We start from the raw sequence: 115,343 nt of genomic DNA, 5'->3' as shown, positions 1-115,343 counted from the left end.
CGATACTGGAGAAAGAATCTGGTTAAGAAATAAAAAGAGATAGGCAATACCAAATTAAGATCAAAATTGATCTTATAAAATAGTGCTTATAGAATCAAGTCATAGCCTGACAAGAACGGCTTGTATATAGTCAGAGCATGACAAGCTGATATTTTAAGCAGGCTGTTGATATTAAATTGGTACAATTAAATCCGGTTCGAAAGAATCGGATTTTTCATTGATTAGGTTTTTTCTTATGTTTTACATAAATTTAAAATTAGAAAGAAAGATAATGGAGTATCAATCACCTAAGGGAAATCGTGGATATTTGCATCAGTATTTTGCATTTTTAATTTTATAACTAAATCGAAAACAAATGAGACAGCTTTTTTTTATTGTTCTTTTAGCAATTTTTGCCGGTAGTTGTGCAATAACTCAAACTACTGTTACGCCACCACCTAATGTAAACGTGCCCAAGCATGCTGTTTTTATTTCGCAATCGGGAACTCAGGATTATTTAATGCAAACAGTGCTGGATTTGAAGAACAATGAAATGGTGGTGTTGAGTTATAATTATAATTATCTGTCAACTGTAATTAGAACAGGTATTTATTTAAATCCTGATGATTACAAAGGGGGGCAGCTTATAGGAACAGATGCACCGTTTAAAGAAGAAGTGGAAGAAAACAAAACGGAAACTTCAGAAAAAAATAAATAAATTAAAAATAGGGCAATCCAATAGCAGATTGCCCCATTTTATTTTGAACTATTTTAAGTTTGAAATTCTCAAAGCTTAGATTGCAAACTTGGATTTTCAAATTTCATCTATTAGCTCATCCTATCCTTCTCTTGAAGTAGAAGAGAACGCATCTTCGATTTTAATTGTGAGTATAAACAAGATTTTGTTGATCCAGTATTTATTTGGAATGCTGCTCCCCTTCACATTTAGAAAAAGGGGTTGTGGGATGGTTTTATTCTTCCAATTGATCCTTTGTGCGGCTCAGCAGCAGTACATCGGCTACCTGAATCGAAAGAATACAAAGCACACCAAACAGAAGAGGATATTTGTACGTGAAAACCAGTTCGAGAATGACATCCACTTTCGCTGATTTTAAATAGTAAAGCAGGCCAAAAGCGATTCCGGGAATGCCAAGATATCCTAAAGTCATCATTAACATACGCAGCAATGCCTCTTTAACCGATTTTTGTTTTTCCACCTTTTCGGTCACTAAATCGGCAAAATCCTGAGGAATCGAAACCGAAAAATCCTGCTCAAGACTCTCGGTAAGCAGTTCATCAATCAGTTTTAATTCATCAAAATTCCAGTTTTCTTCAGCATTTTCGAAATTCATATTCATATCTGTATTAAAATCTCAAAGTTCTTTCCTATCATATCTTGAATCTCTTTTCAATTCGCTTTTCACCAACATTTCTTTCAGCATTTTCCGGGCTCTAAAAATATAGTTCTTCACCGTACCTTCCGGTAACCCTGTAATTTCAACAATCTCATTGTATCCATATTCCTCCAAATGATACAAACTCAAAACCGTTTTGTATTGAGCCGGCAGTCTGTCAACCATTTGCCGAACCATCTCCTTTAACTCTTTTTTCTGCGTCAATTGCTCCGGATTTTCATCTGAAACTCTGCTGTGTTGAAACAATTCGTATTGCGATTCTCCAATATCTACATCGGGCTTTCGCTTTTTTAAATGATTCACCGATACCCGGTAAGCGATGGTTGCAATCCAGGTCGAAAGTTTCGAATCACCTCTAAATTCAGGCAGTTTTTGATGCACTTTTATAAAAACTTCCTGTGCTACATCCTCCAAATCTTCCTGCTGATTCAACAATCTTCCGGCTACATGAAACACCAATCGCTCGTACTGCTTCACCAAGTATCGGAAAGCTTGAGGATTGCCATTACATATTTGTTGTATCAGCTCGGTTTCGTTCATCTTTGATGGAGTAGACAAGCACTCTCATTTATTTGTTGCACGATATCGCAATTAAATTTCACATTCTTTTGGCGTTCCCCTTCGGGTCGGGTCATCCGCTATTACTCCTCGTTCGTACCTCACTGCGGGGTATGCGCTTCTACCCCTAACGCACCCCACACACGAAAGCAATTAGTAATAAATATAAAACAATTCCGGTACTGATCTGTTGATCTACCTATCCTATCCTTCTCCTGAAGGAGAAGAGAACACATCTTTAATTTTATTGGTGAGAATAAGAAGATTTTGTTGATCCAATCTTTATTTGGAGTGAGACTCCCCTTCACCTTTAGGAGAAGAGGCCGGGGGATGAGGTCTTTTTGACGAATTTTAAATCCTAAATCCCAGATTGCAAATTCGGGACAGTTGATTTCCTCATCCTATCCTTCTCTTTTAGAAAAAGGATTATAAGGCCTTATAGGCATTTAAAATATTATCAATCTTGGCATTGGTTTCAGGATTAATAAATTTCATATCCGGATTTTGATTCAGCCATTTTAAGGTTCTTTTTATTCCATTGGAAAATGAGATTGCAGCCTTAAATTCCGGCACAAAAGTTTTGATCTTTGTATTATCAAAAATGACACTTTCACTTTTATCGGCAAGCAGCGTTCCTGTAAAAGAAGGTTCTGTTTTACAAATAAAATCAGAAGCAATATGCACCACCTTTGCTTCACAACCTAAACTGTCAGCTAAAATTTTATAAATCATGTTCCAACTTAAAATTTCGTCGGAAGTAATATGAAAAGCATGTCCTATGGCTTGTGTTAAACCCAATAAGCCAACCAATCCTTTTGCAAAATCATCAGAATGGGTTACAGTCCATAATGAAGTTCCGTCGCCGTGAATAATAATACTTTTTCCTTTTAAAATTCGGTCAGCAGTTGTATATTCTTTAAATCCCCCAATGGCAATAGGAATCACAGTATCATATGTTAATGAAGGGCGCACAATTGTAACAGGGAAATTTTCTTCCTGATAAGCTTTCATTAATCGCTCTTCACATTTAATTTTGTTATTAGCGTAATCCCATAAATTATTACTTAAAGGAGTCGATTCAGTAATTACAGGGTAACTTAGAGGTGTTTGATAGCACGAAGCAGAACTTATAAAAATGTATTGTTTGGTTTTTCCTTTAAAAAAGGCAATATCACGTTCAATATCATCTGGTGTAAAGGCAATCCAGTTTACAACAGTATCCCAGTTGTGTTTTTTCAGGTCGGTTACCTCATTAATTTTATTAATATCACCTACCAGAACTCTAGCGCCTGATATTTTCCGGATTGTATTCCCTCTGTTCAGGTGATAAATTTCAATTCCTTTTTCAATGGCTAATTGGGTGGATGAAGTACTTATGTTTCCTGAACCTCCTATAAATAATACTTTCATTTTTGGCTGTTGAAAGGTTAATAAAATCTTGATTAGCAAGATAAAAATAAATTAATAGTAAAAGTCACACCTTTAATCTTTCTTATTTCTGTAATTTAAATTAGGTCTTTTATTTTCTTCTGCGTTGAGGTTGGTAATGATGTGGGTTTTGCTTCGGGTTCCCGTTAGCATTTATAAATAATAAATACACTCAATAGGTAGTTTTTGAGTGAAGATTTATTTTTCGGACAAGTCCTGGGGAATGAGGTGTAAAAAACAAAAACTTTTTGCAACATTCTTTTAAGCACCATGGTCTAATAGAGCAAACACATTCAGAAACTTAAAAATTTTAAATATGAATTTAGGAGAATTGTTAATGGCGGCAGTGGTGTTCTTTAGTATCATCACCTTTGTGAAAATTTTATCGGCACACTTTTTAAAGCGTAAAATTATTAAAACAGGACACTTCGAGAGAGCAGGTATTTTGGAGCAAGATGCTGAAATAGAAGTAAAAAAACAAGTAAAATATGATTTGTATCCAGCTTTAAAATGGGGCCTGGTTGCATTTTTTGGCGGACTTGGATTCATTGTTATGGAATTGTTGGCGGCTTCAAATCCAATGTTTAAGCAATATGATAGCGCAATGCCTTACGGAATCTTTTTTGTTTCGATATCAATTGGTTTCTTGTTGTATTATTTAATTATGAGCAAAAAAGTAAAAGAGTAAACTTCTTTATCTATCATAGTCAAAGTAAAACCTCCGGGGGCAAGATGATTTGCTGGCGGAGGTTTTTTTAATATGCTAATATTATTTGAGAGGATTAAAACTCGTCTGTTTCAGGTGACGAATTTAGTTTGGGACTATAAGGTTTACCCTTCTGTCAAAAAGCAAGTCCCGGTATTAAAATTCCCGGTACTTAAAAGTGAATTCCCTATGCTTAAAAGTGCTTTCCCAGTACTAAAAAGTTCCTCTACATTTAAAAGAGTGTTTTTCCCAATGGATATTTCGGTGTAAAGGTTAAGAAGAGGCATATTGCAAATCCATCCAATATCTCATTCCTAACATCTAACGATCTACTGTTATCAGAAACAATATTTGTTTTCTTCAATCAATTTACCCGCGATTAACCGGCGCTTTTCTTTGCTGTTGAGTCCGGAGTGTTTTGTGAATCGCTTCAAACCCAAAAGCATCATTCTTAATTCATCGCCCTGAGTTATCGAATTTGCTGCATCTTTGGCATTTTTATGAATGCGATCGGCTGCATCATAAAAAAAGACCTCACACATGGCTACTTGTTCTGTACATGCTTCTTCGCCTTTTAACTCAATCAGCTTTTTCACGCGCAATAAAAGTGATTCTGCCTGATAGCAATCGGTAATGATATCAGAAATATTCATTAGTATTTCCTGTTCACTGCTTAGTTTTTGCATGAATTTTTGCACCGCAGCTCCTGCAATTAACAGGGCACTTTTCTTAAAACCGACTATTAATTTGCTTTCTCTGGCCAACAGAGATGTATCTTCTTCGCCAAATTCAGGAATTGCCATTAATTCTTTCACAACGTTTTGGGCTGCCGATAAAAGAGGCAATTCATTTTTGAATGCTTTGCGCAATAAAAAGTCAACAATCAGCATTCGGTTGATCTCATTGGTTCCTTCAAAAATCCGATTGATACGCGAATCTCGGTAAGCGCGCTCCATTGGTGCTTCGGAAGAGTAGCCCATTCCGCCATAAATCTGAACACCTTCATCGGTTACATAGTCCAAAGCTTCGGATGCTGCCACTTTTAGAATGGCAGCTTCGGCAGCAAATTCTTTTTGAGCCTGAATAACAGCTTTTTCTTTCGGTATTCCTTCTTCAAGTAAATGAAGCATTGCATTTTGTATGTCGTTGCTGCAGCGGTAAATGGCCGATTCAACCGTATAAGTTCGGATTGCCTGTTCTGCAATTTTGTATTGTATGGCACCAAAATTAGCAATGGCCTGTCCGAATTGTATGCGCTCATTGGCATAGGTAATTGAATGGGTAATTATTTTTTTGCCTGCACCTAAAACGGCGGCAGCCAATTTTATTCTGCCGTTGTTCAGAATATTTAAGGCGATTTTAAAACCTTCGCCACGTTCGCCAAGCAGATTTTCTGCCGGAACTTTACAATCTTCAAAAAACATCATGCAGGTCGATGAGCCTTTAATCCCCATCTTTTTTTCTTCCAGCCCGAGCTTGATACCGTTAAACGTTTTCTCAACAATAAACGCACTAAGGTTTTTATCATCATCGATTTTGGCAAAAACGGTGTAGATGTCAGCAAAGCCGGCATTGGTGATCCACATTTTTTGCCCGTTTAAAACATAGTGAGATCCGTCAGCCGAAAGTATGGCTTTACTTTTTCCTGAATTGGCATCCGAACCCGCTCCGGGTTCAGTTAAACAATAGGCTCCTTTGGCTTCACCGCTTGCCAGCAGTGGTAAATACCTTTCTTTTTGTTCTTTGGTTCCGTAATACAAAATTGGAAGGGTGCCAATACCCACATGTGCGGCGTAGGCAACAGCAAAAGAGCTGTAGGTTCCCATAATTTCGGTACTAAGCATCGAGGTATTCAGATCCTGACCGAAACCACCGTATTCTTCCGGAACGGCAATGCCTAAAAGGCCTAACTCACCTGCTTTATCCATGAGGGAGGTCATTAATCCTTCTTTCTGACTGTCGATTTCATCCAATAGAGGAAGAATTTCTTTTTCTTGAAAATCATGACAAGTTTCCATGATCATTTTTTGCTCTTCCGAAATTTCTTCAGGAATAAAAATATCCTGAGGACTGGTTTCTTTCACTAAGAATTGTCCGCCTTTTACTGTTTTTATCTTTTCCATCTTTAATGAGTTTAGAGTTATTTTTTTCACCCCTAAATCCCCTAAAGGGGACTTTGAAAAAACAATGTCAATTATCTTTGAAGAAGAACTAGCCCCTTTTAGGGGGTTGGGGGTAGTTTTACATCATCTCAAAAATTCCCGCAGCTCCTTGTCCCGAACCAATACACATGGTAACCATTCCGTATTTTTGCCTGCGCTTTTTCATTTCGTGAAGCAGCTGCACGGATAATTTTGTGCCTGTGCAGCCAAGGGGATGGCCAAGAGCAATGGCACCACCATTTACATTGATGATTTCAGGATTCAGGCTCAATTCTTTTATCACGGCAAGTGCCTGTACTGCGAAAGCTTCGTTCAGTTCAATCTGTTCTATTTGATTCATTGATAAACCTGAGCGCTTTAAGACCTTTGGAATGGCTTCTACCGGACCAATCCCCATGTGTTTTGGTTCCACTCCGGCAACAGAATAGGAAACAAAGCGGGCTATTGGTTCCACATTCAGCTGTTTCAGCATTTTTTCGGATACCACCAAAACAAATGCTGCACCATCCGAGGTCTGCGATGAGTTGCCTGCGGTAACACTTCCCCCCTGAGCAAAAACAGGTCTTAATTTACTTAAAGACTCTTCTGTTGTTCCCAATCTAGGTCCTTCGTCCACATTAATAATGTGTTCTTTGGTTTGTGCTTTGTCCTGTCCATTTACAAAAGTCTCCAGCACGTGAATGGGAACAATTTCGTCCGAAAAACGATTATGAGCCTGTGCTTCCAGCGCTTTTCGGTGAGAGTGAAATGCAAATTTATCCTGCTCTTTTCGGGATATGTTGTATTTCACCTGAAGAGCTTCAGCTGTAATTCCCATGTTCCAGTACCAATCTGGATGAGATTTTGCAATTCCAAGATTGGGCACCAAGCGCCATCCGCCCATCGGCATTAAGGACATCATTTCAACACCACCGGCAAAGATACAATCAGCCAGACCGGCCTCAATTTTCGAAGCAGCAATGGCAATGCTCTCCAAGCCCGATGAGCAATACCGGTTCACAGTCATTCCGGGCACCTGCACATTGTCCAATCCCAATAGGGCAATCATACGGCCAACATTTAATCCTTGTTCTGCCTCAGGAGTTGCATTTCCAACAATCACATCATCTACCATTGCTGCATCCAAATTTGGCACCTCTTTCATGATGTGCTGAACTACCTGGGCTGCCATATCATCCGGACGAATAAATCTGAGATTTCCTTTTTTTGCTTTGCCTACAGGGCTTCGGTAGGCGGCTACTATATATGCGTTCATATTTTTGCTTTTTGTTGTGAGTACCGGGTACTTAGTTTCGAAGAATTTTGCCTTTTTGCAACAGACTTTGCATTCGCTCCAGGGTTTTCTTTTGCTGACATAGTTTCACAAAAGCAAGCCGTTCTAAATTCAGCATGTAATTCTCCGAAACTTCTGCAGGTTCGCTCAGTTCTCCACCACTCAATACTTTTCCAAGTTCAATGGAGAGATATTTATCGTACTCCGAAATGTAATTGCCAACTTCCATTCCGTCGGCTCCCGAATAAACCAAGGCCAGTCCTTCTGCACCCAATACTCTAATGTCTTTGACAGGCAGAGGAGGAGTGTAGCCTTTTTCGCACATCAGCAGAGCTGCTTTTTTAGCGTAAAGCAACTGGTGCTTTCTGCTCACAATCACTTCATCTACATCTTTTCGCAGGTATCCTAATTCGAAGGCCTCGTACCCCGATGTAGATACTTTTGCTTGTCCGATAGTCAAAAATTTATCCCGGAAACGGTTGGTTCTAATGTCATCTGCAGCCATTTCTTTCGAAAGGCGATAGGCAAATTCTTTGGTACCTCCGCCCGCAGGAATTACGCCAACGCCCAATTCTACTAATCCCATATAGGTTTCGGCGTGAGCAATTACCTTATCGGAGTGCATGCAAACTTCGCATCCGCCACCCAAAGTCATTCCATGAGGAGCGGCAATCACCGGAACTGATGTATATTTCAGTTTCAGCATGGTATTTTGAAAGGTTCTGACAACCATGTCCAGTTCTTCGAACTCCTGTTCGATGGCCAGCATAAATACCAGACCGATATTTGCCCCGGCAGAGAAGTTTTCCCCTTCGTTGGAGATGATCAGTGCTTTGTATTCCATTTCGGCCAACTCAATGGCTTTGTTAATTCCCTGAATAATTTCACTGCCAATGGTATTCATCTTGGTGTGGAATTCCAGATTAATAACGCCATCACCCAAATCGATAATACTGCAGCCTTCGTTGCTCCATATGCTGTGAGTAGGGCGAAGATTGTTGAGTACGACTAATTCTTCCGTTCCCGGGATGGTCATGTAATTTTCAGAATCAACATCAAAGTATTGTTTGTTTCCAGCTTTAAGCTGATAGAATTTCTGATCTTTTTCTGCCATTTTATAAATCCAGTCTGCAGGTTTATATCCCAGTTCTTCCATCATGGGAATGGTCTTTTTCAATCCCAGGGCATCCCATATTTCGAACGGCCCCATTTCCCATGCAAAACCTGTACATATGGCTTCATCAATCTTGTAAATTTCATTCGATATTTCTGGGATTCGATTTGATACGTAGGCGAATAAACCTAAAAATAATTTGCGGTAGAATTGACTGACTTTTCCGTCTCCTTTTAACAGCAGTTTAAATCTGTCGTTCAGATGAGGGATGGCCTTGGCGGCCTCAAATTCTGCAAATTTTATTTGTTGTTTGCTCTGATATTCAAAGTTGGATAAGTTCAGACTAAGGATTTCACTGATTCCCTCTTCATTTTTGATCTTTTTATAAAACCCTTGTCCGGTTTTTGCCCCCAACCATTGGTTTTCCATTAATTTTTGAATGAAATCAGGAATCTCAAAAACATCTTTGGCTTCATCATGAGCAAGTGCTTTTTTTAGGTTTTGAGCCACGAGAACTAAAGTATCCAAACCAACAACATCGCAGGTGCGGAATGTGGCTGATTTTGGTCTTCCGATAATAGGGCCGGTCAATTTATCTGTTTCTTCCACCGAAAGGTCGAATTCTTTCATCAGATGAAATACCGACATCATGGAATACACGCCGATTCTGTTGGCAATAAAGGCAGGTGTATCTTTACAAATCACTACTGTTTTTCCCAGATGCTTTTCTCCAAATTCGGTAAGGAAACCGATTACTTCCTGTGATGTGTGTGTTGAAGGAATGATCTCCAGAAGTTTGAGATATCTTGGAGGATTGAAAAAATGCGTACCGCAGAATGATTGTTTAAAATCATCCGATCTCCCCTCCAATAACATTTCAATTGGAATTCCTGAAGTATTGCTTGTAATTAAGGAGCCTGCTTTTCTAAATTCCTCAATGCGGGTATATAATTTTTGCTTGATTCCTAAATTTTCGATGATGACCTCTATCACCCAATCACAATCTTGAATTCTATGAAGATCGTTTTCAAAATTTCCGGTTAAAATCCGTTTTGCAAAACTCTTTAAATACAAAGGGGCTGGGTTCATTTTTAAGGTTTTCCCAAGCATTTGGTTTACAATTCGATTCCTTACTTTAGGATGTTCAAGAGAGTAACCTGCTTTTTCTTCTTCAGCATTTAATTCCTTTGGAGGCATATCCAACAAAAGAACTTCCAGACCAATATTTGCAAAATGACAGGCGATTTGGGCACCCATAACACCGGCTCCCAAAACGGCAACTTTCCTTATTTTACGATGCATATATAGTGTTTTAAGTGTGTGTTAGGAATAAATTTCTTCAATTATCAATTGATATTTAATTTTTAAAACGGTACGCTTTAGCTTTAGAGTAGGCGAGAGTTCTCCTGTTTCAGGAGTCCAAACATGAGGAACCAATCTGAAACTTTTAATTTTTTTCGGACGATCCAGATTAACATTCATTTTTTGAATTTCTTTCCAGATACGAACTTGAATTTTCTGGTTGTAAATGATCTGATCAGCACTCTCAAATGGTATTTTCTTACGTCTGCAATATTCTTTTAGAAATACAAAGTCAGGTGAAATGATCACGGAAGGGAATCTTTTAAATTCACCACAAACAATACTTTGATCAATAAATGGAGATTCTTTAAGTCTGTTTTCAATTTCCTGCGGAGCAATATATATTCCTCCGGATGTTTTAAACATTTCTTTTTTTCGATCAGTAATTTTTAAAAAACGTTCATCCTCCCAACAACCAATATCTCCCGTATGAAACCAACCATCTTCTTCCAGAACTTCCTTTGTTAGTTCAGGATTTTTATAGTAGCCAAGCATTACGTTCGGTCCGCGGACCAAAATTTCACCATCCTCCGCAATTTTAACTTCTACACCTTTTAATACCGGTCCCACAGTACCAAACCTCACGTTAGGATAAGAATTCTGATTTGCCGAGATAATTGGTGATGTTTCCGTCAGTCCATATCCCTCTTGAACAGGAATTCCTGCAGCCCAAAAAAGCCGCTCTAAACGAATTTGCAAAGGGGCACCTCCAGAGCACATGAATTTGATATTTCCGCCTAAGGCTTCCTGCCATTTGCTAAAAACCAGTTTACGCGCAATTTTCAATTTGAATTCATACCACCAGCCATTTGCCCGATTCAACTCATATTTTTGGCCGAGGTTAACAGCCCATAAGAAAATTGCTTTCTTTAAAAAAGGCTGACTTTTCCCCTTTGCCATGATTTTATCATATACTTTTTCGAGCAAACGAGGAACAGTAGCAAAACCATGAGGCTTTAGTTCGCGTAAATTGTCACCAATGGTATCCATGCTTTCGGCGTAGTAAATACTAATTCCTTTGTATTGATACTGGTAATTTACCATTCGTTCGTAGACATGGTTAATTGGCAGAAAACTCAAAGTTTTGTGAGATGAATCTAAATTTAAACTGGCAGCAGACGCCAAAACATTACTTATAAAATTGCTGTGAGAAAGCATAACACCTTTAGGATTTCCTGTAGTTCCGGATGTATAAATAATGGTTACTAAATCATCAGGCTGAATACTATCTTTTATCGCCAACAGCTCTTTTTGCATTTTGTTTTCAGCCTTTTCGCCAATTTCCAATAAGCGGCTCCAGTGAGCAACTGATTTTATTTTTTCAAATGAATACACAAACTTTACTGATGGATGATTGTTTAGCAGAGGTGCAATCTTTTCATATAAAACATGATTAGCTACAAAAATGGCAACTGGCTGGCATTGCAGAATAATGTAATCGTAACTTTTGGTATTTATTGTTGGATATAAGGGAACATGCACAGCACCAATTTGTGCCAGCCCCATATCAACAAAATTCCATTCAGGTCTGTTGTTGGTTATTGTAATAACGCAATCATTCTTTTCAATGCCATTTTCCAGCAGAGCATAGCTTATATAATCCGAATAAGTAAGGTATTGCTCAGTTGAAAACGGTATCCATCCGTCTTTTTCTTTTTTAGCAAAGGCATCTCTTTTGTCCGGAAAGTTTTTTCTGTAATTTTCCAGTAAATCAAAAATGCGCGTTATCATAAATTATAAGTTTATCTAGGTAAGATATTATAGCATATCAAAATGTAGAATTGGCACATGATGAAGCGCAAAAGAATATAGTCTCTATGGGGAAGAGGTGAGAGGATGAGAATATTATTCCGGCAGCTGTGTGAATATAATCTAATCGGGAATTTAACTTGTTGAAAACCAAATTAGAGCTATAGAGAATTTACGAAAATGTTTTCGAAAATAAAAGAATAATTGGAGAGTCTGCTTTTTTATTTGGTGAGCGTAAAAAAAGGAAGCTGAAAAAGCTTCCTTGTATTTTATAAATGATAGTTCTTTATTTGTTGAAATCCCCGGAGGAAATCCTCAGTTTTCATTCGTTTTTTACCTGCCTGCTGCAACATTTTAATGGAAATAAAACCTCCGTTTACTGCTACCTTTAAATAGGATTTGCCATCGGTAACGATACGGCCGATTTCTTCACTGTGATTTGTTTTTTCTTTTTCTGTTGTGAAAACTTTAAGTCCAATTGCTTTTCCTGTTTCATTAGGAATTAACTCGGTCCATGATGCCGGATAAGGGCTTAATCCGCGAATCAGGTTATGAATTGAGTCCAAATCTTTAGTCCAATCAATTTTACAATCTTCTTTGAAAATTTTTGGTGCCGATTTTAATGCAATTACTTCATCAGATAAATTTTCCTGAGGAATCTGAGGATATTCTCCTGCTTCTATGGCATGAACAGTTTTAACAACCAGTTCAGAACCAACAGTCATTAATTTATCATGAATAACTTCTACGTTATCATTATCTCCAATCGGAATTTTTTCCTGAAACAGGATATTGCCAGTATCAATTTTATGCTGAAGCAGGAAGGTTGAAACACCTGTTTCTTTGTCTCCGTTAATAATAGCCCAATTGATCGGCGCAGCGCCTCTGTACTGAGGAAGAAGTGATGCGTGAAGGTTTAACGTTCCGTATTTTGGCATGTTCCATACCATTTCAGGAAGCATTTTAAATGCAACTACTACTTGAAGGTCAGCTTTTAATGCTTTTAATTCTTCCAGAAATTCTTCATTTCGAAATTTTTCGGGCTGAAGAATTTTTAGTCCTTTTTCTACTGCGAATTTTTTCACTGCAGCTTCCTGAATTTGTTGGCCTCTGCCGGCAGGTTTGTCAGGGTTTGTAATTACACCGACAACATTGCATCCTGCATTTAGTAAGGCTTCAAGAGGAGCAACGGCAAATTCGGGTGTCCCCATGTATACAATTCGAAGTTTATTCATAATTCCTTACTCTTTTAATATTCTGTTTCCTTTGTTGTGTTTTGGGAAATAGGGGCAGTTTTTGCATCCGTTTCCACAGCAATATCCTCTTTCCGTCAAATACTTTTTCGAAAGTATTCTATATCCGTCGGGACTCATCGTATAATCTATATCTGGTTTTAAGTCGTCGAACATGCTATTCCTGATTGATTAGTAAAAATTCGTTCATCTTTTCATTCTTAATAGTGACTGACAGATGATAATGTGAAATTTTAAGTTCTCCATTTTCAAGAACAATTACGCCTGATCCCCGGCAAACGCCCATCCATGTATTTAGTAATTCATCAAACCAGATGGTTTTGTTATCGTCGGAGAAATATATTTGTCGGTCGAAAGGTTTAAAATCCCAGGTTTTTCCTTTTAAAAAGTGAGGTTCGCAGAATGCGAAAAATTCTTTTTTAGTCCAGCGTTCGCCTGCATCTGTGCCAATATAAATGGCATTTTCACTCATCATATCAAAATAGGATGTTAATTCTGCCTCAGCTGCAGCTTTGTGCCATTTATTAATGAATTCATCTACTTCCTTATTTTGCGGCGGCTCTGAAGTGCTGCAGGAACCTGATATAAGAATAAAAAGTAATCCTAAAATGAGGGATAGTTTATGCATCTTTTTTCTTAAAAAATTTAAGAGGATTAATTTTCTTAAAGAAATCAATATAATTCTCAATATTGAATACCGTGGAGTCGGTTGTTGCCTTATAAGTAAGAATTATTCCTAAAGGCAGAACGATTAGTGAAGACATCCACATGCCCCAAACCGGTTCAAGAACCAATTCTTTTGAAAAACGTTCTGCTGTCATCGAAATAATGTAGTATACAATAAAAAATAAAATCGAGATAATTACCGGCATACCCAATCCGCCTTTTCTGATGATTGCTCCAAGAGGCGCTCCAATAAAGAAAAAAATAAAGCAGGCAAAAGGCAATGTGAATTTGCGATGCCATTCGTTGGTGTATTTTCTAATCCATTTAATTTGACCTGAAAATTCGCCGTCTTTTCTGGAAATATTTTCACGGGCTTTTCTGCCTTTGTTTAAAGCATAACTAATTGTAGTAAGCTTTTTTGATAAGGAAAGTTTATTGAACAAGGAATCAGCATCTTGTATCTTTTCTGTAATCAAGACTGATTTTATTGAGTCTCTTAATAAGTTCTTAGGTTCTTTTTGAAAATAATGTCTGGCAAGCAAACTTTTAGTAAAATTATCTTTTTCTTTTTTTAGGTTGAGTTCAAGAGAGTCTTCCTGATTTACCAATTGTCCCAAATTCAGCATTCTGTAACTGTTTTTGTAAACATTTTCGTCAGTTCTCTTTAAATCTGTGCCCGGCAACGAAATATTTTGTTTAAATACTCTAAATTTTATTCTTCGGGACGGATGATTTTTGTTTCTGTTTCGGGGTTTTTGTTTTACTTCTTGATAAATATTACCACTGTAAAGCGTAAGATTCATGGTTAGCTTGTCAGCTGAAGTTACCATAGTTCCCGAATCGGCTACAGTTACATCTGTATTGCCTAGATTTTCACGATGATCATAAATCAAAAGATCATACATCATTCCTGTGTTTTTATCTATTTTGCCAACTTTAACACTAAATTTTGGTAAGTCGTTGGTAAAAATTCCCTCTTTAAGAATTAATTCAGGGTTTTGTCTTTTAATATCGCGCAGTAAGGTTGTTGTTTTAAGGGAAGCAATAGGCATTATATTGTTGGAGAAATAGAACGCACCTAAACTAATCAGGATAATTAGAATGGTTAATGGTTTCATGATCCTTTGTAAGGATATTCCAGCCGCTTTCATTGCTATAAGTTCGTAATTTTCACCCATATTGCCGAAGGTCATTATGGAGGCTAATAGAATAGCCAAAGGAAGTGCCATTGGCACTAAAGTCGCAGAAACATAAAATAGAAATTCTGCAATAACAGTCCAGTCCAGACCTTTTCCTACCAATTCATCTATGTAGCGCCATAAAAATTGCATGAGTAACACAAACATGCAGATAAAAAAGGTAAATGCCAGAGGCCCTAAAAAGCTTTTTAAAATAAATGAATGCAATCTTTTCATTCCTTGCCATTTTGGTTGATAAATGGAATCTAAAATATCTTTCAACCAGATTAGTAAATCATGTTTGTTGAAACTTCACGATTTGTTCCATACAAAACAAGACCAATAACACGATGAGACTGGTCTTGAGGAATACAAAAATAAGGTATTTTAATTAGGTTTCGTAAATGTGGAGTGTTAAAAAATCATATACCTAAAACTTGTTTTAGCTCTGAAATCTGAGAGTCCCATAATTCTATCCCTTCATCAACCTCATCTTCTTCAGCATAATCTGTAATGATTAGAGATAAATCGTTGGTTAAAGCATCTATTTCAATTTTGAATTCGAAGAAGCTATCATCATCATCACTGTCTAACCAATGAAAACGCACAAGGCGATTGTCTTTTTTCATTAGTAATTCTGCTTGTTGTTCGGAGCCTTCCCAAATGAAAGTAAAAATTTTTCCTTTTTGATTAACATCATCAGCAAACCATTCTGATAAACCACTAGCACTGCTTAATCTATCGTAAATTACTTTCTGTGAGGCATGGAGCACATATTCGAGTTCAAATTGTTGCATTGGACGGGCTTTGATTTAGTAAAATAATTAGATGTAAATATGTAAAAACCATTTATACAAGTCTATAGCTTTTTCATATAACCCAAAATACTGGATTTTTTCTAACTAAAAACGTGAATTGTAAGTTACTACTGAAATTTTTCGCAAGATACTTAAGAATATGGAATAAAAAAAAACAGGATTAAAACTTGCCGGATTCTCATATTGTTCTGTGCTTTTTATTTTATCAATAGTTTAATTCTAGTAATATAAGGAAAATTTAAGAAATAAGTTTTAGAGATTGCAATTCTAAACTTTTTAGAAAAAAAAGGGTGAGGATTTTTTTTAAATGAAAAAGGATTTTATATTTGCACCTCGTTAGAAAAACGGCGAGGTAGCTCAGCTGGTTAGAGCGCGTGATTCATAATCACGAGGTCGGCGGTTCAAGCCCGCCTCTCGCTACAAAAAGGGAATGACTGAAGAGTTATTCCCTTTGTTTTTTTATTAAAATGCAGAACCAAACGGGATTTGATTCTGACATATTTCCAGTCTTCGAGAATTGATTTGAATCGGGATATTTCGATATTTAACGGGAGGAGGCTGTTTTGCGATTAAATTGTGGCAGGCAGACTACTTTTAGATACGAAATTGGTTCATATTTTTGGCCTGTTTTTTTTAATTGAGTAAGGATTATTTGCTTTTTTGGAAAAAAATAAAATAAATTTTAAGTGTAATATTTCTGTTATTGAGATAGTTTGCCCTATTTAAACCGAAGCTTGATTCAATTTCCAATTAAAAGATTTTTTTTAGAACTAAAATGCAATTATATTTGCACCGCAATCCAGCAAAAACGGCGAGGTAGCTCAGCTGGTTAGAGCGCGTGATTCATAATCACGAGGTCGGCGGTTCAAGCCCGCCTCTCGCTACAAAAAGGGAATAACTGAAAAGTTATTCCCTTTGTTTTTTTAATCAGACTAAAATTAGCGGATGATTATTTTATCTTTGTTAATCAAAAAAAAATAATAGAATATGATGACAAATAATTGGTTCGAGTGCAAAGTAAAATATGTGAAAATTGATGAAGCATCTGGCAAGGAAAGAAAGGTGTCTGAGCCATATTTGGTTGATGCTGTATCTTTTACAGAGGCTGAAGCAAGAATTCACAAGGAATTGGAACAAATGATCAGCGGAGATTTTAACGTTACAAACATCAGTAAATCGAATGTGACAGAATTGTATCCAAACGAGAATGGCGATCGTTGGTTTAAGGCGAAGGTTTCCTTTGTAGATGTTGATGAAGCTTCTGGAAAAGAGAAAAAAGCGACTCAATATATGCTTACTCAGGCTAATAATGTAAAGCAGGCATATGAGTTTTTGGAAGAGTGTTTAAGTACAATGATTGTTCCTTATGAAATTCCTGCAATTTCAGAAAGTCCACTAATGGATGTATTCCCATATTTTAGCGATGAGCTTAATGAAGAGGTTCCTGCACATTTAAAACCAATTGCAGAAATGGAAGTAAATAGTGATGAATTTGAATAGACCGGAATTTTTGCGGATAATGAGATTTAATCTGTAATAATTGAAACAGATTTAGCATACAATAGAGGTTGCTTCGTTTATTGGGGGCAACCTCTTTTATTTTGGTGAGAATTGTTAATTTTAGTGTTCATTTTAAAATTGTTACGATGTCAGGAATTAAATTTGAAACCATAGGAACTATCCGAACTTCATATAAAACCCTTGAAAATATGCCGATACAGCCAATGGGAGCGAAGGGGGTGAAGGCCAGTGTTGAATTAAAATCTGAATTTGTTGATGGATTAAAAGATTTGGAGGAGTTTTCTCATATTACTTTGCTTTACCATTTGCATAAAGTAACAGATTACAAATTAAGAGTAATCCCCTTTATGGATACAGAAGAGCATGGTGTTTTTGCAACCCGTTCGCCTCGCAGACCAAATGCAATTGGTATTTCAACTGTGAAATTGATAAGTATAGATGGGAATATTCTTCATGTTGAGGATGCGGATGTTTTGGATGGCACACCTTTGTTGGATATTAAACCATTTTTTGGACAGTTTGATAATCGCGAAAATATAAAATCCGGTTGGTTAGATCGGAAATGGGATGAAAAGCACAAAACATTGAAATCTGATGAACGTTTTAAAACAACAATGGACTAGATGGAGATTTTTTAATCAGAAATAAAAAAACTGCCAAACTTCCTTTTTACAGGAAGCCTGGCAGTAACCTAATTTACCACATATTACCACAGAATTGACTTTTGAATGTTTGTTTTGTGATTTGGTCTTTTTGTGTTGAAATTAATTAGAGCAGCAAAATAAGTTATTGTATAATTGCTTTAATTCATTCCTGTTTAGGCCTGATTTTTTTCTGGCTGAGAGCTTTTTTACAGCTTCAATAAATAATTGACTTTGCTTGTTGTTTAAATGAATTCCCATTTCTTTTAAGGTATTTTTTAGAACAGCCAAACCGGAATGTTTACCTATAATAAATTGACTTTTTTGCCCGATTAACTGCGGGTCAAAAGCATGATAACTCATTGGATCCTTGAGAAGGCTGTTGCAATGAATTCCCGATTCATGACTGTAAACTTTTTCGCCTGAAATGGGTTTTGATTCTGAGTTTCTTCGTCCGGAAGCCATTTCTACAAATTCACAAAGCTGAATACAGCTTTTTAAATTAATTCCACTGGATTCGGAAAGTGAAAATGCCATAGCCGCCACAACTTCTTCCAAGGCGGCATTGCCAGCCCGTTCTCCAAGACCGTTCACGGTTACAGAAACGGCATTGGCTCCTGCACTTAAAGCGGCAATGGTATTGGCTGTTGCCATTCCCAAATCGTTGTGAGCGTGAAATTCCAATTCTGTTCCGTCTAAACAATGTTGATATCTTTCAAACAGTTTTTGCACCGACATGGGATTCATAATGCCTACGGTATCAGCCAGTCGAATTCGATTCACCTTTAGCATTTCAGCAGCAAAAACAAAATCATCAAGCAAATCAGTTTGGCAACGGGAAGCATCTTGTGCACCGACAGCAACGAATTCAAACATATTTTGAGCTTGTTTAACTATTGTTGATAAGGTGCCAAGCATCCAATTCCGGTCTTTTCCAATCGATGCCAGATGAATTGCTGAAACCGGGAAAGAGATATTGATTCTTGAAACACCCGTTCGGGCAGCGGCCTGCAGATCGTTGGTGCAGGCCCGCGCCCAACAGGTGGCATTGAAACGAAATCTTTGATCGTTGATGATTCTAATGTCTTCTTCATCCCCTAAGGAAATGGCGGGTGTTCCTATTTCCAATTCTTTTACACCAGCCTCATCCAACAGAGCTGCAATTTTCAGCTTTTCTTCAAGAGAGAAAACTACTCCAGGTGCCTGTTCTCCATCGCGAAGAGTGGTATCGATGATGTGCATGGTGTTTTTTATTAAAGAGTTATACGTAATCTATTCGGCAATTAAATATTCGGTAACAGCTTCGCCTTCTTCCAGAGCATCCAGAATTTCATCAATTCGATCCGGTGTTACGCCTCCATACCATAAGTTGTTTGGATGAACTACCATTACCGGACCTTGTGAGCAAACATTTAGGCAGCCGGTGGTTGAAATTGTCGCGTCTATACCTCTGTCTGCACATTCTTCCATAAGATATTGAACCATGTCTACTGATCCGTTTTTATTGCAATATCCTTGCGCTTCTCCTGCAATTCGAAATGAATTGCAAACTAAAATGTGAAATTCAGGTTTCTTCATGATGATAAAGATTTTATGTGTTTTTAATTGATCATTTGAATTTTGGCTGTTGTTTTATCAACCGCATCCAGTAGCAGAACCAGTACATCCTGTTCCACATTTTGTCATTTCGGTTTTGCATAGGGAACGAAGTTCGGTGCCTTTGTAAACAGAATCCAAGCCTTGGTCGATTAGTCCGCTCATCTCGATGATTTTAATTCCGCTTCGACCTAGAATACCTGCTGGTTTTTTGCCGATTCCTCCAACTAAAATTGCTCTGCAGTCAGCCAAAGTTTCCGCTAGTTTTTCCCAACGGGAATCGCCTTGACCAGTGTCGGGAGTTGCCCTAACATTTACCAGTTTGTATCCTTTGGGTGTTTCTCTGAAAACGTGAATTCGATCTGCTTCACCCAAATGTTGATTCACCAAAATTCCTTCCATAGAGGTGACTGCAACACAAGGTCTTTCTTCTCCTTTTTCAACTGTAAGAAGAGCTGTTTCGGAAAGTAACTTGGCGGCTTCTGCAGAATCTTTTCCGAGTAATCCTGCCGCGTCGGCTCTGCATCGTGCGCAATGAGACATCGGAGGAAGAAATACTTCTACCTTTTTACGTAAGGATTTCATAAAATCAGGAGTAGGTTCCTCCATGTGTTCCATGGCGGTATCTTTTACCGGAAACAATGGAATTGTATTCATTAAATCCACTCCAAGTGATGCAATTTTTTCTGCAATTTCTGCAATTTCATGATCGTTGATTCCCGGCATTATAATGGTATTTACCTTTACAGTAATGCCGGCTTCCTTTAGTTTGGCTATTGCTTCCAATTGTCTTTGAAGTAGATATTCTCCGGCTTGCGCTCCAAAATATCCTCTTTTGTCGTGTCGTACCCAACTGTAAACTTTTGCCAAAGTTTCGGGGCGTAAGCTGTTTAAAGTGATTGTAACATGAGATACGTCCAGCTCTTTTAATTCATCGATATAAGGGGCTGCATTTAAGCCATTTGTAGATAGGCAAAGCAGCATATCCGGAAAGTTATCCCGAACCAAATGAAGCGTTTTCATGGTTTGGGTAGGATTGGCAAAAGGATCGCCAGGTCCTGCAATTCCAACCACTTTAAGCTCCGGCATTATTTCCACCAATTTAATAAGATAGCTTAAGGCTTGATCGGGTGATAAAACGCTGCTGGTAACTCCGGGTCTGCTTTCGTTTACACAGTCGAATTTTCGATTGCAATAGTTGCATTTCACATTACAAGTTGGAGCTACGGGCAAATGTACCCGGGCATATTTATGATGTGCGTCTTTGTTGAAACAAGGATGAGTTGATAAATCTTTCATGATGCGACTTTTATGTGAGATTTCTTAACTTTTATTAATTGTAAATTCTCTCTTTTACATGTATTTATATCCGATAGGAGAATTGTTTTGTTTGTATTCAATCATGGCATTTACCACCTTGTCGAATAATTCCTGAGTCCCCTGATAACCAAGAAGAGTAATCCGTTGTCCTCCAATTCGATCGTGAATAGGAAAGCCGACTCTTATCAGCGGAATATTGAAATTGCCGGCAATGTAATTTCCCTTGCTGTTTCCGATTAAAAAGTCTGGTTTAATTGTATTGCACGCCTCATTGATTTGTTCAAAATCAGAATCACTAATTACTTTGATGGTTTTTCCATGTTCCGGACAATGTCTGATGATTTCTTTTTGAAGCTTTCCGCTGTTTGCTCCCGAGGCTGCCAAAACAACTTCGACTCCTATTTCATCAAGAAATGAACACAAGGCCAGAACTAAATCTTCTTCGCCGTAAACCACAGCCTTTTTTCCAAAAATGTATTTGTGTCCATCGGCATAGGAATCCAGTAAGCGACCTCTCTGCATTCGATATTTCACAGGAATGTCTTTCCCGCTTATTTTACTTAGAATATCAAATAAAGAATCACTATTGCTCATGCCAATTGGTAAAAGGCATTGGTGGTTTTTTACGCTGTGTTCACTTTCCAGCCACGATGCTCCGCTGACTTCAGTTCCTCCGTTTTGCCCGCCTTGTTTTACTGCAGTAAAAACACCCAATTCAACCGATGCGTAGGCTTCTCCCATTTTTTCAAGCTCTGATATTGGAGTACCTCCTTTTGGTACACGATAATATTGATCCCAAACGGGGTTGTCCAAAGTATCCGAGTAATCGGGTAAAATTGTTGTTGTAAGATCAAAGTCAGCTACTATTTCTTTGATATGCCGAATATCTGAAGGTGAAACAAAGCCTGGGAAAAAATTGATTTTGTCAGCAGATGGTAATTTTTTCGCATAGTTTTTGACAACAGCTAATACTGTTGCATGAAATCCATCCATGTGAGTTCCCTGATAACTTGGTGTTGAAACGGTAAACAAACTTGGTAAATTGGAACTGGTGCTGTCGTTTCTTATGTGACTTAGTTGTGATGCAACGTCTTCCCCAATGGTTTCGCTCAGGCATGTTGTAGCAACGCCAATTGCCATTGGCTGATATTGATTGGTAACATTGGTTAGTGCAGTTTTTAAATTTGCCTCTCCTCCAAAAATGGTAGTTTCTTCGCTAAAATTGGAAGATGCAATATCTACAGGCTCCTTGTAATGACTAATCATGTAACGACGAATGTAGGTGGCGCACCCTTGAGAGCCGTGAATTACAGGAACGCAACCTTCAATGCCCTTTATCGCAATACAGGCACCCAAGGGTGAGCACAGTTTACACGCATTTCGTGTTGATACAAATGGTCTGATATATGATAAAGTTGGGATTTTTTCCATGTGAGTTAGCGTTTAAAGAATTTCCATACAGGACTGGTTACCGAGGCGTAAACCTCGTTTGCAAAGTTTAGCATGCCTTCGAAACCAGCCAATGCTTCTTTTCTTTCGTGATTGTGATCGCAGAACCCAATTCCTAATTTGTAGGCAATCGGACGTTCTTTTACGCCGCCAATAAAGAGGTCAACTCCTTTTTCTTTTACAAATTCTGAAAGTTCATTCGGATTTGAATCATCAACAATAATGGTTCCTTCATCGCACAATTTTTTAAGCAAATTGTAATCGTCTTTGTTTCCGGTTTGCGATCCTACCATTACGGTTTTCATTCCAATTAACCGAAGGGCTTTCACCAAGCTGATTGCCTTAAAGGCACCACCAACATAAATCGCGGCCTTTTTGCCTTGTAATTTTTCTTTGAATGGAGTTAAAGCAGGTAGTAAAGTCCTAATTTCTTTCGAAACTAAATCTTTTGCTTTTTGAAGCATTTCATCGTTCTTAAAAAAACCGGCTGCTTCGTAAAGGGCATCAGCCATATCTTCAATCCCGAAATAGGATACTTTTATGAATGGAATCCCGTATTTTTCTTCCATTTCTTTGGCCAGATGCATCATTGAACCAGAGCATTGAACTACATTTATGGAGGCTTTGTGTGCCTGACGAATTTCATTTATTCTGCCATCGCCGGTAAGGCAGGTAATAATGTTTATACCAATTTTTTCGTAATATTCCTTTAGCATCCATAGTTCTCCAGCCAAATTAAAATCTCCCAAAATGTTTATGCTAAAAGGAGGTGCCTGAAATTCATTATCTGTGCCGACAAGTTTGGCCAAAGCATCGCAGGCAGCTTTGTACCCGTCTTTTTTTGTGCCTTTAAAACCTTCCGCCATTACAGGCAATACATCTATTTTTTGTTCTGCAGATACTCTTCGGCAGACTGCTTCAACGTCATCGCCAATAACACCTACAATACAGGTGGAGTAGACAAATGCTGCTTTTGGTTTGTAGGCTTCAATTAATTCAGTAAGTGCAGTATAGAGTTTTGGTTCTCCGCCAAAAACCACATCACGTTCGCGTAAATCGGTCGAAAAACTTAATCGGTGCAATTGTGGTCCAGAGGATAATGCACCGCGGATATCCCAGGTGTAAGCGGCACAACCTATGGGGCCGTGAATCAGGTGCAGTGCATCGGCAATGGGATAAAGTACAACCCGCGAGCCGCAAAATACACAGGCGCGTTGGCTGACACTTCCGGCTAAGCTTTTCTTCTCACAATCTAAATCGTGGGCTGATGTTCCTATTGTGTGTACCTGAGTGGATCGTTCTTTGATTATTCTCTCCATTGTCGTTAGTTATATATGTGTAATGCACAGGTTTATATTGAGAGGGAAGAAATTTTTCTTCGTATTGTTTTTTATTCAAAACGAGTGATAAAAATGAAGGAGGTGGGAGACGTTTTATCCTAGCTATGAGAAAAGGGTATGATTTGCAAATTAGCCAGTAACCTCCTTCATTTCGTCGCATCACTACATTACCAACTCGAATGATTCTTCAGGGCAAGTTGCATCCTGCTGATCCATAAGTACTGAAAGAATTTTTTCAAGAATTCTCAATCCTCCCATATAACCTAGTGTTGGAAAATAACTGTGTCCAACGCGGTCGATAATAGGGAAGCCCATTCGTACAAATGGAATCTTTTCATCTCTCGAAATGTATTTTCCATAGGTGTTTCCAATTAACAGATCCACAGGATTTTCTTTGATCCATTGGTGCATTAAAAGCATATCGGCATTGGCACCGTTTTTATATTTGGCCTCTGGTACACTTTTGCTTAGAATCTTTTCCATTCTTTTTTCGAATGTTTTACCGGGAGTTCCTGAAACAATGTAAACTGGTTTCATATCCATGTCTACCAAAAACTCTGCTAATGGAATCAATTGATCGGGATCACCCCATAATGCTACACGTTTACCATACAGGTATTGGTGCATATCAGTAATCACATCAATCAAACGTCCACGTTCATCGTTAATGGATTCAGGAACAGAAACAGATCCAAGTTTTGCCAGTGACTGAATAAAACGATCAGTTGCCTGAATACCAATTGGCAGATCCTGTATGCTGAATTTTACTTTACACTGATTGTCGAGATTGATAGCTGCTTTTTCCGTTGCCCATTCACCCAAGGCAAGGGTATGAAGGCTGTCACCCATGCTTACCATTTCAGGAATTGTAGTTCCTCCTTTCGGATACATTTCAAATTTCCCGTTCATAGGCGAATCCAAAACATCTGAAGTGTCAGGAAGCAAAACATTTTTCACCTTCATTAGTTTTAAAATTCTTTTTAATTCTCTCATGTCAGAAGGTTCTACCCAACCAGAGAGAATATTCAGCTGATTTTTAAGACTATCGCTTTTTTTAGCGAAATATTTTACAATACCTTCCAGCATATTGGCATAACCAGTTACATGACTACCTACGTAACTTGGAGTTGGAGCCTGTATCACGTGCTTTCCTTCCGGAATTTTACCATCCGATGCAGCCTTACTTACAATCTGACCTAAGTCATCGCCAATTGTTTCTGATAAACATGTGGAATGCACTGCAATTATATCCGGCTCGTATATGGTAAAAATATTTGTGATTGCCTGCAGTAAGTTTGCTTGTCCGCCAAAAACAGATGAACCTTCGGTAAATGAACTGGTTGCAGCCATTACGGGTTCTTTGTAGTGTCGGGTTAAAGTACTTCTGTGATAAGAACAGCAGCCTTGTGAGCCATGACTGTGAGGCAAACATCCGTGTATTCCTAATGCGGCATACATTGCACCAATAGGCTGACAGGTCTTCGCCGGATTTACCGTTAAGGCCTTTCTCTCTACTATTTTACTTGTTGTATGATTTAATAACATCTATTTGTCCTCCTTTATTCGTTAATGGCAAAACTTCCAACAATTTCAGGGTCGGTTTTCCAAGGTGTAGTCACCATTTTCCAGATTCTTGTGCAGAGCATGCGCTCCATTTCCAGATAGAAATTGATTGCTCCTTCAAAACCGGCATAGGGTCCACCGTAATCGTAGCTGTGTAATTGTTTCAATGGAACTCCCGACTTTTGCACCACATATTTTTCTTTAATACCTGCACAAAAAATATCAGGTTTATAGTACTCAATCAGCTTTTCAGTTTCCCAATGGTTGATGTCATCAATAACCAGTGAGTTCTTTTTCATTTCGGGCATCATACCGTCATAGTTGCTGAATTCGTAACCATTTTTAAGAAGTTTTTCTTTTTTTACAGCTAAGTCTTCGCGGTATAATTCAAGATCTTTTTCAACAGTCAGATCTTCAATGTTTCGGGTGTCGGCATCAATTTTAATGCTAGGAATAACATCTCTGCCTTCGTAATCGTCACGGTGAGCAAATTCATATCCTGCCGATACTGTGGTTACACCTATTTCCGAGAATAAATCCTGATAATGATGAGCTCTTGAACCTCCAACAAACATCATGGCTAATTTGCCTTCTGTTTTTGCTTTTACAGCTTCTCTTACCACTTCCACTTTCTTCATCTCGCGTTCTATAATCTCTTCCACTTTTGCACTTAGCTCAGCATCATCAAAATACTCAGCGACTTTACGAAGAGCTTTTGCACTGCCTTCTGCACCAATGAAACTAACTTTCACCCAAGGAATACCATATTTCTCTTCCATCATCTCAGCAATGTAATTGATGGAGCGGTGACACATAATCAGATTAAGGTCAGCGGTATGGGCATATTCCATACTTTCGATCGTAGAGTTACCACTAAAAGTGGACAGCAAAGTGATTCCAGCTTCATCAAACAATCTTTCCAATTCAAAAGCATCACCACCAATATTGTATTCGCCAAGCAGATTGATTTGGAATTTGCCAATACGGTCTCTGTTGTTGTTGCCGATTACATTTTTGAATACACCATTGTTCGCAATGTGGTGACCCGCCGATTGAGATACACCGCGGTATCCTTCGCAGCTAAAACCGAAAATATTAATTCCCAATTCCTCTTTCATCTCGCGGGATACTGAGTGCACATCATCTCCGATTAAACCAACAGGGCAGGTTGAGAAAATGCCAATTGCTTTGGGTTTAAAAATCTCGAATGCTTCGCGAACGGCATCTTTTAGCTTAGCTTCACCACCAAATACAATGTTAGAATCCTGTATGTCGGTAGAAAAACTGTAGGTAATAAAGTTATCTTCTCCTTCAGCAGGTCTGGTTTGGTTTCTTCTTGTAAGCCAGGCGTAAAAACTGCAGCCAATTGGCCCGTGAACCAAATTAATAATATCTCTTGTTGGGCCTAATACTACCCCTTTACATCCTGCGTAAGTACATCCTCGTTGAGTAATAATTCCCGGAATGGTTCTTACGTTGGCTTGAATTTCTTTTCCTTCGGCAGGATCATTAACCACCAATGACTTTTGACGTTTTTTGGCAATTTTTGTCGGGTATTTTGCCATGATCTCATCCATCACTTTCGATGGATCCGGCAAACCCTGTGTTATATCTAATTTTTTTACCATAGCTTTTCGTTTAATTATCCAGAACTTGATCACCGCTTTCTGCAGTTCTTACACGTATCGCTTCATTTACAGGCAAAACGAAAATTTTACCATCTCCTGGGCTTTTTGATTGATTGGCTTCGATTATTGTTTCGATACATTCTGATACCTTATGGTTCGGAACAACAACTTGAAGCAGGCGTTGAGGGCGAAGTCTGGGTTCTTTTCCTAAAAGCTCCAATGCTTCAGGCTGATCATTCTTCACACCTTCTAAAACTTTAGCATCCCAAAGGCCTTTGCCGCGTCCGAATACACTACCTGTTGCAGTCATCGAAGAAAATCCGGCATCACGCAAAGCCCGTTTGGTTTTGTTCATTTTATTAATCTTGATAATGGACATTATACACTTCATACCTTCGAGTTTTTAGGTTTATAATTCTTTGGTACCTCTGCTTATTGTATAGGCTTCATCAACTGGAGATACGAATATTTTTCCATCACCGAAGGCTCCTTTTGGAGTGGATCGGGCAGCATCCAAAATAGTATTGATGGCGAAGTCTTTGTCTTCATCTTTAATAACCATCATCAGCATTTCTTTAGGCAGTTCATCGTAAGTAACATCACCTATTTTGATTCCCCGCTGCTTACCGCGGCCAACCACCGGCATTTTTGTTACAGCGATGTATCCAGCTTCAAACAGAGCTTTTAAGACCTTATTGGTTTTTTCAGGGCGGATTATTGCTTTTATCATTAACATAGTCTGTATTGTTTTAAATGTTTGGAATAATGTGTTTTGTAATTTGGGTAGGATTTATTAGGCGTCAATGCCAAAATCGATTAGAAGTTTTTCCAGTTCTTCCATTTCCAGAGGTGTAGGAATTACAAACATTTCATTATCATTGATCGCATTGGATAATTTACGGTATTCATCGGCCTGACCATGTTCAGGTTCATATTCAATTACTGTTTTACGATGAATTTCAGCTCTTTGAACAACATTGTCACGGGGAACAAAGTGAATCATTTGTGTGCCCAGTTTTCGTGCTAATTCTTCAATCATATCACTTTCGTGATCAACATTACGTGAATTGCAAATTAAGCCTCCCAAACGAACAACTCCGTTCTGTGCATATTTTTGAATTCCTTTACAGATATTGTTTGCAGCATACATGGCCATCATTTCACCAGAAACAACAATGTAAATTTCTTCCGCTTTACCTTCACGGATTGGCATTGCAAAACCTCCGCAAACCACATCACCAAGCACATCGTAGAATGTGTAGTCTATTTCGTATTTGTCATCCCAGGCACCTAACTGTTCCAACATATTAATCGAAGTAATAATTCCACGACCGGCGCAACCAACTCCTGGTTCAGGTCCTCCTGATTCAACGCATCTTACTCCACCGTAACCAGGACGAACAATATCATCCAAATCAACATCTTCTCCTTCTTCGCGCAGTGTGTCAAGAACTGTTTTTTGAGCTAATCCTCCTAATAATAATCTTGTGGAGTCGGCTTTGGGATCACATCCAACAACCATGATGTTTTTTCCAGCTTCAACTAGACCTGCTACAGTGTTTTGGGTTGTAGTTGATTTTCCAATTCCACCTTTTCCGTAAATGGCAATTTTTCTCATGTCTGTTATTTTTATTTGGGTTAATAGTTGCCAAGCCGTATTCATAAAGCGTACCATTTGCTTTTTTAGCTTTGTAGTCTTTGTTGTTTTTTGGTGTTTAAGTATTTATTGCAGAGATGTTTATTGTTGTTTTGTCCGTATTTGTTTTGCATTGCAGGCACTTCGATTTCCTACAAATTTGTAGGAAAGATGGTTTTGGAGTACATATTTGAATTTAAGTGTGTAATCGTTGGTTCAGTAAGGGATTTCGATCTGTTTGATTATTTGATTCATACAGAAATGTATTTTAAACAAAATTTGAATTTAGGATTCAAATTGTTCCAAAATGGTTTTGTAAGTGATGGGAATTGTTTAAATGGGGGTGTGTTGGTTTTTAATGTGTTTTTATTTGTGTCAGTCTGTGTTTTTGATGGGGTGTGATTTGTAATATGCATAAATTATTAAATGATTTGTGTGTTTTTGTAGGGGTATTGTTGCTTTTTTTATAATTTTGCAGATGTACCCCCTTAAATATTCGCTTATGAGTTTAAAATGCAAAAAAGCAGGCGACGAATGTTATGGTTTTAATGAAATGTCTCTTCTTTTCGATATAAGCCAAAGACTTTTGAACAGTAATGAATTAAAAAAGGATTTATCTCCGATATTAGCTTGTTTGGTGAAACATTTGAATGCCGAAAGAAGTTTTATCACGATTTTTAATCGGCAAACAAACCGGATGATGATTGAGGCTGCCTATGGATTAAGTGCATCGCAGCAAGCAAGGGGAAAGTACGATTTGGGTGAAGGAATTATAGGTAAGGTTGTTGAATTGGCCAGGCCTGTTGTTATTTCTGAAATATCAAAATCGAAACTTTTTATCAACAAAATTAAAACGGAACTTACAAAAGACGGACACGAGTTAACTTTTATTTGTGTGCCGCTTTTGCTTGATAATGTTGTAATGGGTGCCTTAAGTGTTGTGAGAATTTACAATTCCAACATTTCTGTTAATGAGGATATTCAGCTATTGAGTATTGTTGGATCGATGATTGCAAAAACGGCTCGTTATAAGCAAGCTAAGCTTGAAGAATTAGAAGCATTACGAGAACAAAACAGAGAATTGAAAAGTCAGCTCGATAGCCAAAAACCGCATAACATTATTGGTAACTCAGGCAAAATGTGTGATTTATATGCATTGGTAAGTCGGGTGGCCCAAACAAACAGCACGGTTTTGTTGCGTGGCGAAAGCGGGATTGGAAAAGAACTATTTGCTGAGGAAATACATGCCAAAAGCAAACAAAAGGATCGTAAGCTCATTAAAGTAAATTGTTCTGCATTGCCGGAAAGCTTAATTGAAAGTGAACTTTTTGGACATGAAAAAGGAGCTTATACGGGTGCCGATCAAATGAGAAAGGGGAGATTTGAATTGGCCGATGGGGGAACAATTTTTTTGGATGAAATAGGTGATTTGCCTTTATCTACGCAAGTAAAATTGTTACGGGTTTTGCAGGAAAGAGAGTTTGAACGTGTGGGGGGATCTAAAACCATTAAGGTTGATGTGCGAATAGTGGCAGCAACAAACCGTAATTTGGAGGAGCTAATTGAGAATGGTGATTTTAGAGAAGATTTCTATTACAGAATTAATGTTTTTCCAATATTTATTCCTCCTTTACGACACAGAAGAGATGATATTCCAATTTTGGTTGATCATTTTATCGATAAGTTTAACCGAAAGAATAATTTTCAAATTAAAAGAATTACAACATCTGCAGTAAATATGTTGATGGTTCATCGTTGGCCGGGAAATATTAGGGAACTGGAGAATGTGATTGAACGATCGTGCATAATGACGAAAGATAATGTTATTCATAGTTACGATTTACCTCCAACTCTTCAAACTGCCGATTCAACAAACAGTGTAATGGAAGGTGGAATGATGGTTGTGGTTGAGCAGCTTGAAAAACAATTGATTCGGGACGCACTCACGACTACGGCCGGGAATGTAACAAAAGCGGCTGAATTGCTTTGTATTACAGAGAGAATGCTGGGGACAAGAGTGAAAAAATATGAGATTGAAACCTGGCGTTTTAAAGTGTAATTTTAAAATAGATTTCCAAACTGTAAATGCTTTTACAAACCGAAAACATGACAACACTTCCTTTTTCCTTTGTAGAGCTGAATTTTGATGATTCGGATCATCAGACTGCATTGTTCAATTTAATGAATGCGTATATGTTGGATCGGATGGGCTGTGAAAAGCCATTACATGCCGATTCATTTCAAGAATTAGTATGTGGATTGCAAAAACAGGCTAATTATATTGGGGTTTTAGTGCAAAATGAGAATGAATATATTGCTTTGGCAAATTGCTTTGTGAATTTTTCAACTTTCAAGATGTCTTCCCTCATAAACATTCATGACTTAATAGTTTTACCTGATTATAGGGGGAAAGGTGTAGGGCGGTTCTTAATGAAATCTGTTAAAGCCATTGCCAGGAAGATAGATTGCTGCAAAATAACCTTAGAGGTTCGAAACGACAATCAAACAGCTCAAAATCTTTACCTTTCGGAAGGTTTCAAGGAGTGTAATCCTCCTATGTATTTTTGGGAAGCAACTATTGATCGGGCTTAAAATTAGAAACTGTTTAAAAATTTATCCTTTAGCTTTTTCATAAGCCAAAAACCTCATAATTGCGTTAAATAGAACCACTATCCGCATCAAATTTGCCTTATTCTGAGCCTTTTTTCTTCGATAAAAATTTCTAAAAATAAATTTAAACAGCTTCTAAAGATACTTTTGAAATTTAATTGGTATTAATAACTAATAATTGCCTGCCTAATGTATTGCCCTCGCTTTTATAAAATTATAATTGTGATTTTTTCATTTAACGAAGCCGTTAACATATTATAATGACTTGCCTAAGCCTTTGGTGGAGGTATTAACAAATAATAATGGACGTTTAAGCCTTTGGTGAAGGCATTAACAAATAATAACGACCTCCCTTATTTTTGATATTTCTCTGCAAATGCTATTAATAAATTTAAACAGCTTCTTAGGCGAATTAATAATTTGAGATTATGAATTAATTACCAAATCCTTCAAGGTCGCAATCCACTTTGGATGATCGTTTAGACTCTCAACCAAGGCTAATTTTTCGCCACCGTTTTTTTCGAAAATTTCTCGATATTCTATTCCAATTTCTACTGTTGTTTCCAGGCAATCAGCAACAAAAGCAGGGCTGAAAACAAGTATCTTTTTTGTGCCATTTTTAGCTTCTTCTTCCACTACTTTATCAGAGAAAGGTTCCAGCCAGTTTTTGTCCAATCGGGATTGAAAGGAAACGGTATATTTTTCTTTAGGAATAGATAATTTTTCAGCTAATAAGCGACTGGTCTCAAAGCAGGTTGAACGGTAACAATAATAATCTGTTTCAGGAATAAATTTTTTGTGACAATCGCATTTAAAACAATTCCGGTTAGGATGAACTTTGTTTATTTGGCGGATTGGCAGTCCATGATAAGAGAATATAAAATGATCAAAATCGTTTAAATCATGCTTTTTGGCATTTTCAGCAATAGTATCCAGGTATCCTTCATGGTCGAAGAATTGGTTTACAAATTTCACTTCAGGAATTACTTCCCAGGATTTGATAATTTCCATTGCCTTCTGGAAGGTAGAACCTGTTGATGAGGAAGCATATTGCGGATACATTGGAAGAATAATCAACTTCTGAGGCATATCCTTTTGTATTTTATCCAAAACGTTCTTCATCGATGGTTGCTGATAGCGCATGGCCAGCTCTACAGTAAAATTGGAATCCAGTTCCTCTTGAAGCAAACCTTTTACTTTTTCTCCGTAAATCATCAATGGAGAACCTTCTTTGGTCCACAATTTCTTGTAGATTTTTGATGAACCTTTTGCCCGAAAAGGAACGATAATAAGGTTTACTAATATTTTACGTAACAACCAGGGAATATCAATTACTCTCGGATCGTTTAGGAATTCGAAAAGATAGGTGCGAACATCTGATACATCAGGACTTTTTGGCGTTCCTAAATTGAGTAGTAAAACAGTCGTTTTTTTTGGCATAGTGTTCGTGTTGATTATTTAGATAAAAAGGGAGTGTTTAGCTGTTTCCCAGTTTAAAGTAATAAAAATTTTCTTCCACTGCTAAACAAATCAAACAGCGAATTGTTTTTTGATTTGGTAAGTAATACCAAATTAACATCAAAACATGCCTTATAAAATGTTTCTTTTCAGCTATATCTTCGTTAAAAAAGATGCATCGTAACATGGCTATGCTTTACTTTTTTGCCTCGATACAGCTAAAAATTAATTCATTTTAATTAAAGTCTGTTTTGAAATTAAATTGGTATAAACAGGATTGTACTTATTCCACCCAGTTAATTCCTTTTTTTAGAAGAGAAAGTGTTAACTCTTCTTTGGAACCGCTTTCAATCGGGTACTGATAAGTCCATTTTACTTCGGGTGGCATGCTGACCAGTATTGATTCGGTTCTTCCATTGGTATCCAGTCCAAATTTGGTTCCTTTATCAAGTACCAGGTTGAATTCTGCGTATCTTCCCCGCCGGTGCAATTGCCAGTCTTTTTCTTTCTCCGAATATCTTTCCCCCTTGTTCTGACTCAGTATTCGACAGTAAAGAGGTGCAAATAAATTGCCTACATCCATTGTGAAATTAAAAATTTCCTCCTTGCTTAAACCATCTGTGCCATTTAAATGATCGAAGAATATTCCTCCAATACCGCGGGTTTCTTCCCGAAAGGGAAGAAAGAAATAATCATCAGCCCAAGTTTTAAATTTTGAATAATATTCCGGATGATGACGATCGCATACTTCTTTCAGTTCCTTGTGAAAATCTTTGGCTTGATCCACATTTATATAAATAGGAGTTAGATCGATTCCTCCACCGAACCAAAACGTACCATCCTCTAATTCGAAGTAACGAACATTCATGTGTACAATTGGCACATGAGGGTTTTCGGGATGCATGATTAGTGAGACTCCGGTTGCAAAGAAATTTGAATTGGAAAGATTTAATTTGTGTTTGATTTTTTCTGGTAATTTGCCGTGAACTGCTGAGAATTGAACTCCACCTTTTTCTATAATGTTACCATTCACTATTACTCTACTTCTACCGCCGCCACCTTCTTTGCGTTCCCAAGTATCTTCCATAAAATTTGCTTTTCCATCGGTTGTTTCAATGGCTTTGCATATTCTGTCTTGTAGCAGGCGAAATTTTTCGGCGATTATTTCTTTATTCATGTAAGTGTGATTGTGTTCTTGGTCCATATCGCTTTTTCTAGGATAGAGGTTGTTTTTTCTTTTTAGGGATAAAACGGCTCAGCATTTTCTTCTCAAATTTCCAAAAGAATCGAAATTGGCCCAATAAACTACCAACAATAATTAAAAACACTTGGTAGGTTGGGGTGATTATTAAAATGCTCATGAAAATTTTAATCAGCAGGTTTGTGTCAGAACCAATCGACAAGTAGGAAAAAACAAGTTTGCGTACCATAACCGCTAGACTTCCGGTAACCGAAAAGGCAATAAAAATAAGTATCAATTGGATGTTAGAGGTGATCTCCCAACGCTTTTTAAGTTTCTCAAACATGAGATTTTATTTAGAATTATTTTGAATAAGAACAAATATAATATAAAATACCTTTATGTCTTAAATTGGATGGAGTAATTTTGGTTGTGCGTAATGAAAAAATATTTATTGAAAAATAATTGCTAAAGTCCAAGTTTACTGGACTGCTCTCAATTAACTTTATAGGAGATTTAAAATTCGGCCGATTTTTAATGACAAAAACAATTAAGGAAGAAAAGTTCATCTTTGTTTGTTATTTACTTTTTGAACTAAACTTCAATATTTTTTATTTATTAAAATTTACAATTATGAATTTAGAAAATTTAGGTGTTCAGGAAATGAATATTAGAGAGTGTAAGAAGATTGACGGAGGAAATAATTTTGAAGACGGGCTTGCTGCTGGAGTAGGTGCTACTACAGTAGAGCACAGTCAAAGTTTTTGGTATTGGATTGGTTATGGATTAGGGGTAGAATTGAGAACGGGTGGAGATTTATAGTTAAGGGATTCGTTTAGTGTGGTTTTAATGTCATCTAAGTTTAGTATTGGCTCCCACATTTTTTTAATATAAAAACCGCCTCAATTTGAGGCGGTTTTATATAATATATTTTGATTTGTTTATTCAGAAACTCTTTCTAACCATTTTACCATGAATATGACTGTAAACATGGAGATTGCTGTAGCGACAACAAAAATACTCCAAGTCATCCAAACAGGTATTGTTTGATATAAGACAGCACCAATCCATAATAGTCCATTTCCTAATGCCGTAGCACCTAGCCATCCGCCTTGCATTAGACCTTGATATTGAGGAGGAGCAACTTTAGATACAAATGAAATACCCATTGGGCTAATAAATAGCTCAGCAACTGTTAAGATAAAATAAGTTCCCAATAGTAAATATGGAGCAACACGCTCAGAATCCATAAGCGGAGTGCCACCTGCCGAAGGGGTAATTGTTTCCCATAATGGTAAACCGAAAGAACCTAACATCATTACAACAAAACCTAAACAAGCTATACCCATACCGATAGCAATCTTTTTTGGAGTAGATGGCTCCATGTTTCTAGCTCTTAACCATCCAAAGATACCTACTACAACAGGAGTTAAGAATACCACAAAGAATGGGTTCATGGATTGGAACAGCTCTACTGAGAAATGCCAGGTTCCAATCTTAAGTACTGTATAATCTTTAGCAAATAACGTTAATGTTAAACCATTTTGATGGAAAGAGAACCAAAAGAAGATAACAACTGAAAATACGGCTAATAAAGCATACATACGTTGCTTAATTTCTTTAGCTTCCATCTTCACTTCTTCTTTAGTGTATCCAGAGCCTGCAGCAAGAGCCTCTGTTCCTTTTGGATTTGGAAACTGTTTTTTGTTTTTGATAAATATGAATAATGAAATAGCCATAGCCACAATTGCTGTACCAAATGCGTAATGGAAGCCAGTATTAAATACGTTTAAGTACCTATCTGCAAATTCAGCTAAATTAGCTACATGTACTCCACTTGCTTTATCAGCATACTCTTGAAATGTATGCATAGAAGCCTCCGAAATGTCACCATTAATGAAACTATGACAATATTCGGGTAAACTTGCATCATATTGTAATTGATTTTTTCCCAACCACCAATTACGCATTCCAATTGCAACAATCGGAGCAAAAATAGCACCTATATTAATAAATGCATAAAAAAGAGAGAAACCTGAATCCCTTAAGGCACCATACTTAGGGTCATCATACATCTGACCAACTAAGGCTTGAAGGTTTCCTTTAAAAAGACCATTACCAAAAGCAATTACAAATAATCCAATTAGTGAAACAGTTAAGAAAAATGGAACGCTTGATACCGGCGTAGGAGTAGGTACTGCTAAAATAAAGTAACCTGCACCCATCATAATTAAACCGGTTAGAATAGTGCCTTTAAAGTTATTTATTTTATCAGCGATAATTCCTCCAACTAATGCTAAAATGTAAATTGAAAAATAGAAAATAGAGTAAATAATACCAGCATTAGCTCCATCTAAATTAAATTTGGCTTGTAGGAATAATACCAGAATAGCCATCATGGTGTAGAAACCAAATCGTTCTCCCATGTTTGCTATAGCAGCTGGAATTAGTCCTTTAGGATGTCCTTTAAACATAAATGTTAGTTTTTAATTAAAAGTAAAGTTTTAGTTTTAAGATTGACAAATATATAGAAAAAAACAGAAGGCAGTGACGATTTGTTACCAGAATGAATCTATTTAAAACGTTTTCGTAAGCATATTCAATTATTGAAAGTTTAGTATCTTTGATAAAGGCATTCAATACATAAGGAATTTAAACAAAAAAAAATATTGCGATAGCAAGCCTAAATTAGATACTTGAACTATTTAGGTATTATAAGATTGTGATGTTTTGTTTATTAACTTTTGTAGAGCCTAATCATTTAACGATTCAAAACTCGATAACAATGAAAATATTTACTGCCAGACAAATTGCTGAGATTGATGCCTACACCATAGAGCACGAACCAATATCTTCCATCGATTTAATGGAACGAGCCGCGGGGCAAATTTTTAAGTGGGTTATTTCACATTTTCCTGCTCCTCAAAGTTGCAAGGTTTTTGTTGGTCCGGGAAATAATGGAGGAGATGGATTAGCCTTGGCACGCATGTTGGCTGATAAGAATTATGCTGTTGAAGTATTTGTGCTTCGAATAACCGATAAGATATCGGATGAAGCTGAGGCGAATCTGGAGCGGATAAGAAATTTGAATACATTGGATTTGTATGAAATGACTTCGATTGAATCGATGCCATGGCTTTTTAAGGATGATATAGTTGTTGATGCAATTTTTGGCTCGGGTTTGTCAAGGCCTCTGGAAGAATTGTCGTTGGATGTTGTGAAAGCAATAAATGCCAGTGATGCAAAAGTTATTGCCATTGATATTCCATCGGGTTTGATGGGAGAGGATAACTCTAAAAATAATTTGAGAGGAATTGTTCGGGCAGATTATACTTTAAGTTTGCAATTTCCCAAATTGGCATTTCTTTTTCCCGAAAATGCTGAATATGTTGGTGAATGGGAAGTTTTGTCAATTGGGTTGCATCCCGAAATAATTCAAACAGAGCCCACTGCCTACAAGTTATTAACTAGAGAGTTTGTGAAGTCTTTATTGATGCCCAGGAAAAAATTTGATCATAAGGGAACCTACGGTCATGGCTTGCTTATAAGTGGCAGTTATGGGAAAATGGGCGCTGCAATACTGGCTTCCCGTGCAAGTCTGCGTTCGGGAATTGGTCTGTTAACTACCCATATTCCGCGTTTGGGATATCAAATTATGCAAACAGCCGTACCTGAAGCTATGGTTAGTATTGATCGTTCGGATATTATTTTTACAGAATATCCCGATTTGAGCCAATTTAAGGCGGTTGCTATCGGTCCGGGAATAGATAAAAAGCAAAATTCTTTTAAGGCAATGATTGATCTTTTAAAGGAAGTAAAAGTTCCGATGGTAATAGATGCCGATGCAATTAATATCATAGGAGAGCATCCTGAACTAAAAGAAGAACTGCCAATGGGGAGTATTTTTACTCCGCATGTTAAGGAGTTTGAACGTTTGGTTGGGAAAAGCGGTGATAGTTATACCCGCAATTGCATGCAGCGGGAGTTTGCAAAAAAACATGGACTAAGCCTGATGCTAAAAGGAGCATATACAGCTATTTGCTGTCCGGAAGGAACTTGTTATTTTAATCCTACAGGTAATCCGGGAATGGCAACAGCTGGCAGTGGTGATGTGTTAACTGGAATAATATTATCTTTGTTATCGCAGGGCTATTCATCACATATCGCGGCAATAATTGGAGCGTATCTGCATGGTTTAGCGGGCGATTTAGCTTCTGTAGATGTCGGTGTAGAAGCACTTACTGCCAGCGATATAATTGACTATTTACCGAAAGCATGGTTACATTTAAAAAAATAGTGAGCTTTGTATATTAGTTAGGTAATAATTACCGTTAGTTTTATTAGCCGATTTTAAACAAAAAATTCAGATTATAATGAACCGAATGATTCTAAGAACTTTATTGGTATTACTTGTTGTAACTTCTTGTCAGTGGTATGCCGGTGCTCAAAAGAGAAAAACGCTTGATACTCCTAATACAGTAGTGTATGCATTGCCTCAAACCGTTTTAAAACTTAATGTGATTGCAGAAAAAACGATTTTGAAAAGAGGTCCTTTTGCCGAATATGCAAAGAAATATCTGAATATTTCGGATGTTGTTTCTGCCGATGGAGTGGAGTGGGAACTAAAATCAATAGATGTTTCTTCTCATGGTGAGGTAGATCCGGAAGAATATCATAAAATTACCACTTCCGTGGATTATGAACCTAGTTTAATTTCGTTGACTCCTACCGGATTAATCAGAGGTTTTAATTTGGAGAAGAAAATGATATTGAAAGAAGAAAAAGAATCGGTTTTCATTACCGATGATAAGATTGATATAGAATACGGGAAATTTTCAATCGATCCAATAATAAAATATAAAGAGGATACCATTTTTAAAGTGGTGGAAACGGATACAGCTTTTGTAAAAGTTCCGGTTCTGGAAAAGCAGGCCTTGGTAAAATCTTTGGAGGAGAAAGCGGAAGAAGCGGCTCATCAGATATTTAAGTTAAGAAAAAGAAGATTTAAAATATTAACTGCAAATTATGAGGTATTGCCTCCGGATGGAAAGGCTTATGAGATCATTATTAAAGAATTGGAAAAATTAGAAAATGATTACTTATCTCTGTTTGTTGGCAAAAGAGTTGGATTTACAGAGAATTTTCAGTTTTTATACACTCCTAAAAATGGTGAAAATGGCGGCGTAATTTTTCGAATGTCTCCGCAAGCTGGCCCGGTTGGAGTGAATGATTTGGGTGGGAAACCAATTCGTGTTGATTTTAAAAATTTAGAGATAACAAGAGAGTTGGCAATTATTCCAACAGTTGGACTTGTTCCTCAGAAGCAAATATTTTACAGAATTCCGGGAATGGCTGATGTATCTATTTCTAATGGGAGAGAAATTTTATTTCAGAATAGAATGCCGATTGCACAGTTTGGAAAAATTGCGAATATGCCTGCTGAAGTGTTGCTGAATGAAAATTACAGCATTGAATTTTTTCCTGATTTAGGATCAATCAAAAATGTAAGTAAATAATGTTTTTACAGAATTAAAAAAACCTGTTTGATTTTCAAACAGGTTTTTTTTGTGAGTCTTAACAGACTTTTATTGTTGTGCCTGATTAATCAAGCATTCTTTCAATAGTTTGAGCTCTGTTTGGACCAACAGAAACAATTTTAACAGGTACTCCGGTTTCTTCCTCAATAAAATTAATGTAAGCATTAAATTCTTCAGGGAACTCATTCTCATGAGTAACAGCAGTCATATCAGTTTTCCAACCTTTAAACTCTGTGTAAACAGGTTTGATATCGTCAGTCATTTCGTAAGGAACATGCTCAACTTCTTCACCATTTACAAGGTAAGATGTACAAATTTTAATGGTGTCAAAATCGTCCATTACATCCGATTTCATCATGGTTAATTCAGTAACGCCGTTAATCATGATCGAATACTTAAGAGCAACCAAATCTAACCAACCGCATCTTCGGGCACGACCGGTTGTCGATCCAAATTCATTTCCTTTAGCTCTTAGCAAATCTCCATCAGCATCAAAAAGCTCAGTTGGAAATGGTCCCATACCAACTCTTGTGCAATATGCTTTGAAGATACCAATAACTCTGCCAATTCGATTCGGTGCAATACCTAAACCAGTACAAGCTCCTGCACAAACAGTGTTCGATGAAGTTACAAATGGATAGGAGCCAAAGTCAACATCCAGCATAGTTCCCTGTGCACCTTCAGCAAGAATTGATTTGCCATCTTTAAGAGCATCATTAAGAAATTGTTCACTGTCGATTAACTGAAATTCAGCTAAAACTTTAATGCCTTCAAACCATTCGGTTTCGTATTCAGAAATGTCGTAATCAAACTCATAAAGTTTGTCAAGCATTAAACGGTGCTTGTCAACTAACGAGTCGTATTTTTCTTTGAAGTTTAATTTGATATCTCCTACACGCAAACCGTTTCTTCCGGTTTTATCCATATAGGTTGGTCCAATTCCTTTAAGGGTTGATCCAATTTTTGATTTCCCTTTAGCCGCTTCAGATGCCGCATCAAGAATTCTGTGAGAAGGTAAAATTAAATGAGCCTTCTTCGAAATAAATAAGGTTTTGGATAGATTGATTCCAAGTTTTTTTATTCCTTCAATTTCTTTCTTGAAAATTACCGGGTCGATAACAACACCATTTCCAATAACGTTAATCTTATCATCGCGGAAGATACCGGAAGGAATTGTATGCAGAACGTGCTTTATTTCATTAAATTCCAAAGTGTGTCCTGCGTTGGGGCCACCCTGAAAACGGGTGATAAAATTGTACTTTGGGGTTAGTACATCCACAACTTTTCCTTTACCTTCATCTCCCCATTGGAGGCCTAAAAGTACATCAACTTTCATCTGTCTAATAATTTGATAGTAAATCTTAACAAGTAATTATCCAAACCAATTTTACGATTGGATTTATAAAATTGGTTCGGGTACGCTGTTAAATCTTGAAGAATGCTTGCAAGTTTTAACAGTCAAAGGTAATAAATATTTTTATTTCGGGCAGTTGAAAACAGGTCTTGTTGATAAGTCATTTTTGGGGATAAAAAAACCTCTTATTTAAAGAGGTTTTTGAAAGATATTGATTGTTGATAAACTTAGTTGTTTTCTAATTTTCGACATTCCTGGCAAATTCCGTAGATATATAAGGAATGATGAGAAACTTTGAAGTCCATATCATCAGAAACATTTTTACGAACATCTTCTAAACGGGTGTCGCAAAATTCAAGAACTTTTCCACAACGGGTACAAATCAAATGATCGTGTTTGTTGCTGTCATATGCTTTTTCGAACTGAGCGATATTTTTACCAAATTGATGCTTAACTACCAATTTACAATCTAAAAGAAGATCTATAGTATTGTAAAGTGTTGCTCTGCTGACACGATAGTTTTTATTTTTCATAAAGATATAAAGAGATTCAATATCGAAGTGACCTTCCCGGGAATATATCTCATCTAGTATTGCGTATCTTTCCGGAGTCTTTCGATGTCCCTTTTTCTGAAGATATTCTGTAAACATCTTCTTAACAATTTCTTTAGTGTCTTCGTTGCTCATATCAAAAAATAACCTAGGTGTTATCTAATCTAATTTAAAATAATGGGTCTAAAATAGTGATTTTTTTTAGAACTGGAAGCTTATTTAGAATAAATTTTAATTTAGCTGTATTCTTCAATATTTTCGATACGTTTCACATTATCAAGACCTTTGATCTTGATAAGTTTCATAATTAAATTGTTAAGATCTTCAGTATTGTGAACATAGAGGTGGATTAAGCCCTCAAACACACCATCATGGCTTTCAAAGTGCAGCGATCGCATATTTACATCATGATCTTTTGAGATAACATTGGTAACTTCATTAACAATGCCAATTTTATCAATTCCTGTCAATTCAATAATGGCGAGAAAAGACATTAACCTATGACTGGTCCAATCTGCAGCAAGAATCCGATCGCCCTGACTTGACATTAATTTTAATGCGTTGGGGCATTTCCTTTTGTGTATGGTTACATTATTAGCCATATCCAGATAGCCAAGAACTTCGTCTCCAGGTATTGGTTTGCAGCAGGCTGCAATTTTATAACTCTCATTAGCTGCCAATTCTGTAAGCATAAGAGTTTTCTTTTTATCAAGTTCAGGTTTTGCATTAGGAGTTTCAAGGATTTCTTCGTCCTCATTTTCCTCTGAATTGCCAAAAAACTGAAGTTTCCAGTACTTAATGAATTTACTTTTTGATTTTTTTCGAACAACACCATCAATTTCGTTGATGTTGATGTTTCCTATACCAACTTTATAAAATAATTCTTCTTTATTCGAAAGTTTGTAGTGCTCCAGCATTTTTCGAAATGCTTTTGCATTTAGGAGAAGACCGCTGTCAGATAATTGATCTTCTATCATTCTGGAACCTTTTAAAGTGTATTCTTTTCTTTCTTTTTTAAAGGCAGATTTAATTTTAGACTTTGCCCGGGCAGTGATTACAAATTCAATCCATTCATATTTGGGGACCTGTTTTTCAGAAGTTAGAATTTCCACTTGATCACCACTTTTTAATTCATGGCTTAATGGCACCAGCCGATGATTTACTTTAGCTCCAATACAATGATTTCCGATATCTGTATGGATGTCGTAGGCAAAATCAAGAGTCGTGGCTTTTTTGGGTAAAGTGCGAATGTGTCCTTTAGGTGTAAAAACCTGAATTTCCTTTGAAAATAAATTCAATTTAAATTCGTCGAGGAAAGCCATAGCGTCAGCTTCAGGATTATCTAAGATTTCACGAACATCGTTCAGCCACTTATCTAATTCAGACTCTCCACTTCCACTGGTATTGTATTTAGAATGAACTGCAAAACCTTTTTCTGCAATGTCATCCATTTTCTCTGTTCTTATCTGAAATTCGACCCACCTTCCCTGAGGTCCCATGGCTGTTACGTGCAGCGCCTGATACCCGTTGGCTTTCGGTGTACTAACCCAATCCCTGATACGTTCTGGTTTTGGTTTGTAAATATCAGTAATAAGGGAATAGATATTCCAACATTGGTTTTTCTCAGAAACACCTTCCTTGGGTGTAAAAACGACCCTGACGGAAATGAGATCGTAAATTTCTTCAATACTGGTATTTTGAGTTTCAATTTTATTCCAAATAGAGAAAATTGACCTTGGTCGGTTTTTAATGGAGCATTGAATATTTGCTTCTTTAAGTTTCTCCTTAATCGGAGCAATTATGCTCTGTATTATTTTTTGTTGTTTTTCTTCTTGTTCTATTATCTTTTTGGAAATGTTGTCAAAGTCATCCGGGTGTTCATATCTCAGACTTAAATCTTCCAATTCAGATTTAATAGCATACAATCCCATTCGATGTGCTAAGGGAGCAAAAAGAAAAAGTGTTTCGCCGGCAATTTTCATTTGTTTGCGCAATGGCATAGAGCTCAAGGTGCGCATGTTGTGCAGTCTGTCGGCCATTTTTATCAGAATCACCCTAAGATCATCGGATAGGGTTAACAGCATTTTTCTGAAATTCTCTGCCTGCATTGAAGTTTGTTGATCAAATACGTCCGAAATTTTAGTCAGACCATCAACAATTTGGGCAACTTTTTCACCAAAATGATTTTGGATATCTTCAAGGGTGTATTCGGTATCTTCAACAACATCATGCAGTAAGGAAGCTACAATAGATTTTGTTCCCAGCCCCATTTCTTTTGCTGCAATTTGAGCTACAGCAATTGGATGCAAAACATAAGGCTCTCCTGATTTGCGACGCACCTCTCTATGAGCTTCCCATGCAAAATGAAAAGCCTTGTCTATCATTTGTTTACTTTCCGGCTCACGACTCCTTTTGCAATGTTTCAAAAGTTCCTCGTAGGCGTCAAGTATTAGTTGTTTGTCTTTTTCGGTTTCACTACTCATAAAAACCCCTTTGTTCTGTATATATTGTTGCTACGATTAAAAGTAGCAAAATCTTATAATTTTAAGATACTAAATGTAGTACATGTTTACCTTTTTTTAACAGGTAATCATTAATATGCGAATTTTCACAACAAATTACCATACATTAAACTGAAATATCATCCAGTTTGGTAAAAAAGGAATTAATTTGAAAAGGCAACGGCTTCTTCGCATTCCTTCGGTCCACAGACTATAAGGTAAAGATCATCAAGCTGTAAATACTCATTCGCCAATTCCATTATTTTTTTTGCAGTAACAGCTTTTAAATCCTTAATAAATTGTGCAAAATAGGTATTGTCTAATCCAAAAGGTAGATTTCCTTTTAATCCATCCGACAAGGCAAAAGGACTGTCTAAATTTCGAAGTAATTCACCTGAAATATAATTTTTCACTAATGTCAACTCATCTTCGGGGACCAATTCTTCCCTTAACCGCTTAATTTCGATGAATATTTCTTGAACTGCAGCCTTACAAACCTCAGCACCAACTTCAGTAACAATCGTAAAATGGCCATCTTTTAGATGAGAGATCAGGATAGAGTTGATTCCGTAGGTATATCCTTTTTCTTCTCTGATGTTTTGCATCAGCCGTGATCCGAAATAGCCCCCTAATATTAAATTTAAAAGTTGCATTCCCGTATGATCGGGGTGAGTTTTTGTGAATAATTTGCGGCCAATTCGGATTGTTGATTGAACAGCATCATCTTTACATACGAAGGCTGACTTTTCTTTTGAACTTATTATTTTATGGTCGAAATCAATTGACGGACTTTGATTTGTCCATTTATTTATACCAAATAAATCTTCAACCTCAGATAGCACATTATCATCCACCTTACCAGCTATTATAATATGGCAGTTGTTGGGCGTGTAATGTTCTTTGTAAAATTCTTTAACATCCTGCAGACTGCAATTGTCAAATTCACTGCTATCATAGATGTTTGCATAAGGATGATTTTTTCCATAAATCATCTCTGTGAATTTTTCTTTAGCTAAAACATTTGTTTTTTGATGATCAATTTGATATTGCTGTTTCTTATTGGTTAAAATTGTTTTGAATTCTTTCTCGGGAAAAATGGAATTCTTGATTAGATCTGCAATTAATGCAAGAGTCTCTGAAAAATGTTTTTTAAGGCTGTACAGCGTAACACTTGCATCATGTTTGCTCGCTGAAAACCCAATGTGAGCCCCAAGGAAATCAAATTTCTCTGCAATTTCAGATGCTGATAAAGAGGAGGTTCCCTCGTTAAGCATTGTGTTGGTTAAAGTAGCAATTAACGGTTTTTTCTGTTGCCAGATTCCAGCATTAAAAATAAATTCAATTTTTACAACATCCTGACTACCACCATTAATGATGTGAACGGGAATGTTGTTGCTCAACGAATGTTTTAGTGAGGGCAGAATTTCAACACTATCTACTGTTTTGAATTCGGGAGCTGTGTTTCTGTATAAATTTTTCATTCCTATTTTTTTGAGTAGTAATAAAGTGTAGAGCAATTTTCTTTTCTGAAAATTTTAGCGGAACTGTTTAAAATGTCAGCAACACTTACTTTCTGATATTTTTCCACTTCTTTATTAATGTCGTCGGCATCACCTAATAATTCATGTGTAGCCAGGTTCATAGCCTTGTTTAAATAGCTGATTTCTGAAAACACTAAGCTTGACTCCACCTTATTTTTCACTTTCTGAAGTTCGTACTCATCAACTTTTGTTGTGGCCATTTTATTCAGTTCTTCCCAAATGGCAGCTTCTGCTGTTTCCATGGCTACACCTTCAACCAGTTTTCCTGTTATCAGAAACAATCCAGGTTCAAATTCACCTGTAATATAAGCGTCGATCGAAGAGAATAAATTCTTTTCTTTTACCAAAGATTGAAAAATACGTGACGATTGTCCGTTAGACAAAACATCCGAAACCAAATCTATAATATAAAAATCTTCGTCCATTCTTTTTCCCATATGAAAGGCCATATAGATTGCATCGAACGGTACGTTACTATCTATTCGTTTGCTCCGGAATTCATTTTGAGTTGGTTCAACAGGAAGATTTCTTTCTTGAATTTCTCTTCGTTCAATTGGTCCAAACCATTTTTCCGATAGTTCTTTAACTTGTTGAGTATCCACATTTCCTGCAACAACCATAATTGCATTATTGGGTGCATAATGGTGAAAAAAGAAATCTTTAACTTCTTCTAAAGTAGCTTTTTCAATGTGATCGATAGATTTTCCAATTGTTGGCCATTGGTATGGATGTTCTTTATAGGCCAAAGGGCGAAGGTGTAACCAAACATCGCCGTAAGGCTGATTGAAATATCGTTGTTTAAATTCTTCAATGACTACACTTCGCTGTACTTCCAGACTTTTTTCGCTGAAAGCAAGACTCAGCATTCTGTCGGATTCCAACCAAAAAGCGGTTTCTAAATTAGCTTTTGGAACAGTAAGATAGTAATTGGTGATGTCATTATTGGTCCAAGCATTGTTGTCGCCTCCTACCATTTGCAGGGGTTCGTCGTAATTTGGAATATTTATCGATCCTCCAAACATGAGGTGTTCAAAAAGGTGTGCAAATCCGGTTCTTTCAGGATTTTCATCTTTTGCTCCAATATTGTATAATATGTTTACGGCAGCCATTGGAGTGGTTTCATCGCGATGCACAATTACCCGCAAGCCATTCTTAAGTGTAAATTTATCAAATTCAATCATAGTTTCTTCTGTGTAATTTAAGAATGGATACGCTTTAAAATTTATATTTATTGGATTGTAATTGAGCCAGACTCTCTTGATATTCCTGTTCTATTTGGGATATAATTTCAGAAACGGTTTGGATTTTAGTGATTAGTGCTGAAATCTGCCCAATCTCCAATTCTCCTTCATCCAAATTTCCTTCAAACATGCCGCTTTTTGCACGACCTTTTCCTAAAATTTCCTTCATTTCTTCTGGAGATGCACCTCTGCATTCCGCTTCATTCACTTGATTGAAAAAATTATTTTTAACCAAACGAGTAGGGGCTAACTTTTTCAAAGCCAGTTTTGTTCCGCCTTCACCTAGTTCCAGTACCGATTTTTTGAAATTTTCGTGAGCCGATGATTCTTCAGAAATGGCAAAACGGGTTCCCATTTGAACGCCATCAGCTCCCAATATCATTGCAGATAACATGCTTTCTCCGGATCCAATTCCACCAGCCGCAATCAAAGGCAATTGAATGGCTTTTCGAACTGAAGGAATTAATGTCATTGTAGTTGTTTCCTCTCTTCCGTTATGTCCTCCCGCTTCAAAACCTTCAGCAACAACTGCATCAACACCAGCTTCTTCGCATTTTTTTGCAAAAAGAGCACTTGATACAACATGCACCACCGTAATATCATGTTCTTTTAAAAATGGAGTCCATTTTTTAGGGCTTCCTGCCGATGTAAATACAATTTTAACACCTTCTTTTACGATGATGTTCATGATCTTATCCATTTCAGGATAAAGTAATGGAACATTAACACCAAATGGTTTGTTGGTTGCAGTTTTTGCTTTTTGAATATGCTCCTGAAATGTATCAGGGTGCATCGATCCGGCGCCAATTAAACCTAATCCTCCGGCATTACTAACAGCCGTTGCCAACTTCCAGCCTGAGCACCAAACCATTCCCCCTTGAATAATTGGGTATTTAATATTGAAAAGAGATGTTATTCGATTTGTCATTTTCTTTAGAATCTAATGTTATTCAATCAAAAAAAGACACAAGAACAAAGATTGTATGCTTGTGTCTGTTAATATGAATCGGTGATAATGCAAATTTAGAAAAATTCTTGATAAGAATAAGACGTGGAAGTATGATTTTAAGCATACCTATTCAACTTGTTACTCTTTTGAACGTAGTAATGTGATCTGACAGATGTTCTTTAGATCTATTATATATATCAGATTGCATTGGATTATTTTTTCGATTAGGGAGTTGCTTCTTGTATCTTAAGGAAGATATTCTTTATTTTAAGCTTCGAATGAAGGAATTTGGTGAATGATTGGCAATTGGTTGCGTTGGAATCATGAGATTGGTTTTATTTAAATTTTAGAGTGAAAAAAAAATCATTATTAGGTCGTTTTTTGGTTTGGCGTTTAAAGCACATAAATAATCGTCAGTTTATTTCAATGTTAGCCATTATTATTGGTGTAACATCGGGAATAGCAGCAGTAATTATTAAAAATTCTGTGCATTTTATTAGTTCTCTTCTTCACCGTAATTCTTCACCGGAATATGAAAATATTCTGTACGTTATTTATCCCACTATTGGAATTTTAATGGCCGTTTTATTTATAAAATATGTAATCAGACGTCCGGTTCGGCATGGTATACCTAATGTACTGTATGGCATTTCAAAATCCAATGCTCAAATTAGCCGCCACAATATGTTCTCATCAGTTGTAACATCGGCTCTAACAGTTGGATTTGGTGGTTCTGTTGGTTTGGAAGGACCAAGCGTGGCGACCGGAGCTGCTCTTGGTTCAAATATTGGTCGCTTATTCCACTTAAATTACAAGCATATTACATTGCTTTTGGGGTGTGCCTGTGCGGGAGCAATGGCTGCCATTTTTAAAGCGCCGATTGCCGCAATTGTTTTTGCTTTGGAAGTAATTATGCTTGATCTTACCATGTGGTCTTTAGTTCCGCTTTTGTTAGCATCTGCATCAGCTATTATTACCTCTTATTTCTTTCTGGGAATGGATGTTTTGTACCCTTTTAAGGTGCAAAACGGGTTCATTATGTCGGATTTACCTTACTACATTGTTTTGGGGATTTTCACCGGTCTGATTGCTACTTATTTTACAAAGTGTTACATGTTTATACATGGTATTTTTGAGAAGATTGATTCGATTTATAAGAGATTAATTTTTGGAGGATTATCACTTGGAGTTATTATCTTCTTTTTTCCTTCTTTATTTGGTGAAGGTTACGATGCGATAAATTCCTCTCTGTCTGGAAATTACTCTTATTTGTATAATAATTCATTTTTCTATTCTTTTCAGGATAGTTTTTGGATGATTATTGTTTTGTTGGTCATGGTGATATTTTTTAAAGTAATTGCCTCTTCAATTACTTTTGGAGCAGGTGGTATAGGTGGTATTTTCGCACCAACACTGTTCATGGGTGTTAATGCAGGAGTTTTGTTTGCTAAACTTGTGCAGCATCTGGGACTACGGAATTTAGAGGTTAATAATTTTGCTCTTATTGGTATGGCAGGAATGATTGCGGGAGTATTGCATGCGCCGCTAACCGGATTATTTTTGATTGCCGATATATCAGGAGGATATCAATTGTTTGTTCCTCTGATGATTACAGCTACGGTTTCATATGCTACCGTAAAAACCTTCGAAACACATTCTGTTTATACAATACAGTTAGCCAGACGCAAGGAGTTAATGACACATGATAAAGACCAAAATGTGCTGTCGTTGATGCGTGTTACCAGATTAATAGAGAAAGACTTTAGTACCGTAAATTCAGATTCCACATTAGGTGAATTGGTGAAAATTATTGCTAAAGCACATCGAAACATATTTATTGTAATTGATGAAGCTAATAATTTTCAAGGCATTGTAAAACTGGATGATATCCGGGAGATCATGTTTCAGCCGGAGAAGTATGATGAAGTATTTGTTCGGGATTTGATGGTTGTTCCTGAGGTTGTTATTCAGCACGACGAGTCGATGGCTGATGTGGCCAGTAAGTATCAGTATTCCGATAAATTTAACTTAGTTGTTCTTAATGAAGGTAAGTATTGTGGATGCGTATCGAGGGCACAAATTTTTTCTACTTACCGTCGTATGTTAAAACATTTTTCAGAAGATTAATAAGATCGAAAATTAAGATTGTTTCTTATACTGTGATATAACAAACGTTTGCTTTGTTTGTGCTGATTGTCAGTGATTTAATTTGCATTGGGAAAAGTTTATAAAATTTCCTGTCAAAAGGTTTTCTCCTTACTAATTATCTGTTACTTTTGCACTCCATTTGAAGAGCTGTTATATAAATGTATAGTCTAATAAGTTCAGATAATCAATGGGATACATAAGATTAATAAAATCGCTGGATTTTTTTATGTAATTCTCTATAGGGTCGCCTGACTTCTTCAGCCATCCGACCAATACGTATTAATAATGTCGTTAGACATAAACGTTGATTTTTTAGAAATGAAGAATAAAAGCTTGCTTTCCCGGTTTTTAATTTGGAGAGTGAAGAACATCAAGGAACGACAGTTCGTTCTACTTTTAAGTTTTTTAGTGGGTCTTGTAAGTGGTTTGGCCGCGCTTCTGTTAAAGAATGCAATTCATTTTACACACCATTTTTTAACGCATCGATTGCATGTTGATTCTGCCAATCTACTGTATTTGGCTTATCCGGCAATTGGAATTTTATTGACAGTTTTGTTCGTGAAGTTCTTTGTTAAGGATAATATTGGTCATGGTGTGTCGCGGATCCTGTACGCAATTTCGAAGAAGAATTCTCAGATAAAATCTCATAACAACTACTCTTCAATTATCGCCAGTACTTTAACAATTGGTTTTGGTGGATCGGTTGGAGCTGAGGCACCGGTAGTACTTACAGGAGCATCCATTGGTTCGAATCTGGCTCGCTTATTCCACATGAATTACAAAATTGTAACTTTAATGATTGGATGTGGTGCAGCAGGTGCAATTGGTGGTATTTTTAAAGCTCCTATGGCAGGAATGATTTTCACATTGGAAGTTCTCATGCTCGATTTAACCATGGCTTCTTTAATTCCTCTTTTAATTTCATCGATTACCGGAGCCAGTGTTACCTATTTTTTTATGGGGAAAGCTGTCTTGTTAAGCTACGATGTTACAACTCCTTTTGTGATTAATAATATTCCTTACTATATCATTTTAGGTGTTTTCGCAGGTTTGGTTTCTCTTTATTTTACCCGCTTTTCAATGTATCTGGAATCTATATTTGGAAAGATTACCAACTGTTATCGAAAAATGGTTGTTGGAGGTATTTTGCTGGGGATAATGATTTTCTTATTTCCTCCGCTTTATGGAGAAGGTTATAACACCATTCAATCGTTGCTGAATGGCAATCATACTGATTTAGTAAATAATAGTATATTCTATTTTCTGAAAGACAATTATTGGCTGTTGTTAGGATATGTGGTGCTGGTTATTGGTTTTAAGGTGATTGCCTCAACTGTTACTACTGGTAGTGGAGGGGTTGGAGGTATTTTTGCACCTTCTTTATTTTTGGGAGCTGTTGCCGGATTTTTTGTGGCCCGGGTAATTAACGGATTTAATTTTATTAAGCTTTCCGAAAGCAATTTTACCCTTATCGGGATGGCAGGGATGATGGCAGGTGTTATGCACGCGCCTCTTACAGCAATATTCCTTATTGTTGAAATCACCGGTGGCTACGCATTGTTTGTACCAATCATGATTACAGCAACCATAGCCTATCTTACAATCATGTATTTTGAGCCACATTCAATTTACACCAAACGATTGGCAAAACGCGGCGAGCTGATTACTCATAATAAGGACAAAGCGGTTCTTACACTTATGAAAATGGGTAAAGTGATCGAGACGGATTTGAAACGAGTGAATCCGAACGCAACTTTAGGAGAATTAGTGAAGATTATTTCGCATTCACAACGAAATATTTTCCCTGTAGTTGATGAGGATGAGAAATTGTTGGGAATAGTGTTGTTGGATGATATCAGAGACATCATGTTTAGTCCTGAGATGTACGATGATACATACGTGTGGAGTTTAATGATTATGCCACCTGCAATTTTGGATGTTGATGCACCTATGGATAAGGTGATGCGAAAATTTGAAGAAACAGGAGCTTGGAACCTTCCGGTTGTACAGGATGAAAAATATTTGGGGTTTGTCTCAAAAGCGAAAATATTCAATGTCTACAGAAGAGTTTTGGTGCATTTCTCGGATGAATAGATATTTACGAATGGTTATTAGATTCGTTAAAGTCCATTTTGCAATTGCGAAATGGACTTTTCTTTTTTTTGTAAATAACTGATATTAAGATTCAATTTATTAAATTAGGACTAAACCAATTGAATTTCATGATCGGAAACACGCGATGGCGTCGATTTCTAATATGGAGACTGCGTCACATCAACAATCGGAGTTTTATTTTAATTCTGAGCGTACTTATCGGTATTGCTTCCGGAATGACTGCACTTGTATTGAAAACAGCAGTCTATCGCGGACGTGAGTTTTTGCTGGAAGGAATCAATTGGAGTTATCAGAATTATTTGTTTTTTCTGTACCCGATGATTGGGGTTGGCCTTACTTTGGTATTCAGAAAATACATTCTTCGCGATCTTGCAAAACACAATCTCACATCACTATTACATGCAATATCAAAAAGAAATAGTATTGTTAAATTGCACAAAACCTATTCATCCGTTATAGGAGCCATTATCACTGCAGGATTTGGAGGTAGTATCGGTCTCGAGTCTCCAATCATTTCTTCGGGAGCGGCTATCGGATCGAATATGGGGCGTAATTTTCATTTAGACTACAAAGAAATTACCCTGATGTTGGCTTGTGGTGCATCGGGAGCAATTGCTGCTATTTTTAATACTCCTATTGCAGCCATTGTATTTGCTTTGGAGGTATTGTTAATCGATTTGTCTCGGTTTTCCTTAATACCCTTACTAATGGCCTCGGTTAGCGGGGCAATAACAACAAAGCTTTTTTTGGATGAGGATATATTGATTGAGTTTGCTATCATTCATCCTTTTGTGATACGGGATATTCCCTTTTTTATTTTACTGGGCATTCTCTCAGGACTTGTTTCTGTTTATTTCACCAAAACATTTCTTTGGATTGAAAAACGATTTGAACAATTTAAGTTTCTGAGAAACAAAATGCTGATTGGAGGACTTTCTTTAGGAATACTCATATTTTATTTTCCCGCTTTATATGGAGAAGGTTATAACACAGTAAAAGCATTGGTGGGTGGAAATCTTGCAGAGGTTTTTCGTTCAAGTTTATTTGAAGATTATACTGATGTTTGGTATATGGTAGTCATTTTTATTGGAGCTTTGGTTTTTTTTAAAGTGATTGCTGCCTCAATTACTTTAGGTGCAGGTGGAATAGGCGGGATTTTTGCTCCTTCGGTGTTTACAGGAGCGATGCTGGGTTTTTTGTTTGTATTTGTATACAATCATTTCGAGTTGGGGGAGCCACTCTCAGAGAGTAATTTCACATTGGTTGGTATGGCAAGTGTTCTTGGCGGCGTTTTACATGCACCACTAACCGGAATCTTTTTGATAGCAGAAATAACGAGTGGATATGAGCTCATTGTTCCACTGATGCTGTCAACTACTATTTCTTTTATTACCGTAAAAAGTTTGCAAAAAGAGTCAATTATTACTGCTCAGTTGGCTAAGAGGGGAGAGTTGATTACTCACAATAAGGATCTGGCTGTTTTACGTTTTATGAAACTGTCGAAAGTGATTGAAACAGATTTAATAAGCATTTCGGAAGATGGGAATTTAGGTGATCTGGTGAAAGTTATATCCAAATCGAAGAGGAATATATTTCCAGTGCTTACCGAAGAAGGTTATTTAATTGGGATCATTTTGCTCGATGAAGTTCGTGAAATCATGTTCAACAGCGAATTGTATTCTATGCCAATTAGTAATTTTATGATTATGCCACCCGCTTCAATTGCTTTTACAGACTCAATGGAAAAAGTGTTGGCCAAATTTAAGGAAACAGGAGTCTGGAATTTACCGGTTTTGGATCAGGGCAAATACGTAGGATTTGTTTCAAAATCCAAATTGTTTTCTGCTTATCGGCAGCACTTGTTAGATATTACTGCCGATTAAGTATTTTCCTGTAAAGGAACTGTTCTTGCTGCAAGGTTTACAAATCGATAGATTTACTTTCATCATTCTGATGCTTCCAATATATAGAATCTCTTTGTTGAAAATATCTTTTTTGCTTTTTCATAAAATCATTGTGTAATGAGTCAAGATTTCGATGCATCTTATCATTGTGTCCCTTAGAAAAATTCATGTGCTCTTCCATCATTTTCTCCATTTTTTGAAGAATATCATTGTGACTGGAATCACGGGAGAAAAAATCATTATTAAAGAAATCTTCGTTGAAAAATGGATGGAGAAACTGGTTGTTTCCCGAACTGTCCTGATTAAAAAAATGCTCCAATTGTTCCTGCATCTTTTTTCTCATCTCATGGATGTCCGAAAAATTATGAAAGGCAGAGTCGGGAGTAATCTGGTGGCAGCTATCCGATGACCAAGTATAAACATAGGTGGAATCATATCGAATCAGGTTTCCATCTTTATCAAATTCCTTATTGACTTTAATGTCCTCGTTGGGTTTTGTTTTTTTATTATTGTTTTGAGAAAATCCGGAAAGGGAAAACAGTAAGATCAAAACAAAAAATACATATTTAGTTCTCATTTTAAGTAAAGTTTAGTTTCCAATATCACTGTAAATTTACAAAAAGAGTGATTTTATTCCGAGTTAAATAATTTTAAAAAGTATTAAAAAAGCCACTCGAAATGAGTGGCTTGTCTATAAAACCGTAATGGATTTATTATTCCATATGTTTAAGGTTTACGGCGTACATAATTACAAATACGGTAGTTATAATTGCACCTATAATTGTCATAGATAACATTGCATCAAAATCAATTAAAGCAAGAGGAACTAATAGCCAGAAAAGATTAGCAATTAGGTACAGATAGAAACCGTTCTTTTTCAATTTAAACATCATAAATATTCCTACCAAACTTAGTATTGCAAATAAACAATTTACTCCAGTTATCAATTCCAGATTTTCAGACAATGCGTTTAGTTGTATAATACCATTTTCTGTCATACTGTAAAAAAATCCAGATTCCATTCCAGCTTCTTTCATTTTTTCAAGCCCTTCAGTTGCTTGTTCAATTTTAGCTGGGTAAGAACTTTCAAAAGTTACGTAGGTGTATAAAGAGTTTAATAAACCAAATCCACCACTACCAATAAATGAGAGTATACAAAGAACGGTTAAGAAAGTTGGTCTTTTTTTAGGGGCTTCGATAGTTGTTACATTTTCTTCCATAATAGTTTGGTTTTTTAGGGATAATAATTATTAATTAATTCATTTTATTAAGGTTGATAGCATAAAGGGCAATAAATAGTATGGTGAATATACTTCCAAATAAGATTCCAATATTAACAAATAAGTTAAATCCAATAAACACAGGAGCTACAAAGAGAAGCAACACCTGAGCTGCCGAATAGATGTAAAACCCTGTCTTTTTTAATTGAAACATTAGAATGGCACCTGTTAAGCTTGCCGCATACAATATGAATTGAGTCAGTGAAATTTCAAAAATATGTTGAAGTGCTTTTTGTCCCATTGCCACTGCCTGTTCTACAAATTTTCGGGCATACTCATCATGAACATCGTCCAATGCGTTTTCAAAGAACTCAGGATCGAGCAGATTTTGGAGAGGAGACATAATCATCCCAAGGATATTTTTTAAAACACCGAATCCACTTCCAATAAAGGTAAGAATGCACAAGGCAGTTAATAGTCCTGGTCTTTGTTTAGGGTTAATGTCTACGATTTCCATGATAGTTTGGGTTTGGGTTAATTGCAATGTTAAATTTACAATAAATGCCTTAAGTTGCGAAATGAAAATTTAGAATTTAGATTTTATGCGCTTATTGAAAGGTGAGTTGCGATTTTTACAAGATGATTATTGGTTTTTACAGCTTCATGAGTTTTGTAAGAATGTAATGGGATTTGGGATTTTAATTGGTCAATTTTCTATATGCTTTATAAATATTCATTTAAGGATGAATTATGCAGGAAATAATTTTTTTAATATGCTGATTTGTCTAATTTTGAACCTGCACTTTCGGGAATCTGTAATTTTATTTTTTTTGTGGTGCATCATCTTTTCAAGGGGGAGTAAATACTTTATCGACAAGGAATTATATTCCTTCTAAACACTAACAAATCATTAATTCATTTCGATTAATTTCGGAAAAAAGACAAACAACAATGGAAAGAGATATTCAAATTTTCGACCTAATTGATCAGGAATACCTACGTCAAAAGAATGGTATTGAACTAATTGCTTCTGAGAACTTCGTGAGTCAGCAAGTAATGGACGCAATGGGCTCATGCCTGACAAATAAATATGCTGAAGGATATCCAGGAAAGAGATATTATGGTGGTTGTCAGATAGTAGATCAAACTGAACAATTGGCTATTGACAGAGCATGTGAATTGTTCGGAGCAGAATATGCTAATGTGCAGCCACACTCTGGAGCACAGGCAAATGCAGCAGTATTTTATGCATGTATGCAACCTGGAGATACATTCTTGGGATTGGATTTATCACATGGAGGTCACTTATCACACGGTTCTCCGGTAAATCTTTCCGGTACTTTGTATAATCCTGTTGCTTATCATGTAAAAGAGGAAACAGGTACAGTAGATTACGATGAATTAGAGCAGTTGGCTTTGGAACACAAACCAAAAATGATTGTTGCCGGAGCATCTGCTTATTCCCGCGATTGGGATTTTGTTCGTTTGCGTGAAATTGCAGATAAGGTAGGTTGTTTGCTTATGGCGGATATCGCTCACCCTGCAGGATTAATTGCAAAAGGGTTACTTAGCAATCCAATTCCTTACTGTCACATTGTGACTACAACAACTCATAAAACTCTTCGCGGACCACGTGGAGGATTGATTTTGATGGGAAAAGATTTTGAGAATCCTTGGGGACAAACAACTCCAAAAGGGGAAGTGAAAATGATGTCTCAGGTAATAAATTTTGCTGTATTCCCAGGACAACAAGGCGGACCTCTTGAGCATGTTATTGCTGCTAAAGCGGTTGCTTTTGGTGAGGCTTTAACCGATTCATATAAAGAGTACGCTATTCAAATGCAGAAAAATGCAAAGGTAATGGCAGCAGAATTTATGAAATTAGGATATAAAGTTATTTCTGGTGGAACAGATAACCACTCAATGTTGGTTGATCTTCGTTCTAAATTCCCTGAAATTTCTGGTAAGAAAGTGGAAAATGTATTGGTGCAGGCTGATATTACAATTAATAAAAATATGGTTCCATTTGATACTCGTTCTCCATTTGCAACATCCGGTTTGCGTGTCGGAACTCCTGCAATTACAACTCGTGGTTTAAAGGAGGAGCACATGCCAATTATCGTTCAAATGATTGATGAGGTAATTAGTAATATCGAAAGCGAAGAGGTTATCGCTTCTGTTCGTGAGCGCGTAAATGAGATGATGTGTGAGCGACCAATGTTTGCTTGGTAGGATTATATCACAAATATAGTAGAAGAGGAGGATTTGATTCTCCTCTTTTTTTTGTTTAAGATTCTGAGAAATGTTTCGCAACTATTGGTTTTCTATTTATGATCAATATGTTTAATCAGATTAATTTCTAAAAAGTATTTTGTTTTTTAACATGTTTTGTTTCAATTTTTATATTTAGTTTAAACGCCTAAAAAAGATAAAATTATGGAGTGGTATTATTATATTTTAATTGTAATTGTCGGCGTTTTTTGTGGGTTTCTAAATACGCTTGCGGGTAGTGGATCAATTATAAGCCTGGCTATGTTGATGTTTATGGGACTTCCTGCAAATGTTGCCAACGGAACCAATAGAATTGCCATTTTAATGCAGAATATTGTTGGGGTCAGTAGTTTTAAAAAACAAAAAGTTTTTTCCTTTAAAGAAGGGATATGGCTGGCGCTTCCTGCCATTGTCGGATCGGTAATTGGAGCAGGTCTGGCCGTTGAAATCAATGAGGATATGATGCAGAAGACCATTGGTGGCTTGCTAATTTTCCTCTTTTTTATTGTGCTTTACAAACCGGATGCGTGGGTGAAAGGACAAGCTGGTTTAATTCGATCTAAGCCTAGTATAATACAAATTGTAATTTTCTTTTCTATAGGATTGTATGGTGGATTTATACAAGCAGGGGTTGGATTTTTTCTTCTTTCAGGATTGGTGTTGGGAGCAGGTTTTGATCTTGTTAAGGCAAATGCAATTAAGGTATTTATTGTTCTTCTTTATACTCCATTTGCTTTGGGCATTTTTGTTATGAACGGACAAGTTGACTACAAAATAGGTTTAATTCTTGCTGCAGGAAATATGATTGGTGCTTATATTGCGGCTAATTTTGCTGTTAGTTTAGGAGCTAAATTTGTCCGTTACATTCTTTTAGCGGTAATTATTTTCGCCTCTCTCAAGTTTCTTGGCGTTTATGAAATGCTTGGATTGATATAAATCAATCCAATTGAAAATGATAAGTGATTGATCCTTGCTGAAATGCAGCAGCTTTTGGATCAGAATTGAAAACGGCTTTCATTGCGGCCTTTCTGGCTGCTTCGAATAGAGTAGAATTACTGGTTGTAGAACCTGGCATTCCTGGTCGTGCATTAACAACTTTACCATTTCTGTCAACAGTTATTTCAACTACCACTTTTCCGCTTTCTTGCAGGTTGTATTGTGGTTTAGGGATTGACATAGAGTTTCTGCCTTTTAAATCGTACGAAACACCTTTATTTCCTAATCCGGAACCACTGTAATTATCGGAGTCAGGAGATCCGTTAGGATCACCTTGATTACCCGATGGAAATGTTTTCCCCTGCGATGAATTTGAGGAAGTTCCCTGACCAAAAACGTTTTTTGCCTTGTTGTTGATGTTGGCAATTTTTTCCTGTCTTTCCGCTTCTTCTTTTTTAAGTTTCTCTATTTCAGCCAAACGTTGTCTTTCAGCCTCGGCTTCCTGTTGTTGTTTAATCTCTTCCAGCCGTTTCTTTTCGGTTTCGATTTTTTTCAGTCGATCTTGTTCCGCTTTTATTTTTTTATTTTTTTCAACTTCAGCCTTTTTTTTCGCAATTTCCTTTGTCGAAGGAACAGAAGGAGCTTCTTCGCTGTCTTGAGTAAGAATTTTTTCGTTGGCTGAACTTGCTGATTTTTCCGGTTTCAATTGAGAAACCTGTGGTTTTGGTGCAGGTTTTGAAACAGCAGTAACAGCTTGAGTCGACTGGGAAGGAGCCGGATCTTTTTTGCCTAATCCCTGATTTGTATTCCCAAAATTCACCAAAATACCTTCTTCTTCCGGCAGAGGAAGTGGCGTATGAAAGCCTAGATAAAATAGTATAGCAAGTAATCCAATGTGGAAAATTATAGTCCCAACAAACCCAATTCGTTTACCTTTAGAATTACTCATTTAATAAAATTATTTAGCTCTTGTTGCCAATATTAACTTGTACTTGTTGTTTTTCGCAATATTCATTACCCTAACAACTTGCTCCATAGGTACAGATTTATCAACATGCAATGAGATGGTTGGATCCTCTTCTCTGGCCAAACGTTTTTGCAAACGATTTTCAAGTTGAGAAAATGGAATAGGAGTGGTTTCAATAAAAAAGTTAAACTTCTTATCGATAGAAACTGTAGTTATTGGTTTTGCCGAAGTTTGATTTTTACTTTGCGGCAAGAGTAATTTTAGTGCGTTTGGTGCGATAAGGGTTGATGTTACCATAAAGAATATAAGCAACAAGAACACAATATCTGTCATTGATGACATACTAAAATTAGGATTTACCTTGTTTCTGGTTTTTAATGCCATGAGCTAATTACTTAATTGGTTCGTTCAATAAATCCATAAATTCGGTAGTGGTTGCCTCCATAGTGAAAACGACTTTTTCAACCTTTGCCACCAAAATATTATAAGCAAAATAAGCAATTATCCCAACAATAAGACCAGCAACCGTTGTTACCATTGCAGTATAAATACCGTGCGACAGAAGGGATACATCAATATTATTACCAGCAGTAGACATATCGTAAAAAGCTTGAATCATACCCATTACAGTACCTAAGAATCCAATCATAGGAGCTGCACCGGCAACAGTAGCAAGAGTAGGCAGGTTTTTTTCAAGTTTAGAAACCTCAAGATTACCGATATTTTCAATGGCAGCATTAACATCATTTAGTGGTCGTCCAATTCGCTTAATTCCTTTCGAAATCATTTTTGATACAGGAGTGTCATTCGACTCACAAAGAGCTAATGCCGAATCCATTTTTCCTTCATGAATGTAATCTCTGATTCTGTTCATGAAATTTGAATCTACTTTTGTTGCTTTTCGTATGGCATAGAATCTCTCAAAAAAAATGTACATCGCAATACCCGAAAGTACTATGATTGGAACCATAATCCATCCTCCTTTAAAGGCCAGATCGATAAAATTAAGAGAAATTTCGGTGGCTTCCGTTCCTTGTCCTTCAAGTAAGGCTTCATTTTGTGCCACAGTTTGAATCCCAGCTAAAATCAAAAGATAATTCATATTTACTATTTTCAAGTTAAATCTAACACATAAAAAAACGAGATATAATACAGAATATTATATCTCGCTAAATTAATATTATTGTTTTTGATTCTCGATACAAAAACAGGAAATTCTAATTTTAATGCAATAAGACTGCTTCGAGGTAGTAAACTCCGGCACCAGCAAGGTATCCGGCTAAAGCCAGAAGTGAAATCTTTTTCAAATACCAGATAAAATCTATTTTTTCCATTCCCATAGCAGCAACACCGGCGGCAGATCCAATAATCAAGATACTTCCTCCTGTACCAGCACAATAAGCTAAGAATTCCCAGAATAGACCATCCTGAACAAAGTTGGATAGATATCCTACAGCTCCTGCACCTTCAATAGAATACATTCCCATCGCTCCTGCTACCAATGGCACATTATCCACAACAGATGAAAGTACTCCAATAATTAGGTTGATAATGTAAATGTTATGAATATTTTCATCCATGTATCTGGCTAGAATATCTAAATGCCCTGCGGATTGTAAACTTGATACGGCTGACAATATACCTAAAAAGAAAAATACAGTAGGTACATCAACTTTTTTAAGAACCCCAATAACAGTTAGTTTTCTCTTATCTTCATGAGTCTTGTTTTTATGCATAATTTCAGTAACCACCCACATTGTACCTAATCCAAATAACATTCCAAGGTAGGGAGGTAAATGGGTTATGGTTTTAAATACAGGAACAAATAGTAAGGCTGACACACCCAGACAAAGAATGAAAACTCTTTCCTTATGTGTAGTGTATTCTTTTTCATCCCCATTTACATCAGTAGGACGCTTAATGATTCCTTTCATTGAGAATGATACAATGATAAGTGGAACAAGCATTGTAAATAAAGAAGGCAGAAATACTCCGGTGATAATTCTTAGTGTAGTTACCTGTCCTCCAATCCAAAGCATAATTGTAGTAACATCGCCAATAGGAGACCATGCACCTCCTGCATTGGCAGCTAGTACAACCATTGATGCAAAAAACCAACGGTTTTCTTTGGCCGAAATTAATTTACGGATAAGGGCAACCATTACAATCGTTGTAGTTAAATTATCCAAAGCTGCAGACATGAAGAAGGTTAAAAAACTTAGTACCCAAAGTAGTTTAACTCTGTCTGTTGTTTTAATTTTGTCCGTAATAATTTTAAATCCTTGATGCTGATCTATGATTTCAACAATTGTCATTGCTCCTAAAAGGAAGAAGAGAATGGCTGATATTTCAGATAAATGATGAAGAACCTCATGATGCACAATAAAGTCAAGCATTCCTTCATGAGAATCAGCACTCGGGTTTATTGCAACATATTCATTCCAGGCTCTGCTAACGCCGGTGGAAAGAATATCTACTCCTCCAAATACGTAAAGAACCCAGGTTATAACTCCGATTAATAGAGCAGAAGCTGCTTTGTCAATTTTTAGGGGATGTTCCAGAGCGATAGCTGTATATCCGAGAACAAAAACCACAACCATTAGTGTAAACATAGTAATAGATTATTTTTGAGTGAATTAATTTTTATTCGATAAGATGCTAATATAGCAATATTTGCTATTTAATATCCGAGGTAATTAAAGAAAAAAACCTCTAACTAATTCTGCTGAAAAACATTGAACTTACAATTTAAAAACACATTTCCGCTGATAAAGGCTAGTTTTCTTTTTTGCCTTTGTTTGATTTGAGGAAATTGAGGTATTTTTTTACTAATCCGGAAAACGTGTTGAAGTCTTCTTTGTAAAAAATACCAATTCCTTGAGTATTTCTCGTTTCCTCGTATACCAAATATTCATTTGAACGGGTGAAAGCTTTGAGTTGTAATTTCCCTTTTTTGTCCAATCTGAAGTTTACATCAACATCACCAACAATATCATTATTGCTAGTCTGATTATTTCCCGTTCCAATATTTCCATTAATAGTTACCCTGTCGTCAAAAACCTGTGTGGACAGAGCCAGATCAATCTCATCACTGGTCAGATTGTCTCCGGGTCGGTAACTTACACCAATATCAAAATCGTTACTGATTTTACTAAGCCAGTTTGATAGTTGATTGGAAAGCATTTCGCTTGCGGTAACTCCAACGGCATAGCTGGAATTTTTATTTTCAAAATCAGGATCAGTGGATCGCAGGTATTCGGGAGTAAAAAACCGGTTTAAAACAAGTAAGGATAAAATCTGCTTATTCATTTCATCTTCAGTTGAAAACAGGCCTTCCAGAATACTTTGTGTTTGCTGATCCAAAGTAGGGAAATTAATATCAAAGCGAATAAGCGGATTTTCAAGATTCTGGCTTAAGTTCATATTACAATCAACAGGAATCTTCTTGGAATTATCAATGTAAGGAGTATTTAAAAGCAGATCGTACAATGTTGTTTTAACACTATATACTGCATCAATATTAAGTGTTGCGTTGTAAGGGTCACCGTCCCATTTGATGTTTCCTCCGCTTGCTAAATCAAACTTTTTATTGATGACATTTTGTAAGGTGAAAAGGTAACTACCTGTTTGAATTGTATAATCTCCAAAAATTTTAAAATCGCCCTTGGTGTCAATTTGCAGTTTTAAATTTCCTCCTCCTTTGGCTTTTAAAACATCACCAATTTTCGAGTCAAATATAATTTGAACTTCAGTTTCCGGAGTAATTTCCAAATCGCAGTTTAATCGGATACCTGATAGATCAATTTTGTATTCTTCTTCCAAATTTGAATCAGCATTCAAATTTGAATTAACAAAGGTGATAAAATTACTTTCTTCGATATCTCCGCTGTTGTTAAGAGGAACATATAATTTGGTGTTTTTATTTGTTTTCACTCTCGCCTCAATATCCAAATCATTCACCGGACCGAACAGAGTTGTAATTCCGGTAACATTGGCTTGTCCGTAAAATAGTTCGTTATCAGTCGGTTTTGTATTCAGGACATTAAAATTAAGTGCATTTACAGCTAAGTCTAAATTGAAGTTGTTGAATTGCTCATGAGAAATCACTCCGTAAATAATAGCTGAGTTTTTATCTGAATCGATAAGTTTAAATTGATTAAACTGCAACTCTGTTGGTGTTATTTTAATGCTGTCATTGCATGAATAAGTTGTTTGCAGCTCGTTTATTGTGAAACTTGCATCTTCCAATTTAAGAAAGCCTGTCGATTTTGGTTTACTGGATGAACCTTCTATATGTACGTGACCAGAGGCATTACCCTTTATGTTGGAAATATTTTCCTGCAGGTATGGATTTAATAACCCCAGACGTATTTTATCAATATTAATATCCATATTCAGGGAGTCCGACTCGGGGAAGTAACTACCGTGTAAATCAATCTCTTTATGAGTGTTGTAATCAGTAAATGAGGAAAATGAGAGTTTTTTGTCAAACTTATCCCAATCGCTGATCAAGTAGAAATTCCCTAAGGTATCATTATTAAGAACAAGATTCTCGAGCATGAGATTGGAGTTGGATAATCTGTCGCCATAAAAGTCGGAAATTTGCACGTAGCCGCGAACTGTCCCATCAATTCCAATGTTTTGTTCTCGGGTTAAATCATTTAAATTCTTTAAACTAATGTTCTGAATTTGAAAGTTGATACTGTCGGCAGGATTGGAGGAGATTTTTCCATCTAAGCCAAAATATTGATTCTCTCTGCTGATTCTGAAATTATCAATCGCAAAACTTGTGCTGTCAATAATCAGGTTGGATTGTTGAATAGACCAAATACTATCGGCCATAATGATGCTGCTGGGAAGTAAATTAATATTCCAGACAGGACGATCTGATTCTTTTGACTTTTTGACACTCCCTTTGGCGCTAACAAAACCACTGTAGGTAACAGCATCCCAGTTATTCCAAAGCAGATCCAAGTTGATATTGTTATTACTGGCTGTAATTTTTTCTGAAAGATTGTACAATCTAAATTGATCCGAAAAGTTAAATTTATTTGTACGTCCCTTTATAACAAGCTCTTTATTATCGGTAGAGAGATCTAATTTGAGTTCTTCAAACGATTTATCTTGTATTGTAAGAATTGGTGAAGTAAAATGCATTTCGATTAACTGTTCTTTTGCATTTAAACTTCCTGTTAAGCTGGTATTTGGAGCTAATTTAATATCTGGATAAAAAAGCTTTGTAATGGGCTCTGTTTCTTTTAAATCTATTTTGAATTTGAAATTATTTGTACTGTCAGTATTTACAAATTCTTTTTCCGGAGCATAGGCTGGAAAATAGACATAGGCCATGTTCGCAACAGAAGAAATTAATTGATCAATTTCATAATTTCCTTCTATTTTGGCATCCGAAATATCCGAGTTCAGGATGATTCGTTTAAACGTTGGAGAGGAAAATGAGTTAATTGTAAATTTGTTGAGAACAAATTCCCCCAAACTGTTTTTGTATTCTGTATTTGTAAGTTCAATAATACCATTTGCGTTATCAAATTCGCTTCCGGAAAAATTTGCATCCAGAGATAAGCTAAGTTCTGATTTTGGATCTTTTGTATTTAAATGAAGGGGAAAAAGTTTAGCATTACGAAGATGAGAACTAAATTTCATGGTTGGAATTTCCTCTGAAAAATCAATGTTACCAGTAAAATTAAACCCTATATTCGGATCTTCAATAGAAATTTGACCATCAAAGCTTGAATTAGTGAAAAATCCATCTAAGGAAAGGTTTTTATATTCGTAATCGTAGAAATCCACTTTACTAATATTTCCTTTCATTTTACCTTGGGTTGTATTTGTTTCAGTAAAACCGTTTACCGAAACATTTAAGGAAACATTTCCAACTTTCTCCTGTTCAATTAAACCTCCGAGATAGAAGTTTGATGCTTTAATGTCTCCCGTAAAATTTAATCTGCTGCTTCCAGGGTTGGGTTTAAATAATATATCCGTTTCTATTTCTCCCAATTCAGTTTTAAAATCTCCATAGAAAACAAAGTCATTTAAAAAACCATTAAATTGACCGTTGTAATGGATTAAGCCTAAATTGTCGAAGTATTCAGGCAAATTAAAGAATTCTTTTTCATAACCAGGAATGTAAACTTTTTCAATATCAGAAATTGTAGTTGTGAGTTCTTCAAAATCGGCTTCTAAATAAGCATCTTTTAAGTAAGGAAGACCATTCATATAAAATCGTCCTTTAAGAACCGTATTTGCACCATATACAATATCAATATCACGACCTCTTAAATCGTAAACAGTGCCGTAAATATGCCCGGAAAGAAATCCTGTCTCCCGAAATCCCAAGAGCAAACTATTAAAATAAGCTACATCTAAAAAACTAACCCGAGAGGAGATTAATTGGAAATCCAGCTTCATTTTCTTAGTAAAATGCTGCCAATATTCTTTGCCCGGCTCGTAGTTGAAATATAAATGCTCTGCTTTAAGCTTACTGTTTGCTGATGTGATATTTACATCTTTTAATCCCCACTGATGACTTGTTATCCATGTTTTGGCTGTAAAATCTTTCAATTCGAATCCTGATTTTTCAATACAGCTTAAATGCTGCAGTTGAAAATCTACCGAATCGCCAATAATTTGAATGTTTCTGGCTTGAAGATTCAATCTTGAGACATAAATATTGTTATAATTCATGCCAAATTCCTGAGGTATAGTATCAGGTGCGCTATATCCAAACTGAGAATTGATAAGATCAACGTTAGTAACGGTAATTTCCCATGATTTCTGAATTGTGTCAGTTGTATTTCCTTTTTTACCACTCGATAATGAGTCCAGAAAAACATCATAGTTAAATAATCTGTTCTCATCTTCGCGAAGGTTTACATAGGCTTTGTCTAAAGTCAGTTTGTTGATGAAAATCTTTTGTTTTTTGATATTAAAAGAATCAATTTTAGCTGTCAGGTTACCCACATAAACCAAAGTGTCCTTCTGATAATCTTCAATATAAAGGCCTTTAAGTATTATGCTTTTAAAGGGAGAGATGTTAACTCCTTCAATTCTGACAGGAGTGTTTGTTTGTTCTGAAATATAATTGGCAATTTTTTGGCTTGCATAAGTTTGTACACGACTGTTCAAGAATATCAAATAGGTTAAAATGGGTATCATAATGATAACCACAAGCGTCCAAATTGATATTTTGAGAAATTTTTTGATAATTTTGCTTTTTTATGAGATGCACAAAATTAGCTAAAAAGAAGAAGATTTTTACACCTTAATATAGTGTTTCAAGAGATTTTTGATTTTTTTAACCATTTAAGTGTGTAAAGCCATTTTTATTCTGATTTAAATAAAATTTAATGAGTATTACTATATTAGGAATTGAGTCGTCATGCGATGATACTTCTGCTTCAATATTAAAGGATGGAGTAATTTATTCAAATGTCACAGCCAACCAGGATGTACACATGGATTATGGCGGAGTGGTTCCGGAGTTAGCTTCCAGGGCACATCAGCAGAATATAATTCCGGTGGTTCATCAAGCCATGCAAAAAGCAGGTGTTACTGCCGATGAGATTGATGCAGTTGCTTTTACAAGAGGACCGGGTTTGCTGGGGTCATTAATGGTTGGAACTTCCTTTGCCAAAGGTTTTGCTCTTTCTAAAAATATTCCTCTAATCGAGGTGAATCATCTTCAGGCACATATCCTTGCACATTTTATTGATGATTTAAAGAACAAATACGAACATCCTGACTTTCCTTTTTTGGCTTTGCTTGTGTCCGGCGGTAATTCTCAAATTATTGTTGTCAAAGATCATTTAGAGATGGAAGTAATTGGGGAGACCATTGATGATGCAGCAGGAGAGGCTTTTGATAAATGTGCCAAAGTGATGGGATTGCCTTATCCGGGAGGTCCGATTATTGATCGTAATGCAAAATCAGGAAATCCTCTTGCGTTTGAATTTAGCCGGCCAAAAATTCAAGGCTTAAACTATAGTTTCAGTGGTCTTAAAACATCATTTTTGTACTTTGTTCGCGATCGGATAAAGGAAAATCCGAATTTTATAGAGGAAAATATGAATGATTTGTGTGCATCGCTGCAATACACAATTGTTGATGTTTTAATGAACAAAGTTAAAAAAGCAGCAAAAGAAACCGGGATTAAGCAAGTGGCTATTGCCGGAGGAGTTTCAGCTAATTCCGGATTGCAAAAAGCATTGACAGAGGCAGCCGTAAAGTTCAAGTGGAAAGTTTTTATTCCTCAGCTTGGTTATTCTCTCGATAATGCTGCTATGATCGCAATTACCGGGTATTTTAAATTTCTTAAAAAGGAATTTGTGGAGCAGGACACCGCTCCTTTTGCCAGAATGACCATTAAATAACAAATAGAAAACGGAAGAAATTAAAGTCTTCCGTTTTTATACATTCAAATAGTTTTTTAGTACCGTAATTGCATTATCACTAAAATAGCAGAGATTGATTGGTATTTTTTCTTTGCTTTTTAGTACAATAATTAGTTTGTGATCTGTAATTGTAAAATCTTTAATATCCTTTAAGTAAATTTTCAGCTCTTTATTTCCCCACCCGGTTTTATAAGTTAATTTTCTGGCGTTAATAGTTAAATATTCTTTCGGGTAAAGAAATTTACAACCTAAAAGTAAACCAATAAAATAAAGCGAAGCAATTATCAAAACAAGTACAAGATATTCGCTAAAAGGAAAGAAATCAAGATAGTTGATAAATACAAAAAATAATGCGGTGCAAATCAAAAAGGAAATACCCAAGGCAAGTTGTATTCCTCTCGATTCGTTATTGTTAATTTTATGGTTCCGTATATCAAATTCAAATTGGAGCATCAATACGCAGCTTTAGATTCTATTTTAAAGTTACTAAATTGTTCTATGATATAAGTAAAAAAAATATTACTGATTCGGTAGAAATATTATTCATCAACTAAAATCTGACTAAAAAGATTATTCTGTTGTAGCAGATCGGAGTATGACTCTGATATTAAATATTTTGCATTGATTTCTAGGGTTTTAATATATTGATTGCATTGTTCCTGCAATTTATCTATTGATATGCTGCCATCATTATCTTTGGCTATGATTTCAACAAAATCACCTAAACCTTTAACAGTGTCGATATGGCATGTCACATTATCTTTAGTATAAATTTCTCTTGTTTTTTCGACTACAGACCTTGTACCTAAAGTCTTTGCAAGAATTTCTTTTAAAGTAGAATCAGGATTTGTTGGATAAAGGTGAACCTGACTTTCAGTAGATCCTTTTTTGTCTTCCCTAATGTAATGGATTAGCATATTTTCGATAGATCCTTCTTTGAACTTTAGTATGCCTGATTTGGAATGGAAGTAAGTGTCTGTTTGGTGATCAGTTCTGTTGCACCCGGCGCCAATTGACAAAAGTATTTTTCTAATTTTCTCCTTGTTTTCACAATAAGCTTTAATCTCTATATTAGTTGGCATTTTCTTCGAATTAGTTATTGCGGAAAGTTCGGGAAAAATAATGATTTATATCTTACTCCAATATAATCTGAAATGTTTTGGAGCTTATTTATAAATAAATCCGGCTATAGGTTCTATTATCAGCTTAATATAGTTCACTTAATTCGATTATTTTTTTTGAAATCTGGTCTAAGGGTAAGATGTAGTCTGGTTTCATTATTTCAATGGCCGAAGCAGGCATTATTGTAGCAGTAGCTGTTTCTGGATCTTCAACGATAGTAATTCCAGCATATTTTTGAATTTCTTTTATTCCATGGGCACCATCCTTATTTAATCCGGTTAAGAGAATACCAACCAATTGATTTTTAAAGTGCCAGGCTGCCGATTCAAACAAAACATCAATTGATGGTCTCGAATGATGTATTTTAGGATCAGCAGATAAAGCAATGGTAGAATCGTTTTCTATTAGCATATGATAGTTTGGGGGGGCAAAATAAACCGTTCCGGGTTTTATTTCTTCCTTTTCTTCGGCCTCTTTTATTTTTACTTTACTCTGTTTTTTTAGGTATCGAATGAAGGAATCGTTTTTATTATCACCAATATGAAGTACAACAAAAACAGCCAAAGGAAAATCTTTTGACAGATGGGGAATAATGGCTTTTAAAGCATCTAAACCTCCATAAGACGTACCTATAACAGCAGCTCTAAACATTAATTGATTCTCTTTTTATATATTTTTTGTGAGGAATCGATATTGGCAAAATTGCTTTCTAATTGCGTAAAACGAAGGCTCTCTTTTGTACCCAAACACAAAAATCCGCTTGATGATAAACTTTTGTAGAATAAGTCGATCACTTTATTTTGTAAATCTTTATTAAAGTAGATTAAGACATTTCTGCATAGGATTAAATTAACCTCAGCAAAAACATTGTCGGTTACTAAATTGTGATCAGCAAAAACGACTTTTTTTGAAAGAGATTGATCCAGTTTAAGAGAACCGTATTTAAGAGTATAATAGTCGGAAAGTTTCCCCTTACCGCCGGCTTCGAGGTAATTTCGACTAAATTTTCCAAGATCTTGAGTTGGGTATATTCCTAATTTAGCAATATCCAAAACTCTTCGATTAAAATCTGTAGCATAAATCTGACATCTGTCAAGCAGATTTTCTTCTTTTAAAAGAATTGCAAGCGAGTAAACTTCTTCACCGGTTGCACATCCGGCATGCCAGATTTTAATAAACGGGTAGGTTCTTAAATTTGGCACAACATGCTCACGAAAGGAGGAATAGAATTCCGGATCGCGAAACATTTCGGTAACGTTTATGGATAGATCTTCCAGTAAGCTGATAAAAAAGCTTTTATCCCGAAGAATTTTATCCTGCATCTGAGAAATTGTTTCAAATCTTCCAATTGCCATACGATGCATTAAACGCCTTTTGATATGTGCGGTTGAATAATCTCTAAAGTCGTAACCATATTTCTGAAATATTGCCTCAAGAAACAAAGGAATTTCTATATCGATATTTTCGAGATTTTCAAGTAGGTTTGGATTCATATCTTATTGTGCGATGCTTTTCGACGCCTGACTCAAAATTTTTCTAAGATCAGCTTCTTTAAATGGTTTAGTCAGGAAATCGTTCATGCCGGCTTCAGTACATTTTTGTTTGTCTTCGATAAAACTATTGGCTGTAAGAGCAACAATATATGTCGGTTCATCAATAGTTTCAGAAATTTCGAAGCTTCTAATTTTTTCGGTGGCGCTAATTCCATCAAGAACAGGCATCTGCATGTCCATAAGAATAATTTGATGACGGTTTTTTTTATACAACTCAAGAGCTTCAACGCCATTTTTTGCAATGTCACAAGTTAATCCCATCATTCGAAGGGTGAGTGTAACCACTTTTTGGTTTATTGGATTGTCCTCAGCTACGAGTATCGATAAGTTAGAAGGGAGTGTAATGTTTTGATGAATGGGCATATTTTCTTTTCTTTCTTTGCATCCAAATTTCAATTCGAACATGAATTCTGAACCAACTCCCAGTTCGCTTTCTACAATAATTTTTCCGCCCATTAATTGAGTAATATTTTTTGAAATGGCAAGGCCAAGACCTGTTCCTCCATATTCCCTGGTGATTGAACTGTCTGATTGGGTGAATTCTCTAAATAGTTTTTTTTGTGCATCCTTTGATATTCCAATACCGGTATCTTTAATGGTGAAGAATAAAGACACATGCTCTTTCGATTTTTCAATGCATTTTATAGATAGGGTAACAGAACCGTTTTGTGTGAATTTGATTGCATTATTTGTCAAATTCATGAGTACTTGATTTAAACGAAATGAGTCTCCTATTAAATTTTCAGGAATGATTTCATCCACCTCAATTTTAAATTCAATTTCTCTTTCAATGGCTTTATAATTTAAAAGATGAAAAATTGTGTCGGTTACTTTTCGGATATCAAAATCAATCTCCTCAATTTCAATTTGTCCTGCTTCAATTTTCGAGTAATCTAATATATCATTAATAATTTGAATTAAATTTTCACCTGATCTAGCCATCACATCAAGCATCTCTTTTTGCTCTGAATTGAGTTCGGATTGCAGTAAAAGTTTTGAAAGACCTAAGATTCCATTCATCGGAGAACGAATTTCATGTGACATGTTTGCCAAAAATAATGATTTTGATCGGGTCGCTTCCTCAGCTTTATTTTTTTCAATGATAAGTTCCTCATTCTTTTTTTCTAAATAGACCAGCAGCAAATCCAATTCTTTACGCTGACGATATAAATCCAGAAATACACTTACTTTTCCTTTCAAAACTTCAGGAATAATAGGTTTCGGAATAAAATCGACAGCTCCGGTTTCTATTCCTTTAATGATGTGTAAATCGCTTTGATGAATTGCAGAAACAAAGATCACCGGTAAATACTTGGTTTTCTTTCGCTGCCTCATTAATTCGAGGGTTTCATAGCCATCCATTTCTGGCATTTGCACATCAAGAACAGCCATTGCAAATTCATCTTTCAGAGTATATTTTAGGGCATCTTCTCCAGATGATGCACGAACAAATTCAACATCAAAATCGCTAAGAATTCTTTCAAGGCTTATCAAATTTTCTTCCTTGTCATCAACGATTAATATTTTGTCTTTTTTCATTTTCCTGTTATTGTTTGTTGTCCAATTGTATTTTGTTTGGTACTGATTTTCTGCTTTAATTGAATCTATTTTAAAAGTATAGTTAGTTGTAAAGCCAAATTTTTAACATTGAAAACAATTTATTTTCATCTATTGGTTTTGATAAATAATCATTTGCTCCCGATGAAATTGCCTTTTCATAATCTTCTTTCATTGCCTTGGCAGTCAGGCAAATAATCGGAATATTTTTAATTCCCGGAGTTTTTCGAATTATAGTCATGGCTTCATAACCATCCATTTCCGGCATCATAATATCCATAAGTACTAAATCTACGTTTTTGTTTTCTTTTAAAACATCAACTGCAATTTTACCATTCTCAGCTTCAAAAACCTCTATTTCTTTATCTTCAAGTATTTTGCCCAGTGCAAAAATATTTCTGATTTCATCATCAACAACCAGTACTTTTTTTCCTTTAAAAATAGAATCATCTATTTCGGTAACCTTAATTTTAGGATTATCGGGAATTGTTGTTGCAACATGATGCAGAAAGAGGGTGACTTCGTCCATTAATCGTTCATCGGATTTTAATCCTTTTAAAATAATCGAATTGGTGTATTTGCTTAGTTGCCGGTGTTCTTCCCGTGATAATTCTTTACCTGTATAAATAATTGTGTTTGGTATAATTATATTGGCTTCGGACAGCTTGGTCAGCAGTTCATTCCCTGTGAAATCAGGCAGACCTAAATCTAATATTACGCAATCGTAACTATTTTCTCTAATTAGCTTAAAGGCTTCAATTCCAGTAGAAACTTCTTCTATTTCAGCATTTGTTGATTTTAAAAGTGTTCTAATAATTTTTCGGGTAAACGAATCATCTTCAACGATTAAGATTTTTTTAGATTCTGAAAATAGTTCTTTTTGAATTTTTTTAATGGCACTCGAGAAATCTGTAGCTTTAACAGTTGGCAGTACATTTTTTTCCCTTTCTCTGATTCCCTCTACAGGATTTACGATATGAATTGGCAAATTAGATGCGAACGGGTGTGATCTTAACCGATCCAATTCTGTTTCGCCATTTTTCATCAGTAATTCTACTCCTATGATTATTGCCGAAGGTTGATGAGCTTCAATGAGTAAAATTGCATCTTCAACATTTGAGGCAGCCAAAGCGTGAAAACTGCTTTCGTGAATTTGGTAGTACAATAAACTTGCTTCTTTTTTGTCGGGATGAATAATTACTACAGTAGAACCTGTATGTGGAATATCTCGATCATCATCAATGAAAAGAGGAAGAACAATATGTTTTTCTTCATCAGGCTGCAAGTCTTTCTCCTGCAACTCTAAAGCAGAGTTTTGAACGGTTTTAACAGATTGTTTCACCGGTAATAGTAAAGTGAAAGTAGATCCTTTTCCAGATTCACTTTCCACATGGATTTCGCCACCCAGCATTCTGGCCAATTCTTTTGAAATAGACAAGCCTAATCCTGTGCCGCCATATCTTCTGGAAGTACTCCCGTCGGCTTGTTGAAATGCTTCAAAAATAGCATCTTTCTTTTGGTCTGGTATTCCTACTCCGGTATCAGTAACAACAAAAGCACATGTTTCAATTTCTTTTAAATCATCTCGTCGCACTATTTCCTGATCAGTAAGCTTTCTCATAGTTACAGAAATAGTACCTTTCGAAGTGAACTTGAATGCATTCGATAAAAGATTTTTTAAGATTTGAGCTAAACGCAATTGGTCTGTTTCTATTGTTTTTGGGAAATCCTCTTCAATATCGATGGTGAAATTTATTTTTTTCTTTTCAGCCTGATGTTTAAAATTCATTAATATTTCCTGCGCGATACTGTCGGAACCCAGATTTTCGAAATGAACAGTCATTTTCCCTGCTTCAATTTTCGAAAGGTCCAGAATTTCATTAATAAGCTGAAGCAGATCCTTGCCGCTTTTGTTAATAATTTCGATTGATTCAATATCTTCATCATCTAAATTACCCTTTTTGTTTTTCGCGAGAAGATTTGATAAAATAAGTAAACTATTTAATGGAGTTCTCAATTCGTGAGACATATTTGCAAGGAAATCAGTCTTGTACTGACTTGTTTGCTCCAATTCGCGTGCTTTCGTTTCTAACTTTTCATGTGTTTGGGATAAGCTAATGTTCTTGCTTTGAATTTCGTCTTTTTGAATCTCCAATTGGTTGGTTCGTTCCTCCAATTCCTCGTTGGCAACTCTCAACTCTTCCTGCTGAACCTGAAGTTTTTTTTCGTTATCAATTAGTATTTTAGTTTGTTCAGCTAATTCTTCGTTGGCCACCCGAAGTTCTTCTTGCTGAACCTGTAATTCGCTTGCTTGCTTCTGAGTAGTATCTAATAAATTCTCCAGTCGGACGCGAGCTAATGTTGAGGCAATTTTCACAGTAATACTTTCACGAACAGCTTTAATGAATTCAATTTCCGATTCGCTGATCTTTTTAATCGATGCTAATTCCATTACACCCCAAAGGGTGCTGTTAAAAATTAATGGAACAATAACAATGTTGGTAGGTTTTATTTCCCCCGTTCCAGAGAAAATTGTAAAATAATCTTCAGGAACATCTTTAATGTGTTTTAGTTTTTTTGTTCGAGCTACCTGACCAAGTAAGCCATGCCCTAATCTAATATTTTTGTATTGATTTTTATTGGGTATACCAATGGAAGCAGTAAGTGATAAATTCTGATTTTCTTCCTGATAAACGTAAATTGCACCAAGCTCAGCACTTAAAAATTCAGTCATGAATATAAGAGAGTTGTCCGAAACTTCATTTAAATTTTGATCCCCTTGAAGAACTCCATTCAATTGATTCACACCAGATTTAAACCATGACGTTTCATCATTTATGGTTTTTGCATCCTTAAGGGTTTTCACCATCTGATTTAAAGAGGTTGATAATTCATCTTCTTTGGATTTAGGCGTAAGACTTACGCTTAAATCTCCATGTGCAACTTTTTGTGTGTAGTTAACAACATTCTGAAAATCTTGTTGAATAATGTCGAAAGAATTAGCTAAAGCACCAATTTCATCTTTTGAATTAATACTTAAAGGAGTGCGAAAGTTACCTTTGGCAATAAGTTTAAAATTGTTCACCATTTGTTGAACAGGAACAGAAATTGATTTGGAAATATATCTTGACAATAGCAGAATTGTAATTGCAAGGAGTAAAGCAATTCCGAGCATCACCCACATTAATGCAGAATTGGTTTTTTCCGCTAAATTACTAAGAACAGAACTAATTTCTGTATAGTGTTGTTTAATCTCGCTTAGCTGTATTTTTGTTGTATCAAGGTTTATATTTTCTCTTTTTGTAAGTAATTCATTTTTTATTTTTTCAACAAGATCAAGGGTTTTTTTTGCATGAATTCTCGTGTCTTTAATGTTGCTGTTGTTTAGTGTTTTCAGTATTTTTAAGCGATTCACTAAAAGTCTGGCATTATTAATCTCATTATTATAGATTTCAGGAAAATTCTTGAACAGATCGTTTGCTATTTCATCATCGCTTTTGAATGTGAAGTCATTGTTGATTTGTATAAAGTCTTCAGCTAAATGGTTTGCCCGGGTTAAATATTCGGCAGATCTTTCAAGATGTTCAACGTCTTTCGAAATTTTGAAATTATAAAGTTCCTCAGTGGCATTTTGTAGTAGAGTTTGATGAACACGTACGCCATTAATTATTAAATCAAGAGTTTTGTTTGTGTTGAAAAAATAGTTTGAAGTCAAACTTAAGAAAAGGATACTTAAAAGTGTTAGAAGAGTCAGCAAAAGCAGCTTGGATTTAATCTTCCAGTCTTTAAATCGTGTAAATCTTGTGAGCATAGTGTTTGAACCGTATTAAATACTTTATGAACAATTTTGTTTGTGTGTTCTTATTATCCGTAATATTACGGTATTGTGCGCGAATGGTTACTAAAGTAGTTCGAATGTTACTTTTTATTACTTCAATTTCTAAAGTAGTGATTTTTTCAATTACCGGCATCAAAACCAATGGATATTTAATTTCATTTTTTTCCATGTATTATGGAAAGAAATATTGTTAATGAATTGTTATTTTGTTAGGATTTATTCCTTGGTAATCATAAGTTTGTGTGAATCAAAACAAACAATTAATAATCCTAAAAAGTAACACAATGAAATACGTAAGCATCATTGCAATTTTTCTTTTTTGTATGTCTTGTAATTCAAAACAAAGAGAGGCAAAAGAAGGTAATATTGAAAAAAATCAGTTAGCACAAATCAAAACAGCTGTTGTAACCATTGATCAGTTAATGGTAAATGCTGAAGAATTGGTTGGTAAAGAAGTTCATTTTACAGGATTGGTAAATCATGTTTGCGCACATTCGGGCAAACGCTGTATTTTAAAGAATTTGGAAGGTAACTTATCTATTCGTGTAGAAGCAAGTGGGAATTTGGAGGGATTTGATAAAGAAATGGCCGGACAGGATATTACGGTGTCTGGAATTTTGAGAAAGACACGACTAGAAGAAGCTGCAATAGATGAATGGGAAACAGAAGTTAAGGCTAAGGATACTTCGGAAGACGGCGGAAAACATTGTAGTTCGGAAATGGCAAATATTAAGGAAATGCGAGATTGGATGAAAGAGAACAACAAAAATTATTATGCAATTTATTATGTAGACGGAAATAGTTATGAAGTTGTGGAATAATGTAAAAATTAGAAAATGGCTCCGTTTTATACATCGTGATCTGGGATATTTTTTTGTTGGAATCACTATTATTTATTCCGTGTCAGGTATTATTTTAAATCATAAAAAGAATGGGGAAGATCCGGCTTACCATACTGAGTCTAAAATAATACAGTTGGCTTCAAATTTAACACCAAATCAGTTAAAGGTTTATTGGGACAAAAACATTACGAATTATCCTTTAAACCGAATAATTCCTGATGACAGTAAATACAATGTTTATTTAAAAGGGGGATTGGGAAATTACGATCCGGTAAACGGACGCTTGTCATTTGAGGTGTATGAGAAAAAAGAATGGGTCTATTTTATTAATAAACTTCATTACAATAGTAGAAAAGGATGGACACTAATGGCAGATATTTTTGCCGTTGTACTGATTGTGTTCGCTTTATCCGGGATGTTTATGGTTCCTGGTAAAAAAGGGATTACCGGAAGAGGGAAGTGGTTGATTGTAATTGGAATAGTCATACCATTTTTGTTTTTTCTGTAAAAAATATAATTAAACAAAGAAGAGTTCATTGAGAAGGTTAAAAATACTTTTGAAATGAACTTTTTTTTGTAGTCGTTTTTATAAGCAAGTTGTGGAACGATAATTGACTAATCAATAGAATTCTTTAAATACTCATTTTGTTAATCAATTTATTCCTGTAAATTGCTAGCTCTAAATCTGATTTATGCCATGAATAGAATACTTGTTACACTACTACTGATCATTTTCCATATTAGCTCAATGAGTCAAAATAAGGAGCTGAAAAAATTGTTCTCGAAAGGAAAATACGATCAGGTAATTGAGAAAGCTCATTCTATGTTGCAGGGAAATGCAGTAGATCCGGATTTAAATTCGATTTTAGGTCGGGCCTACACAGATTCCAAGCAGTTTACAATTGCAGTCCCTTATTTGGAAAAAACGATCGCATCGGCAACAGTTTCGAGTGATGTAAAAGAAATCAGTAAGGCGTATTTGGCAAAATGCTATTTTATAAATGGCGAAGAACAAAGAGCTGTAAAACTATTAAAAGAATGTCAGAATGACAGAAAATCAAAAGAGGCTGCTAATTATGCGGATAAATATTTGAATTTGTTTCAAACCGGGATTTATTATAAAGTATGGGAAGTTGTGGAATCAGAGAATATTCGATTTCATTTTCAGGATAAAAATAAATTGGAGAATGTGGGTGCATTCATGGCAAGAAACGATCTTAACTATAAAAGAATTACAGAAACCCTCGGTGCTGAACCAATTAAAAAAGTAGATTTTTTTGTATGGAGCGATAGAAATGAGGCATTTAGAAAGTTTAATCGTCCTCTTGGGTTCTCAAATTCGGATCTTCGTATAGTGAACGTACTATATAATGCTCCTAATGACTACGAACTTTGCCATATGCTTTGTCAGATGGCAGTGCAGACAAAGTTCAGGACAATGTTGATTAAGGAAGGTTTGGGAATGTATTTCGACCAAATGGACCAGAATTTATTGAGAATTGCACGGCTTAGAGTTCCAAAGGATAAGTTTTCATTACTGCAGTTGTGGGAAGAACCCACTAAATATGAAAGAGATCTAAGTTATCCTGTTGGAGCGGCTTTTATTGAATTTTTAATCAATAAAGGAGGAAAGCAAAAATTGAAAGAGTTCTTAAAAATACAAACCATAAAACATGCCGTGGAAGTTTATCCAGAGTTTCATAAATGGGTGAAAACATTTGAAGCTATGTTAATGAGGTGAAATTTTCCTTTACTGGCTGATGGTATTCTACATAAGAAAACTTGCTTCTGAATAGCAGCAAGAGCTATTCAATTCCTTCTGTAATTTCATTGAAATTAGGTATTTTTTTAATCCATTTATAAAACTCCCTCTCTTTACTGTTTGTAATAGAAACTATTTTGTCTTTAGGTATTTTTAATCTCACCGAAATTTTACCATTCGAAGAGGTAATTTTTTTGATATTGTTTTTGTTGACAATACATTGTCTATTGATTCTAAAGAAGCTATCGTTAAGTAATTCCTCGTAATGATTAAGAGAGTGTGTTAACACAAAATTGTTTCCTGAAAAATTGATCAACGTAACTATTTTGCACTCAATATACATATAAGCAATAGTACTGCTGTTTATAGTTAAAGTTTCACCTCGTTTTTGAATTTGTATGTGTTCTTCAGTATTGATACTCGCTCTGTTTAAAATTTGCAATGTGTTCGACGAGGTATAATGAAAGGGAGTCCCTTCTATCGTGATTTTATATTCTTGTTGATCTTCTACAGCTTGTTGGTATTTCTTGCAATTCTCTTTACAATTCATGTTTGTTGTATATGTGTTTTAATTATTACCATAAAGGAGGGAACTGGATAATCAGCTTAAATCATGAAAATTATTAACATATAAATAAAATACTGAGTTGCTAATGTTTTGCTTGGAATTTCCGGTCTATTATTATTATAGATTAATTGAATTTTAATAATTATGTAGTATATGGATAATAGCTAGCAAATATATAGAATTGAGATGATGAATTTCAATGGAGGATTTAGATTTGTTGACGAATGGTTGTTTATTGTATGTTAATCTTGCTTTGTCAGGAGATATTTTCTGTCGATGGAGTAGAGTGATTGATAAACAAAGATTCGATTTCAATCATAATTTTATTTGTCATTTTATCATGTCGATGAATATTGTGAGTAAAAGGTTGTGGATATTTATTTTTTTTAAGGGGGGATTAGTATAATAAGTGATTTTCAAGTTTGGAAGTTTAAGCGTAAGAAGGCATTTTTACTATGACATTGGGAAGAGGAATATTGCCAATAGTAAAATCTTGATATAATCATGAGAGAAAACAAAAAGAAAGCTTTGCTATTTTGTGTTGATAATAAAGAGCGGGAAATGCTATCCATAATATTAGATGCTTTTTCGGTTGAAGTATTTGAAGAAACATGTATGAATCGGGCAATAAATGTAGTTAATGAACACGGTATTGATTACATTCTTGGGAATGAGGAGGAAGAGAAATTTATTAGTGCAAAAAGCACTTTTACAAGACAAGCGAATACTACTTTTCAATTTATTTTTTTTCATAAAAGTGCATTTTACTTTTATTTAAAAATTTTTAGGAATGAGGAGGATTTCTTTGATTTAAAAATCGATATAAATGATTTTTTTGGAAATCAAAAGTCACGTGAAATATCGAATGACAATCTCCTCTCTATTTTAAGTCATGAAATGTTCACACCTCTTAATTCGGTACTAGGATTTTCTAAGTTGCTTCAGGAATATAGTTATACAGAAAAAGATGTGAAAAAGTATTCAGGGTATATTTATAAATCTGGACAGAAAATACATAATAAATATCGATTACTATTAGATTTTATTGCATTAAAAGAAGGAGGAAGAGATTGTCATTTTTCTTATTTTTCCATTGTCTCTCTTTTTAGTGATCTTTTGGAGAAATATAAATTTAAAAAGGAATCTATTCTGCTTGAAGTTGAATATAATTATGATCTAAGTCAGGTTGAAGTTTTTACGGATAAAACCAAAGTAGAAAAAATACTTGAAAATCTTTTAGATAATGCAATAAAATTCACGGAAGAGGGAACAGTTGTTTTTGGCTTTGCAATTAATAAGAATAAGTCATTGGTTCTTTTTGTGAAAGATACTGGTATTGGAATTTCAAAAGAACATCTGAATTCTGTTTTTGATGCCTTTTGGCAAGTGGATAACTCTGATTCAAGAAGATATGGTGGTTTGGGGATTGGATTGTATTTGGTGAAGGAATTTCTAGATCAGTTGAATGGAAAAATAGTATTGAATTCGGAGGAAAGTAAGGGCACTTGTATTCAAATAGAAATACCTCTTCCCGAATCAATTCAGTCTGAAGCGATTCAATTGGAAGAGGTATGTTCTTTTAAATAATAACTGCTAAAATACTAAAATGTTAACCGTGCTGTTATTCGTATTTTAAACTTTTAATAGGGTTTTGGGTGGCTGATTTCCAGCTTTGATATCCTACTGTAATAATGGAAATTGCAAAAACTAACATGGCAACCGATAAAAATACCCACCAAGGCATATTAATCCGGAAGGCAAATTTGCTTAGGTAATTGTCCATAAAATACCAAGCCAAAGGCCAGGCGATAATATTTGCAAGAACTACCCATTTGGTAAATTCTCTGGAAAAGAGTGTTATTAAATTGCTGACAGTGGCTCCTAAAACTTTCCGAACGCCAATTTCTTTTGTTTTTTCTTCGGCCATAAATGAAGCTAGTCCGAAAAGTCCCAGACACGAAATTAAAATGGTTAAAATTGAAAAGTATTTTAGAATAGCAATTGTACTCTCTTCCTCTTTATATTGGGACGTGTAATTATCTTCTAAGAAGTTAATAATTGTAGGAAATCCCGGATTGTATTTTTGACATACTTTTTCGATATGTGCCAAGGCTCTGCTGTTACTGTTTGTTTCGATTTTAACTGCCAAAAAATTATAATATTTATAAGGAATAAAAGCCATTGGTCCAATTTTTTGCTGTAAACCTCTATAATTGAAATCTTTTATAACACCAATTATTCGTTTGTTTGATCCCCAATGCACAATGGTCTTATCAATAGCCGAATTCTTATCAATCATTTTAGCAAATGTTTCGTTTATCACTAATGTAAGAGAATCGGCATCAAAGTTATCTTTGTTAAAAAAACGACCTTCAACTAATGGGGTTTTGTATACATCTATAAAATCAGGATCTGAAAAATACATGTGAACCAAAACATCTTTAGTTGATTCGTCATTATTCCATTCATATCCGCCACCATTACTGCCAAGATTTATTGGAAGATCAGAACCAAAAGTTGAGCTTAGAATACTAGGATCAATCATTAACTCTTCTTTTATGCTTTTAAGATTTTCATTCATATTTCCATTTAATACCACGAAAGCAACGTTCGATTTGTCGATGCCAGTCGAAGCTGTTTTCAAATATTTTGTTTGAAGAGTAATGGTAAGAGTGCTGATAAGTAGAAAAACAGTTAATGTAAATTGGAGAACGACTAATACTTTTCGGAAAGCCGTAGCTTTTTTTCCAGAGCTTGTAACTCCTTTCAGAACTTCAATTGTTTTATACGAGGTAATGTAAAAGGCAGGATATGCTCCGGCAAATAGTCCTGTGAATAATACTACAGAAATCATGATGCTTAGAAATCTCCAATCTGTATAATCTAATTGCAGGTACTGTCCCAGAATGTTATTGAATTCAGGAATAAATACCCGAACCAATATAATTGCAAAATTGATTGCGATCAATGAAACCAGTACAGACTCAAAAAGAAATTGCCAGATTAATTGTGGTTTAGAAGAACCTATAGCCTTTTTTAAACCTATTTCCTTCGCCCTTTTGGATGCTCTTGCAGTAGAAAGATTCATAAAGTTAAAACAAGCAATCAGCAATATAAATAAGGCAATAATTAAAAATATGCGGATGTTTTTTAAGTTGGTTTCTTTTCCTTCCAAAGAGTATAAATGTGTTTTACTTACCGGAAAAAGAGATATTCTTTCGGTAGATTCAGCCTCCACATTATCAACATAGAAAGTACTTAGTTTTTCACTTACTGCATCAGGGTCTGTACTTGCATCCAATTCTACAAATCCCGAATAGGAATGATTACCCCAGCTTTCCCAGCCGGTCCAATCTTTCTTTTTAAATTCGAATGACATTAGCAAATCAAAATCAAAAATAGTATTGGATGGGAGGTTTTTTAATACACCTGTAATAGTAATATCGTATTTTTCGTTTAATTTAATTACTTGCCCAATGGGATCATTATTACCAAAGTATTTTTTAGCGAATTTCTCTGAAATAACGATTGAATATGGATCTTCAAATACTTTCTCGGCTGTTCCTTTTAGTAACGGGAATGAAAACATCTGAAAGAAATCAGCATCTGCATGAAAAATTCGCTCGTAATTCTTTTTCCCGTTTATACTCAATAAACTTTTCTCTCCCCAAGGATCGTAGTTTGTTGCATGTACAATCTCAGGTGTTTTTTCGTTCATTAAATCGACAAGTTTCCCCGGTATGTTAGGCCATCCGTATTCTTGTCCGCTGTAGGTTTGCCAGTTTACAATCTGAAAAAGTTGTTTTTCTTTTTTGTGAAATTTATCGTAGCTAAATTCATGATTTACCCATAATAATAGAAGCAGAGTACAGGCCATACCAATAGCCAGCCCTGATATATTTATAAAACTATATCCTTTGTTGCGGATTAAATTTCGATAGGCAATTTTAAGGTTGTTGAAAAACATGATATGGGTTTTAATATTTTGAATTGTCTAAATTATAAAAAGGAAACGGCATTGGCAGGCGTTGCTATTTTGGATTTGTTGTTTTCACTCACAATTTGTCCGTCGAATAATTGAATTATTCTGCTTGCCCTTTCTGCATCGGAGCTCGAATGCGTAACCATCACAATGGTTGTACCTTCGTCATTAAGCTGTGAAAGTAAGTTCATAACTTCATTGCCGTTAGCAGAATCAAGATTCCCTGTTGGTTCATCAGCTAAAATTAAATGAGGATTGGCAACAACAGCTCTGGCGATGGCAACTCTTTGCTGTTGTCCGCCAGATAATTGTTGAGGAAAATGCTTACTTCTATTTTCGATCTGAACTCGTTTCAAAACTTCATTTACTTTTAATTTTCTCTCAACAGCAGGCACTTTTTGGTAAATCAATGGAAGTTCTACATTTTCATAAACGCTTAATTCATCGATTAAATTAAAACTTTGAAAAACGAATCCAATATTTTCTTTCCTCAGTTTCGTTCTTTGTTTTTCTGAGTAGTGAGATACTTCATTCTCAATGAATCTAAAATTGCCTTGGCTTGGGTTGTCCAATAATCCAATAATATTTAATAATGTTGATTTTCCACAACCAGATGGCCCCATTATGGCAACAAATTCACCTTTTTTTATTTCTAAATTCAGATTCGAAAGAGCTGAAGTTTCTACTTCTTCGGTTCTGAATGTTTTACATAAATTTTCGGTTTTTATCATGGCTTTGTGTTTTTAATAATTATTGATGCTGGAAGCTATTTTCATACCAATATTCATAATTATATAATAGTGAGACTTTTATGGTTATTTGTAGTCGTTATTAAGGTTTCAAAGTGTCACAAAATCATCCAAGAGATGTATCAGAATGGAACAATTGGTTTTTTAGTTGATCAATTTGATTTACTTTTAAATTTGGAATAACGAAAGAGTAAATCTTTTTGAAAAATGAAAAAAGCAGGTAACGTATTAATTGTTGATGATAACAAGAGTGTTCTGGAATCTCTTCAATTGTTTTTGAAGCGCAAATTCGATGAGGTGATTATTTGCAGCAATCCGAATAGAATCCCCAATCTACTTTCCTGTCATAAATTTGATGTTGTACTTCTTGATATGAATTTTTCAACAGGTATTAACAATGGGAATGAAGGCTTGTTTTGGATGAAGGAGATATTGAAGATTGATTCGACTTTGGTAGTAATACTTTTTACAGCTTATGCCGAAGTTAATCTGGCAGTGAATGCAATGAAAGATGGAGCTGCTGATTTTATTTTGAAACCTTGGGATAATAAAAAACTATTTGCAACACTTAAAAGTGGTGTGGAATTGCATCAAACAAGACAAAAAGTTGAAAGTTTAGAAAATCAAAAACAGTTTTTGGAACAGGATTTAAATCAGAGTTTCGAGAAAATAATTGGTGATTCTGAAGCCATGAAACCTGTTTTTGAAACAATTAGAAAGGTAGCAAATACAGATGCTAATGTTCTTATTCTTGGTGAAAATGGTACAGGAAAAGAATTGGTTGCCAGAGAACTTCATTTGATGTCTGCCCGGAGAAATGAAATTTTTATGGGGGTAGATTTGGGATCTTTAAGTGAATCAATTTTTGAGAGTGAATTGTTTGGTCATGTAAAAGGTGCTTTTACCGATGCAAAAGAAGATCGGAAAGGACGTTTTCAATCTGCCTCCGGAGGAAGTCTTTTTTTGGATGAAATTGGTAATTTGTCGTTAGCCATGCAGGCAAAGTTGTTAGCTGTATTGCAAAACAGAAAAGTTACCCCTTTAGGTTCAAACCGGGAAGAGCATGTAGATATTCGCCTGATTTGTGCAACCAATCAAAATGTTCAGGAAATGATAATTGCAGGAAATTTTAGAGAAGATTTGTTGTATCGTATTAATACCATACAGATTGAGCTGCCACCTCTTCGTAACCGAGGGAATGATATCATTACAATTGCAGAACACTTTTTAAAACGCTATGCTGATAAATATGGAAAATCAGAGTTAAAGCTAAGACCTGAAACGAAAGAAAAATTACTAAACTATTTGTGGCCGGGAAATATTCGTGAACTCCGGCATTGCATGGAACGGGCTGTTATTTTAAATGATAAGGGAGAACTGAGCCCGGAAGATTTTCTTTTGGAAAAACAAAATTCAGGTATTGAGCTAGGAGACAGTCCTATAAGTTTGGATGAAGCTGAGAGGTTGATTATTGTAAATTCAATAAAAAGGAATCGTGGAAATATTAGCAGTGTCGCTAAAGAATTGAATATTGGCCGGCAGACATTGTATCGTAAAATTGAGAAATACAATATTTCTTAAAATCTAAAATATGATTTATCCAAAATTAACGATTGTAATAATTGTTCGGGTATTTGCTTTACTAGTTAACTGTATTTTTTTGGCTTTGGCTTGGGTGTACTATAAAGATGTACTTGTAATTGTGAATTTACTAATCATTTTAAGTATTCAGATTTACTTCTTTATCCGAAAGTTAAATGCTGTAAATCAGGATTTGGAAAATTTTTTTAAAGCAATTCGAAATAATGATACCAGTATTAAATTTCAAAACAGGAGATCAAACTTAGGTTATAATCAATTATTCACTCAATTCGATCTGATTAATAAAAGCATACAAAATATTAAAATTGAGAATGAAAACAGAAATCAATATTTCAAAGTATTGGTGGAGCATGTAGGAGTTGGATTGGTTTCTTTCAATGAAAAAGGAAAGGTGTTTTTATTTAATGGAGCAGCAAAGGAAATATTTAATAAGACTAACTTATTTCATATCCAGCATTTGGATAGAATTCAGGAAGGAATTTCGGGTTTGATATTAAATTTAGAGCCATCTGAACAAAAATTGATTACTCTTTACCGAAATTATGAAATGATTCAGCTTTCTGTAAAAGCAACTAAATTGAAAATGTCCGGTCAAAACTTAACGCTCGTATCTTTTCAAAATATTAAAAATGAGTTGGATGATAAAGAGTTGGATTCATGGCAGAAATTAATTAGAATCCTAACACATGAGATTATGAATTCTATCAGTCCGGTAAATTCATCTCTTTCTACTTTAATTGATTTCTATCGCGATGACGATACAAATAAGCTGATCTCCAATAAAGAGGTTGATGCAGAGATGATATCAGATACAGTTAGCGGACTGGAAATTATCGATGAACGAATTAAAGGTTTGTTGGATTTTGTTCATCGGTTTAGAGATATTGCCATAATTCCAAAACCAAATATTCAGCGAATTGATATTCTGGAACGAATCGTAAAGATTTCTAATTTATTTTCTGAAAAGTTTAAAAGTTCAGACATTAAATTCGATCTGATTTGCAGGGAAAAGAAAGTTGATTTAAATGTTGATCCTGTTTTATTAGATCAGGTTATTATCAATTTGCTGACGAATTCTACTCAGGCATTTCGAGGAATTGAGAATAGGAGGATAATTCTTCGCATTGGTAGAAATGAAGAAGACAGGAGTTTTATCGAAGTTGAAGATAATGGATGTGGAATCGAAAAAGATCTTCAAGAAGAGATTTTTGTTCCTTTTTTCACTACAAAAAAGGATGGATCAGGAGTAGGGTTAAGTCTTTCAAGACAGTTAATGAGACTTCATGGAGGTACGATATCTTTTAAATCAATACCAAACAAACAAACTCTGTTTAGATTGCAATTTTAAATAATCGTTAAAAATCAATAAAGTATATTGGATGAATATATTTTTATATATATTTGTACTCAAAATACTAAAATAGTTCATTTATGGCAAAATCAGATAAGGTTGAGATTCAAGAGAGAGTTACTAAGGTAGCGATGGATATGATGCTGAAATTTGGACTTAAAGGTTTGAATATGGTTGAATTGGCTCGTGAATGCGGGCTGGCAAAAGCTACATTGTATAAGATTATTGGAACAAAAGAAGATTTGGTAAGAGAAATTGCTTTTGAAATATTCAATGTGAATATAATTAAAATTTTAGAGCCTTATAAATCTAATAATGATCCTGCAAAGGCAACACAGGAATTTTTAGATAACTATTTGAGTTATGCTATTGCAGGACAGAAGGTTCTAATACAACAGATTTATAAAGAATATCCTTTGATTGAGAAAGATGTTGATGAAAAATATGAAGATGAAATAAATATTGTTTATGGTAAATATACTGAATGGCAGGAACAGGGCTTAATTCGTCAGGATATTAATGTTGAGTATTGTATTGATGCATTACAAAGTCTGAATGATATTTATATTACAAGACATTACTCTGAAGAAGAAACGATTAATAGATTACGTGCAGCTTTTCGATGCATGATTATGGGAATGGGAATTCCTTTAAAATAGAAAATAAAACAAATAGTCTTTTTGGAAATAGTATAGAGTGTGTAAAACTGTTGAGGTAGATATACTTCAATATTTTTTTGAGGAAAATGAACCTAGTGAACGAAAATAGTTCAAAGAAACAAAATGAAAATGATGAAACTAATTAAAATGGTGATTCTTACTACAATTTTGTCAGTAGGAATTTTTGCATGCAAGAAACAAGAGGAATCCAAAACGGAGATTATTCAGCCAGTTAAGGTGTATAAAGTAAGTGATAACCCCAATGGTACTTCAGTTAAGGTTTTTACGGGTTTGGTTAAAGAATCCAGAGAAGTGAAATTAGCCTTTCAAATTGCAGGACCACTGGTAGATTTAAAAGTGAATGAGGGGCAGTTTGTTAAAAAAGGAGAGCTTGTAGCGGTATTAAATGATCGTGATTATTTGGTGCAATTGGAATCTGCTAATGCAAATTTTGAAAATGCAAGATTACAAGCAGAAAGATATACTGCATTGTACGAGAAGAAAAGTACATCAAAAAGTACTTATGATCAAATTCAGGCAGTATATAAATTGGCAAAAGCACAAAAAGAAGCTGCAGAGAATGCTTTAAAAGATACTAAAATTTACGCGCCATTTTCAGGATACGTACAAGCTATGTATGTTGAAAATTTTGAAAAAATTGGTGCCGGTCAGCCTATTGTTTCCCTTTTGGATTTGAATAATTTAGAAGTTACAGCTGCTTTAAGTGAAAATGATTTTCTTCAGCATAAATTATTTACCGAATTCAGTGCGAATTTTGAAAACTTTCCAAATATTGATTTTAATCTGAAATTAATTGAAATTGAAAGAAAGCCAAATGGTGATAATTTTTTTAGAATGAGATTGAAAATCGATACTCAGAATAAACAAATTGTTCCGGGAATGGTGGCAAGTATTACGGCAAAATTAAAATCGACAACTATTACAGGTTGTAAAGTGCCGGTAGAATCTGTTTTTAGTAAAGAGGGAAAATCGTATGTGTGGGTTTACAATGAGAGCACGAATTGCGTAAAAAGAAAAGAGGTGCAGATGAAAGGTTTTGATTCAATGGGAATGATTAACATCACTAAAGGTATTTCAAGTGGAGATTTGATTGTGTCGGCTGGTATTAATAGTCTTCGCGAAGGTCAAAAAGTAAAGCAATTACTTCAAAAGTCAAACTCTAATATCGGAGGTCAGTTATGAATTTTACAGAGGCTGTATTGAATCATCGGAAGGTATTGCTTTTTGTGCTGATTGCGATTGTGTTTGGCGGAGTTGTGGCCTTCACTAAAATGTCGAAGCTTGAAGATGCCGAAATTAGTGTGAAATCAGCATTAGTAATTACTAAGTATCCGGGAGCTTCTCCCCACGAAGTGGAATTGCGCGTTACAGATATTTTGGAGACAGCCATTCAATCTATGGATAATATAGATTTTATTGAATCCAGATCTATGGCAGGATACTCAGAGATTACTGTGGAAATTGCTTCATCTGTGCGAACTAAAGATCTTCCTCAAATATGGGATGTTCTGCGTCGAAAAGTGAATGATGTAAGTGTTTACCTGCCATCAGGAGTATCTCATCCAATGGTATTTGATGATTATGGAGATGTTTATGGGATTTTCCTTGCTTTAAGCGGAGATGGTTTTTCTGATGAGGAATTAAAGGATTATTCCCGATACATGAAGAGAGAGCTGCTGCTTGTGCCAGGAGTGAAACGAATTAACTTATTTGGAGAACAGCAATCTTGTGTTAATATTGAAATCTCTCAGGAAAAAATGGCTTTTTTGGGTATTCATCCTTACAAGGTGATTCAAATTCTTGATGCTCAAAATAAGATTGTTGATCCCGGAACTTTTAAAGTGGGAAGTAATAGGGTAAGAATTGCATCCGATGGCAGTTTTCAGCAATTGGATGATTTAAAGAATTTATTGATTTCGGGCAGTGGTAAGAATTCGGTTTTTCTAAAAGATATTGCTGACATTAAGAAAGATTCCTATACGCCGTACACCAATAAAATGAAGTACAATCAAACTCCGGCAATTGGTTTGGCAATAGCCATGGATAAGGGCGGGAATGTGATTAAATTGGGAGAACTTGTTCAGGATAAGATCGATAAATTAATGACGAATGTTCCTGTTGGGATACAGATCAACCGTGTTTTTTATCAGCCGGATCGTGTAAGTATTGCTATAGAGCAATTCATGGTGAATTTAATTGAATCGGTTTTAATTGTGGTGATTGTATTGCTTCTGGTTATGGGATTCAGAACGGGTCTTTTGATTGGGAGTGGTCTGATATTTACCATATTAGGAACTTTTATTGTAATGCTTAGTTTTGACATTGCATTACAGCGGGTGAGTTTGGCTGCGATTATTGTTGCAATGGGAATGTTGGTAGATAATGCTATTGTTATTGCTGATGGTATTTTGGTTGATCTCAAAAAAGGGATTCCGCGAAAAGATGCTATGGTAAGGACATCTAAACAAACTGCCATGCCATTACTCGGAGCTACTTTAGTGGCAATACTAGCTTTTTTGCCAATTTATTTATCGCCGGACAGTACAGGTGAATTTTGTGCCAGTTTGTTTCAGGTAATTGCAATTTCTTTGTTTTTAAGTTGGTTGCTGGCATTATCTCAAACACCTTATTTCTGCGATTTATTTTTGAAAGGTAAGAAATACAGTAAAAAAGAAGGGGACAATACAGACCCATACAGTGGAAAATTCTATCAGTATTTCCGTGGTTTTGTTAAATATTCTTTGCGACACAAAACGTTAATTATTTCACTTACCTTATTGGTATTTGTATCATCAATATTTGCTTTTAAAAATGTGAAGCAACTGTTTATGCCAAATTTGGAGTATAATCAGTTTATTGTAGAGTATTATTTACCTGTAGGTTCTGATATTGAAAATGTAGAAAAGGACCTTGGCGAGGTTGAGGCGTATTTACTTAAACAAAAAGATGTACTAAATGTAACAACTAGTTTAGGTGCAACTCCTGCCCGATATACATTGGTTCGTCCTTTTATAAATAATAATTCAAATTACGGTGAATTGATAATTGATACAAAGGATTATGAAGCAACAAAAAGATTAGGGAAAGAGGTTCAGGAATATTTAGATGCAAATTACTCCTCGGCAAGATGTCGTGTAAAATACTATTCTCCGATATTTGCAGAATATATGATTGAGGCTAAGTTTTCAGGACCGGATCCTAAGGTTTTAAGAGATTTGTCCGATCAGGCGGAAAAAATTATGGCGGCAGAACCTACAGCAACTAAAGTAACTAATAACTGGAAAAATCCTGTTAAGGTTTGGAATCCTGTTTTTTCGCAGGCACAATCACGGGTAACTAATATTTCCCGTTCCGATGTGTCGAATGCATTAGCTTGCGCCACTGATGGTTTACCAATAGGACGTTTTTATCAGGGTGACGATATGATGCCGATTATTCTGAAAACAAAAGCGAAGGCGGACAATTACATCGAGGCTTTGGAGAATACGCCTGTTTGGGGGAATGTAGCGCATAGTATTCCTTTGCGTCAGGTAGTTTCGGATATTAAAATTGATTTTGAAGATCCAATAATTAAACGTTACGACCGTCGAAGAGCAATTAAGGCTCAATGTGATCCGGCATCAGGCTATAATGCACCAGATACATTTAAGAATCTCCATAAAAAGATTGAAGGAATTCCTTTGCCCGAAGGATACGATTTAGAATGGTTAGGAGAACATAAAGATAGCGTTGATGCAGAAGATAGTATTAATAAATTTATGCCTTTGGCATTTTTGTTAATGGTAATAATTATCATGATGCTGTTCAATAATTTCCGACAACCAATTATTATTTTAGCCATTCTTCCACTCGCTTTTATTGGTGTGAGTTATGGTTTATTATTTACCGGGAAACCTTTTGGCTTTGTGGCAATAATTGGTACGCTCGGACTGATGGGGATGATGATTAAAAATGCTGTGGTTTTACTGGATCAGATAAATCAGGACATAAGTGAGGGAAAAGAAATTTTAATGGCCATTATCGATTCAGCAGTTTCCAGACTGCGTCCGGTACTAATGGCGTCTTTTACAACCATACTTGGTATGATTCCTTTAATCAGTGATGAGTTATTTGGAGGAATGGCAGTAGCCATCATGTTTGGATTATTGATTGGTTCCCTTATTACATTGATTGTTGTACCTGTTTTGTACGCGATTTTTTACAGGGTTTCAACAAAAAGCGTAATGGAATTATAAGTGTTAGCAGATATGAAACGTTCATGCCAAAGCGATTGCGACACACGAGGAGATGATTATCCGGGCAGGATAAGTTCCATATGGCAAGAACATACAACTATAATCATATGAAAAATAAAATATTTTGTCTTTTGATCTTTTTCCTGACAGCTTTTCAGGGAAAAGCTCAGGAGTTGTCACTGAGCGAGAGTCGCACATTGGCATTGGAATACAATCAGAAAATTAAAATTGCTGATGAAATGATTGCTGAAAATGAGTCGAATGTTCGATTTGTATTCACACAGTTTTTACCGAATTTAAAAGCAAGCGGTTCGTACAATTATTATCATGATATTGATGATATTAGTTTACCTGGTTCATTTTTGCCTACTGCGAATAGTTTGGCTGAAGCGCAACAGGGAATTTATAGTGGTACCAGTGATGTTTATTTCCCTGGCTTTAATTTAGAGTTAGGAAATATCGATTATTTTTCTTCTAATTTAACGCTTACTCAGCCAATATATATGGGAGGAAAAATAAGAAGCTCCTATCAAATGACTAAGATGGGAAGAGAGATTTCCATCTACAACAGGAAGTTGCAGTCATCGGATGTTTTGCTGGAAACTGATCAGGCATACTGGAATCTTGTTTCCATAAATGAGAAAGGTAAATTAGCTGAGAAATATGTGAAGATGCTTTCAGCTTTGGTTCAGGATCTGCAAAATGCATTTGATCTGGAGATAACCACTAAAAATGAATTATTAAAGGCTCAGGTACAATTGAATCAGGCAAAATTGGATTTGTTTAGGGTGCAAAACCTGATGGTGTTGTCTAAAATGTCTTTGTGTCAGGTAATTGGGAGAGATTTGATGAGTGATATTACCGCCACAGACACAACAATTACAATCACACAAAATGCAATTGATGCAGATTACATGCAAAAAGCATTAAATCAAAGACCTGAGCTATTGATGTTGGGTAAACAGGTTGAAATTTCACAGGAACAGATTAAAAACACTCAGGCTGATTATTTACCTCAGTTAGGAGTTGGTGCATCATACTCCTATATAAGTAGAATTGAAAGTTTGATTGGGTCATCTAAAATTCTGGCTGTTCAAGCGAATTTGTCTGTTCCGGTTTTTCATTGGCAGGAACGCAAGCATAAAGTAGCATCTGTGCGGTTTAGAAGTAAACAAAAGGAGTTGGAAATGGATCGCACCAGAGATCTGATTAGTCTTGAAGTGCAGCAGTCTTACTTCAAATTACAGGAAGCATATCAGCAAATTGAATTAGCAAAAGTGTCAATGGATCAGGCAAATGAAAACGTTGAGCTTACTCAGAACAGTTTTTATGAAGGCTTGGCCAATACAACAGAATTGCTTGATGCACAGGCTTTTTGGCAAAGAGCACATGGTGAGTTGATTGATTCAAAGATAAATTACAAGCTAAGGGAAATTAGCTTCTTGAAATCAATAGGAGAATTGGCAATCTAATAGTGGGGTGGACGTGACCGAATTAACCAGTAGGATGGGATTGATGTGTAATCGTCAATTTTAATTCGGTCACTCCTTTTTTATATAAAGGTATGATTAGCAGGTATCAGGACAGAGAGAAATTATATCAGTTTGGAATTACCAGATTAGGTAACACATCTCAGGAAAATATTAAAATATTAGAGAACCATTTGTTTCATCTTAAGATGAATGAGGATTATGTAATAAATTCCTATAAAGAGGTGGAGGAGTTGGTTCAATTTATTAATAGTAATGAATAAAACTTTATTTAGAATTAATAGTAAATCAGTTGGTATTTATTTTCTCACAATAATACCAATTTGGGTACTTGCATTTTTCTTTTTAATGATTTTTCAGGTGGATGAAACAAGTCATCTGTCTGTTTATAAGGTGCAAAATCTTATAAATTTATTGTGGTTTGGTATCATGGCTGGAATAATCTGGGGTACGATATTCAAACTGGCAAAATCTCTTCGCAATCAAATTCCTACTTATCTATTTACGATTATAGTAAGTTTATTGGTAAATGTAAGCAGTGCTTATTTGCTGGTTTATTGTATGTATCACATGGGAGATTTTTTTCCAATAGATAATTTTCCGGCGACCTTTCCTCAATTGTTGTCTTTGTATCAATCCAAGTTGTTTTACGCCATATTGGCTTATTTTTTTATTGTTGGAGGCTTAATCGAAATTTTCCACGAAATAGATCGAAAATTGGGTAAAGGTATACTTGTTAAATTTTTGCTTGGGCGTTATTACAAACCAAAAGAAGAGAAACGAATTTTTCTGTTTATGGATTTGAAATCGTCCACCTATTATGCCGAAAAGTTAGGGCATTTTAAATACAGCAGATTAATTCAGGACTGTTTTAAGGATATTTCTGATGCAGTAAGGATAAATCATGCTCAGATCTACCAGTATGTTGGTGATGAGGTTGTATTGACCTGGAAAATAAACGATGGAATAGAAAATTTGAGATGTCTGCAGGTGTTTTATGACTTTTTGGATATTCTTGAGAAGAAAAAGGAGTATTACCAAAAGACTTATGGAATGATACCCATTTTTAAGGCTGGGGTGCATTCAGGTAAAGTAATGGTAGCAGAAGTTGGAGAGTTGAAATCTGAAATTGCTTATCATGGCGATGCAATAAACACGGCTTCAAGAATTCAGGGACTATGTAATTCTTATAAATCGAGACTGCTGATTTCCGGAGATTTGTTGGCAGAGCTGAAAAAGAAGAAAAAGGAGGTAGATGTGTATACTTCTTTGGGAGAAGTTTTGCTGACAGGAAAAAAAATACCAACAGAATTATATTCCTGTTTGGTTAAGTAACCGATTTCCTTTTTTTAGGTGTTTATTAATAGTAGCAAGTAACTTCTTTTCATCAAAAGGTTTTGCTATAAAATCATCACATCCGGCTTCAATACTTTTACTTCGGTCTTCTCTAAAGGCATTTGCAGTTTGAGCAATAATAGGTAGATTGTCTCTCATTTTTTTGATAGACTGAGTTGCTTCCAAACCGTTAATGTCAGGCAATCTTAAATCCATTAGTACCAAATTAATAGTTGGGTTTTTAAGACTTAACTCAATGGCTTTATTCCCTGATATAGTGTGTAATATTTTAACTTTTGTTGGTTTTAAAGCAGCTTCAATGTATTTAAAATTGGTTTCATCATCTTCTACAACGAGAATTAGTTTATCATCCCATTTGTAGTTTTTTTTATTCGTGCTTTTTATAATTTTCGCCTCTGAACCTACAGGTTTATAAGGAATGGTAAAGTAGAAGGTTGTTCCTTTATCTTCTTGAGTTTCCATTCTTATTTTACCGCCCATTAATTCAACAAAACCCTTCGAAATTGCCAAGCCAAGCCCTGTACCTCCATATTTACGGGTAAAAGTTTCTTCTACCTGTCGAAAACGTTCAAATATAATTTCTTGTTTTTCCTTTTGAATTCCAATTCCGGAATCCTGAACATAGAATTCCAGAAAATTATTATCAATTAAATGGTATCCATATTCAATATAACCTGAAGAAGTGAATTTAAAAGCATTGTTAAGTAAGTTGGAAAGTATTTGACGCAGCTTTCGTTCTTCTGTTATCACCAATGTTTCTTCATCCGAAAGAGTCTTGTTAACTCTAAAATCAATTCCATCGTCCGCACTATTCTCTTTAGAGAACTGGGCAAACAATTCGTCTAAGATAACATTAAGGAAGCATTTTGTTTCTTTAATAAAAGTTTGTCCGGAATCTAGTTTTGAGATATCAAGAATGTCATTAATTATTTTCAGCAACTGATTCGAACTTTTATAAATAATGTTGATGTAAGTATTACTCTGAGCTTCGGTTTTGTCTGGTCTGCGAAGCATATCTGCAAAACCAATAATGCCATTCATTGGTGTTCTTATTTCATGAGACATATTCGCCAAAAAGGCAGATTTTAAGTGATCACTTTCTTCGGCTTTTTCTTTGGCTTTCACCAATTCTTTTTGTGTAGATATAATTTTCGAAATATCATTAATGATAATCATTGATGAGTTATCAAAAGGAACCATAAAGAATTCACAATGACGAACTTCACCATTTTTAATTGTCATATGAAATTCCTGTTTCCCTATGTCGGTATGTTCTTTTTTTGCTTTAGCGATAGCCTCTTTCCAAATGTTTTTAACTTCTTCCCGGTATTTTCGATCAGGGAAACACGATTTATACCAGTCATCCGAAGTTTTTATGTCATCTAAAGTGTATTCAAACAGCTCTATAAACTTATCGTTAAAGTATTCAATGTTTTGTCTTTCATCAGTAATAACAATAGGAAGGGGAGATTGATGAATCATTTTTTTCAACCTTTTCTCGCTCTGTACAATTGCCTGCTGAGCATGTTTACGTTCTGTAATATCTCTTGATGTTGATAAAATTACATGTTTTCCCTGCAGAGTCACAAGTTGGCTAACGGTTTCCATCGGAGTCTTTTTTCCATACTTGGAAACGAAGGTTTGTTCATGAGTGAATTGTTTCTCTCTTGTTAACCTTTTTATGGAGTTAATGATATAATCATCAGGAAGATCTTCAATGTAATCGGCTGGAGATAAGGTAAAAAGCTCATTTCTTGAATAACCCAGAACTACACAGGATGTATCATTTGCTTCTATTAATTTAGAACTGCCGTCACCAATATATTCATTTACCAGAATAATATCGGTACTGCCGTTAATCAGGTTGCGATATTTTTCTTCACTTTCGGCTAAAGCCATTGTTCGTTCAGTAACTCTTTCTTCCAATTTATCATTAAAGAGTCTTAATTTTTCCGAGTATTCGTGAATTTCCTGATACTGAACACGAATGGTATCTTCACCACGCTCCCGTTCTTTTATTTCATTCTGAAGTTTAGTATAGGTTTGAGTTAATTCGGTCATGGAATGATCCAGAAGCTGTTCTTCACTAATATGACGGACAGAGCCTTTTCCTTGATAGATTGCCTGCGCTTTGTAAATAAATTTTTTAATGGGTCTGGAAATACTCTCCGAAATAATATAGGTAATAAATAAACTTGCAAGAACAATTAATATGGCTATACCAATAAATGTATATAATTTTTTTGTGTGTGCTAAAGTTGCTTCCTTATAGATACGATTTGCCTGTTCTTCGGCGAAATCAGTCATTACTTTCGTTTTTTCTTTTAATTTATTGAGGTGTTCAGCCGCAATTCCATCAACCATTTTTTTTGCACTCACCTCTTTGCCGCTAACTTTTAAATCGATGATTTGGTTTCGAAGTTCTTCCCATTCTATAAAGGTATGATAGGCAATTCCAACATCTCTCTTATCGCCTAAAAAGCGATTGAAAACAGTATCGAATTGAGTCATCACTTTTAGATGATATAAATTGATGGTATCAATAGCCTGATCGAATTCTTGTTGTGTTTTGGCAAGAAGAATATCCTTCATGGCGCTTTCCATGGTTTGGATATGAGTGTTGATATCCCTAACAGCGTTACTTACCGTATATGTGTGAGTATAAATGAATTCGGACTCATTGCGAAGATTTTTTACCTGGAAAATAGAGAGGATAACAAATGATACCGTAAACAGTAATATTAAACCGAATCCGGCGATTACTCTGGTGCGGAATTTCATTTTATTTAACATGAAATCTCAACGGGTTTAAGTGTGTAACATAGTGGTAGTTGATTCCAATTAATCGCATTTGACACCAAGTTAATTATTATTACGGATTTACACAATAAATTTGATTAAAGGTAGATATTGACCCATGTAGAGGCGATAATATGCAATAAAAAAAGCAGCTCAAAATGAGCTGCCTGTAAAATATAATGATGTGTTTTTTAATTACACAATACCGGAAAATCCCATAAAAGCCATCGCTAGTAATCCTGCTACAATTAATGCTGCGGGAGTGCCTTTTATTCCTTTTGGTAAGTCAACAAGGTCGAGATGCTCTCGAAGACCTGCGAAGATCACTAAAGCAAGACCGAAACCAATAGCTGTAGATCCTGAGAAAACAACTGCTTCTAACAGATCATAGTCTTTCTGAATTGTTAAAATAGCAACACCCAAAATTGCACAATTGGTTGTAATTAAAGGAAGGAATACTCCTAATGCCTGATACAATGCAGGACTAACCTTTTTGAGAATGATCTCAACCAATTGTACCAAAGCTGCAATGATCAGGATAAAGGTAATGGTTTGCATAAAGCCAATACCAAAAGGATCCAATACCAATTTTTGCAGCAGATAAGTTACAATAGTAGCCAGAATCATTACAAAAGTAACAGCACTTGACATACCTACTGCTGTAGATACTTTCTTCGATACTCCAAGGAAAGGACAAATTCCAAGGAATTGAGCCAAAACAACGTTGTTTACGAATATGGCAGATATAATGATTATAATATAATTCATGATGATTTCTCTTTAGGCTTTTTTAATGCGGTTAATAATAGCAATAAGGTATCCTAATGCGATAAAAGCACCAGGAGCTAATACAAAAATCAGCATACCATAATTATCACTAAATATAGAAATACCAAAAACTTTTCCACTTCCCAATAGTTCACGAACAGATCCCAAAAGTGTTAAGGCCATTGAAAAGCCTAAGCCCATTCCTGCTCCGTCCAATATTGAAGGTAAAATTTTATTTTTGGAAGCAAATGCTTCTGCACGCCCTAATACAATACAGTTTACAACGATAAGAGGAATAAATACACCCAATTGTGCATGTAAGGCAGGAGTGTATGCCTCCATTAAAAAACTAATGATCGTAACAAAAGCTGCTATGATTACGATGAAGGAAGGTATTTTTACTTTTTCAGGAATCTGAGAACTCACCATTGAAATAACCATGTTTGACATGATTAAAACGAAAGATGTAGCCAGACCCATTCCCAGGCCATTAATTGCCGAGGAAGTAACACCCAGAGTAGGGCACATTCCAAGCAATAATACAAAAATGGGATTCTCTTTAATAAGTCCTTTGGTGAAATTTTGAATGTTACTCATTACTTATCTCCTCCTTATTATTGTTTTTTTTCATGTACTCGTCATAACCAGTTTTAATGGCATCCAGAAATGCTCTTGAACTAATAGTTGCTGCGGTAATTGCATCAATATCTCCACCATCTTTGCTTACCGTGAAATTTATAGAGCCAGGGTTTTTATTGATAACACTGGATTTTTCACGTGATGGTTCTGTTGGTTTAAACCAACTTACCATTTTTGTCCCTAAACCTGGTGTTTCCGTGTGTTCCAATACAGAATAATTGTGAATAGTTCCATCAGGTTCAAAACCAACCATAATCCAAACATTACCGCCAAATCCTTTAGTGGTTAGAGTTTTAACTGCCGTACCAACTAATATTCCATCTTTTTTAGCTGGATAAAATTCCAAAGTATCCTTTTCGTTCAATCCAACTTTGTACATCTCATCGCTGGGATTGTTATTAAATTCAGGAACAACTTCTTTAATGGCATTGAGTTTTTTTGCCAATTTTGCTTTAGCAATAGGTTCTTTGGTGATTTCGTATACCGCACCTAAAGCAGCAGAGGCTATAAGTGTTATTACAAACAACACCAAAACCATATTTGTAAATGTAGATTCTTTTTTCCCAGCCATGATTATTTCCTTTTTTCGCCGAAACGCTTTGGTTTAACATACACATTAATCAGTGGCACAAATGCATTCATAATAAGAATCGCAAAAGATACACCTTCCGGATAAGCTCCGAATACGCGAATTATAACAGTAAGTAAACCAATACCAATACCGTAAATAATCATTCCCTTATTCGACATGGGAGAGGTAACATAGTCGGTTGCCATAAAAATAGCACCAAGTAGTAATCCACCTGTTAAGATATGGAATAAAGGACCTGCATATGCTTCTGGATTAGACATGTGAAGAATACCTGAAAGAATGGCAACAGTTCCAAGTACAGCAACTGGAATATGCCAGGTAATGATCTTTTTAAATAACATGTAAGCCAAACCAAGAAGTAAAGCAATACCCGCTACTTCTCCCATAGATCCACCCGTATTACCCATAAGCAAATCCATATTGCCTGGTACATCATGCATTAACTGCGATAATGGCTCACCTTTCTTTAATCCTTCCTTGATAAGTGCTAAAGGAGTTGCTCCTGTTTGCGCATCAAAATAAGCAGTATCAAAACCTAAAGGTTTTGGCCAGCTGGTCATTTGTACTGGAAACGAGATTAAAAGAAATACACGACCAACTAAAGCCGGATTGAAAACATTGTTTCCTAATCCGCCAAAGGTCATTTTGCCAATACCAATTGCAACCAAGGCTCCAATCAGAATAATCCAGATTGGAAGGTTGGCAGGAAGGTTAAAGGCCAAAAGAATACCTGTAATTAATGCAGAACCATCAGTTATGGTAGGAACTTTTTTAAGAAGGTATTTCGAAATTAGAAATTCGAAAAGATAACAGGATGCTACGGCGGTTAGGGTTACGATGATTGCACCCATGCCAAAGTAAACGAATGAAAAAACAAGCGCCGGAAGCATCGCAAATACCACTCCATACATGTTCTTTTGTATGGAATCTCCACTATGAACGTGTGGAGATGGGGCGACTAGTACTTTGGTGTTCATATGTTAAATTTATTAATTAATTTACTGGTTTATTGAAATTTGAAGTACTTATAAGTTGTTGTGTACACTCTAAGTACTTACTTTCTAGATCTCATAATCTGACCAACTTTTCCTTTTCCCAATCGGATGTAATCCAATAAAGGACGGTTTGCCGGGCATGTAAAACTACAAGATCCACACTCAATACAATCCATAACGGCATCGTTTTCCAAACGGTCGTATTCTTTTTTATCAGCCAAAACCATTAATAGGAATGGTTCAAGTCCCATGGGGCAAACAGAAACACATTTACCGCAACGGATACAAGGTTTTGATTCTTTACGAACAGCTTCTTCGCGAGGCAACAGCAATAATCCAGAGCTGCCTTTGGTTAATGGAACATCAACAGTCGTTAAAGCTTTACCCATCATTGGGCCACCGCCTACAATCTTACCTGTATCTTCAGGTAAACCACCTGCGGCATCAATCAAATCTTTTACCGGAGTTCCAATTCTGAATTTCCAGTTCGAAGGATTTTTTAATGATTTACCTGTGATGGTTGCAACACGCTCGAAAAGAGGTTTGTTTTTCTGAACCGCCTCATAAACAGCAAGTGCAGTTCCAACATTTTGTACTACAGCGCCAACTTCAATAGGTAGTGCTCCCGACGGGATTTCACGTTTAATAGTTGCTGAAATTAATTGTTTTTCACCACCTTGAGGGTATTGAGTTTTCAGCGGGCAAATTTCAATTCCTTTATAGTTTCCTGCAAGCTTGGTTAAATGAGCTATAGCATCAGGTTTATTGTTTTCAATTCCAACAATGGCTCTGTCAACATCTAAAGCTTTCATTAAAATTTGAGTTCCAACCAATACTTCATCGCCTTTTTCGAGCATAACCCTGTGGTCAGAAGTCAGGTAAGGTTCACACTCCACAGCATTGATGATCAAAACTTCGGCAGTTTTTCCCGGAGGAACCGACAATTTCACATGAGCAGGAAAAGTTGCTCCACCCAAACCAACAATTCCGGCTTCGGCTATCTTTTTTATAATTTCTTCTTTGCCTGCGCTGATTTCTTTTACCAAATCTTCGCTTCGATCAATTGTTTCCATCCATTCGTCACCATCAACTTTAATGATAATAGATGTTTTACGGAAACCACTTGCATCCATAATATCATCCACTTTAAAAACGGTTCCTGAAACCGAAGAGTGAATGTTTGCGGATACAAATCCTGATGATTTCGCAATCAATTGTCCAACTTTAACTTCGTCGTTTTTTTTAACGACCGGAGTAGCAGGAGCGCCAATATGTTGAGAAATTGGAATACTTACTGTTTCGGGTATTGGCAATACCTGGATTGCGCTGCTTGCCGATAATTTGTTTTCGGCAGGATGAATACCTCCTAATGAGAATGTTTTTAACACTGATGATCCTCCTATTTATTTGTTCTCAGTTGTGTCGTCATTTGCTTTTGGCTCTATCTTTGGAGCCTCTTCCGCTTTCACCTCAGCTTTCGGTGCCGCAACAGGTTTTACGCTTGCTGTAGTAGGTTTTTCGGCTGGTTTTTCTTTTCGAGGCGGAAAATTCAATTCGTGAATTGCATTCGTAGGGCAAACAATTACACACTTTCTGCAAAGTTTACATTTATTGTAATCGATGTATGCAAGGTTGTTTTCCAAAGTGATTGCATCGAAAGGACACTCCTTAACACATTTACCACAACCAATACAGGCAACGTCACATGCTTTTTTAGCAATTGCTCCTTTATCTTTATTTACACAAGACACAAAAACTCTTCGACTTTTTGGTCCTTTTTTACGAAGCTCGATAATATTGTTAGGACAAGCTTTTACGCAGGCACCACAAGAAACACATTTGTCTTCAATAATTACAGGAAGGCCGGTTTCCTTGTCCATATACATTGCATCAAAATTACATGCATCAACACACTCGCCTAATCCTAAGCAACCAAACTGACAGCCGGTTTCACCGCTGTAGAGTGAGGCTGCAATTGTACAAGATGGTGCGCCATCGTACTGATTGGTTTTAGGTCGGTTTTCGCAGGTTCCGTTGCATCGGACCACAGCTACGGTTGGTTCGGCAGCTTTAACTTCGTGTCCAAGAATGGCACCTACGTGCGACATTACAGGAGCTCCACCCACAGGGCAAAGAAAGTTGTCGATGTTGTCGGCCTTCACCAATGCTTCGGCAAAACCTCTACATCCGGGATAACCACAACCACCACAATTTGCGGCTGGTAATGCTTCTTCTACCTCGTCGATGCGAGGATCTTCATACACTTTGAATTTTTGCGCTACAAAAAACAGTATAATTGCTGCCGTTACTCCAATAGCACACAAAGCCAGAATAGTGATAACTATAATGCTCATAGTTTAAATGTTTACGATTTTCTCGATTGTAAATGAAAAAGTTTTCTTAAAATGACCTTTATAAAAGGACAGCACTATATAATAGGGAAGTAATATGGCTAATGCCGAAATCCCGCTTATTAATTCATTATTAGTAATTGCTGTGGCAATGATTAGTGTAAGTATTACCAATACAAACGGCAACACGTAGGCAAGGAACATTGCCAACCATCCTAAAGATTCCCGATAGCTTAGGATAACCTTTTCTCCAACTTTAAATTTGTTACTGTAATCAATAACATCAATTGATTTGTCTTTCATGTCAGACATGGTACAAGCACTTTTTGCATGACAACCTGCACAAGCAGAAATATTAACAATGCCCACCGTAATCTTACCATCCTCTATTTCAAGGATAGTCCCTTCGTGATCAATTTTTTTGTGATCCTGCATGTACTTTTCCCTATTAATTGTTGTTTCTAAGTGAAAACTCCTGCGAAAGCAAATGAGTTTTATTCATGTAACATTCATCTAGTCAATTTGGTAGTGAATGGGTGCTGTTTAACACAACGCAACAAAAATAACACTTTCGGTTACATTCGATTCTGGCAAAAGTCAATTTATAGTGTGTTTAAATAGAGGCAGTTCCTTGCTTTTGTAAAGTAGAGATTACAATTTTTTTTGTATCTCTATTGAATACAGTTAGTTTGGGCTATTCCTGAAAAAAATCAGTAATTTAAGTCTGTTTTGCAATCGAGTTAATTTAGATTCATTATGAATAAAATAAGAATTGCAGGATTCTATTCAAAGAATTAATTGATGCTAATCTGACTAAATTTAAATTTATGCGGTAATTCTTTGATAGTATGTGTGATTAGTGTTTTTTTATAGTTTTCCTGTTAAATAAATTATTTTGTTAAAATTGTCTTATTTGTGATAATAAAATTGAGAATTTTAAAGAATGTTTTTTTTGTTATTTAAGAGCAATAATTAAAAAAAATTCCAAAACATTAGTACTTCAATCCAGTCAATCTTGTGTTTTTTATATATTTGTTGCCTTACAAGTAGCATAAATATCAAATACATAAAAACCAATTATTTGCATAAAATAAGTTTGTTATGTCTACTCCTGTTTCAGAATGTTTGTATTGCCAAGACAATGAATTGCTGCACAGTTTAATGATTAAGATTTGTGATTTGGAAGTATCGCAATTATTCTTGTTTAAAGAACAATCGTATTTGGGGCGCTGTAATGTTGGGTACAAGGATCATGGTATAGAATTTCATGAGTTGAGTGACAAACAGCGAAATGCATTTATGAACGATGTGGCTAAAGTTGCAAAGGCAATAGATACTGCGTTTCAACCTGCAAAAATTAATTATGGTGCTTATGCCGATACTTTATCGCATTTGCACATGCATATTGTTCCAAAACACAAAGATGGATATGGATTTGGTGGTGTTTTTGAGATGAATCCACAAAAAACAACTCTTTCCGAGGCGGAATATATTGAGTTAATAGAAAAAATTAAAATGGGATTGTAGTTTTAGATCGAAGATCATTTAATTTGAAATTAATCAACAACTAACTTGCATCAAGTAATGAAACATGCAATATTTTCACTATAAAAAACAGCGAAATTCCAAAAAGGGTTTCGCTGTTTTTATGTCTCGATGTATTTGTTTTTTAGCTGATTACACTCCAGTTTATTTTGGTTTTGCTCAATCGTTTAACCTGTTTTGCAAGAGTGAAATTTTCTTCTTTGTCCAGTAGGGGATCATTGTCCAGTATTTCCTGAACAACATCTCTTGCGTATTGAAGCAACTGTCCATCTTTACCAAGATTGGCAATTTTTAGGTTGTAAGAAATTCCGCTTTGCTGAGTTCCTTCAATATCTCCGGGACCACGAAGTTTTAAATCTACTTCGGCAATTTCAAAACCATCGTTGGTTCGAACCATTGTTTCAATTCGCTTTCGCGATTCGTTAGAGATTTTGTAGGAAGACATTAGTATGCAGTACGATTGTTCGGCTCCACGGCCAACCCGACCACGTAACTGATGAAGTTGGGACAAGCCAAACCGTTCTGTACTTTCAATTATCATTACTGATGCATTTGGAATGTTAACTCCAACTTCGATAACCGTTGTCGCTACCATTATTTGAGTTTCTCCTTTTGCAAACCGTTGCATTTCCGCTTCTTTTTCAGCTGGTTTCATTTTCCCATGAACCATACTTATTCCATATTTTTCGGGAGGGAAATATTGAGAAACACTTTCATATCCTTCTTCCAGATTTTTGAAATCCATTTTTTCAGATTCTTTAATCATTGGATAGACCAAATAAATTTGTCTTCCCAAATCAATCTGTTTTTTCATGAAATCGTAAACCTGTTTTCTTCTTTTCTCGAAGTAGTGAACTGTTTGTATTGGTTTTCTTCCCGGCGGTAACTCATCTATAACCGAAACTTCCAAATCACCATATAAAGTCATGGCAAGAGTTCTGGGAATAGGTGTAGCAGTCATCACTAAAATATGAGGGGGAATATTATTTTTTTTCCACAATCGGGCCCGTTGCGCAACACCAAACCGATGTTGTTCATCAATAATTACCAAGCCCAGATTATTGAATTGAACAATGTCTTCAAGAAGAGCGTGAGTGCCAATCAAAATTTGCAGCTCACCACTTAGTAATTGTTCATGAATAATTTTTCGGTCTTTCTGTTTTGTTGATCCGGTAAGCAAAGCCACTTTAATATTGAGCCCCTCGAGAAATTCAGTGATTGATTCCATGTGTTGTGTGGCTAAAATTTCCGTTGGAGCCATCAAACAAGACTGACAACCATTGTCAAGTCCCATTAGCATGCACATTAGTCCAACCATTGTTTTACCACTGCCTACATCCCCCTGCAAAAGACGGTTCATTTGTTTTCCCGAACCAACGTCTTTTCTAATTTCTTTGATTACTCTTTTTTGAGCATCCGTAAGTTCGAAAGGAAGATTATTTTGAAAGAATTGATTAAAGTTTTCCCCTATTTTAGTGAACTGATGACCACGATAAAGAACCCTGCGCTTCATCTTCATTTTAAGAATGTTTAGCTGAATGTAAAACAGTTCTTCAAATTTTAATCGGTAGGTGGCTTTTTTTAGTATTTCTGCATTACTTGGGAAATGAATCTGCGTAAGCGCTTCGTGAAGATTAATTAATCCTAATTTACTCGTCAAACTTGCCGGAAGCGTTTCCGGAATTTTCCCATTTAATGATTGTAAGGCATTTTCCTGAAGTTTGTGAATTGCTTTAGAGTTGATAAAACTGCTTTTCATCTTTTCGGTAGTTAGATAAAAAGCTTGAAGGGAGGCATTCAATTTCCCATTTTTGGCCTCACTCTCTTCCAATTCAGGATGAACTACATTTATTTTCCGGTTAAATTCGGAAGGCTTACCGAAAACGATATATTCGGTCTTGGGTTTAAGGTTTGCTTTAATGTATTTAATTCCCTTAAACCAAACCAATTCCATTACACCTTTTCCATCAGTAAAATATGCTACCAGTCTTTGTTGTCTTTTTTCTCCAATTACCTCAATACTGGTTATCTCACCTTTTACCTGTATGTATGGTAACTTAGAGTGAATTTCACTGATTTCGTAGAACTTAGTTCTGTCGATATATTTGTAGGGAAAATGATACAGTAAATCTTCGTAACTGTAAATTGATAATTCCTGATTAAGGATGGAAGCCCTTTTGGGGCCAACGCCTGCTAAAAATTTTATGTCGAGTCCAGCTAATTCTGACATTCTTACGGTTCTAATTCTATTTTATATGGAGGGATAAAATTTCACCCTTTTGTGAAAATGCTTTAAAAATCTAAAAGTACAAACAAAAGTAAATTGAAAAACTTTTATTTTAAAGAAATGATTGCTTAATCTTATGCCCTATTATCATTAATATTATCAGGATAATACCTGCGACAGGTGATATCTTGGCTTAAGAATTTGAAGAAATTCAAATTTACGATTAAATTCGCCAATTCTAGTTTATTGTAATTATGGGTCGAATCCGCTACAAATTAAAGAAACGTTTATATCGCTTAAAGGCCTTTCGCCGAAAAGGATTTGGGATTCATTCACCCTTTACTTTTCACCTGATTGTTAATGTAATTGAGGCAAAATTGTCTTACTATGCATTTGGTCAGTTATTTCCTTATCGGAAAATTATTGTGAATGCGTTAAAATCAAAATTGGAAGATGGTGAGATTAGTAAGGATTTGGCAAAGAAGTACAAAGAGGAAATTCAAATTATTAAATCCACAGAAGCATTGGATCGATTGCTGTTTCGTCTGATGAACTTTTGGCATGCTGAAAAATCAGCTTATTTTGGTGAAGGAATAGGATTTACTCTTGCTTATATGGCAAAGCTTGATTCCCGAAAAAGTGTTGCATGTCTGGATCGGGGAGGTGTTTTATCGGAATATTCGGATGATATTTTTCGGAACTATATGGGAATTCAGAATTATAAGAATTTTAACTATAATGAGATTTTGAAGCAAAATCCAAAATATGATTTTCTTGTTTTTTCTGAAAATACCAGAAAAGAAATTCTGTCTGATTTTATCCTGAATTGTGAATTGCTGCTCGCAGATAATTGCATGATTGTTATTCAAAATCCACATAAAAACGATACGATTAGCCTCTTTTGGAAACAGATGAAGAAATTGGAGAGAATTTCCGTGAGTCTGGATTTATTTCATTTGGGAATTCTTATTTCGAAAGACGGAATGCAAAAACAAGATTATGTAAGAAAGTATAGGTTCTAGCTATTGCATAGATTCTATGAAATTTTATCTTTGTAGTAGCTCTGCTGAAGGGAATAAAAAGATCCCAAATGTTGGAGCTAATTAAAACACACACAATGACTAAATTTAAAGTATATACAAAAACAGGAGATTCCGGTACAACAGGTTTGATTGGAGGAACAAGAGTTCCGAAGCATCACTTGCGATTGGAAGCCTATGGTACCGTCGATGAATTAAACTCTTATATTGGGTTGATTCGATCGCATGATATTGAGTCTAAATCAAAAGAGATTTTATTAGAGATTCAAAATAAATTGTTTATGATTGGTTCAAGGTTGGCAACCGATGAAGAAAAATCTGATTTAAAGGAGAAGTTACCTATTGTGGAAGCAGACATTCTTTTATTGGAAAAAGAGATGGATCGGATGGATGAAGAGTTGGCTGAACTTAATAATTTTGTATTACCGGGAGGTAGTTTGGCCAACGGGTTTTGTCATGTTGCAAGAACGGTATGCCGAAGGGCAGAACGCCGGGCAAATCAACTATCAAATGATGTAGATATAAATCCACTATTGTTGAAGTATTTAAATCGTCTTTCGGACTATTTATTCGTGCTTTCGCGTAAGGTTTTACATGATGCTGGAGCTGATGAAATTAAATGGAAGCCTGACTTGTAAATTCAAAAAAAAAAATTATATTCGCAGAATAATAAAAGAACCTAATAAAATATTAAATATATGTACTGGACACTTGAATTAGCCACTAAATTAGAAGATGCGCCTTGGCCTGCTTCCAAAGATGAATTAATTGATTATGCGATCCGTTCCGGAGCGCCATTGGAAGTGATTGAAAACTTGCAGGAAATTGAGGAAGAAGGTGAAATTTTCGAAAGTATTGAAGATATTTGGCCTGATTATCCAAGCAAAGGAGATTTTTTATTCAACGAAGATGAATATTAAGATATAAAAAAAGGGACTTTTATAAAGTCCCTTTTTTTATTGGTTTTTTTACGGATGAATTTAATTCTCGAATTGGCGTATACTCTTTCCAGATAAATATGTCTTCCTTTGATTTTGGTTGGTATTCTTCGAGCCATTGAAAGTCTTTAAGAAATTTCATTTCCTTTTCTACTTCGAAGAGAGGATACATATTGCCGTCAGGTTTTTTAAGAAAGATAATTTTATCAATTTTATTGTTTTCGATAAGAATACTGATATTGCTGCTCTTGGCAATATTCATTCCCATAATTATCTCCTTGTCAACAGGATAATATAAAGTTTCCCCATTTCCTTTAATGTCAAGTTTGTAAAGTTTGTTGTCTTTAACATGCCCGAGCATATTTCTACCTTTTATCTGATTGAAAAAAGTGGTGTCTTCTTTCGCCGTTAAAAAGGAAGATCCTCTAAAATGCAGATAACGAATTGCTTCATTTTGGGTTTCAATGCCAATTGTATCAGCTACCATTTGGTTTTGTTGTGCCCAAAGAACGGGATCATTGAATAATCTGATGGTCGAATCCTGCATGGTATAAACCAACGAATCGCAGATTCCCTGCAAATCTGTACGGTAAAATTTCACATGATGAAAAGCCTTAATCCGTTCAAATTTGGCACTGTCTTTTTCAATTTTCAGACTGTCTGAATGAAGAAACAGTGAATCACGGTCAGTAATTTGAATAAAGACTGCAGAATCGGTCATAAGAGCCTCCTCTGTATTCTTGAACGTTTCAAGATAATTGCCCATCAATATTAAATTATTCACCGTGTCCCGCAACTCAACATTTTTAAAGATCCGGGCAAGTTCGTTGTTTCGATCCAAATAAATACTGTCACCTTTAATTTGATATGATTTACTGTCGAGAGTTGTGTTTTTAAAGAACTGAGAGATATTTGATTCTGTATTGTACCAACCATCTTCCGAATATAAGGTTTCTTTTTCTCCAACAATTTTAGTTGGTCCTAAAATAAAAGCAACCTTGCTAACTGTATTGTATTTTAAAGTATCTGAATACAGCGTGTAATCACTAGTTACAGCTTTAACACTATCCTTAAAAAACAGCAGTTCTTGTTTTGTATAATACCTTCCAATATCACTGGTAAGAGTATTTTCTGCGTCAACAATTTTGCCGCCGTTAAAATAGTATCCTACGCTTTCGTTCATGTCAAAATCAAGAAATTGTGTAGTAACGGTAACCGATTTGTTTTTTAGTTTCACGTTATCTCTCATTTCAGCAAATTTTGTGTTGCCATAATATTTTAGGTAGTCTCCGTAAATATGAACGGTGTCGGCATTAATAATATGAACATTACCAAAAGCCTCTAAAGTGTTTAGCTTTTCGAATTGATAAGCACTGTCACAATACATCTTTATATCGCCATGTGTAATAAAAACATTGCCTAAAAATTTATTGAGTAGAGGATCTGAGTTTCTCACAAACTGTACCTCGTCTGAGTTTTTGATCAGTACTTTCGATTTCTTTTGAGCAGAAGACGAAAGATTTGTCAGACAGATAATGCCTGTAAGTAATATAAATATGTATTGATTAGCTTTGCTAAGCATTCTTTTTTACTTTAATAGTTCTTGTATGATGTTTTCAATACTGATTCCTTCAGCCTCAGCTTTGTAATTCTTCATGATTCTATGCCGAAGAATTGATACTGCAACCTCTTTCACGTCTTCAATATCCGGTGAATATTTCCCAGACAGCAAAGCGTTGGTTTTTGCGCCGACCACTAGATATTGTGATGCTCTAGGTCCTGCTCCCCAGTTAATATATTCTTTAGCCATTCTGTGAGAATGCTCTGTATTTGGTCTTGTTTTAGCGGCTAAATTAACAGCATATTCCAATACATTTCTGTTAATCGGGACTTTCTGAATTAATTTTTGATAATGTAGTATCTGATCTGCCGACATTATTTTATCAAGAGCAATTTCTTTGCCGGAAGTTGTGTTCTCAACAATTGCCAATTCGTCTTCAATTTTTGGATAGTCCAGATAAATGCTAAACATGAATCGATCCAACTGTGCTTCAGGAAGAGGATAGGTTCCTTCCTGTTCTATTGGATTCTGCGTAGCGAGAACAAAAAATGGTTTTTTAATTGGGTAAGTTTTACCGTTTACAGTAACCATTTGTTCCTGCATTGCTTCTAAAAGTGCCGACTGAGTCTTAGGAGGAGTCCGGTTTATTTCATCAGCAAGAAGAATGTTTGCAAACAATGGGCCTTGAATAAAGTTAAATTTTCTTTCATTGTTCAATATTTCAGTTCCAATGATATCCGAAGGCATTAAGTCAGGAGTAAACTGAATTCGCTGGTATTTTAAATCAAGAACCTGAGCTATTGTATTTACCAGAAGTGTTTTAGCTAAGCCGGGAACACCAACAAGTAAGCAGTGCCCATTGCTGAAAATGGAGATTAATACTTTTTTGATAATATCATCCTGTCCATATATTTTTTTCCTGATTTCAGCAGTTAATTTTTGGTAATCTGCTTGCAGGGCATTTGCAGCTTCAACTTCAGTTTTAAAATTCATAGGATTCCTTCTTGATTATTGCCGTTAATAAATCAGACACAGCTTAGGCTGTGTCTGAGAATTGTATCGGTATTTTATTTACTTTATCCAGCCTTTGAATCGGAATTTAGCATTTTTATAGGTGTCATCAACATGAACATAGGTCTTTTCTTGTTTTTCAGAAATCCATTTGTTCAGAATTTTTTGTTGCTTCTGGTTGGTCAGCATGTTTTCAAATATGCTCCAATCGTCAGATAGATTTGCTTTATGTGCTTTTGTTTCCGATTTTATTTTAATCACCTTATAAGCTTCCTTGCCGCCTGTAACATCCAGAAAAGCTGAGGATATTTCATTTAGTTTAAGATCGTTTACAGTTTTAGATACAGCCGGAGGTAAATTATCCCTTTCGAATTTAGAGGCTCCGGTATAAGGATTTACAAGTAATCCCCCGTTATTTCTGGTGTCTTTATCATCTGAGAAATAAAAAGCCGCCTCATCAAAATCCATTTTGTCCTCACGAATTAAATTGGCAATACTATCCAGTTTATTGATAGCTGCGGTTCTTTTTTCCTCTTCAATTTTAGGTTTTAGAAGAATATGACGAACATTAATACGTTCTCCTTTTCTGTCAATTAGTTGAATAATATGAAATCCATATTCAGTCTCAACAATTTTCGAAACTTTATCTGTTTTTAAGTTAAAAGCCACATTTGCAAATTCCGGAACTAATGAAGATCTGGGTGTATAACCAAGTTCTCCACCTTTTTGCGCACTTCCCGGATCTTCTGAATAAAGAACTGCAAGTGTTGCAAAGCTATCGCCGTTTAGCACTCTTTCCCGATATCCTCTTAACTTGGTTCTGATTCTGTCTTTTTCATTATCCGAAATCTGGGGGTATTTTACAAGTTGCTGAATTTGAAGTTCTCCTGGAATAGTTGGCAAACTATCCTGAGGAATTGAATTGTAAAATTCCCGAACTTCGGCTGGAGTAATATGTATGTCTTTTGTGATTTCAGCCTGCATTTTTTCTTTGATACGTTCGTCGCGGGTGTCATCACGAAGATCGTTTTTCATATCAACAATACTTTTGTTGAAATATTGTTCCAGTTTTTCTTTCGATCCAATGCGTTGAATATACATTTCCATCTTACGTTCCAACTGATCTTCAACTTCCTGGTCTGTTACCTCGATACTATCAACTTGCGCCTGGGCAATCATCAGTTGTTGAATCAAAAGATCTTCAAATATTTCAGTCTTTAAATCAACACTCCCGGAAGTGTATCCCTGAGCCTGCATGCTTAAAAATCTGTTTTCTACATCCGATTTTAGAACCACTTGATTCCCAACAACAGCAATTACTTTATCTACCACATTATCTTGAGCATTGGCAGAAAAAACGCCAATTAAAATCAAGGCTAAAAGAGTATTGAACTTCTTGAAAATGTTATGCATATTTTATGGATTAATAAATTTTGAATTTGTTTTTGGATTCAGCATCTCTGTAAATGTTCTCTTCCAAATTTTTAATAAACTGAATTTTACGTTTGTTTAATAATATTTTTTTAATGTCTTCCTTAACAAAAGGCAAAGGAGCAAGATTGTCTTTTAGTTCAAATTCCTGAATTTTCACAAAGTAATGATGTGTTGAATCGCTTGTTTCATAGTATTTTGTGCGCTTCAGAAATTTAACTTCATCATTTATATTACCTGGAAGTTTATCCAAAAGTTCTTGAGCATAAATCCAACGATCGCTAAAATTATCAAATTTTGTTGCATTCTGAAAACAGTAGTCCTCCAATTCAGCCCAATCGTCTTCTTTTTCCGATTTGTAAAGCTTTTGAATTTTTGAAAGATTAGGGACCGGAATAGGTATTTTTATATATAATGCTTTAAGAATGTTTCGGTTTAAAATGAAATTAGCCGAATAACTTCTATAATAATTTTCGATTTCGAATTGACTAATCAGGGTGTCAATTTTCTGTTCTATTAATTGTTGTTGGTATTTGTGAATTATTAGTGACGATCTGTAGTCTTCAACCATTTTACTAACATCTTTGTCTTCCTCAGACAGATTGAGTTCTGCTTTTGATATGATAAGTTGTTTTTTTATCCACTGATGTGTGTAGTTTTGGGCAATAAGAAGGCTGTCATCCTTGCTGATGCCATTTGGAATTACCTCTTTAACTGTACTTAAATAAAGAATGTTGTCGTTTACTTTTGCTACTGGCTTATCGTTTTCACTTTTATTCGAGTTGCATGAATAAAGAATTACAAAAAGTAGTAACAGTAAGGAATATTTAGTCATTTTGTTGTTGAACAATTTTGTTTAATGTTGATTGTGAGATTTCAATTTTGTAATTGTTTCGCAATTGATCTTCCCAAACTTCTTTTAAATACATTTTGTAATCAGAAGTGACCTCTTGTTTAATACTTTCAAAATCAACATTGTTGTTGTACCTATTTATTTGGTTTTGATAGAATTCCATCAAACCTTTATTATTTTGTTTTGCCGGCAACCAAACTTTTTGTTTTGTAATGCCCAAAACCAACACTCTGTTTTCATAATTTTGAATCAGATTTATGAGATCGGTATTGCTCTCAAGTAACTGATTTTTGTAAAAGGCTAAGATACTATTGTTTGAGAAATTATCGTAAATTCGGTTGATGTATTCTATAAAATTTTCATAAATATCCTTAGATGCCTGCTGGCTAAGATAATTTGCAAAATCTTCCTGGGTATATTTCTTTCCGTCTATTGTGAAAAGTGGCTCCCATAAATCAGCATAGGCATAATCTAAAATGGAATAAAAATTAGAAAGAAGCTCTCTGTTTTCTTTAAATTGATAGTCTTTTTTGATTTTAGCAATCAATTCTTCAGTACTTAGTTTTGAACGACTATCTGATGCAATTAGTCGTTGAATTTCTTCTCTGCAATCGTCTAATGAAGAGTAGTTTTTTTTATCGGTTAATTGTAAAATATGATATCCGAAATTGGTTTTAACGGGTTTCGATATTTCTCCAATTTCTTTTAATTGAAATGCTGTTTTTTCAATTTTTGGGTGTGTTTCAAATAATCCGAACCAAGGAAGAATGCCTCCTGATGGAGCTGATCTTTTATCTTCGGAATAATTTTTTGCTAATTGTGCGAAATCAGCACCTTTCATAAGTATTGTATAAAGCGAATCAATTTTTTGTTTTATTTCCGATTCATTTTCAGGTTGATACTCGAGTAGTATGTGTCTGATTTTTACTTTTCCAGGATTTGGTATTTTTTCCAGAATTTGAATTATATGGTATCCAAATTGTGTTCTTACGGGTTTCGAAAATTCGCCGACCTTCAATTTGTAAGCAGCAGATTCAAACCGGTATTCCATGTCAAACGCGGTAAAATAACCTAATTCTCCATTGTTTTCTTTTACAGACTGATCATCCGAATTTTTTCGTGCTGTTTTTTTAAATGATTTTCCTTGTAGCAGATCCTGATAAACCTCCTGTGCTTTCTGATAAGCGACAAGCGTGTCGTTATCTAGTTTGCTGATTTTCACTAAAATATGTCTCGCTTTAAGAAAGTATTGGATCCGGTTGAAAGCTTCCTGGATTTTTTCTTCGGTTATAACTGTAGGATAAAGAAACGAGTTAAGGGCAACGTCTCTGCTGATTTGTAACTCGTGTTTTACTTCGGGAAGTGTATCAATTCTTAACCTTTTTGCCTCGGCTAATTTAACCTGAAACAGGATGTAAAGATTCAGAGCTTCTTCTATAGATAACTGATTGTTTGCCTGGTATAGTTCTTTAAACTCCTGAGAAGAGAAAGGAATATTGTTTATTGTAAAAAGAGTATCTGTTGGATGTGATTGTCCAAAGCTTGCCATTTGGCAACACAGCATTATTGATAGATAAAAGAATACTCTCTTCATTTAGCAGATTTAATGTGATCATTGAACCGCAAAAAAAATGATAACTTGTACGCGACAGGCTATCATGAAATATCAGATATGACTATCTGCTGTAATTTGGAGCTTCGCGGGTAATTGCAACATCATGAGGATGACTTTCTGCCATTCCCGAAGCAGTTATTTTTACAAATTTAGCATTGTGAAGTGCTTCGATATTAGGAGCACCACAATAACCCATTCCGGCTCTTAGTCCGCCTACCAATTGATAGATAACTTCATAAAGGGTTCCTTTATAAGGTACACGGGCTACAATTCCTTCCGGAACTAATTTTTTAATATCATCTTCAGCATCCTGAAAGTAACGGTCTTTTGATCCTTGCTGCATGGCTTCAATGGATCCCATACCTCGGTACGATTTAAATTTACGACCATTGTAAATGATCGTTTCTCCCGGAGATTCTTCAACACCTGCAAATAAAGAACCTGCCATAATTGAATCTGCACCGGCAGCAATTGCTTTTACAATATCACCGGAGTAACGTAAACCACCATCTGCAATAACAGGAACACCTGTTCCTTCAAGGGCTTTTGCAATTTCATAAATCGCGGTAAGCTGAGGAACACCAACACCTGCAATTACACGTGTGGTGCAAATAGAACCAGGACCAATCCCAACTTTTACAGCATCAGCACCTGCTTCAACTAAAAATAAAGCGGCTTCAGGAGTTGCAATGTTTCCAACAACAAACTGCATGTCGGGAAATCTTTTTTTCGCAATTTTAAGCAGATCGGCTACACCTTTTGTGTGTCCGTGAGCTGTATCGATAATAATTGCATCGGCATTTGCATGCACCAATGCTTCAATTCTGTCGAGAGTATCGCCGGAAACACCTACAGCAGCGGCCACTCTCAGTCTCCCTTTTTCATCTTTACATGCCAAAGGCTTGTCTTTTGCTTTGGTGATATCTTTATAAGTAACCAGACCAATTAATTTATTGTCGGAATCAATTACTGGTAATTTCTCAATTTTATAGGCCTGAAGAATTGCTGCTGCCTTTTCGAGGTCGGTTGAAACCGAAGTCGTCAC

The 115,343-nt window shown here is 35.6% G+C and carries 96 protein-coding genes and 2 tRNA genes (2 of these 98 running past the window's edge); 34 read left to right on the top strand and 64 right to left on the bottom strand.

The annotated features are described in order from the left end of the window. Together GQR60_RS07225 and GQR60_RS07220 are read left to right on the top strand one after the other, a co-directional pair. Positions 1 to 43, top strand: the 3' end of a protein-coding gene (locus GQR60_RS07225; RefSeq protein WP_124992284.1) for a glucosaminidase domain-containing protein. It extends 893 nt beyond the left edge of the window; only the last 43 of its 936 coding nucleotides appear in the window; the start codon falls outside the window, past its left edge; its stop codon occupies positions 41 to 43. A gap of 312 nt (positions 44 to 355) precedes the next feature. Further along, complete coding sequence (locus GQR60_RS07220; RefSeq protein WP_124992283.1) at positions 356 to 697, top strand: hypothetical protein; 342 nt, start codon at positions 356 to 358, stop codon at positions 695 to 697. A gap of 253 nt (positions 698 to 950) precedes the next feature. Here GQR60_RS07220 and GQR60_RS07215 read toward each other — a convergent pair whose 3' ends face one another. The 3 genes from GQR60_RS07215 to GQR60_RS07205 all read right to left on the bottom strand — a co-directional run bounded on the left by GQR60_RS07215 (position 951) and on the right by GQR60_RS07205 (position 3,362). Next, the gene (locus GQR60_RS07215; RefSeq protein WP_124992282.1) at positions 951 to 1,331 is read right to left on the bottom strand and encodes a hypothetical protein; all 381 of its coding nucleotides are present in this window, start codon (positions 1,329 to 1,331) and stop codon (positions 951 to 953) included. Between the two features lie 21 nt (positions 1,332 to 1,352). Further along, on the bottom strand, positions 1,353 to 1,934 hold the full coding sequence (locus tag GQR60_RS07210; protein WP_124992281.1) for an RNA polymerase sigma factor: 582 nt from the start codon (positions 1,932 to 1,934) through the stop codon (positions 1,353 to 1,355). A 444-nt stretch (positions 1,935 to 2,378) separates the two neighbouring features. Continuing rightward, on the bottom strand, positions 2,379 to 3,362 hold the full coding sequence (locus GQR60_RS07205; protein WP_124992280.1) for an NAD-dependent epimerase/dehydratase family protein: 984 nt from the start codon (positions 3,360 to 3,362) through the stop codon (positions 2,379 to 2,381). A gap of 334 nt (positions 3,363 to 3,696) precedes the next feature. On the opposite strand from GQR60_RS07205, the gene GQR60_RS07200 reads away from it, so the two are divergent. Further along, positions 3,697 to 4,068, top strand: a complete 372-nt coding sequence (locus GQR60_RS07200; RefSeq protein ID WP_124992279.1) for a hypothetical protein — start codon at positions 3,697 to 3,699, stop codon at positions 4,066 to 4,068. 356 nt (positions 4,069 to 4,424) lie between these two features. On the opposite strand, the gene GQR60_RS07195 is transcribed toward GQR60_RS07200, so the two are convergent. The 9 genes from GQR60_RS07195 to GQR60_RS07155 form a co-directional block, all read right to left on the bottom strand. Next, positions 4,425 to 6,209, bottom strand: coding sequence for an acyl-CoA dehydrogenase family protein (locus tag GQR60_RS07195; RefSeq protein ID WP_124992278.1), 1,785 nt, complete (start codon positions 6,207 to 6,209; stop codon positions 4,425 to 4,427). 118 nt (positions 6,210 to 6,327) lie between these two features. Next, complete coding sequence (locus tag GQR60_RS07190) at positions 6,328 to 7,503, bottom strand: acetyl-CoA C-acyltransferase (RefSeq protein WP_124992277.1); 1,176 nt, start codon at positions 7,501 to 7,503, stop codon at positions 6,328 to 6,330. Between the two features lie 31 nt (positions 7,504 to 7,534). Then, entirely contained in the window at positions 7,535 to 9,937 is a 2,403-nt protein-coding gene (locus GQR60_RS07185; protein WP_124992276.1) for a 3-hydroxyacyl-CoA dehydrogenase/enoyl-CoA hydratase family protein, read from the bottom strand. A gap of 21 nt (positions 9,938 to 9,958) precedes the next feature. Further along, positions 9,959 to 11,728, bottom strand: coding sequence for an AMP-dependent synthetase/ligase (locus tag GQR60_RS07180; RefSeq protein WP_124992275.1), 1,770 nt, complete (start codon positions 11,726 to 11,728; stop codon positions 9,959 to 9,961). Between the two features lie 287 nt (positions 11,729 to 12,015). Next, positions 12,016 to 12,981 (bottom strand): methionyl-tRNA formyltransferase, encoded by a 966-nt coding sequence (fmt, locus tag GQR60_RS07175; protein ID WP_124992274.1) that lies wholly within the window; start codon positions 12,979 to 12,981, stop codon positions 12,016 to 12,018. Between the two features lie 6 nt (positions 12,982 to 12,987). Further along, positions 12,988 to 13,155, bottom strand: coding sequence for a DUF5522 domain-containing protein (locus GQR60_RS07170; protein ID WP_160463433.1), 168 nt, complete (start codon positions 13,153 to 13,155; stop codon positions 12,988 to 12,990). A gap of 1 nt (position 13,156) precedes the next feature. After that, positions 13,157 to 13,627: a nuclear transport factor 2 family protein gene (locus GQR60_RS07165; RefSeq protein ID WP_124992273.1), complete on the bottom strand. Its 471-nt coding sequence runs from the start codon at positions 13,625 to 13,627 to the stop codon at positions 13,157 to 13,159. Further along, a complete protein-coding gene (locus GQR60_RS07160) occupies positions 13,620 to 15,080 on the bottom strand; it encodes an LptF/LptG family permease (RefSeq protein ID WP_124992272.1) in 1,461 nt (486 codons plus the stop codon). Before GQR60_RS07160 ends, GQR60_RS07165 begins: the two co-directional genes overlap by 8 nt. 185 nt (positions 15,081 to 15,265) lie before the next feature. Then, positions 15,266 to 15,640: an START-like domain-containing protein gene (locus tag GQR60_RS07155; RefSeq protein WP_124992271.1), complete on the bottom strand. Its 375-nt coding sequence runs from the start codon at positions 15,638 to 15,640 to the stop codon at positions 15,266 to 15,268. Positions 15,641 to 16,007: 367 nt separating this feature from the next. Between GQR60_RS07155 and GQR60_RS07150 the strand changes: the two genes are divergently transcribed. The 4 genes from GQR60_RS07150 to tsaA all read left to right on the top strand — a co-directional run bounded on the left by GQR60_RS07150 (position 16,008) and on the right by tsaA (position 17,805). After that, positions 16,008 to 16,081 (top strand) — tRNA-Met (locus GQR60_RS07150). A 390-nt stretch (positions 16,082 to 16,471) separates the two neighbouring features. Further along, positions 16,472 to 16,545, top strand: a tRNA-Met gene (locus GQR60_RS07145). A gap of 103 nt (positions 16,546 to 16,648) precedes the next feature. Then, entirely contained in the window at positions 16,649 to 17,161 is a 513-nt protein-coding gene (locus GQR60_RS07140) for a DUF4494 domain-containing protein (protein ID WP_225441361.1), read from the top strand. 146 nt (positions 17,162 to 17,307) lie between these two features. Continuing rightward, positions 17,308 to 17,805: a tRNA (N6-threonylcarbamoyladenosine(37)-N6)-methyltransferase TrmO gene (gene tsaA, locus GQR60_RS07135; RefSeq protein ID WP_124992270.1), complete on the top strand. Its 498-nt coding sequence runs from the start codon at positions 17,308 to 17,310 to the stop codon at positions 17,803 to 17,805. Between the two features lie 141 nt (positions 17,806 to 17,946). On the opposite strand, the gene GQR60_RS07130 is transcribed toward tsaA, so the two are convergent. The 10 genes from GQR60_RS07130 to nifH form a co-directional block, all read right to left on the bottom strand. Then, positions 17,947 to 19,065 (bottom strand): homocitrate synthase/isopropylmalate synthase family protein, encoded by a 1,119-nt coding sequence (locus GQR60_RS07130; RefSeq protein WP_124992269.1) that lies wholly within the window; start codon positions 19,063 to 19,065, stop codon positions 17,947 to 17,949. A 30-nt stretch (positions 19,066 to 19,095) separates the two neighbouring features. Continuing rightward, entirely contained in the window at positions 19,096 to 19,401 is a 306-nt protein-coding gene (locus GQR60_RS07125) for a (2Fe-2S) ferredoxin domain-containing protein (RefSeq protein WP_124992268.1), read from the bottom strand. A gap of 57 nt (positions 19,402 to 19,458) precedes the next feature. Beyond that, positions 19,459 to 20,718, bottom strand: a complete 1,260-nt coding sequence (locus tag GQR60_RS07120; protein WP_124992267.1) for a radical SAM protein — start codon at positions 20,716 to 20,718, stop codon at positions 19,459 to 19,461. Positions 20,719 to 20,772: 54 nt separating this feature from the next. Continuing rightward, positions 20,773 to 22,170 (bottom strand): nitrogenase component 1, encoded by a 1,398-nt coding sequence (locus GQR60_RS07115; RefSeq protein ID WP_124992266.1) that lies wholly within the window; start codon positions 22,168 to 22,170, stop codon positions 20,773 to 20,775. 5 nt (positions 22,171 to 22,175) lie between these two features. Continuing rightward, complete coding sequence (gene nifE, locus GQR60_RS07110) at positions 22,176 to 23,507, bottom strand: nitrogenase iron-molybdenum cofactor biosynthesis protein NifE (protein WP_124992265.1); 1,332 nt, start codon at positions 23,505 to 23,507, stop codon at positions 22,176 to 22,178. 183 nt (positions 23,508 to 23,690) lie between these two features. Beyond that, complete coding sequence (gene nifK / locus GQR60_RS07105) at positions 23,691 to 25,073, bottom strand: nitrogenase molybdenum-iron protein subunit beta (RefSeq protein ID WP_124992264.1); 1,383 nt, start codon at positions 25,071 to 25,073, stop codon at positions 23,691 to 23,693. A 14-nt stretch (positions 25,074 to 25,087) separates the two neighbouring features. Further along, positions 25,088 to 26,719: a nitrogenase molybdenum-iron protein alpha chain gene (gene nifD, locus GQR60_RS07100; RefSeq protein WP_124992263.1), complete on the bottom strand. Its 1,632-nt coding sequence runs from the start codon at positions 26,717 to 26,719 to the stop codon at positions 25,088 to 25,090. Positions 26,720 to 26,729: 10 nt separating this feature from the next. Beyond that, positions 26,730 to 27,110: a P-II family nitrogen regulator gene (locus tag GQR60_RS07095; RefSeq protein WP_101310081.1), complete on the bottom strand. Its 381-nt coding sequence runs from the start codon at positions 27,108 to 27,110 to the stop codon at positions 26,730 to 26,732. An 18-nt stretch (positions 27,111 to 27,128) separates the two neighbouring features. Beyond that, positions 27,129 to 27,449, bottom strand: a complete 321-nt coding sequence (locus tag GQR60_RS07090) for a P-II family nitrogen regulator (RefSeq protein WP_218973094.1) — start codon at positions 27,447 to 27,449, stop codon at positions 27,129 to 27,131. Positions 27,450 to 27,512: 63 nt separating this feature from the next. Next, positions 27,513 to 28,337 carry a nitrogenase iron protein gene (gene nifH, locus GQR60_RS07085; RefSeq protein WP_101310083.1) on the bottom strand — a complete coding sequence of 275 codons (825 nt, stop codon included), beginning with the start codon at positions 28,335 to 28,337 and terminating at the stop codon, positions 27,513 to 27,515. Positions 28,338 to 28,857: 520 nt separating this feature from the next. Between nifH and GQR60_RS07080 the strand changes: the two genes are divergently transcribed. Then, positions 28,858 to 30,414 (top strand): sigma-54 interaction domain-containing protein, encoded by a 1,557-nt coding sequence (locus GQR60_RS07080; protein ID WP_124992262.1) that lies wholly within the window; start codon positions 28,858 to 28,860, stop codon positions 30,412 to 30,414. A gap of 47 nt (positions 30,415 to 30,461) precedes the next feature. After that, a complete protein-coding gene (locus GQR60_RS07075) occupies positions 30,462 to 30,947 on the top strand; it encodes a GNAT family N-acetyltransferase (protein WP_160463432.1) in 486 nt (161 codons plus the stop codon). A 444-nt stretch (positions 30,948 to 31,391) separates the two neighbouring features. Here GQR60_RS07075 and hemH read toward each other — a convergent pair whose 3' ends face one another. The 3 genes from hemH to GQR60_RS07060 form a co-directional block, all read right to left on the bottom strand. Then, positions 31,392 to 32,405: a ferrochelatase gene (gene hemH, locus GQR60_RS07070; protein WP_124992260.1), complete on the bottom strand. Its 1,014-nt coding sequence runs from the start codon at positions 32,403 to 32,405 to the stop codon at positions 31,392 to 31,394. A gap of 301 nt (positions 32,406 to 32,706) precedes the next feature. Beyond that, positions 32,707 to 33,600 carry an oxygen-dependent coproporphyrinogen oxidase gene (gene hemF, locus GQR60_RS07065; protein ID WP_124992259.1) on the bottom strand — a complete coding sequence of 298 codons (894 nt, stop codon included), beginning with the start codon at positions 33,598 to 33,600 and terminating at the stop codon, positions 32,707 to 32,709. 37 nt (positions 33,601 to 33,637) lie between these two features. Further along, entirely contained in the window at positions 33,638 to 33,949 is a 312-nt protein-coding gene (locus GQR60_RS07060; RefSeq protein ID WP_124992258.1) for a DUF6787 family protein, read from the bottom strand. A 191-nt stretch (positions 33,950 to 34,140) separates the two neighbouring features. On the opposite strand from GQR60_RS07060, the gene GQR60_RS07055 reads away from it, so the two are divergent. Continuing rightward, a complete protein-coding gene (locus GQR60_RS07055; RefSeq protein ID WP_124992257.1) occupies positions 34,141 to 34,425 on the top strand; it encodes a hypothetical protein in 285 nt (94 codons plus the stop codon). Between the two features lie 119 nt (positions 34,426 to 34,544). Here GQR60_RS07055 and GQR60_RS07050 read toward each other — a convergent pair whose 3' ends face one another. Next, a complete protein-coding gene (locus GQR60_RS07050; RefSeq protein ID WP_124992256.1) occupies positions 34,545 to 36,077 on the bottom strand; it encodes a peptide MFS transporter in 1,533 nt (510 codons plus the stop codon). A 311-nt stretch (positions 36,078 to 36,388) separates the two neighbouring features. Between GQR60_RS07050 and GQR60_RS07045 the strand changes: the two genes are divergently transcribed. Next, entirely contained in the window at positions 36,389 to 37,900 is a 1,512-nt protein-coding gene (locus GQR60_RS07045) for an NAD(P)H-hydrate dehydratase (RefSeq protein WP_124992255.1), read from the top strand. Between the two features lie 76 nt (positions 37,901 to 37,976). Continuing rightward, complete coding sequence (locus GQR60_RS07040; protein ID WP_124992254.1) at positions 37,977 to 39,119, top strand: DUF4831 family protein; 1,143 nt, start codon at positions 37,977 to 37,979, stop codon at positions 39,117 to 39,119. Positions 39,120 to 39,204: 85 nt separating this feature from the next. Here GQR60_RS07040 and GQR60_RS07035 read toward each other — a convergent pair whose 3' ends face one another. The 6 genes from GQR60_RS07035 to GQR60_RS07010 form a co-directional block, all read right to left on the bottom strand. After that, the gene (locus GQR60_RS07035) at positions 39,205 to 40,476 is read right to left on the bottom strand and encodes an adenylosuccinate synthase (protein ID WP_124992253.1); all 1,272 of its coding nucleotides are present in this window, start codon (positions 40,474 to 40,476) and stop codon (positions 39,205 to 39,207) included. Positions 40,477 to 40,721: 245 nt separating this feature from the next. Next, positions 40,722 to 41,180: a Fur family transcriptional regulator gene (locus GQR60_RS07030; protein WP_101259429.1), complete on the bottom strand. Its 459-nt coding sequence runs from the start codon at positions 41,178 to 41,180 to the stop codon at positions 40,722 to 40,724. Between the two features lie 101 nt (positions 41,181 to 41,281). Next, positions 41,282 to 43,528 (bottom strand): RelA/SpoT family protein, encoded by a 2,247-nt coding sequence (locus GQR60_RS07025; protein WP_124992252.1) that lies wholly within the window; start codon positions 43,526 to 43,528, stop codon positions 41,282 to 41,284. Between the two features lie 182 nt (positions 43,529 to 43,710). Continuing rightward, positions 43,711 to 45,027 carry a M16 family metallopeptidase gene (locus tag GQR60_RS07020; RefSeq protein WP_124992251.1) on the bottom strand — a complete coding sequence of 439 codons (1,317 nt, stop codon included), beginning with the start codon at positions 45,025 to 45,027 and terminating at the stop codon, positions 43,711 to 43,713. Positions 45,028 to 45,029: 2 nt separating this feature from the next. Further along, on the bottom strand, positions 45,030 to 46,268 hold the full coding sequence (locus GQR60_RS07015; RefSeq protein ID WP_124992250.1) for a M16 family metallopeptidase: 1,239 nt from the start codon (positions 46,266 to 46,268) through the stop codon (positions 45,030 to 45,032). Between the two features lie 34 nt (positions 46,269 to 46,302). Beyond that, positions 46,303 to 47,256, bottom strand: coding sequence for an NAD(P)H-dependent flavin oxidoreductase (locus GQR60_RS07010; protein WP_124992249.1), 954 nt, complete (start codon positions 47,254 to 47,256; stop codon positions 46,303 to 46,305). 372 nt (positions 47,257 to 47,628) lie between these two features. Between GQR60_RS07010 and GQR60_RS07005 the strand changes: the two genes are divergently transcribed. From GQR60_RS07005 to GQR60_RS06995, 3 genes are all read left to right on the top strand, one after another. Beyond that, the gene (locus tag GQR60_RS07005) at positions 47,629 to 49,404 is read left to right on the top strand and encodes a chloride channel protein (RefSeq protein ID WP_306598143.1); all 1,776 of its coding nucleotides are present in this window, start codon (positions 47,629 to 47,631) and stop codon (positions 49,402 to 49,404) included. Positions 49,405 to 49,710: 306 nt separating this feature from the next. Then, on the top strand, positions 49,711 to 51,519 hold the full coding sequence (locus GQR60_RS07000; RefSeq protein WP_124992248.1) for a chloride channel protein: 1,809 nt from the start codon (positions 49,711 to 49,713) through the stop codon (positions 51,517 to 51,519). 128 nt (positions 51,520 to 51,647) lie between these two features. Further along, a complete protein-coding gene (locus GQR60_RS06995; RefSeq protein WP_124992247.1) occupies positions 51,648 to 53,423 on the top strand; it encodes a chloride channel protein in 1,776 nt (591 codons plus the stop codon). 37 nt (positions 53,424 to 53,460) lie between these two features. Here the strand turns inward: GQR60_RS06995 and GQR60_RS06990 are convergent, their stop codons facing one another. The 3 genes from GQR60_RS06990 to GQR60_RS06980 all read right to left on the bottom strand — a co-directional run bounded on the left by GQR60_RS06990 (position 53,461) and on the right by GQR60_RS06980 (position 55,181). Continuing rightward, positions 53,461 to 54,021, bottom strand: coding sequence for a hypothetical protein (locus GQR60_RS06990; protein ID WP_124992246.1), 561 nt, complete (start codon positions 54,019 to 54,021; stop codon positions 53,461 to 53,463). A 136-nt stretch (positions 54,022 to 54,157) separates the two neighbouring features. Continuing rightward, the gene (locus GQR60_RS06985; protein WP_124992245.1) at positions 54,158 to 54,664 is read right to left on the bottom strand and encodes a hypothetical protein; all 507 of its coding nucleotides are present in this window, start codon (positions 54,662 to 54,664) and stop codon (positions 54,158 to 54,160) included. Between the two features lie 34 nt (positions 54,665 to 54,698). Beyond that, positions 54,699 to 55,181 carry a hypothetical protein gene (locus GQR60_RS06980; protein WP_124992244.1) on the bottom strand — a complete coding sequence of 161 codons (483 nt, stop codon included), beginning with the start codon at positions 55,179 to 55,181 and terminating at the stop codon, positions 54,699 to 54,701. Positions 55,182 to 55,615: 434 nt separating this feature from the next. On the opposite strand from GQR60_RS06980, the gene glyA reads away from it, so the two are divergent. Together glyA and GQR60_RS06970 are read left to right on the top strand one after the other, a co-directional pair. Further along, the gene (gene glyA / locus GQR60_RS06975) at positions 55,616 to 56,896 is read left to right on the top strand and encodes a serine hydroxymethyltransferase (RefSeq protein ID WP_124992243.1); all 1,281 of its coding nucleotides are present in this window, start codon (positions 55,616 to 55,618) and stop codon (positions 56,894 to 56,896) included. 204 nt (positions 56,897 to 57,100) lie between these two features. After that, the gene (locus tag GQR60_RS06970; RefSeq protein WP_124992242.1) at positions 57,101 to 57,871 is read left to right on the top strand and encodes a sulfite exporter TauE/SafE family protein; all 771 of its coding nucleotides are present in this window, start codon (positions 57,101 to 57,103) and stop codon (positions 57,869 to 57,871) included. A 1-nt stretch (position 57,872) separates the two neighbouring features. Here GQR60_RS06970 and GQR60_RS06965 read toward each other — a convergent pair whose 3' ends face one another. The 5 genes from GQR60_RS06965 to GQR60_RS06945 all read right to left on the bottom strand — a co-directional run bounded on the left by GQR60_RS06965 (position 57,873) and on the right by GQR60_RS06945 (position 66,011). Continuing rightward, a complete protein-coding gene (locus tag GQR60_RS06965; protein WP_124992241.1) occupies positions 57,873 to 58,820 on the bottom strand; it encodes a cell envelope integrity protein TolA in 948 nt (315 codons plus the stop codon). 9 nt (positions 58,821 to 58,829) lie between these two features. Beyond that, complete coding sequence (locus GQR60_RS06960) at positions 58,830 to 59,222, bottom strand: ExbD/TolR family protein (RefSeq protein WP_124992240.1); 393 nt, start codon at positions 59,220 to 59,222, stop codon at positions 58,830 to 58,832. A 7-nt stretch (positions 59,223 to 59,229) separates the two neighbouring features. Further along, complete coding sequence (locus tag GQR60_RS06955; protein ID WP_124992239.1) at positions 59,230 to 59,940, bottom strand: MotA/TolQ/ExbB proton channel family protein; 711 nt, start codon at positions 59,938 to 59,940, stop codon at positions 59,230 to 59,232. A gap of 121 nt (positions 59,941 to 60,061) precedes the next feature. Next, positions 60,062 to 61,450, bottom strand: coding sequence for a sodium:proton antiporter NhaD (gene nhaD, locus GQR60_RS06950; RefSeq protein ID WP_124992238.1), 1,389 nt, complete (start codon positions 61,448 to 61,450; stop codon positions 60,062 to 60,064). A 163-nt stretch (positions 61,451 to 61,613) separates the two neighbouring features. Then, complete coding sequence (locus GQR60_RS06945; protein ID WP_124992237.1) at positions 61,614 to 66,011, bottom strand: translocation/assembly module TamB domain-containing protein; 4,398 nt, start codon at positions 66,009 to 66,011, stop codon at positions 61,614 to 61,616. Between the two features lie 191 nt (positions 66,012 to 66,202). Here GQR60_RS06945 and tsaD point away from each other — a divergent pair, with 191 nt between their 5' ends. Then, positions 66,203 to 67,225: a tRNA (adenosine(37)-N6)-threonylcarbamoyltransferase complex transferase subunit TsaD gene (gene tsaD / locus GQR60_RS06940; protein WP_124992236.1), complete on the top strand. Its 1,023-nt coding sequence runs from the start codon at positions 66,203 to 66,205 to the stop codon at positions 67,223 to 67,225. 36 nt (positions 67,226 to 67,261) lie between these two features. Here the strand turns inward: tsaD and GQR60_RS06935 are convergent, their stop codons facing one another. From GQR60_RS06935 to GQR60_RS06910, 6 genes are all read right to left on the bottom strand, one after another. After that, positions 67,262 to 67,699: a hypothetical protein gene (locus GQR60_RS06935; RefSeq protein WP_124992235.1), complete on the bottom strand. Its 438-nt coding sequence runs from the start codon at positions 67,697 to 67,699 to the stop codon at positions 67,262 to 67,264. A gap of 86 nt (positions 67,700 to 67,785) precedes the next feature. Then, entirely contained in the window at positions 67,786 to 68,328 is a 543-nt protein-coding gene (locus GQR60_RS06930) for a class IV adenylate cyclase (RefSeq protein WP_124992234.1), read from the bottom strand. 124 nt (positions 68,329 to 68,452) lie between these two features. Then, positions 68,453 to 69,019: a chemotaxis protein CheB gene (locus tag GQR60_RS06925; RefSeq protein WP_124992233.1), complete on the bottom strand. Its 567-nt coding sequence runs from the start codon at positions 69,017 to 69,019 to the stop codon at positions 68,453 to 68,455. Beyond that, positions 69,019 to 69,861 (bottom strand): CheR family methyltransferase, encoded by an 843-nt coding sequence (locus tag GQR60_RS06920; protein ID WP_124992232.1) that lies wholly within the window; start codon positions 69,859 to 69,861, stop codon positions 69,019 to 69,021. The genes GQR60_RS06925 and GQR60_RS06920 overlap by 1 nt, the downstream gene beginning before the upstream one ends. A gap of 3 nt (positions 69,862 to 69,864) precedes the next feature. Next, complete coding sequence (locus tag GQR60_RS06915; protein ID WP_124992231.1) at positions 69,865 to 71,460, bottom strand: response regulator; 1,596 nt, start codon at positions 71,458 to 71,460, stop codon at positions 69,865 to 69,867. A gap of 82 nt (positions 71,461 to 71,542) precedes the next feature. Next, entirely contained in the window at positions 71,543 to 75,289 is a 3,747-nt protein-coding gene (locus tag GQR60_RS06910) for a response regulator (RefSeq protein WP_124992230.1), read from the bottom strand. 311 nt (positions 75,290 to 75,600) lie between these two features. Between GQR60_RS06910 and GQR60_RS06905 the strand changes: the two genes are divergently transcribed. The 3 genes from GQR60_RS06905 (at position 75,601) to GQR60_RS06895 (ending at position 77,899) form a co-directional block, all read left to right on the top strand. Further along, positions 75,601 to 76,137: a hypothetical protein gene (locus GQR60_RS06905; RefSeq protein ID WP_124992229.1), complete on the top strand. Its 537-nt coding sequence runs from the start codon at positions 75,601 to 75,603 to the stop codon at positions 76,135 to 76,137. After that, the gene (locus GQR60_RS06900) at positions 76,121 to 76,666 is read left to right on the top strand and encodes a PepSY-associated TM helix domain-containing protein (RefSeq protein ID WP_124992228.1); all 546 of its coding nucleotides are present in this window, start codon (positions 76,121 to 76,123) and stop codon (positions 76,664 to 76,666) included. The genes GQR60_RS06905 and GQR60_RS06900 overlap by 17 nt, the downstream gene beginning before the upstream one ends. Positions 76,667 to 76,855: 189 nt before the next feature. Continuing rightward, entirely contained in the window at positions 76,856 to 77,899 is a 1,044-nt protein-coding gene (locus GQR60_RS06895; RefSeq protein ID WP_124992227.1) for a tetratricopeptide repeat protein, read from the top strand. 64 nt (positions 77,900 to 77,963) lie between these two features. Here GQR60_RS06895 and GQR60_RS06890 read toward each other — a convergent pair whose 3' ends face one another. Further along, a complete protein-coding gene (locus GQR60_RS06890; RefSeq protein ID WP_124992226.1) occupies positions 77,964 to 78,470 on the bottom strand; it encodes a LytTR family DNA-binding domain-containing protein in 507 nt (168 codons plus the stop codon). Positions 78,471 to 78,992: 522 nt separating this feature from the next. Here GQR60_RS06890 and GQR60_RS06885 point away from each other — a divergent pair. Then, entirely contained in the window at positions 78,993 to 80,075 is a 1,083-nt protein-coding gene (locus GQR60_RS06885) for a sensor histidine kinase (RefSeq protein ID WP_124992225.1), read from the top strand. Positions 80,076 to 80,109: 34 nt separating this feature from the next. Here the strand turns inward: GQR60_RS06885 and GQR60_RS06880 are convergent, their stop codons facing one another. Both GQR60_RS06880 and GQR60_RS06875 read right to left on the bottom strand, forming a co-directional pair. Further along, positions 80,110 to 82,455, bottom strand: a complete 2,346-nt coding sequence (locus GQR60_RS06880) for an ABC transporter permease (protein ID WP_124992224.1) — start codon at positions 82,453 to 82,455, stop codon at positions 80,110 to 80,112. A gap of 32 nt (positions 82,456 to 82,487) precedes the next feature. Continuing rightward, on the bottom strand, positions 82,488 to 83,201 hold the full coding sequence (locus GQR60_RS06875) for an ABC transporter ATP-binding protein (RefSeq protein WP_124992223.1): 714 nt from the start codon (positions 83,199 to 83,201) through the stop codon (positions 82,488 to 82,490). Between the two features lie 225 nt (positions 83,202 to 83,426). On the opposite strand from GQR60_RS06875, the gene GQR60_RS06870 reads away from it, so the two are divergent. From GQR60_RS06870 to GQR60_RS06835, 8 genes are all read left to right on the top strand, one after another. Continuing rightward, positions 83,427 to 84,800, top strand: a complete 1,374-nt coding sequence (locus GQR60_RS06870; protein WP_124992222.1) for a sigma-54-dependent transcriptional regulator — start codon at positions 83,427 to 83,429, stop codon at positions 84,798 to 84,800. Positions 84,801 to 84,810: 10 nt separating this feature from the next. Next, entirely contained in the window at positions 84,811 to 86,169 is a 1,359-nt protein-coding gene (locus GQR60_RS06865; protein WP_124992221.1) for a sensor histidine kinase, read from the top strand. 83 nt (positions 86,170 to 86,252) lie between these two features. Next, complete coding sequence (locus GQR60_RS06860) at positions 86,253 to 86,831, top strand: TetR/AcrR family transcriptional regulator (protein ID WP_124992220.1); 579 nt, start codon at positions 86,253 to 86,255, stop codon at positions 86,829 to 86,831. A 132-nt stretch (positions 86,832 to 86,963) separates the two neighbouring features. Next, complete coding sequence (locus tag GQR60_RS06855) at positions 86,964 to 88,034, top strand: efflux RND transporter periplasmic adaptor subunit (protein WP_160463431.1); 1,071 nt, start codon at positions 86,964 to 86,966, stop codon at positions 88,032 to 88,034. After that, complete coding sequence (locus GQR60_RS06850) at positions 88,031 to 91,087, top strand: efflux RND transporter permease subunit (protein WP_124992218.1); 3,057 nt, start codon at positions 88,031 to 88,033, stop codon at positions 91,085 to 91,087. The genes GQR60_RS06855 and GQR60_RS06850 overlap by 4 nt, the downstream gene beginning before the upstream one ends. 107 nt (positions 91,088 to 91,194) lie before the next feature. Next, positions 91,195 to 92,559 (top strand): TolC family protein, encoded by a 1,365-nt coding sequence (locus GQR60_RS06845; RefSeq protein ID WP_160463430.1) that lies wholly within the window; start codon positions 91,195 to 91,197, stop codon positions 92,557 to 92,559. A 92-nt stretch (positions 92,560 to 92,651) separates the two neighbouring features. Then, positions 92,652 to 92,840, top strand: a complete 189-nt coding sequence (locus tag GQR60_RS06840) for a hypothetical protein (protein ID WP_101310128.1) — start codon at positions 92,652 to 92,654, stop codon at positions 92,838 to 92,840. Continuing rightward, positions 92,833 to 93,912, top strand: a complete 1,080-nt coding sequence (locus GQR60_RS06835; RefSeq protein ID WP_124992216.1) for an adenylate/guanylate cyclase domain-containing protein — start codon at positions 92,833 to 92,835, stop codon at positions 93,910 to 93,912. The genes GQR60_RS06840 and GQR60_RS06835 overlap by 8 nt, the downstream gene beginning before the upstream one ends. Here GQR60_RS06835 and GQR60_RS06830 read toward each other — a convergent pair. The 8 genes from GQR60_RS06830 to GQR60_RS06795 form a co-directional block, all read right to left on the bottom strand. After that, entirely contained in the window at positions 93,889 to 96,726 is a 2,838-nt protein-coding gene (locus GQR60_RS06830; RefSeq protein ID WP_124992215.1) for an ATP-binding protein, read from the bottom strand. The genes GQR60_RS06835 and GQR60_RS06830 overlap by 24 nt on opposite strands. A gap of 201 nt (positions 96,727 to 96,927) precedes the next feature. Then, on the bottom strand, positions 96,928 to 97,500 hold the full coding sequence (gene rsxA, locus GQR60_RS06825; RefSeq protein WP_101310131.1) for an electron transport complex subunit RsxA: 573 nt from the start codon (positions 97,498 to 97,500) through the stop codon (positions 96,928 to 96,930). A 12-nt stretch (positions 97,501 to 97,512) separates the two neighbouring features. Then, complete coding sequence (locus tag GQR60_RS06820; protein ID WP_101310132.1) at positions 97,513 to 98,097, bottom strand: RnfABCDGE type electron transport complex subunit E; 585 nt, start codon at positions 98,095 to 98,097, stop codon at positions 97,513 to 97,515. Beyond that, the gene (locus GQR60_RS06815; RefSeq protein WP_124992214.1) at positions 98,090 to 98,710 is read right to left on the bottom strand and encodes an RnfABCDGE type electron transport complex subunit G; all 621 of its coding nucleotides are present in this window, start codon (positions 98,708 to 98,710) and stop codon (positions 98,090 to 98,092) included. Before GQR60_RS06815 ends, GQR60_RS06820 begins: the two co-directional genes overlap by 8 nt. A gap of 2 nt (positions 98,711 to 98,712) precedes the next feature. Then, positions 98,713 to 99,708: an RnfABCDGE type electron transport complex subunit D gene (locus tag GQR60_RS06810; RefSeq protein ID WP_124992213.1), complete on the bottom strand. Its 996-nt coding sequence runs from the start codon at positions 99,706 to 99,708 to the stop codon at positions 98,713 to 98,715. 77 nt (positions 99,709 to 99,785) lie between these two features. After that, a complete protein-coding gene (gene rsxC / locus GQR60_RS06805; RefSeq protein WP_124992212.1) occupies positions 99,786 to 101,114 on the bottom strand; it encodes an electron transport complex subunit RsxC in 1,329 nt (442 codons plus the stop codon). 15 nt (positions 101,115 to 101,129) lie between these two features. Further along, the gene (locus GQR60_RS06800; RefSeq protein WP_124992211.1) at positions 101,130 to 102,080 is read right to left on the bottom strand and encodes a Fe-S cluster domain-containing protein; all 951 of its coding nucleotides are present in this window, start codon (positions 102,078 to 102,080) and stop codon (positions 101,130 to 101,132) included. A gap of 3 nt (positions 102,081 to 102,083) precedes the next feature. Further along, on the bottom strand, positions 102,084 to 102,512 hold the full coding sequence (locus GQR60_RS06795) for a SoxR reducing system RseC family protein (RefSeq protein WP_124992210.1): 429 nt from the start codon (positions 102,510 to 102,512) through the stop codon (positions 102,084 to 102,086). A 666-nt stretch (positions 102,513 to 103,178) separates the two neighbouring features. On the opposite strand from GQR60_RS06795, the gene GQR60_RS06790 reads away from it, so the two are divergent. Continuing rightward, on the top strand, positions 103,179 to 103,604 hold the full coding sequence (locus tag GQR60_RS06790; RefSeq protein ID WP_124992209.1) for an HIT family protein: 426 nt from the start codon (positions 103,179 to 103,181) through the stop codon (positions 103,602 to 103,604). Positions 103,605 to 103,746: 142 nt separating this feature from the next. On the opposite strand, the gene recG is transcribed toward GQR60_RS06790, so the two are convergent. Further along, on the bottom strand, positions 103,747 to 105,852 hold the full coding sequence (gene recG / locus GQR60_RS06785) for an ATP-dependent DNA helicase RecG (protein WP_124992208.1): 2,106 nt from the start codon (positions 105,850 to 105,852) through the stop codon (positions 103,747 to 103,749). Positions 105,853 to 106,103: 251 nt separating this feature from the next. Between recG and GQR60_RS06780 the strand changes: the two genes are divergently transcribed. The 3 genes from GQR60_RS06780 to GQR60_RS06770 all read left to right on the top strand — a co-directional run bounded on the left by GQR60_RS06780 (position 106,104) and on the right by GQR60_RS06770 (position 107,809). Further along, complete coding sequence (locus tag GQR60_RS06780) at positions 106,104 to 106,871, top strand: hypothetical protein (protein ID WP_124992207.1); 768 nt, start codon at positions 106,104 to 106,106, stop codon at positions 106,869 to 106,871. A gap of 95 nt (positions 106,872 to 106,966) precedes the next feature. After that, positions 106,967 to 107,527: a cob(I)yrinic acid a,c-diamide adenosyltransferase gene (locus tag GQR60_RS06775; protein WP_124992206.1), complete on the top strand. Its 561-nt coding sequence runs from the start codon at positions 106,967 to 106,969 to the stop codon at positions 107,525 to 107,527. Positions 107,528 to 107,587: 60 nt separating this feature from the next. Then, positions 107,588 to 107,809, top strand: coding sequence for a DUF2795 domain-containing protein (locus GQR60_RS06770; RefSeq protein WP_054714819.1), 222 nt, complete (start codon positions 107,588 to 107,590; stop codon positions 107,807 to 107,809). Positions 107,810 to 107,828: 19 nt separating this feature from the next. On the opposite strand, the gene GQR60_RS06765 is transcribed toward GQR60_RS06770, so the two are convergent. From GQR60_RS06765 to guaB, 6 genes are all read right to left on the bottom strand, one after another. Beyond that, entirely contained in the window at positions 107,829 to 109,409 is a 1,581-nt protein-coding gene (locus GQR60_RS06765; RefSeq protein ID WP_124992205.1) for an OstA-like protein, read from the bottom strand. Between the two features lie 6 nt (positions 109,410 to 109,415). Continuing rightward, on the bottom strand, positions 109,416 to 110,381 hold the full coding sequence (locus tag GQR60_RS06760) for an AAA family ATPase (RefSeq protein WP_124992204.1): 966 nt from the start codon (positions 110,379 to 110,381) through the stop codon (positions 109,416 to 109,418). Between the two features lie 78 nt (positions 110,382 to 110,459). After that, positions 110,460 to 111,812 carry a peptidylprolyl isomerase gene (locus tag GQR60_RS06755; protein WP_124992203.1) on the bottom strand — a complete coding sequence of 451 codons (1,353 nt, stop codon included), beginning with the start codon at positions 111,810 to 111,812 and terminating at the stop codon, positions 110,460 to 110,462. A 10-nt stretch (positions 111,813 to 111,822) separates the two neighbouring features. Beyond that, positions 111,823 to 112,665, bottom strand: coding sequence for a peptidyl-prolyl cis-trans isomerase (locus GQR60_RS06750; RefSeq protein WP_124992202.1), 843 nt, complete (start codon positions 112,663 to 112,665; stop codon positions 111,823 to 111,825). Beyond that, positions 112,658 to 114,277: a peptidylprolyl isomerase gene (locus tag GQR60_RS06745; RefSeq protein ID WP_124992201.1), complete on the bottom strand. Its 1,620-nt coding sequence runs from the start codon at positions 114,275 to 114,277 to the stop codon at positions 112,658 to 112,660. The genes GQR60_RS06750 and GQR60_RS06745 overlap by 8 nt, the downstream gene beginning before the upstream one ends. A gap of 82 nt (positions 114,278 to 114,359) precedes the next feature. After that, on the bottom strand, positions 114,360 to 115,343 hold the 3' portion of the coding sequence (guaB, locus tag GQR60_RS06740) for an IMP dehydrogenase (protein ID WP_124992200.1). The gene runs 486 nt beyond the window's last position; only the last 984 of its 1,470 coding nucleotides appear in the window; its start codon lies off the right edge, out of view; the stop codon is at positions 114,360 to 114,362.

It is taken from the genome of Labilibaculum euxinicum (genome assembly GCF_009795715.1).
Classification (GTDB): Bacteria; Bacteroidota; Bacteroidia; order Bacteroidales; family Marinifilaceae; genus Labilibaculum; species Labilibaculum euxinus.
The sequence above is the reverse complement of the archived record's forward strand: the minus strand, read 5'-3'. Positions and strand labels throughout refer to the sequence as shown.

What these genes read in the sequence shown, in the direction of transcription:
- GQR60_RS07220 (WP_124992283.1), top strand. Translation starts at nt 356, where the DNA reads ATGAGACAGCTTTTTTTTATTGTTCTTTTAGCAATTTTTGCCGGTAGT.
- GQR60_RS07215 (WP_124992282.1), bottom strand. Translation starts at nt 1,331, where the DNA reads ATGAATTTCGAAAATGCTGAAGAAAACTGGAATTTTGATGAATTAAAA.
- GQR60_RS07210 (WP_124992281.1), bottom strand. Translation starts at nt 1,934, where the DNA reads ATGAACGAAACCGAGCTGATACAACAAATATGTAATGGCAATCCTCAA.
- GQR60_RS07205 (WP_124992280.1), bottom strand. Translation starts at nt 3,362, where the DNA reads ATGAAAGTATTATTTATAGGAGGTTCAGGAAACATAAGTACTTCATCC.
- GQR60_RS07200 (WP_124992279.1), top strand. Translation starts at nt 3,697, where the DNA reads ATGAATTTAGGAGAATTGTTAATGGCGGCAGTGGTGTTCTTTAGTATC.
- GQR60_RS07195 (WP_124992278.1), bottom strand. Translation starts at nt 6,209, where the DNA reads ATGGAAAAGATAAAAACAGTAAAAGGCGGACAATTCTTAGTGAAAGAA.
- GQR60_RS07190 (WP_124992277.1), bottom strand. Translation starts at nt 7,503, where the DNA reads ATGAACGCATATATAGTAGCCGCCTACCGAAGCCCTGTAGGCAAAGCA.
- GQR60_RS07185 (WP_124992276.1), bottom strand. Translation starts at nt 9,937, where the DNA reads ATGCATCGTAAAATAAGGAAAGTTGCCGTTTTGGGAGCCGGTGTTATG.
- GQR60_RS07180 (WP_124992275.1), bottom strand. Translation starts at nt 11,728, where the DNA reads ATGATAACGCGCATTTTTGATTTACTGGAAAATTACAGAAAAAACTTT.
- fmt (WP_124992274.1), bottom strand. Translation starts at nt 12,981, where the DNA reads ATGAATAAACTTCGAATTGTATACATGGGGACACCCGAATTTGCCGTT.
- GQR60_RS07170 (WP_160463433.1), bottom strand. Translation starts at nt 13,155, where the DNA reads ATGTTCGACGACTTAAAACCAGATATAGATTATACGATGAGTCCCGAC.
- GQR60_RS07165 (WP_124992273.1), bottom strand. Translation starts at nt 13,627, where the DNA reads ATGCATAAACTATCCCTCATTTTAGGATTACTTTTTATTCTTATATCA.
- GQR60_RS07160 (WP_124992272.1), bottom strand. Translation starts at nt 15,080, where the DNA reads ATGAAAAGATTGCATTCATTTATTTTAAAAAGCTTTTTAGGGCCTCTG.
- GQR60_RS07155 (WP_124992271.1), bottom strand. Translation starts at nt 15,640, where the DNA reads ATGCAACAATTTGAACTCGAATATGTGCTCCATGCCTCACAGAAAGTA.
- GQR60_RS07140 (WP_225441361.1), top strand. Translation starts at nt 16,649, where the DNA reads ATGATGACAAATAATTGGTTCGAGTGCAAAGTAAAATATGTGAAAATT.
- tsaA (WP_124992270.1), top strand. Translation starts at nt 17,308, where the DNA reads ATGTCAGGAATTAAATTTGAAACCATAGGAACTATCCGAACTTCATAT.
- GQR60_RS07130 (WP_124992269.1), bottom strand. Translation starts at nt 19,065, where the DNA reads ATGCACATCATCGATACCACTCTTCGCGATGGAGAACAGGCACCTGGA.
- GQR60_RS07125 (WP_124992268.1), bottom strand. Translation starts at nt 19,401, where the DNA reads ATGAAGAAACCTGAATTTCACATTTTAGTTTGCAATTCATTTCGAATT.
- GQR60_RS07120 (WP_124992267.1), bottom strand. Translation starts at nt 20,718, where the DNA reads ATGAAAGATTTATCAACTCATCCTTGTTTCAACAAAGACGCACATCAT.
- GQR60_RS07115 (WP_124992266.1), bottom strand. Translation starts at nt 22,170, where the DNA reads ATGGAAAAAATCCCAACTTTATCATATATCAGACCATTTGTATCAACA.
- nifE (WP_124992265.1), bottom strand. Translation starts at nt 23,507, where the DNA reads ATGGAGAGAATAATCAAAGAACGATCCACTCAGGTACACACAATAGGA.
- nifK (WP_124992264.1), bottom strand. Translation starts at nt 25,073, where the DNA reads ATGTTATTAAATCATACAACAAGTAAAATAGTAGAGAGAAAGGCCTTA.
- nifD (WP_124992263.1), bottom strand. Translation starts at nt 26,719, where the DNA reads ATGGTAAAAAAATTAGATATAACACAGGGTTTGCCGGATCCATCGAAA.
- GQR60_RS07095 (WP_101310081.1), bottom strand. Translation starts at nt 27,110, where the DNA reads ATGAAGTGTATAATGTCCATTATCAAGATTAATAAAATGAACAAAACC.
- GQR60_RS07090 (WP_218973094.1), bottom strand. Translation starts at nt 27,449, where the DNA reads ATGATAAAAGCAATAATCCGCCCTGAAAAAACCAATAAGGTCTTAAAA.
- nifH (WP_101310083.1), bottom strand. Translation starts at nt 28,337, where the DNA reads ATGAGAAAAATTGCCATTTACGGAAAAGGTGGAATTGGAAAATCAACT.
- GQR60_RS07080 (WP_124992262.1), top strand. Translation starts at nt 28,858, where the DNA reads ATGAGTTTAAAATGCAAAAAAGCAGGCGACGAATGTTATGGTTTTAAT.
- GQR60_RS07075 (WP_160463432.1), top strand. Translation starts at nt 30,462, where the DNA reads ATGACAACACTTCCTTTTTCCTTTGTAGAGCTGAATTTTGATGATTCG.
- hemH (WP_124992260.1), bottom strand. Translation starts at nt 32,405, where the DNA reads ATGCCAAAAAAAACGACTGTTTTACTACTCAATTTAGGAACGCCAAAA.
- hemF (WP_124992259.1), bottom strand. Translation starts at nt 33,600, where the DNA reads ATGAATAAAGAAATAATCGCCGAAAAATTTCGCCTGCTACAAGACAGA.
- GQR60_RS07060 (WP_124992258.1), bottom strand. Translation starts at nt 33,949, where the DNA reads ATGTTTGAGAAACTTAAAAAGCGTTGGGAGATCACCTCTAACATCCAA.
- GQR60_RS07055 (WP_124992257.1), top strand. Translation starts at nt 34,141, where the DNA reads ATGACAAAAACAATTAAGGAAGAAAAGTTCATCTTTGTTTGTTATTTA.
- GQR60_RS07050 (WP_124992256.1), bottom strand. Translation starts at nt 36,077, where the DNA reads ATGTTTAAAGGACATCCTAAAGGACTAATTCCAGCTGCTATAGCAAAC.
- GQR60_RS07045 (WP_124992255.1), top strand. Translation starts at nt 36,389, where the DNA reads ATGAAAATATTTACTGCCAGACAAATTGCTGAGATTGATGCCTACACC.
- GQR60_RS07040 (WP_124992254.1), top strand. Translation starts at nt 37,977, where the DNA reads ATGAACCGAATGATTCTAAGAACTTTATTGGTATTACTTGTTGTAACT.
- GQR60_RS07035 (WP_124992253.1), bottom strand. Translation starts at nt 40,476, where the DNA reads ATGAAAGTTGATGTACTTTTAGGCCTCCAATGGGGAGATGAAGGTAAA.
- GQR60_RS07030 (WP_101259429.1), bottom strand. Translation starts at nt 41,180, where the DNA reads ATGAGCAACGAAGACACTAAAGAAATTGTTAAGAAGATGTTTACAGAA.
- GQR60_RS07025 (WP_124992252.1), bottom strand. Translation starts at nt 43,528, where the DNA reads ATGAGTAGTGAAACCGAAAAAGACAAACAACTAATACTTGACGCCTAC.
- GQR60_RS07020 (WP_124992251.1), bottom strand. Translation starts at nt 45,027, where the DNA reads ATGAAAAATTTATACAGAAACACAGCTCCCGAATTCAAAACAGTAGAT.
- GQR60_RS07015 (WP_124992250.1), bottom strand. Translation starts at nt 46,268, where the DNA reads ATGATTGAATTTGATAAATTTACACTTAAGAATGGCTTGCGGGTAATT.
- GQR60_RS07010 (WP_124992249.1), bottom strand. Translation starts at nt 47,256, where the DNA reads ATGACAAATCGAATAACATCTCTTTTCAATATTAAATACCCAATTATT.
- GQR60_RS07000 (WP_124992248.1), top strand. Translation starts at nt 49,711, where the DNA reads ATGTCGTTAGACATAAACGTTGATTTTTTAGAAATGAAGAATAAAAGC.
- GQR60_RS06995 (WP_124992247.1), top strand. Translation starts at nt 51,648, where the DNA reads ATGATCGGAAACACGCGATGGCGTCGATTTCTAATATGGAGACTGCGT.
- GQR60_RS06990 (WP_124992246.1), bottom strand. Translation starts at nt 54,021, where the DNA reads ATGAGAACTAAATATGTATTTTTTGTTTTGATCTTACTGTTTTCCCTT.
- GQR60_RS06985 (WP_124992245.1), bottom strand. Translation starts at nt 54,664, where the DNA reads ATGGAAGAAAATGTAACAACTATCGAAGCCCCTAAAAAAAGACCAACT.
- GQR60_RS06980 (WP_124992244.1), bottom strand. Translation starts at nt 55,181, where the DNA reads ATGGAAATCGTAGACATTAACCCTAAACAAAGACCAGGACTATTAACT.
- glyA (WP_124992243.1), top strand. Translation starts at nt 55,616, where the DNA reads ATGGAAAGAGATATTCAAATTTTCGACCTAATTGATCAGGAATACCTA.
- GQR60_RS06970 (WP_124992242.1), top strand. Translation starts at nt 57,101, where the DNA reads ATGGAGTGGTATTATTATATTTTAATTGTAATTGTCGGCGTTTTTTGT.
- GQR60_RS06965 (WP_124992241.1), bottom strand. Translation starts at nt 58,820, where the DNA reads ATGAGTAATTCTAAAGGTAAACGAATTGGGTTTGTTGGGACTATAATT.
- GQR60_RS06960 (WP_124992240.1), bottom strand. Translation starts at nt 59,222, where the DNA reads ATGGCATTAAAAACCAGAAACAAGGTAAATCCTAATTTTAGTATGTCA.
- GQR60_RS06955 (WP_124992239.1), bottom strand. Translation starts at nt 59,940, where the DNA reads ATGAATTATCTTTTGATTTTAGCTGGGATTCAAACTGTGGCACAAAAT.
- nhaD (WP_124992238.1), bottom strand. Translation starts at nt 61,450, where the DNA reads ATGTTTACACTAATGGTTGTGGTTTTTGTTCTCGGATATACAGCTATC.
- GQR60_RS06945 (WP_124992237.1), bottom strand. Translation starts at nt 66,011, where the DNA reads ATGATACCCATTTTAACCTATTTGATATTCTTGAACAGTCGTGTACAA.
- tsaD (WP_124992236.1), top strand. Translation starts at nt 66,203, where the DNA reads ATGAGTATTACTATATTAGGAATTGAGTCGTCATGCGATGATACTTCT.
- GQR60_RS06935 (WP_124992235.1), bottom strand. Translation starts at nt 67,699, where the DNA reads ATGCTCCAATTTGAATTTGATATACGGAACCATAAAATTAACAATAAC.
- GQR60_RS06930 (WP_124992234.1), bottom strand. Translation starts at nt 68,328, where the DNA reads ATGCCAACTAATATAGAGATTAAAGCTTATTGTGAAAACAAGGAGAAA.
- GQR60_RS06925 (WP_124992233.1), bottom strand. Translation starts at nt 69,019, where the DNA reads ATGTTTAGAGCTGCTGTTATAGGTACGTCTTATGGAGGTTTAGATGCT.
- GQR60_RS06920 (WP_124992232.1), bottom strand. Translation starts at nt 69,861, where the DNA reads ATGAATCCAAACCTACTTGAAAATCTCGAAAATATCGATATAGAAATT.
- GQR60_RS06915 (WP_124992231.1), bottom strand. Translation starts at nt 71,460, where the DNA reads ATGAAAAAAGACAAAATATTAATCGTTGATGACAAGGAAGAAAATTTG.
- GQR60_RS06910 (WP_124992230.1), bottom strand. Translation starts at nt 75,289, where the DNA reads ATGCTCACAAGATTTACACGATTTAAAGACTGGAAGATTAAATCCAAG.
- GQR60_RS06905 (WP_124992229.1), top strand. Translation starts at nt 75,601, where the DNA reads ATGAAATACGTAAGCATCATTGCAATTTTTCTTTTTTGTATGTCTTGT.
- GQR60_RS06900 (WP_124992228.1), top strand. Translation starts at nt 76,121, where the DNA reads ATGAAGTTGTGGAATAATGTAAAAATTAGAAAATGGCTCCGTTTTATA.
- GQR60_RS06895 (WP_124992227.1), top strand. Translation starts at nt 76,856, where the DNA reads ATGAATAGAATACTTGTTACACTACTACTGATCATTTTCCATATTAGC.
- GQR60_RS06890 (WP_124992226.1), bottom strand. Translation starts at nt 78,470, where the DNA reads ATGAATTGTAAAGAGAATTGCAAGAAATACCAACAAGCTGTAGAAGAT.
- GQR60_RS06885 (WP_124992225.1), top strand. Translation starts at nt 78,993, where the DNA reads ATGAGAGAAAACAAAAAGAAAGCTTTGCTATTTTGTGTTGATAATAAA.
- GQR60_RS06880 (WP_124992224.1), bottom strand. Translation starts at nt 82,455, where the DNA reads ATGTTTTTCAACAACCTTAAAATTGCCTATCGAAATTTAATCCGCAAC.
- GQR60_RS06875 (WP_124992223.1), bottom strand. Translation starts at nt 83,201, where the DNA reads ATGATAAAAACCGAAAATTTATGTAAAACATTCAGAACCGAAGAAGTA.
- GQR60_RS06870 (WP_124992222.1), top strand. Translation starts at nt 83,427, where the DNA reads ATGAAAAAAGCAGGTAACGTATTAATTGTTGATGATAACAAGAGTGTT.
- GQR60_RS06865 (WP_124992221.1), top strand. Translation starts at nt 84,811, where the DNA reads ATGATTTATCCAAAATTAACGATTGTAATAATTGTTCGGGTATTTGCT.
- GQR60_RS06860 (WP_124992220.1), top strand. Translation starts at nt 86,253, where the DNA reads ATGGCAAAATCAGATAAGGTTGAGATTCAAGAGAGAGTTACTAAGGTA.
- GQR60_RS06855 (WP_160463431.1), top strand. Translation starts at nt 86,964, where the DNA reads ATGAAACTAATTAAAATGGTGATTCTTACTACAATTTTGTCAGTAGGA.
- GQR60_RS06850 (WP_124992218.1), top strand. Translation starts at nt 88,031, where the DNA reads ATGAATTTTACAGAGGCTGTATTGAATCATCGGAAGGTATTGCTTTTT.
- GQR60_RS06845 (WP_160463430.1), top strand. Translation starts at nt 91,195, where the DNA reads ATGAAAAATAAAATATTTTGTCTTTTGATCTTTTTCCTGACAGCTTTT.
- GQR60_RS06840 (WP_101310128.1), top strand. Translation starts at nt 92,652, where the DNA reads ATGATTAGCAGGTATCAGGACAGAGAGAAATTATATCAGTTTGGAATT.
- GQR60_RS06835 (WP_124992216.1), top strand. Translation starts at nt 92,833, where the DNA reads ATGAATAAAACTTTATTTAGAATTAATAGTAAATCAGTTGGTATTTAT.
- GQR60_RS06830 (WP_124992215.1), bottom strand. Translation starts at nt 96,726, where the DNA reads ATGTTAAATAAAATGAAATTCCGCACCAGAGTAATCGCCGGATTCGGT.
- rsxA (WP_101310131.1), bottom strand. Translation starts at nt 97,500, where the DNA reads ATGAATTATATTATAATCATTATATCTGCCATATTCGTAAACAACGTT.
- GQR60_RS06820 (WP_101310132.1), bottom strand. Translation starts at nt 98,097, where the DNA reads ATGAGTAACATTCAAAATTTCACCAAAGGACTTATTAAAGAGAATCCC.
- GQR60_RS06815 (WP_124992214.1), bottom strand. Translation starts at nt 98,710, where the DNA reads ATGGCTGGGAAAAAAGAATCTACATTTACAAATATGGTTTTGGTGTTG.
- GQR60_RS06810 (WP_124992213.1), bottom strand. Translation starts at nt 99,708, where the DNA reads ATGAACACCAAAGTACTAGTCGCCCCATCTCCACACGTTCATAGTGGA.
- GQR60_RS06800 (WP_124992211.1), bottom strand. Translation starts at nt 102,080, where the DNA reads ATGAGCATTATAGTTATCACTATTCTGGCTTTGTGTGCTATTGGAGTA.
- GQR60_RS06795 (WP_124992210.1), bottom strand. Translation starts at nt 102,512, where the DNA reads ATGCAGGATCACAAAAAAATTGATCACGAAGGGACTATCCTTGAAATA.
- GQR60_RS06790 (WP_124992209.1), top strand. Translation starts at nt 103,179, where the DNA reads ATGTCTACTCCTGTTTCAGAATGTTTGTATTGCCAAGACAATGAATTG.
- recG (WP_124992208.1), bottom strand. Translation starts at nt 105,852, where the DNA reads ATGTCAGAATTAGCTGGACTCGACATAAAATTTTTAGCAGGCGTTGGC.
- GQR60_RS06780 (WP_124992207.1), top strand. Translation starts at nt 106,104, where the DNA reads ATGGGTCGAATCCGCTACAAATTAAAGAAACGTTTATATCGCTTAAAG.
- GQR60_RS06775 (WP_124992206.1), top strand. Translation starts at nt 106,967, where the DNA reads ATGACTAAATTTAAAGTATATACAAAAACAGGAGATTCCGGTACAACA.
- GQR60_RS06770 (WP_054714819.1), top strand. Translation starts at nt 107,588, where the DNA reads ATGTACTGGACACTTGAATTAGCCACTAAATTAGAAGATGCGCCTTGG.
- GQR60_RS06765 (WP_124992205.1), bottom strand. Translation starts at nt 109,409, where the DNA reads ATGCTTAGCAAAGCTAATCAATACATATTTATATTACTTACAGGCATT.
- GQR60_RS06760 (WP_124992204.1), bottom strand. Translation starts at nt 110,381, where the DNA reads ATGAATTTTAAAACTGAAGTTGAAGCTGCAAATGCCCTGCAAGCAGAT.
- GQR60_RS06755 (WP_124992203.1), bottom strand. Translation starts at nt 111,812, where the DNA reads ATGCATAACATTTTCAAGAAGTTCAATACTCTTTTAGCCTTGATTTTA.
- GQR60_RS06750 (WP_124992202.1), bottom strand. Translation starts at nt 112,665, where the DNA reads ATGACTAAATATTCCTTACTGTTACTACTTTTTGTAATTCTTTATTCA.
- GQR60_RS06745 (WP_124992201.1), bottom strand. Translation starts at nt 114,277, where the DNA reads ATGAAGAGAGTATTCTTTTATCTATCAATAATGCTGTGTTGCCAAATG.